At 54.7% G+C, this 115,343-nt stretch carries 109 protein-coding genes, 3 tRNA genes, 1 other RNA gene and 1 other annotated feature (1 of these 114 cut by a window edge); of the genes, 70 read left to right on the top strand and 43 right to left on the bottom strand.

The annotated features are described in order from the left end of the window. From KVT28_RS04050 to KVT28_RS04040, 3 genes are all read right to left on the bottom strand, one after another. A protein-coding gene (locus KVT28_RS04050; RefSeq protein ID WP_210080482.1) for a sensor histidine kinase crosses the window boundary here: on the bottom strand, positions 1 to 1,180 show its 5' portion. Its footprint begins 446 nt before the window's first position; 1,180 of the gene's 1,626 nt are visible here — the first part of the coding sequence; its start codon is at positions 1,178 to 1,180; its stop codon lies beyond the left edge, outside the window. A gap of 109 nt (positions 1,181 to 1,289) precedes the next feature. Further along, positions 1,290 to 1,826: a peptide-methionine (S)-S-oxide reductase MsrA gene (msrA, locus tag KVT28_RS04045; RefSeq protein ID WP_192413587.1), complete on the bottom strand. Its 537-nt coding sequence runs from the start codon at positions 1,824 to 1,826 to the stop codon at positions 1,290 to 1,292. A 63-nt stretch (positions 1,827 to 1,889) separates the two neighbouring features. Next, positions 1,890 to 2,444 carry a flavin reductase family protein gene (locus KVT28_RS04040; RefSeq protein WP_101760766.1) on the bottom strand — a complete coding sequence of 185 codons (555 nt, stop codon included), beginning with the start codon at positions 2,442 to 2,444 and terminating at the stop codon, positions 1,890 to 1,892. A gap of 109 nt (positions 2,445 to 2,553) precedes the next feature. Here KVT28_RS04040 and KVT28_RS04035 point away from each other — a divergent pair, with 109 nt between their 5' ends. Both KVT28_RS04035 and KVT28_RS04030 read left to right on the top strand, forming a co-directional pair. Beyond that, the gene (locus KVT28_RS04035; RefSeq protein ID WP_217547547.1) at positions 2,554 to 3,612 is read left to right on the top strand and encodes a nitronate monooxygenase family protein; all 1,059 of its coding nucleotides are present in this window, start codon (positions 2,554 to 2,556) and stop codon (positions 3,610 to 3,612) included. 45 nt (positions 3,613 to 3,657) lie between these two features. Beyond that, positions 3,658 to 4,083 (top strand): thiol-disulfide oxidoreductase DCC family protein, encoded by a 426-nt coding sequence (locus KVT28_RS04030; protein WP_217547545.1) that lies wholly within the window; start codon positions 3,658 to 3,660, stop codon positions 4,081 to 4,083. Between the two features lie 25 nt (positions 4,084 to 4,108). Here KVT28_RS04030 and KVT28_RS04025 read toward each other — a convergent pair whose 3' ends face one another. After that, entirely contained in the window at positions 4,109 to 5,020 is a 912-nt protein-coding gene (locus KVT28_RS04025; protein WP_217546887.1) for a LysR family transcriptional regulator, read from the bottom strand. 94 nt (positions 5,021 to 5,114) lie between these two features. Here KVT28_RS04025 and KVT28_RS04020 point away from each other — a divergent pair, with 94 nt between their 5' ends. Beyond that, positions 5,115 to 5,603, top strand: coding sequence for a GNAT family N-acetyltransferase (locus KVT28_RS04020; RefSeq protein WP_110865974.1), 489 nt, complete (start codon positions 5,115 to 5,117; stop codon positions 5,601 to 5,603). A gap of 390 nt (positions 5,604 to 5,993) precedes the next feature. Here KVT28_RS04020 and KVT28_RS04015 read toward each other — a convergent pair whose 3' ends face one another. The 4 genes from KVT28_RS04015 to KVT28_RS04000 are packed head-to-tail and all read right to left on the bottom strand — an operon-like array spanning position 5,994 to position 10,509. Beyond that, positions 5,994 to 6,815 (bottom strand): alpha/beta fold hydrolase, encoded by an 822-nt coding sequence (locus KVT28_RS04015; protein WP_217546885.1) that lies wholly within the window; start codon positions 6,813 to 6,815, stop codon positions 5,994 to 5,996. A 36-nt stretch (positions 6,816 to 6,851) separates the two neighbouring features. Then, the gene (locus KVT28_RS04010; protein WP_217546882.1) at positions 6,852 to 8,477 is read right to left on the bottom strand and encodes an MFS transporter; all 1,626 of its coding nucleotides are present in this window, start codon (positions 8,475 to 8,477) and stop codon (positions 6,852 to 6,854) included. Further along, positions 8,464 to 8,628 (bottom strand): hypothetical protein, encoded by a 165-nt coding sequence (locus KVT28_RS04005; RefSeq protein WP_167391167.1) that lies wholly within the window; start codon positions 8,626 to 8,628, stop codon positions 8,464 to 8,466. Before KVT28_RS04005 ends, KVT28_RS04010 begins: the two co-directional genes overlap by 14 nt. Positions 8,629 to 8,631: 3 nt before the next feature. After that, positions 8,632 to 10,509, bottom strand: a complete 1,878-nt coding sequence (locus KVT28_RS04000) for an amidohydrolase (protein ID WP_110865977.1) — start codon at positions 10,507 to 10,509, stop codon at positions 8,632 to 8,634. Positions 10,510 to 10,705: 196 nt separating this feature from the next. Between KVT28_RS04000 and KVT28_RS03995 the strand changes: the two genes are divergently transcribed. Genes KVT28_RS03995 through KVT28_RS03975 form a run of 5 tightly spaced genes read left to right on the top strand, consistent with a single transcriptional unit; the run spans position 10,706 to position 17,935 of the window. After that, the gene (locus tag KVT28_RS03995; protein WP_101760759.1) at positions 10,706 to 11,398 is read left to right on the top strand and encodes a hydrolase; all 693 of its coding nucleotides are present in this window, start codon (positions 10,706 to 10,708) and stop codon (positions 11,396 to 11,398) included. 54 nt (positions 11,399 to 11,452) lie between these two features. Then, positions 11,453 to 11,695 carry a DUF1427 family protein gene (locus KVT28_RS03990; protein WP_217546880.1) on the top strand — a complete coding sequence of 81 codons (243 nt, stop codon included), beginning with the start codon at positions 11,453 to 11,455 and terminating at the stop codon, positions 11,693 to 11,695. Between the two features lie 2 nt (positions 11,696 to 11,697). Continuing rightward, positions 11,698 to 11,949, top strand: a complete 252-nt coding sequence (locus KVT28_RS03985; protein ID WP_217546879.1) for a XapX domain-containing protein — start codon at positions 11,698 to 11,700, stop codon at positions 11,947 to 11,949. 41 nt (positions 11,950 to 11,990) lie between these two features. Continuing rightward, on the top strand, positions 11,991 to 12,377 hold the full coding sequence (locus tag KVT28_RS03980; protein WP_101760756.1) for a response regulator: 387 nt from the start codon (positions 11,991 to 11,993) through the stop codon (positions 12,375 to 12,377). Then, entirely contained in the window at positions 12,374 to 17,935 is a 5,562-nt protein-coding gene (locus KVT28_RS03975; protein WP_217546877.1) for an ATP-binding sensor histidine kinase, read from the top strand. The genes KVT28_RS03980 and KVT28_RS03975 overlap by 4 nt, the downstream gene beginning before the upstream one ends. Before the next feature lie 66 nt (positions 17,936 to 18,001). Here KVT28_RS03975 and KVT28_RS03970 read toward each other — a convergent pair whose 3' ends face one another. Beyond that, a complete protein-coding gene (locus KVT28_RS03970; protein WP_210080474.1) occupies positions 18,002 to 18,616 on the bottom strand; it encodes a response regulator transcription factor in 615 nt (204 codons plus the stop codon). Positions 18,617 to 18,806: 190 nt separating this feature from the next. Further along, positions 18,807 to 19,199 (bottom strand): YgiW/YdeI family stress tolerance OB fold protein, encoded by a 393-nt coding sequence (locus KVT28_RS03965; RefSeq protein WP_137385635.1) that lies wholly within the window; start codon positions 19,197 to 19,199, stop codon positions 18,807 to 18,809. 222 nt (positions 19,200 to 19,421) lie between these two features. Between KVT28_RS03965 and KVT28_RS03960 the strand changes: the two genes are divergently transcribed. From KVT28_RS03960 to KVT28_RS03950, 3 genes are all read left to right on the top strand, one after another. Then, a complete protein-coding gene (locus KVT28_RS03960; protein ID WP_101760752.1) occupies positions 19,422 to 20,555 on the top strand; it encodes a glutathione-independent formaldehyde dehydrogenase in 1,134 nt (377 codons plus the stop codon). A gap of 269 nt (positions 20,556 to 20,824) precedes the next feature. Further along, complete coding sequence (gene katE / locus KVT28_RS03955) at positions 20,825 to 23,089, top strand: catalase HPII (RefSeq protein WP_110865983.1); 2,265 nt, start codon at positions 20,825 to 20,827, stop codon at positions 23,087 to 23,089. Between the two features lie 273 nt (positions 23,090 to 23,362). Beyond that, on the top strand, positions 23,363 to 24,922 hold the full coding sequence (locus KVT28_RS03950; RefSeq protein ID WP_217546872.1) for a sensor domain-containing diguanylate cyclase: 1,560 nt from the start codon (positions 23,363 to 23,365) through the stop codon (positions 24,920 to 24,922). 5 nt (positions 24,923 to 24,927) lie between these two features. Here the strand turns inward: KVT28_RS03950 and KVT28_RS03945 are convergent, their stop codons facing one another. The 4 genes from KVT28_RS03945 to KVT28_RS03930 all read right to left on the bottom strand — a co-directional run bounded on the left by KVT28_RS03945 (position 24,928) and on the right by KVT28_RS03930 (position 27,600). Then, on the bottom strand, positions 24,928 to 25,179 hold the full coding sequence (locus KVT28_RS03945) for a hypothetical protein (protein WP_101760749.1): 252 nt from the start codon (positions 25,177 to 25,179) through the stop codon (positions 24,928 to 24,930). An 83-nt stretch (positions 25,180 to 25,262) separates the two neighbouring features. After that, a complete protein-coding gene (gene umuC / locus KVT28_RS03940; protein ID WP_110865986.1) occupies positions 25,263 to 26,525 on the bottom strand; it encodes a translesion error-prone DNA polymerase V subunit UmuC in 1,263 nt (420 codons plus the stop codon). After that, positions 26,525 to 26,947 (bottom strand): translesion error-prone DNA polymerase V autoproteolytic subunit, encoded by a 423-nt coding sequence (gene umuD, locus KVT28_RS03935; RefSeq protein WP_101760747.1) that lies wholly within the window; start codon positions 26,945 to 26,947, stop codon positions 26,525 to 26,527. Before umuD ends, umuC begins: the two co-directional genes overlap by 1 nt. A 140-nt stretch (positions 26,948 to 27,087) precedes the next feature. Beyond that, positions 27,088 to 27,600 (bottom strand): GNAT family N-acetyltransferase, encoded by a 513-nt coding sequence (locus tag KVT28_RS03930; protein ID WP_101760746.1) that lies wholly within the window; start codon positions 27,598 to 27,600, stop codon positions 27,088 to 27,090. A 196-nt stretch (positions 27,601 to 27,796) separates the two neighbouring features. Here KVT28_RS03930 and KVT28_RS03925 point away from each other — a divergent pair, with 196 nt between their 5' ends. From KVT28_RS03925 to KVT28_RS03910, 4 genes are all read left to right on the top strand, one after another. Further along, positions 27,797 to 28,075, top strand: coding sequence for a hypothetical protein (locus tag KVT28_RS03925; protein ID WP_217546868.1), 279 nt, complete (start codon positions 27,797 to 27,799; stop codon positions 28,073 to 28,075). Positions 28,076 to 28,288: 213 nt separating this feature from the next. Continuing rightward, positions 28,289 to 28,534, top strand: a complete 246-nt coding sequence (gene ycgZ, locus KVT28_RS03920) for a regulatory protein YcgZ (RefSeq protein ID WP_007891089.1) — start codon at positions 28,289 to 28,291, stop codon at positions 28,532 to 28,534. A 120-nt stretch (positions 28,535 to 28,654) separates the two neighbouring features. Then, a complete protein-coding gene (locus tag KVT28_RS03915) occupies positions 28,655 to 28,945 on the top strand; it encodes a hypothetical protein (RefSeq protein WP_101760744.1) in 291 nt (96 codons plus the stop codon). Positions 28,946 to 29,007: 62 nt separating this feature from the next. Further along, positions 29,008 to 29,274, top strand: coding sequence for a biofilm development regulator YmgB/AriR family protein (locus KVT28_RS03910; RefSeq protein ID WP_101760743.1), 267 nt, complete (start codon positions 29,008 to 29,010; stop codon positions 29,272 to 29,274). A 34-nt stretch (positions 29,275 to 29,308) separates the two neighbouring features. On the opposite strand, the gene KVT28_RS03905 is transcribed toward KVT28_RS03910, so the two are convergent. The 6 genes from KVT28_RS03905 to KVT28_RS03880 all read right to left on the bottom strand — a co-directional run bounded on the left by KVT28_RS03905 (position 29,309) and on the right by KVT28_RS03880 (position 33,610). After that, complete coding sequence (locus KVT28_RS03905) at positions 29,309 to 29,569, bottom strand: hypothetical protein (RefSeq protein ID WP_217546865.1); 261 nt, start codon at positions 29,567 to 29,569, stop codon at positions 29,309 to 29,311. A gap of 95 nt (positions 29,570 to 29,664) precedes the next feature. Continuing rightward, complete coding sequence (locus KVT28_RS03900; protein WP_101760742.1) at positions 29,665 to 30,474, bottom strand: hypothetical protein; 810 nt, start codon at positions 30,472 to 30,474, stop codon at positions 29,665 to 29,667. Then, positions 30,475 to 30,672 carry a hypothetical protein gene (locus KVT28_RS03895; protein ID WP_101761030.1) on the bottom strand — a complete coding sequence of 66 codons (198 nt, stop codon included), beginning with the start codon at positions 30,670 to 30,672 and terminating at the stop codon, positions 30,475 to 30,477. A 133-nt stretch (positions 30,673 to 30,805) separates the two neighbouring features. Next, complete coding sequence (locus KVT28_RS03890; RefSeq protein WP_101760741.1) at positions 30,806 to 31,684, bottom strand: manganese catalase family protein; 879 nt, start codon at positions 31,682 to 31,684, stop codon at positions 30,806 to 30,808. A 322-nt stretch (positions 31,685 to 32,006) separates the two neighbouring features. Then, positions 32,007 to 33,158, bottom strand: a complete 1,152-nt coding sequence (fucO, locus tag KVT28_RS03885; RefSeq protein ID WP_217546861.1) for a lactaldehyde reductase — start codon at positions 33,156 to 33,158, stop codon at positions 32,007 to 32,009. A 161-nt stretch (positions 33,159 to 33,319) separates the two neighbouring features. Beyond that, positions 33,320 to 33,610 (bottom strand): hypothetical protein, encoded by a 291-nt coding sequence (locus KVT28_RS03880; RefSeq protein ID WP_101761029.1) that lies wholly within the window; start codon positions 33,608 to 33,610, stop codon positions 33,320 to 33,322. 541 nt (positions 33,611 to 34,151) lie between these two features. On the opposite strand from KVT28_RS03880, the gene otsB reads away from it, so the two are divergent. The 15 genes from otsB to cheZ all read left to right on the top strand — a co-directional run bounded on the left by otsB (position 34,152) and on the right by cheZ (position 51,747). Next, a complete protein-coding gene (gene otsB / locus KVT28_RS03875; protein ID WP_101760738.1) occupies positions 34,152 to 34,940 on the top strand; it encodes a trehalose-phosphatase in 789 nt (262 codons plus the stop codon). Continuing rightward, positions 34,937 to 36,376 carry an alpha,alpha-trehalose-phosphate synthase gene (gene otsA, locus KVT28_RS03870; protein WP_101760737.1) on the top strand — a complete coding sequence of 480 codons (1,440 nt, stop codon included), beginning with the start codon at positions 34,937 to 34,939 and terminating at the stop codon, positions 36,374 to 36,376. The genes otsB and otsA overlap by 4 nt, the downstream gene beginning before the upstream one ends. A 1,057-nt stretch (positions 36,377 to 37,433) precedes the next feature. After that, positions 37,434 to 37,784, top strand: coding sequence for a flagellar transcriptional regulator FlhD (gene flhD / locus KVT28_RS03865; protein ID WP_008102850.1), 351 nt, complete (start codon positions 37,434 to 37,436; stop codon positions 37,782 to 37,784). Further along, positions 37,784 to 38,362, top strand: coding sequence for a flagellar transcriptional regulator FlhC (flhC, locus tag KVT28_RS03860; RefSeq protein ID WP_101760736.1), 579 nt, complete (start codon positions 37,784 to 37,786; stop codon positions 38,360 to 38,362). The genes flhD and flhC overlap by 1 nt, the downstream gene beginning before the upstream one ends. A gap of 131 nt (positions 38,363 to 38,493) precedes the next feature. Further along, positions 38,494 to 39,381 (top strand): flagellar motor stator protein MotA, encoded by an 888-nt coding sequence (motA, locus tag KVT28_RS03855; RefSeq protein ID WP_007891047.1) that lies wholly within the window; start codon positions 38,494 to 38,496, stop codon positions 39,379 to 39,381. Further along, positions 39,378 to 40,409 (top strand): flagellar motor protein MotB, encoded by a 1,032-nt coding sequence (motB, locus tag KVT28_RS03850; protein ID WP_192413558.1) that lies wholly within the window; start codon positions 39,378 to 39,380, stop codon positions 40,407 to 40,409. The genes motA and motB overlap by 4 nt, the downstream gene beginning before the upstream one ends. A 10-nt stretch (positions 40,410 to 40,419) precedes the next feature. Further along, positions 40,420 to 42,390 carry a chemotaxis protein CheA gene (cheA, locus tag KVT28_RS03845; RefSeq protein ID WP_217546858.1) on the top strand — a complete coding sequence of 657 codons (1,971 nt, stop codon included), beginning with the start codon at positions 40,420 to 40,422 and terminating at the stop codon, positions 42,388 to 42,390. Between the two features lie 22 nt (positions 42,391 to 42,412). Next, on the top strand, positions 42,413 to 42,910 hold the full coding sequence (gene cheW / locus KVT28_RS03840) for a chemotaxis protein CheW (RefSeq protein WP_008102858.1): 498 nt from the start codon (positions 42,413 to 42,415) through the stop codon (positions 42,908 to 42,910). 169 nt (positions 42,911 to 43,079) lie between these two features. Then, positions 43,080 to 44,759: a methyl-accepting chemotaxis protein gene (locus KVT28_RS03835; protein WP_217546855.1), complete on the top strand. Its 1,680-nt coding sequence runs from the start codon at positions 43,080 to 43,082 to the stop codon at positions 44,757 to 44,759. Between the two features lie 318 nt (positions 44,760 to 45,077). Beyond that, positions 45,078 to 46,739, top strand: a complete 1,662-nt coding sequence (locus KVT28_RS03830; RefSeq protein WP_217546852.1) for a methyl-accepting chemotaxis protein — start codon at positions 45,078 to 45,080, stop codon at positions 46,737 to 46,739. Between the two features lie 226 nt (positions 46,740 to 46,965). Next, a complete protein-coding gene (locus tag KVT28_RS03825; RefSeq protein WP_137385648.1) occupies positions 46,966 to 48,642 on the top strand; it encodes a methyl-accepting chemotaxis protein in 1,677 nt (558 codons plus the stop codon). 103 nt (positions 48,643 to 48,745) lie between these two features. Next, a complete protein-coding gene (cheR, locus tag KVT28_RS03820) occupies positions 48,746 to 49,621 on the top strand; it encodes a protein-glutamate O-methyltransferase CheR (RefSeq protein ID WP_101764604.1) in 876 nt (291 codons plus the stop codon). Further along, positions 49,618 to 50,667, top strand: a complete 1,050-nt coding sequence (locus tag KVT28_RS03815; RefSeq protein WP_008102868.1) for a chemotaxis response regulator protein-glutamate methylesterase — start codon at positions 49,618 to 49,620, stop codon at positions 50,665 to 50,667. Before cheR ends, KVT28_RS03815 begins: the two co-directional genes overlap by 4 nt. A 39-nt stretch (positions 50,668 to 50,706) precedes the next feature. Then, complete coding sequence (cheY, locus tag KVT28_RS03810; RefSeq protein WP_008102871.1) at positions 50,707 to 51,096, top strand: chemotaxis response regulator CheY; 390 nt, start codon at positions 50,707 to 50,709, stop codon at positions 51,094 to 51,096. Between the two features lie 9 nt (positions 51,097 to 51,105). Beyond that, positions 51,106 to 51,747: a protein phosphatase CheZ gene (gene cheZ, locus KVT28_RS03805; RefSeq protein ID WP_101764603.1), complete on the top strand. Its 642-nt coding sequence runs from the start codon at positions 51,106 to 51,108 to the stop codon at positions 51,745 to 51,747. Between the two features lie 128 nt (positions 51,748 to 51,875). Here cheZ and KVT28_RS03800 read toward each other — a convergent pair whose 3' ends face one another. Beyond that, the gene (locus tag KVT28_RS03800; protein WP_110865995.1) at positions 51,876 to 52,694 is read right to left on the bottom strand and encodes a DeoR/GlpR family DNA-binding transcription regulator; all 819 of its coding nucleotides are present in this window, start codon (positions 52,692 to 52,694) and stop codon (positions 51,876 to 51,878) included. A 376-nt stretch (positions 52,695 to 53,070) separates the two neighbouring features. Between KVT28_RS03800 and KVT28_RS03795 the strand changes: the two genes are divergently transcribed. The 7 genes from KVT28_RS03795 to KVT28_RS03765 all read left to right on the top strand — a co-directional run bounded on the left by KVT28_RS03795 (position 53,071) and on the right by KVT28_RS03765 (position 60,707). After that, entirely contained in the window at positions 53,071 to 53,868 is a 798-nt protein-coding gene (locus KVT28_RS03795) for a GolD/DthD family dehydrogenase (RefSeq protein WP_217546849.1), read from the top strand. 63 nt (positions 53,869 to 53,931) lie between these two features. Further along, positions 53,932 to 54,867 carry a D-ribose ABC transporter substrate-binding protein gene (locus KVT28_RS03790; protein ID WP_192233605.1) on the top strand — a complete coding sequence of 312 codons (936 nt, stop codon included), beginning with the start codon at positions 53,932 to 53,934 and terminating at the stop codon, positions 54,865 to 54,867. A 42-nt stretch (positions 54,868 to 54,909) separates the two neighbouring features. Continuing rightward, complete coding sequence (locus tag KVT28_RS03785) at positions 54,910 to 55,521, top strand: DUF2291 family protein (protein ID WP_217546847.1); 612 nt, start codon at positions 54,910 to 54,912, stop codon at positions 55,519 to 55,521. Positions 55,522 to 55,530: 9 nt separating this feature from the next. Beyond that, on the top strand, positions 55,531 to 57,051 hold the full coding sequence (locus tag KVT28_RS03780; RefSeq protein WP_101764598.1) for a sugar ABC transporter ATP-binding protein: 1,521 nt from the start codon (positions 55,531 to 55,533) through the stop codon (positions 57,049 to 57,051). A 20-nt stretch (positions 57,052 to 57,071) separates the two neighbouring features. Continuing rightward, positions 57,072 to 58,139 carry an ABC transporter permease gene (locus KVT28_RS03775; protein WP_192413550.1) on the top strand — a complete coding sequence of 356 codons (1,068 nt, stop codon included), beginning with the start codon at positions 57,072 to 57,074 and terminating at the stop codon, positions 58,137 to 58,139. An 11-nt stretch (positions 58,140 to 58,150) separates the two neighbouring features. Continuing rightward, positions 58,151 to 58,948 (top strand): glucose 1-dehydrogenase, encoded by a 798-nt coding sequence (locus tag KVT28_RS03770; protein WP_101764596.1) that lies wholly within the window; start codon positions 58,151 to 58,153, stop codon positions 58,946 to 58,948. A 322-nt stretch (positions 58,949 to 59,270) separates the two neighbouring features. After that, positions 59,271 to 60,707, top strand: a complete 1,437-nt coding sequence (locus KVT28_RS03765) for a YchO/YchP family invasin (protein ID WP_192233611.1) — start codon at positions 59,271 to 59,273, stop codon at positions 60,705 to 60,707. Between the two features lie 90 nt (positions 60,708 to 60,797). On the opposite strand, the gene KVT28_RS03760 is transcribed toward KVT28_RS03765, so the two are convergent. Then, positions 60,798 to 61,871 (bottom strand): porin, encoded by a 1,074-nt coding sequence (locus KVT28_RS03760; RefSeq protein ID WP_280923195.1) that lies wholly within the window; start codon positions 61,869 to 61,871, stop codon positions 60,798 to 60,800. Positions 61,872 to 62,749: 878 nt separating this feature from the next. Between KVT28_RS03760 and KVT28_RS03755 the strand changes: the two genes are divergently transcribed. The 6 genes from KVT28_RS03755 (at position 62,750) to spy (ending at position 69,645) form a co-directional block, all read left to right on the top strand. Further along, the gene (locus KVT28_RS03755) at positions 62,750 to 63,970 is read left to right on the top strand and encodes an aspartate aminotransferase family protein (RefSeq protein ID WP_217546844.1); all 1,221 of its coding nucleotides are present in this window, start codon (positions 62,750 to 62,752) and stop codon (positions 63,968 to 63,970) included. Continuing rightward, positions 63,967 to 64,998: an arginine N-succinyltransferase gene (astA, locus tag KVT28_RS03750; protein WP_217546841.1), complete on the top strand. Its 1,032-nt coding sequence runs from the start codon at positions 63,967 to 63,969 to the stop codon at positions 64,996 to 64,998. The genes KVT28_RS03755 and astA overlap by 4 nt, the downstream gene beginning before the upstream one ends. After that, positions 64,995 to 66,461, top strand: coding sequence for a succinylglutamate-semialdehyde dehydrogenase (gene astD / locus KVT28_RS03745; protein WP_217546839.1), 1,467 nt, complete (start codon positions 64,995 to 64,997; stop codon positions 66,459 to 66,461). Before astA ends, astD begins: the two co-directional genes overlap by 4 nt. After that, positions 66,461 to 67,789: an N-succinylarginine dihydrolase gene (astB, locus tag KVT28_RS03740; RefSeq protein ID WP_192233617.1), complete on the top strand. Its 1,329-nt coding sequence runs from the start codon at positions 66,461 to 66,463 to the stop codon at positions 67,787 to 67,789. Before astD ends, astB begins: the two co-directional genes overlap by 1 nt. Before the next feature lie 45 nt (positions 67,790 to 67,834). Next, entirely contained in the window at positions 67,835 to 68,830 is a 996-nt protein-coding gene (gene astE, locus KVT28_RS03735; RefSeq protein ID WP_101764588.1) for a succinylglutamate desuccinylase, read from the top strand. A gap of 317 nt (positions 68,831 to 69,147) precedes the next feature. Then, positions 69,148 to 69,645, top strand: a complete 498-nt coding sequence (gene spy / locus KVT28_RS03730) for an ATP-independent periplasmic protein-refolding chaperone Spy (RefSeq protein ID WP_217546836.1) — start codon at positions 69,148 to 69,150, stop codon at positions 69,643 to 69,645. A gap of 78 nt (positions 69,646 to 69,723) precedes the next feature. On the opposite strand, the gene cho is transcribed toward spy, so the two are convergent. The 3 genes from cho to KVT28_RS03715 all read right to left on the bottom strand — a co-directional run bounded on the left by cho (position 69,724) and on the right by KVT28_RS03715 (position 72,830). Then, entirely contained in the window at positions 69,724 to 70,584 is an 861-nt protein-coding gene (cho, locus tag KVT28_RS03725; RefSeq protein WP_217546833.1) for an excinuclease Cho, read from the bottom strand. Between the two features lie 110 nt (positions 70,585 to 70,694). Then, positions 70,695 to 71,522: an ammonia-dependent NAD(+) synthetase gene (gene nadE, locus KVT28_RS03720; protein WP_101764585.1), complete on the bottom strand. Its 828-nt coding sequence runs from the start codon at positions 71,520 to 71,522 to the stop codon at positions 70,695 to 70,697. A gap of 117 nt (positions 71,523 to 71,639) precedes the next feature. Then, on the bottom strand, positions 71,640 to 72,830 hold the full coding sequence (locus KVT28_RS03715) for a multidrug effflux MFS transporter (protein WP_217546831.1): 1,191 nt from the start codon (positions 72,828 to 72,830) through the stop codon (positions 71,640 to 71,642). 192 nt (positions 72,831 to 73,022) lie between these two features. Here KVT28_RS03715 and osmE point away from each other — a divergent pair, with 192 nt between their 5' ends. Beyond that, positions 73,023 to 73,358 carry an osmotically-inducible lipoprotein OsmE gene (gene osmE / locus KVT28_RS03710; RefSeq protein WP_007892614.1) on the top strand — a complete coding sequence of 112 codons (336 nt, stop codon included), beginning with the start codon at positions 73,023 to 73,025 and terminating at the stop codon, positions 73,356 to 73,358. 55 nt (positions 73,359 to 73,413) lie between these two features. Here the strand turns inward: osmE and KVT28_RS03705 are convergent, their stop codons facing one another. The 6 genes from KVT28_RS03705 to hxpB all read right to left on the bottom strand — a co-directional run bounded on the left by KVT28_RS03705 (position 73,414) and on the right by hxpB (position 78,749). Next, entirely contained in the window at positions 73,414 to 73,797 is a 384-nt protein-coding gene (locus tag KVT28_RS03705) for a DUF6515 family protein (RefSeq protein WP_101764583.1), read from the bottom strand. A 241-nt stretch (positions 73,798 to 74,038) separates the two neighbouring features. Further along, positions 74,039 to 75,430 carry an L-cystine transporter gene (locus KVT28_RS03700; RefSeq protein WP_008102914.1) on the bottom strand — a complete coding sequence of 464 codons (1,392 nt, stop codon included), beginning with the start codon at positions 75,428 to 75,430 and terminating at the stop codon, positions 74,039 to 74,041. A gap of 153 nt (positions 75,431 to 75,583) precedes the next feature. Continuing rightward, a complete protein-coding gene (locus KVT28_RS03695) occupies positions 75,584 to 76,171 on the bottom strand; it encodes a metal-dependent hydrolase (RefSeq protein WP_101764626.1) in 588 nt (195 codons plus the stop codon). Between the two features lie 140 nt (positions 76,172 to 76,311). Then, positions 76,312 to 77,073 (bottom strand): 2-dehydro-3-deoxy-D-gluconate 5-dehydrogenase KduD, encoded by a 762-nt coding sequence (gene kduD / locus KVT28_RS03690; protein WP_101764582.1) that lies wholly within the window; start codon positions 77,071 to 77,073, stop codon positions 76,312 to 76,314. Between the two features lie 13 nt (positions 77,074 to 77,086). Continuing rightward, a complete protein-coding gene (kduI, locus tag KVT28_RS03685) occupies positions 77,087 to 77,923 on the bottom strand; it encodes a 5-dehydro-4-deoxy-D-glucuronate isomerase (protein WP_217546828.1) in 837 nt (278 codons plus the stop codon). A gap of 157 nt (positions 77,924 to 78,080) precedes the next feature. After that, positions 78,081 to 78,749, bottom strand: a complete 669-nt coding sequence (gene hxpB, locus KVT28_RS03680; protein WP_101764580.1) for a hexitol phosphatase HxpB — start codon at positions 78,747 to 78,749, stop codon at positions 78,081 to 78,083. A 142-nt stretch (positions 78,750 to 78,891) separates the two neighbouring features. Here hxpB and KVT28_RS03675 point away from each other — a divergent pair, with 142 nt between their 5' ends. Further along, the gene (locus KVT28_RS03675) at positions 78,892 to 79,428 is read left to right on the top strand and encodes a YniB family protein (RefSeq protein ID WP_101764579.1); all 537 of its coding nucleotides are present in this window, start codon (positions 78,892 to 78,894) and stop codon (positions 79,426 to 79,428) included. Positions 79,429 to 79,432: 4 nt separating this feature from the next. Here the strand turns inward: KVT28_RS03675 and KVT28_RS03670 are convergent, their stop codons facing one another. Next, the gene (locus KVT28_RS03670; protein WP_101764578.1) at positions 79,433 to 80,326 is read right to left on the bottom strand and encodes a fructosamine kinase family protein; all 894 of its coding nucleotides are present in this window, start codon (positions 80,324 to 80,326) and stop codon (positions 79,433 to 79,435) included. An 89-nt stretch (positions 80,327 to 80,415) separates the two neighbouring features. Next, on the bottom strand, positions 80,416 to 80,706 hold the full coding sequence (gene ghoS / locus KVT28_RS03665) for a type V toxin-antitoxin system endoribonuclease antitoxin GhoS (RefSeq protein WP_101764577.1): 291 nt from the start codon (positions 80,704 to 80,706) through the stop codon (positions 80,416 to 80,418). A gap of 331 nt (positions 80,707 to 81,037) precedes the next feature. Between ghoS and KVT28_RS03660 the strand changes: the two genes are divergently transcribed. From KVT28_RS03660 to KVT28_RS03585, 16 genes are all read left to right on the top strand, one after another. Then, positions 81,038 to 81,799, top strand: coding sequence for a YdiY family protein (locus tag KVT28_RS03660; protein ID WP_101764576.1), 762 nt, complete (start codon positions 81,038 to 81,040; stop codon positions 81,797 to 81,799). A 246-nt stretch (positions 81,800 to 82,045) separates the two neighbouring features. Further along, the gene (gene thrS, locus KVT28_RS03655) at positions 82,046 to 83,983 is read left to right on the top strand and encodes a threonine--tRNA ligase (protein ID WP_101764575.1); all 1,938 of its coding nucleotides are present in this window, start codon (positions 82,046 to 82,048) and stop codon (positions 83,981 to 83,983) included. Beyond that, positions 83,979 to 84,530: a translation initiation factor IF-3 gene (infC, locus tag KVT28_RS03650; protein WP_036621995.1), complete on the top strand. Its 552-nt coding sequence runs from the start codon at positions 83,979 to 83,981 to the stop codon at positions 84,528 to 84,530. Before thrS ends, infC begins: the two co-directional genes overlap by 5 nt. Positions 84,531 to 84,629: 99 nt before the next feature. Then, the gene (gene rpmI / locus KVT28_RS03645; protein WP_004157374.1) at positions 84,630 to 84,827 is read left to right on the top strand and encodes a 50S ribosomal protein L35; all 198 of its coding nucleotides are present in this window, start codon (positions 84,630 to 84,632) and stop codon (positions 84,825 to 84,827) included. Positions 84,828 to 84,998: 171 nt separating this feature from the next. Next, positions 84,999 to 85,355, top strand: a complete 357-nt coding sequence (rplT, locus tag KVT28_RS03640) for a 50S ribosomal protein L20 (RefSeq protein ID WP_007892678.1) — start codon at positions 84,999 to 85,001, stop codon at positions 85,353 to 85,355. Between the two features lie 116 nt (positions 85,356 to 85,471). Next, positions 85,472 to 85,597: a sequence feature (Phe leader region), on the top strand. Then, positions 85,477 to 85,521, top strand: coding sequence for a pheST operon leader peptide PheM (gene pheM, locus KVT28_RS03635; RefSeq protein WP_106120997.1), 45 nt, complete (start codon positions 85,477 to 85,479; stop codon positions 85,519 to 85,521). (Overlaps the previous feature by 45 nt.) A 71-nt stretch (positions 85,598 to 85,668) precedes the next feature. Continuing rightward, entirely contained in the window at positions 85,669 to 86,652 is a 984-nt protein-coding gene (gene pheS / locus KVT28_RS03630) for a phenylalanine--tRNA ligase subunit alpha (protein ID WP_101764574.1), read from the top strand. A gap of 14 nt (positions 86,653 to 86,666) precedes the next feature. Continuing rightward, positions 86,667 to 89,054, top strand: a complete 2,388-nt coding sequence (pheT, locus tag KVT28_RS03625) for a phenylalanine--tRNA ligase subunit beta (RefSeq protein ID WP_217546825.1) — start codon at positions 86,667 to 86,669, stop codon at positions 89,052 to 89,054. Between the two features lie 4 nt (positions 89,055 to 89,058). Next, positions 89,059 to 89,361, top strand: a complete 303-nt coding sequence (gene ihfA, locus KVT28_RS03620) for an integration host factor subunit alpha (RefSeq protein WP_007892687.1) — start codon at positions 89,059 to 89,061, stop codon at positions 89,359 to 89,361. A 190-nt stretch (positions 89,362 to 89,551) separates the two neighbouring features. Then, positions 89,552 to 89,914, top strand: coding sequence for a DUF2502 domain-containing protein (locus tag KVT28_RS03615; RefSeq protein WP_217546823.1), 363 nt, complete (start codon positions 89,552 to 89,554; stop codon positions 89,912 to 89,914). Between the two features lie 90 nt (positions 89,915 to 90,004). Beyond that, the gene (btuC, locus tag KVT28_RS03610; RefSeq protein WP_101764571.1) at positions 90,005 to 90,988 is read left to right on the top strand and encodes a vitamin B12 ABC transporter permease BtuC; all 984 of its coding nucleotides are present in this window, start codon (positions 90,005 to 90,007) and stop codon (positions 90,986 to 90,988) included. Positions 90,989 to 91,027: 39 nt separating this feature from the next. After that, entirely contained in the window at positions 91,028 to 91,573 is a 546-nt protein-coding gene (locus KVT28_RS03605) for a glutathione peroxidase (RefSeq protein ID WP_217546820.1), read from the top strand. After that, positions 91,574 to 92,320 carry a vitamin B12 ABC transporter ATP-binding protein BtuD gene (gene btuD / locus KVT28_RS03600; protein WP_217546818.1) on the top strand — a complete coding sequence of 249 codons (747 nt, stop codon included), beginning with the start codon at positions 91,574 to 91,576 and terminating at the stop codon, positions 92,318 to 92,320. A 69-nt stretch (positions 92,321 to 92,389) separates the two neighbouring features. After that, positions 92,390 to 92,848 (top strand): NlpC/P60 family protein, encoded by a 459-nt coding sequence (locus KVT28_RS03595; RefSeq protein WP_101764568.1) that lies wholly within the window; start codon positions 92,390 to 92,392, stop codon positions 92,846 to 92,848. 314 nt (positions 92,849 to 93,162) lie between these two features. Further along, a complete protein-coding gene (locus KVT28_RS03590; protein ID WP_101764567.1) occupies positions 93,163 to 93,906 on the top strand; it encodes an EAL domain-containing protein in 744 nt (247 codons plus the stop codon). A gap of 98 nt (positions 93,907 to 94,004) precedes the next feature. After that, a complete protein-coding gene (locus tag KVT28_RS03585; protein ID WP_217546815.1) occupies positions 94,005 to 95,444 on the top strand; it encodes a YdiU family protein in 1,440 nt (479 codons plus the stop codon). Positions 95,445 to 95,451: 7 nt separating this feature from the next. On the opposite strand, the gene KVT28_RS03580 is transcribed toward KVT28_RS03585, so the two are convergent. Continuing rightward, positions 95,452 to 96,498, bottom strand: coding sequence for a 3-deoxy-7-phosphoheptulonate synthase (locus KVT28_RS03580; RefSeq protein WP_137385667.1), 1,047 nt, complete (start codon positions 96,496 to 96,498; stop codon positions 95,452 to 95,454). Positions 96,499 to 96,693: 195 nt separating this feature from the next. Beyond that, positions 96,694 to 97,521, bottom strand: coding sequence for a pyruvate, water dikinase regulatory protein (locus KVT28_RS03575; RefSeq protein ID WP_101764564.1), 828 nt, complete (start codon positions 97,519 to 97,521; stop codon positions 96,694 to 96,696). Positions 97,522 to 97,970: 449 nt separating this feature from the next. On the opposite strand from KVT28_RS03575, the gene ppsA reads away from it, so the two are divergent. Further along, on the top strand, positions 97,971 to 100,358 hold the full coding sequence (gene ppsA, locus KVT28_RS03570) for a phosphoenolpyruvate synthase (protein ID WP_217546813.1): 2,388 nt from the start codon (positions 97,971 to 97,973) through the stop codon (positions 100,356 to 100,358). A 99-nt stretch (positions 100,359 to 100,457) separates the two neighbouring features. On the opposite strand, the gene rprA is transcribed toward ppsA, so the two are convergent. Both rprA and ydiK read right to left on the bottom strand, forming a co-directional pair. Next, positions 100,458 to 100,565: antisense sRNA RprA (rprA, locus tag KVT28_RS03565), an RNA gene on the bottom strand. Between the two features lie 343 nt (positions 100,566 to 100,908). Next, positions 100,909 to 102,021 (bottom strand): AI-2E family transporter YdiK, encoded by a 1,113-nt coding sequence (ydiK, locus tag KVT28_RS03560; protein WP_101764562.1) that lies wholly within the window; start codon positions 102,019 to 102,021, stop codon positions 100,909 to 100,911. Between the two features lie 205 nt (positions 102,022 to 102,226). On the opposite strand from ydiK, the gene KVT28_RS03555 reads away from it, so the two are divergent. Then, on the top strand, positions 102,227 to 105,280 hold the full coding sequence (locus KVT28_RS03555; protein WP_217546811.1) for an FAD-binding and (Fe-S)-binding domain-containing protein: 3,054 nt from the start codon (positions 102,227 to 102,229) through the stop codon (positions 105,278 to 105,280). 30 nt (positions 105,281 to 105,310) lie between these two features. On the opposite strand, the gene KVT28_RS03550 is transcribed toward KVT28_RS03555, so the two are convergent. Then, on the bottom strand, positions 105,311 to 105,715 hold the full coding sequence (locus tag KVT28_RS03550) for a hypothetical protein (RefSeq protein WP_101764560.1): 405 nt from the start codon (positions 105,713 to 105,715) through the stop codon (positions 105,311 to 105,313). Positions 105,716 to 106,104: 389 nt separating this feature from the next. Between KVT28_RS03550 and sufA the strand changes: the two genes are divergently transcribed. The 7 genes from sufA to KVT28_RS03515 all read left to right on the top strand — a co-directional run bounded on the left by sufA (position 106,105) and on the right by KVT28_RS03515 (position 112,718). Continuing rightward, the gene (sufA, locus tag KVT28_RS03545; RefSeq protein ID WP_007892717.1) at positions 106,105 to 106,479 is read left to right on the top strand and encodes a Fe-S cluster assembly scaffold SufA; all 375 of its coding nucleotides are present in this window, start codon (positions 106,105 to 106,107) and stop codon (positions 106,477 to 106,479) included. A 7-nt stretch (positions 106,480 to 106,486) separates the two neighbouring features. After that, positions 106,487 to 107,980: a Fe-S cluster assembly protein SufB gene (gene sufB, locus KVT28_RS03540; RefSeq protein ID WP_101764559.1), complete on the top strand. Its 1,494-nt coding sequence runs from the start codon at positions 106,487 to 106,489 to the stop codon at positions 107,978 to 107,980. A gap of 34 nt (positions 107,981 to 108,014) precedes the next feature. Next, positions 108,015 to 108,761 carry a Fe-S cluster assembly ATPase SufC gene (gene sufC, locus KVT28_RS03535; protein WP_008102973.1) on the top strand — a complete coding sequence of 249 codons (747 nt, stop codon included), beginning with the start codon at positions 108,015 to 108,017 and terminating at the stop codon, positions 108,759 to 108,761. After that, complete coding sequence (sufD, locus tag KVT28_RS03530; RefSeq protein ID WP_217546808.1) at positions 108,736 to 110,013, top strand: Fe-S cluster assembly protein SufD; 1,278 nt, start codon at positions 108,736 to 108,738, stop codon at positions 110,011 to 110,013. Before sufC ends, sufD begins: the two co-directional genes overlap by 26 nt. Next, positions 110,010 to 111,233, top strand: coding sequence for a cysteine desulfurase SufS (gene sufS, locus KVT28_RS03525; RefSeq protein WP_217546806.1), 1,224 nt, complete (start codon positions 110,010 to 110,012; stop codon positions 111,231 to 111,233). The genes sufD and sufS overlap by 4 nt, the downstream gene beginning before the upstream one ends. Before the next feature lie 20 nt (positions 111,234 to 111,253). Then, positions 111,254 to 111,670: a cysteine desulfuration protein SufE gene (gene sufE, locus KVT28_RS03520; RefSeq protein WP_217546803.1), complete on the top strand. Its 417-nt coding sequence runs from the start codon at positions 111,254 to 111,256 to the stop codon at positions 111,668 to 111,670. Positions 111,671 to 111,731: 61 nt separating this feature from the next. Then, positions 111,732 to 112,718, top strand: coding sequence for a L,D-transpeptidase family protein (locus tag KVT28_RS03515; protein WP_137385673.1), 987 nt, complete (start codon positions 111,732 to 111,734; stop codon positions 112,716 to 112,718). A 75-nt stretch (positions 112,719 to 112,793) separates the two neighbouring features. Here KVT28_RS03515 and KVT28_RS03510 read toward each other — a convergent pair whose 3' ends face one another. From KVT28_RS03510 to KVT28_RS03490, 5 genes are all read right to left on the bottom strand, one after another. Continuing rightward, positions 112,794 to 113,030, bottom strand: coding sequence for a major outer membrane lipoprotein (locus KVT28_RS03510; protein WP_007892735.1), 237 nt, complete (start codon positions 113,028 to 113,030; stop codon positions 112,794 to 112,796). A gap of 304 nt (positions 113,031 to 113,334) precedes the next feature. Further along, positions 113,335 to 114,747, bottom strand: coding sequence for a pyruvate kinase PykF (pykF, locus tag KVT28_RS03505; RefSeq protein ID WP_110866028.1), 1,413 nt, complete (start codon positions 114,745 to 114,747; stop codon positions 113,335 to 113,337). Positions 114,748 to 115,089: 342 nt separating this feature from the next. Beyond that, positions 115,090 to 115,166, bottom strand: a tRNA-Val gene (locus tag KVT28_RS03500). Between the two features lie 20 nt (positions 115,167 to 115,186). Then, positions 115,187 to 115,263: transfer RNA gene (locus tag KVT28_RS03495), tRNA-Val, on the bottom strand. Between the two features lie 3 nt (positions 115,264 to 115,266). Further along, a tRNA-Val gene (locus KVT28_RS03490) sits at positions 115,267 to 115,343 on the bottom strand.

Here is a 115,343-nt window from a genome sequence, read left to right as displayed (position 1 = left end):
CCGGCGACTTAATCTTATCGAGCAGGAAACCGATCTCCGTCTGGTAATTATTGGCGGTTTTGAGAATGTAGCTTTCCACCTGCGTGTAGTTTTTCATGTGCAGCAGGCCGAGGATCACATGCAGCTTGTTCATAAATTCGTGCGAGCGCTCACGCAGCGCATCGACGTAGTTTACCATGCCCGTCAGACGCTGCATCAGTTGACTGATTTCCGTCTTGTCCCTGAAGGTGCAGACCGCGCCGATAATCCGTCCCTGCGTGCGCACCGGCACGGTATTGCTTAGCAACACGCGGCCATTCACATTCAACTCTTCATCACGCCGCGCCCGCCCGCTGTGCAGCACATCCCGCAGATGATCGTTAATCACCGAGGCATCGTAGATGCGGTCGCCGCTGATGGTGCCCATCGAATCGTTTAGCAGCGATCGCGCCGCCTGATTCACCAGCGTCACCTGCGCCTGATCGTCCATCGCCACCACGCCTTCTTTTAGCGAGTTGAGAATCGCCTGACGCTGTTCAAACAGGGTAGAAATTTCGTAGGGTTCGAGGCCAAACAGGATGCGCTTCAACACACGAACCAGTACAAAAGTACCGATGGCGCCGGCCAGCGTGCCAATAAAGATGGTCCACAGGATGCTCCAGCGGCTCTCGTTGATCTGCACCGAAACGGCATCCAGCGAGATGCCAATCGCCACCACGCCAATCTGCTGATGCTGATTGTTGTACACCGGCGTAAACACGCGCAGCGCTTTCGCCAGCGAACCTTTATTCACCGAGACGTTTTCATGGCCGCGCAGCGCGGGCTCCAGATCGTCACCGATAAAGTGTTTGCCAATCAGTTCAGGATTGCGATGCGAATAGCGGATGCCGTCCATGTTGGTGACAGTAATGAACAGCAAATTATTGGTCTCTTCCACCGCTTTGGCGATCGGCTGGATGCGCGTGCCATCCGGCGGGAACGCCAATGCACGCTGGATTTCCGGTGAGTCGGCCAGCGTGCGCGCCACCGCCATGGCTTTGTCCTCCAGCTGCGCGCGGGTCGCTGCGCCAATCTGGAAGAAATAGAACATATGCACGCTGAGCAGCACCAGCACAATCACTGCGCTGAGCATCAGGGTGACCAGCGTATTAAGCTTCATCGGCTGCTTGCGCGCCGCGATTTCTTGCTGTGAAGAAGACATGATCGCTCTCGGAGGAGAAGAGGGCACATATTATGACGGATAAACAGAAGAAGGTCGCGCACCATGTAAGGCCGCCATTCGTGGCGGCCTCGACATTGGCGGTACTGAATTAGCTCGATTTAACGCGATTCGCAAAGCTCTTACGCAGCTTTTGCAGTTTCGGTGGGATTACCGCCATGCAGTAACCGTTGCGCTGACCCGCGCCTTCCCAATAATCCTGATGATAACCTTCTGCCGCATACCACTCTTTCAGCGGCTCGATGGTGGTCACTACCGGATCGCTCAGATTCTCCTGCGCGCGCGCAATCGCGGCAATCGCTTCGGCTTCCTGCTCAGCATTCGCCGGGAAAATCGCAGAGCGATATTGGGTGCCCACATCGTTGCCCTGGCGGTTCAGCGTAGTGGGATCGTGGGTGGCAAAGCTGATATCCAGCAGATCGCCGTACTTCACCTGCTCTGGATCGAAACCAATGCGAATCGCTTCTGCGTGGCCGGTCGCACCGCTGCACACCTGCTCGTAGGTTGGATTCGGGCGTGCGCCGCCGGTATATCCACTCTCGACTGACTCCACGCCAATCACATCTTTAAACACTGCTTCAGTACACCAGAAACAGCCACCTGCGATCACCGCATATTCGGTTGCCATTATATCTACTCCTGTCAGGGCGAAAGAATCAAAGTGGGGGCAAGCCCATATCAATTCAAGCAGTTAAATTAACATTTCAGGCTTAAAGTCGCCGCGCTTGTCGAGCCGCAAATTGCTCATCACGCTGAAGCGTCCTTCGCCGGTGTAGTGCAGCGTTGGCGGAAACTCCGGCGTTTCGGCTACATGCGCTTTAACGATCTCAAAGATAAAGAAGTTGTAGTTATCTACCATGGAATCGTCATACAGCTGGCACTCAAAGCTGGCAAAGCAATCGCCGATTAACGGCGCATTGACCACGCTGGCCGGTTCGGGTGTCAGATTGAAGGCATCAAACTTATCGAGACGATCGCCGTGGCTGTTACCGATCGCCACCACGCTGTCCACCAGATTGGCCGACGGCACGTTAATCACGCACTGGCCGCTCTGGCGAATCAGTTCATGGCTGTAATTGCCGCCGGCAATCATGCAGCCAACCAGCGACGGCGAGAACTCCAGAATGGTGTGCCAGCCGAGCGTCATGATGTCGCGATGATCCTCAAACTGGGAACTCAGCAGCACCACCGGACCCGGCTCCAGATACTTCCGCGCTTTGCTTACCGGAAAGTCGATTTTATGCATCGGGATTCTCCTGTTGTAGGTACAGACACATTAAGTGTAGATGCCAGCCTTTACCGAGCCGAAAAATCGCGGCATGTTATCGGCTACCTCTTACCAACAGGCCAATAATATGAACAACATCCTGTGTCAGACCCTTAACCTTCGCTATCCGATCATTCAGGCGCCGATGGCGGGCGTCTCGACGCCGGAACTGGCGGCGGCGGTGAGCACCAGCGGGGCGCTGGGTTCGATCAGCGTGGGCGCTTTAACGCCACAGCAGGCGGATAGCATGATCCGCACAACGCTCGCCCTGACAGCCGCGCCCATCAACGTCAACGTCTTCTGCCACGCGCCGGTGCAGCGCAATCCTCAGCAAGAACAGGCGTGGATCGCACGTTTCAAGCCGGTGTTTGCTCGCTATGAAGCGACACCGCCCGATGCGCTGTCAGAAATTTATCAAACGTTTGTGGATAACCACGCGATGCTGGAGGTCCTGCTGGACACCGCGCCCGCCGCAGTAAGTTTCCACTTTGGCTTGCCGTCCGCCGCTGTTGTGCAGCGCTTGAAACGTCGCGGCATTATCACACTGGCGAGCGCCACCAGCGTTGCTGAAGCAGGTGCCATCGAAGCCGCTGACATCGATTTTATTGTGGCGCAGGGTATTGAGGCGGGCGGGCATCGCGGGATATTCCATCCAGAAAATGACGATCAGCAGCTCAGCACCTTAACGCTGGTGCAGGCGATTCGCCGGGCGTCGCGGCTGCCGGTGATTGCCGCCGGCGGCGTGATGGATGGCGCGGGCATGGCTGCTATGCTCAAGCTGGGCGCGGCGGGTGTACAGCTGGGGACCGCGTTTATTCTGTGCCCGGAATCCGCCGCCAACGCGGCATACCGTCAGGCGCTGAAAAGCGCGCAGGCCAACAGCACCGAGATGATTGCCGCCATTTCTGGCCGATCGGCAAGATGTCTCACCAACGATTTTTGCCAGCTGGCGCGCGAGTTCGCGCAGGATGCCATTCCCCCTTATCCACTCACCTACGCGCTGGGCAAAGCGCTCGCTGCTGCCGCCGCCGCCAAAGGCGCGCATGGCTTTGGCGCGCAGTGGGCCGGGCAGGGCGCCATGCTGGCGCGGGAAATGCCGGCGGCAGAATTAATTAACACGCTGGTGGCGGAGTGGCAGGCGGCGTAACGCAGCTTTTCTGCTGCGACCATCTCTAGGGTCGAGGAGGCGATGATGACAAACCCAGCCGGGATAAATCCCGGAGAACAGGTCGTTTTATACGACGGCGTATGCAAACTGTGCAACGCGTGGGTGATGTTTCTCCTGCGTCACCGCATTCCACGCCATGTACGTTTTGCGGCGATTCAGAGTGAGCAGGGGAAAGCGCTATTACGCTTTGTCGGTCTGCCAGATGAAGATATTCGCACCATCGTCCTGATTGATGGGCAAAATCATTGGCTCCGTGCGCAGGCAATTTTCCGCATCATGCACTATATGCCGTGGCCGTGGCGCGTTTTGTCAGTCGTGAGGTTTATGCCTGACGTTATCAGCAATTATTGTTACGACCGCATTGCGCTAAATCGCTATCGGCTTTTTGGTCGCTACAACGAGCATTACCCCATTAAATCCGATTATAACGGACGATTTTTAGACCAGTAAAAATCGTCCGTTAATCCTCGAAACGTTACGCTTGCTGCGAAATGGTTTTAGCCATCATCGATTTAATCCATTCCGTAGGTTCCCGTTTACCGCTGCGTTTGTGTGAATAGATTTTCACGGTGAACCTTGGCGCGGGAAACGGCAACCTGAATGAGGTCACATCGGCGGCCTGTTTAATTTTACTGGCAACGAAAGACGGGATCGCCATCAGCAATTCACTTTCCGCGATAATAAAGGGCGCACTCAGCATCGATGGCGTTCTGATGGCGATGCGGCGTTTAAGGCCAATGCGCGCAAGATGGGAATCCAGTAATCCCTGCTTTTCATTCCATGGCGTAACCACCAGATGCCCGGCGGCAAGATAGTCGTCAAGATTCAGACTGCTGCGTCGCGCATTGGCAATCACCATAAATTCATCACTGAATAAATCGGTCTCGTCGAGATCGGGATGATGCATGCTATCCGGCTCGCTAAAACTCAGCGCCATATCGATTTCACCCGCCAGTAATTCAATCAGCGCCGGATTATGCGGCAAATGGCAGAGTTCAAAACTCAGATTGGGTGCCGTATCAGTCAGCGCATGCATCAGCCGCGGAAAGACACAAAAAGCGGTGTAATCCGTTACCGCAATTCTAAAACAGTCATCACTGGTCAGCGGATCGAAAGGCTGCAGCGGACTGAGATGCCGATTTAATCCGGTTAACGTTTCGGCAATATAGGGTGCCAGCTGGCAGGCATAAACGCTGGGACACATTTTGTGGCCTTCGCGGTAGAACAGCGGATCTTTAAAAAACTCACGTAATCGGGACAGCGCGTGGCTTAACGCGGAAGTACTCAAACTGAGTTCAATTGCCGCCAGCCTGACCGAACGATGTCTGAAAACTGCGTCGAAAACGGGGAGGAGATTCAAGTCCAGTCGACGCAGCACATGATGCATGAAATTCACCTATCATTGATTTTATTGCACTTATTTCATCGAACAATACCCATTATGCTGGGCAGCATCAATCTGATTAAATAAGAAATAATGCATGAAGATGACTATTCGGCCAGCCAATCCTGATGACGCGGACGCCATTTACGACATGATTGCTGAGTTGTCGGTTTATGAACATGGATTACAGTCGTCATCAACTACCGTGGAAGAGATCAGATCGACGCTATTCAATCCCGAAAGCCATAGCGAAGCGTTGATGTGCGAGATTGATGGCATAACCGCCGGGTACGCAGTGATTACCCGCAGCTACTCGGCGTGGCTGGGGCGGCGCGGACTCTATATGGAAGACTTGTACTTCTCGCCCAATTTTCGCGGCCTCGGTGCAGGCAAAGCGCTGCTGCAGTATGTCGCGCAGCACGCGGTCAATCATCAGTGCAACCGCATTGAGTGGAGTGCGTTAGATTGGGATCAGTCGGCCAGAGAGTTCTATCTCAGTATTGATGCGCTGCCGTTAAATGAGTGGGTGCGTTATCGGCTCGACGGGGCGGCATTAGAGAAATTTGCTGCCGCCACGCCGCAATAGTTCTCTGCCACAAAAGGCCCGCCAAAATGGCCTAATGCTCATGTCAGCCAGGCCAACGACGAGTGTGCAGGCCGGTGGCACTTTTGGGCCGGCTGTCCTCGCGCCGCTAACGCGGTTCCTTCACTTCGCTCGTCAGCCTAACGGACCGGCGAAGACGGGACTTCCCTGTCCCGGCTTCGCCTTTCGCCCGCGTCCTGCGGGCTCTCCTGGCTTCCTCGCTTCGTTCAGCGCTGCGAATTGCCGGCCCAAAATTGCCCCCGGCCCGCTTCGACGCTTCAGTGCGTGACGCAGCAGATGTGTCAGAGCCCGCACGATTAACGCAGCCCTTAAGCCAAACTCTTTCATAACTGACAAGTATTAGGCCAAACCGGCCGATTAATGTTATTCCCGTTAAAGCGATTGCAGGAACGTCAGCAGATCGGCGTTGAGCTGATCGGTATGCGTCACCGCAAAGCCGTGCGGTGCGTTGTCATACACTTTCAGCTGCGCGCCGGCGATCATTTCGGCGGCGATTTTCCCGGTGGTTTCGAACGGCACGACCTGGTCGTTGCTGCCGTGAATCACCAGTGTCGGCACGTCGATTTTTGTCATATCAGGACGGAAGTCGGTTTCCGAGAACGCGGTAACACAATCAATCGTCCCTTTCAGTGACGCCAGCAGCGCAATATTCAACGTCTGCGTCAGCGCGCCTTCTGAAACCGTTTGACCGGCGTTGGTGCCGTAAAACGGTGTCGCAAAATCACTGATGAACTGCGCGCGATCTTTACGTAAGCCCTGACGAATGCCTTCAAACACCGACAAATCGACGCCTGCTGGATAATCATCGGCCTTGCCGAAGATCGGTGTCACCGCGCCCAACAGCACTAAGCTATCCACGCGCGCTGTGCCGTAATTGTTGATGTAGCGCGCCACATCGCCGCCACCCATTGAGAAGCCCACCAGCGTCACGTTTTGCAGATCCAGATGGCTAATCAGGTCGTTAATGTCCGATGCAAAAGTATCGTAGTTGTAGCCTTCCCACGGTTGATCGGAACGGCCAAAGCCGCGGCGATCAAAAGCGATAACGCGGTAGCCTTTCTCCGCCAGGAAATTCAACTGGCTGTCCCACATATCCCCGTCGAGCGGCCAGCCGTGACTGAATAGCACCGGCTTGCCGGTACCCCAATCTTTGAAATAGATCTGCGTACCATCCTGCGTCTTAAATGTGCTCATGTTTCGGCCTTATTAATGTCGATGAATGAAAGCGCCTTATTCAGGCGCCACGAGATAACGAACTTCCGGAGCTGCAGTGCCTTGATGGAATCCCAGCACGCGGTTCTGAATCTTTTGATCGTTCATGGTGTAGCGCTCGCGCTGACGCAGATGCTCCATCCATGAGCCAACCACAAAGGTCTCGACAAACATGTCGGGTTGCAGCATGTCCTCATACAGAGACCAGTTCAGCGCGCCGCCACGCCGTCTGACGCGACGCATATCCTGCATGCACACCGCAAAGGCATGCGCATCACTGCGGTTGATCTGATAATGATAGCTGACCATCACCGGCCCGCGATCGTGACGAATCTCCAGCTCGGGCAAGGGATCGCTGACCGTGCTGAGGTCGAGGTTCAGATCCGGATCCTGATCCAGCCGCCAGCGCAGCACCGTCAGGCTCGCCAGCAGCATGCCGACAGTGGCGACAGTCAGTGACAATGGAATGCTGAATGTCGATGCCAGCTGTCCCCAAATGGCGCTGCCTAACGTCATCGAGCCAAAAAACACCGTCAGATAGACCGCCAGCGCCCGGGCTTTCACCCATTTGGCGGCACTGCGCTGCGCGCCAAGATTGAGGGTGGAAAGCACGGCAATCCACGCAAAGCCGGTAAAGAACTCGAACGCATTCAGCAACCAGAGGTGACGAATAAACGCCAGCGCCAGCAGAGTGATGGCAAACATCAGGCTCGCCAGCACCATCAGCTGATCGGGATTAAAGCGTTTGCGCATACGCGGCAACAGCAGCGCGCCGCAAATCGCGCCGATGCCGATGCAACCCAGCATAATGCCGTAGCCGCCGGGCCCGAGGCCCAGTTCGCGTCGAGCCACCAGCGGTAACAGCGCCCAACCGGCACTGCCAAACACAAAGAAAGCGATGGTGCGCACCAGCACATTGCGCAGTACCGGCGCAGCACGCACATAGCGCACGCCGGCACGCACCGCCGGGAAGAAGTGCTCCGGCGGCAAACGCTGCACGCTGGGCTGTGCTTGCCACACATACAGCACCAGAAACACGCCGAGTACCGAAAGCGCATTCAGCAGAAACACCATCCACGGACCGGCAAACGACAGAATCAGGCCGCCGAGCGCCGGGCCGATAGCGCGACTGATGTTAATGCCGAGCGAGTTAAGCGCAATCGCCGGGCCGAGCTCCTCCTTACTGACCAAATCCGGCACGATGGCCTGGAAGGGCGGAGAACTCATGGCCGCGCCGGTGCTCAGCAGGAACGCCGCAATCAGCAGCACCATCGGTGTGACCAGGTCTGCCCAGGAAAGGAATGTCAGGCTCGCGGCGGCAATAAACACCCAGATTTGCGAGAACAGCAGGTATTTACGCCGGTCAACGATATCCGCCATCACGCCAGACGGCAGTGCAAACAGAAACATCGGTAAGCTGCTGGCGGCCTGCACCAGCGCCACCGAGAGCGGATCGGCGCTCAGTGTCAGCATGGTCCAGTTAACGCCTACGTCGTTCATCCATGAACCGACATTGGATACCACGGTAGCGATCCACAGCATGCGGAACACGCGCTGGCGCAGCGGCTGCCATGGTGAAACCGTCTGCGAAACGGGCGGCAGATCCGCCTCGGGGATGTCATGAATGTCATTAACCTGCGCCATGAACAACCTCCGAAACGCCGCCAAACACGCGCCAGCGACCGGGGCCGGTCAGCGCCAGCGTGGTGAAAATGATCAGCAGCAGGCAGCCGGTAAGGCGCAGGAAGAACAGCCCCGCATCAATGCGAGGCGGCTGTGAGAGTGAATGTTTCATGGTTTAGAAGGCGAAGCAGCTGCAGCCGAGCGCGCCCCAGAAGGCGTTCTCTTCCGAAACCGGCAGGTTGGCGCCGCGCGCAATCTCGTGAGAATGCGTATGCACGCCGCACGGGCCGCTGCAGTGATGCGCTTGCTGCATCATGCCCACGCGTGTGGTGGCGGTCGGTGGCGCACTGCGATAGTGGCCGGGAACCTTGACCACCGGCGACCATTCCGGCAGTACCGGAATGAGGGGCGGCGCTTCCGAGCTGAAAGCGCCGGCGGCATAAACGATATTTCCGTCCACCACCGTCAGCACCGACTCAATGCCTTTGATCTCCTCTTCAGGCACGCTGAAGTAGTCTTTGCTCAGCACCACCATATCGGCCAGCTGACCGCTTTTAATCTGACCTTTTTTACCTTGCTCGCTGGAGAACCAGGCGCTGCCCTGCGTCCACAACATCAACGCCGTATCACGGTCGAGGCGCGCGTTGACGTCGTACATCTGCATGCCGCCCACAGTGCGTCCCGATACCAGCCAGTAAAGCGCGGTCCACGGGTTATAACTGGCCACGCGCGTCGCATCGGTTCCTAAACCCACCGGCACGCCGGTCTCCAGCATGCGCGCCACCGGCGGCGTATGGCGAGTGGCCTCAATGCCGTAACGCTCGGCAAAGTACTCGCCCTGGAACGCCATGCGATGCTGTACGGCAATGCCGCCGCCCAGCTCTTTGATGCGGTCAAGGTTACGCTGCGTCACGGTTTCGGCGTGATCGAAGAACCAGTGCAGGCCGTTGAACGGAATGTCGCGGTTCACTTTTTCAAACACATCCAGCATGCGGCTGATCGATTCATCGTAAGTGGCGTGCAGGCGGAACGGCCAGCGATGCTCCACCAGATGACGCACCACACGCTCCAGCTCATCTTCCATGCCGGGCGCCAGATCCGGACGCGGTTCGAGGAAATCTTCAAAATCGGCGGCGGAAAACACCAGCATTTCACCAGCACCGTTGTGACGGAAATAGTCGCTGCCCTGGCCCGGCGTCAGCATGTCGGTCCACTTCTCGAAATCTTCCAGCTCGTGGCCCGGACGTTGGGTAAACAGGTTGTAGGCGATTCGCAGCGTCATCTGCTTTTTCTCATGCAGCTCGGCAATGACTTCGTAATCTTCGGGATAGTTCTGGAAACCGCCGCCTGCATCAATCGCGCTGGTCAGGCCCAGACGGTTCAACTCGCGCATAAACTGGCGGGTGGAATTGACCTGCTGCTCCAGCGGCAGTTTTGGCCCTTTCGCCAGCGTGGCGTAAAGGATCATGGCGTTCGGGCGCGCAATCAGCATGCCGGTCGGGTTGCCATTGCTGTCACGCTGGATCTCGCCGCCCGGCGGATTGGGCGTGTCTTTGGTGTAGCCGACGACCTTCAACGCGGCGCGGTTGAGCAGGGCGCGATCGTACAGATGCAGGATAAACACCGGCGTATCGGGCGCGGCTTCGTTGATCTCATCCAGCGTCGGCATGCGACGCTCGGCAAACTGAAACTCGGTCCAGCCGCCTACCACGCGCACCCACTGGGGTGACGGCGTGCGCAGCGCCTGTTCTCTCAGCATCCGCAACGCATCGGCGATCGAGGGCACGCCTTCCCAGCGCAGTTCGAGGTTGTAATTCAGGCCCCCGCGGATCAGGTGCAGGTGGGAATCATTCAGGCCGGGAATGGCGGTATGGCCTTTGAGGTCAATCACTTTGGTGCCTTCGCAGTGATGCTGCATCACGTCGGCCAGGCTGCCCACTTCGAGAAATTTGCCATCGCGCATCGCCACGGCCTCGGCAATTGGGTTGCCGCGATCGACAGTATGAAATCGCCCATTGGTCAAAATGATGTCTGCTTTGCCTAACGTAACCATAAAAGCTCCTGAATAAGAGGTCCTGCCAATTTCGCAGGTGAAATACTGGGTGGGATTATGTTCAGGCGGTGCGGAAAGCGTCTAGTTATACAAAAGGATAGGTATACCTTCGTATAGTTATACCTATAGATAATGGTTCGTGTGCCCAAAGGTTCTTACACTGCGCCCAGACATTCACCTCAATGGGCATACAAAAATGACAACCAGTAAATTAGAAGTACTGACGCCGCACAACTGCCAGATCATCTTCATTGACCAGCAGCCGCAAATGGCGTTTGGCGTGCAGTCCATCGACCGTCAGGTATTGAAAAATAACGTGGTCGCGTTGGCAAAAGCGGCGAAGGTGTTCAACATTCCTACCGTACTGACCACGGTGGAGACCGAGAGCTTCTCAGGTAACACCTTCCCGGAGCTGCTGGATGTGTTCCCCGGCCAGGACATTCTTGAGCGTACCTCGATGAACTCGTGGGATGACCAGAAAGTGCGTGATGCGCTGGCGGCCAACGGTAAGAAGAAAATTGTGGTTTCCGGTCTGTGGACCGAAGTGTGTAACAACACCTTCGCGCTGTGCGCCATGCTGGAAGGCGACTATGAGATCTACATGGTGGCTGACGCCTCCGGCGGCACCACCAAAGAAGCGCACGACTATGCCATGCAGCGCATGATTCAGGCGGGTGTGATCCCGGTGACCTGGCAGCAGGTGATGCTGGAGTGGCAGCGCGACTGGGCGCACAAAGAGACCTACAACGCGGTGATGGATATCGCGAAAGAGCACTCCGGTGCTTACGGCATCGGCGTTGATTACGCTTACACCATGGTGCACAAAGCGCCATCGCGTCAGAAGAGCGAGCATCGCACGCTGGCACCGGTTGCTGCGCCCGTTCGCTAAATCATCACCCAGGCGAGCGCTTACGGGCTCGCCTTTCTTTTTCAAGGAGGACCGGTGAGTCCTTTACTGATTTCTCTGGCGGCGGGCGTGTTTATCGGCCTGATTTACGCCTTGCTCAACGTGCGATCGCCGGCGCCGCCCGCCGTGGCGCTGGTGGGCTTGCTGGGCATGATTGTGGGCAGTTCGCTGGGTGGAAAATTGACGCATCCCGTAGCGCCCGTCGATAAAACCTCACGCGCGATGGCCGCTGACAGGCCGCTACTTCCCGCCACGCTCAACGCAAAACAGGCGGGTTGAACATGCTGAAAACCTATGCGATATCGCTCTCGGTCGGTATTTTAGTCGGCATCATTTATGCCGTTATCGACGTCAATTCCCCAGCGCCGCCCGTGATTGCGCTGCTTGGTCTGTTTGGTATGCTGGTCGGCGAACAGATTATCCCGCTGTGTAAGCGCCTGATAAACCGTCAACCGGTCACGCTGGCCTGGTTTCGTCAAGAGTGTGTGCCTAAAATCAGCGGCACGCCGCCATCGAGTGACAAAACCTCCTGAAGACGCGCCGCAGGCAGTGAATAATAATGAAGGAACACAGCATGCAGCTGTCGCAGCGCATTGTCGTTGTTGATGATGAACGATCGGTTCGCAGTGGTTTGAGCAATCTGCTTCAGTCGGAAGGATACGCAACGCAGGCATTTGAGTCGGCTGAAGCGCTATTAGCGGACGAGACGGCGCTAAATGACGCTGCGCTGTTTATTATTGATGTTGAGCTCAAAGGCATGTCGGGCTTTGAGTTGTTCCGTGCGCTGGTACAGCGTCGCGAGAACCCACCCGGAATTATCATCTCCGGCAATGGCGATGAGAATATGCTCTGGTATGCCATCCATCTAGGCGCGATCACCTTTATGCGAAAGCCCATTGATATCGACCTGCTGTTTGAACATATCCGTCTGGCGTTTTCCTCCCAGGCAGCGCGCCAATGAGCACGCTTTTCCTGTCGTTAAATATCGCGGATGACGCGGCGCTGGTGCTGGCGGATGACATCGTTTTCACCCCGCTGGCGCAGGAAGGGCAGGTTGAGTGGATCGAATGCCGTCACCCGATCTCCGATGAACGCTTCGTGCTGGCCACGGCGGCGGCCGAAGAGGCGGAGTTTCCGGTAACGCAACTGCTGAAAAATGAGTATGCGCTGCGCGCCTTATTAGCAGAAAGCTGGGCGCTAAAACCGCTGCGTCACACCTTATATCAGGGGCGCTACGCCCTGATTTATCCCGCGTTTCGCTACCAAACCCTGGCGGATTATCTGCGCCTGCCAGCGGGTAAAATTCAGAAGTTCATCAGCTGCGCCGTGCTGCTGTGTAATGCGCTCAGCAAGCTGCATCAGCAAGGTTTGGTGCACGGCGACATCAAACCGGCCAATTTCTTCTTTACCGATCAAGGCGACGTGGTGCTGGGCGGCTTTGGCCTGGCGTTTATCGAAGCGGACTCACAGCAGCCGCTGCGCGCCTCTGTGACCGGCGGCACGCTGGCCTACATGTCGCCCGAGCATACCTCGCGCACCGCGCACGCGGTCAGCCGGGTCAGCGATCTCTACAGTCTGGGCATCGTGCTTTACGAATTACTCACCGGCAAGCTTCCCTATGGCAGCGCGGAAGGGGGCGCGGCTGAATGGGTGCACCATCACATTGCCTCCGAAGCGCTGCCGCCGCACCGGCTGCGCAAAGATGTGCCGCTGGTACTCTCATCCCTCATTTTACGCCTGCTAACCAAATCGCCGGAGCAGCGTTATCAAACCGTCGAAGGCGTGCTGGCCGATCTGCGCCGCTGTGAATCCAACCTGATGCCTGACGGCGTAGTTGAATCCTTCGCGCTGGGCTTACAGGATGTGCCAACCACAACGCTGTTATCCGATGTGCTGTACAGCGACCATGCTCAGGCCAGCGAGATGCTGGCGGCGTTTGATGAGGTGTGCAGCAGCGGGAAACACTGCATGGTGGCGATTGGCGGCGCGCCCGGTGCCGGAAAATCGGCGCTGATGGCCTCGGCGCTTAAAATCCTGCGGGAAAAAAACGCGCTGCTGACGGTGACCAAAGCCGACCAGCACTCGCCCATTTTGCCCTACGCGGTCTTTACCTCGGCGTTTCGATCGCTGACGCTGCATCTGCTTGGGTTGCCCGCCGAAGAGCTGGCGCGCTGGAAAACACACATTGCGCGCCAACTGGGGAATTATGTTGGGCTGGCCGTTAATCTGGTGCCCGAACTGGGCATCTTGCTCAACCACAAAGCCAGTGTGCAGGCGGATGCACGCTCGTTAGATGCACGCAATCGCCTGAATCTGGTGGCCTGCAGCCTGGTGAAAGCCTTTACGGTGCCGGGGCGGCCGCTGATCCTGCTGATTGATGACGTGCACTGGGCCGATCAGGCGACCTTGCAGCTGCTACAGAATTTGTTGCGCTCCAGCGACGATATTCCCTTATTACTGGTGATTTCTCATCGCGATCGCGCCTCGTTGCCCTGTCCGACGGTGGTCGCCAGCCTGGAGCGCATTCGTGCGGCGGCCACGCGCATTGTGGATATCACGCCCGAGCCGCTGTCGGTGAAAAATATCGCCAGCTGGCTGGCCGGCATTTTTCATACGCGCAGCGCGGAGACCACCGAGCTGGCGCAGATCATCCATGAAAAAACCGCCGGGAATCCGCTCGCCACGCGTGAGTTTTACCGCCAGGCGGTGCGCGATCACCACATCACTCACGCTGCATCCCATAAATGGACCTACAATCCGCACGCGTTGAGAAACTGCCATTACACCGCGAACGTTGCCGCCAGCGTGCTGCAACAGCTGCAGTTGCTCGCGCTGCCGCTGCGCCAACTGCTGGGCCGATTGGCCTGCATCGGCAGTAGCGGCGATCTGCCGGTGTTGGCCGGCATCCTCGATACGGCGCTTAGCGCCCTTCGCGCCACGCTGCGCCCTGCGGCTGAGGCCCGGCTGATCTCGCTGACCGATCACAGCTACACCTTTATGCATGACAGCATGCATGAGGCCGCGCTGAAGTTGCTTTCGTCGGCGGCAAAAGATGATTTTCACTTTGCCGCTGCGCGCTATTACATGCAGGCCGCGCGCCAGGATAATGCGCATGCGCTGCTGTTCAGTGCCGCGCATCACACCATCACGCTGCAAAACCGCGCACTTTTAGCGCCTGATGCCGCTGCGTTTAGTCTGCTGTTATTAAACGCCACCCGACGCGCGAAAATTATGGGCGATTACGCTTCCGCGCTGCGTTTCTTACACGCTGCCCGAGCGCTCAACGCAGCGTCAGGCGCGGAGGAGAGCGGCCCGTTTTTGTTTGAGCAAGCGGAGTGTGAGTTTTTAAACGGCAACTTATCGGGCGCGCTGGCGTTGAGCTCTGAGATTCTCGCCACGCCCGGTGCGGTCACCGATAAAGCCGAAGCGGCGACGCTAATTGCTGAAATTCATATGCGTCAGTCCGACAGCCATCTGGCGCTGGAAACCGCGCTGGCCTGGCTGGCGGTGTTTGACATTCATCTGCAGCGCTATCCGGATAAAGCCGAGTGCGATGTCGCCAGGCAACGGTTGAAAAAAGAGGTTGGCAAAAATCCCTACACGCGCTTCCGTTCCCTGGCGCGAGTGACCTGCCATAAAACCGAAGCGGTGATGAATTTGATGGCCAGCGCCAGCACCTTCGCCGCTTTTATCAGCCCACGGCTGCAGTTCATTATCCTGTGCAAACTTCTGCATCTGACGATGGAGAAGGGCATTAGCGGTGCCTCCACGCTGGCGCTTGCCTGGTACGGCGTGGTGTGTGGCGATCAGTTCAACGAATACAGCCGAGGATTTGCCAGCGCGCTGCTGGCCCGCGAGCTGGTGTATAAGCACGACTTCGTTAGCTACAAAGCGCGCACGCTGATGCCGCTGGATCAGGTGAGCGTCTGGACCATGCCGCTCAGTTACGCCATCGAGTGCGCTAAAGCGACCTTTGATGTGGCGGTTGATATCGGCGATCGCACGTCGGCGTGTCTGGCGCTGCGTCATCTCACCATGAATTGCCTGGCGCGAGGTGACCATCTTGATGGCGTGCATACTTCGATCATGCGCGGCATGGTCTATGTGCGCAAAGCGCAGTATCACGATGTGGAAGTGATTCTCGGCATGCAGCTGGATTACGTGATGTTCCTGCGTAAGCCAGCCGGTGAGACCTTGTCCGGCGATGATTTCCAAGCGCCCGCGCTAAATGTGGTGCAACCCGAATACGCCATTGAACCGCTGTTTTTGATGCAGTTCTGGACGCGGCTGTATAAAGGCATGGCGCACTTCTTTGCCGGTGAGTATGCCGCCGCCCAGTGCCAGTTCAGCGACGCCGCACCGCTCACAGACGTGATTCCCGGCCATGTGCATATGCTGGATTTCCATCTCTACAGCGCGCTTTCACTCAGTATACCGCTGCAACCGAATGAGCTTGATGCCACGCAGCGGCAGCAACTGCAGCGCCATCTTGAAAGAATCATCACCTGGGCAACGGAGAACCCCGGCACCTTCGCCGACAAAGAGGCGCTGCTGCGCGCCGAACTGCTCAGGCTGGAGGATAACAGCGGCGCGGCGCTGGAGCAGTTTGAAAAAGCCATTGAGCTGTCGCGCAAAGGGCAGTTTCATCCGATCAACGCTCTGGCATGCGAACTGGCCGCGCGCTGTGCCAATGCGAGCGGCATGGCGTTCGCCGCCGAGGGCTACATCAAAGGCGCGCTTGCCGCCTGGGATCGCTGGGGCGCGGGCGCCAAGGTGCGCCAGCTTGAAATGCACTATCCGCATCTGGCGGTGCACCCGTCGCAGAGCGCGTTAAACACCGTGACCTTTGAGCAGAGCGCGGTGATCAGCGACCTGCAAAGCCTGGTCACGGCGATGCGCGCATTGACCGAAGAGATCAATCTTGATCGGCTGATCCATATTTTGATGATGATGCTGGTGGAGCGCGCCGGTGCGCAGCACTGTATTTTGATCCGCCTCATCGACGGCAATGTGCCGGAAATTCAGGCGCGCGCCTCCTCCACGGTGGAAGGCGTCAGAGTCAAAATCGTTAATGAACTGCCGGTGGCGACCGATTTGCCGCTGTCGATTCTCTCGGCGGTGATCCGCACCGGACAGGAAATCCGTACCGGTCGGCCGGAAGTGTTTAGCCCGTTTAGTCAGGATAACTATCTGGTCGCCTCTGGCGCGGCAGTGATGTGTGTGCCGATGTTCCGTCAGGCGCAAATGGTGGGCGTGCTCTATCTGGAAAACCGGCTGATGCCGGATGTTTTCACCGCGGAGCACTCGCGCATTGTCTCGATGTTAGGCGCGCAGGCTGCGGTTTCTCTGGAAACGGCGCGGCTGTATGCCGAGCTGGTGGAGGAGAACATCCAGCGGCGGAAAATTGAAAAACAGCTGCGTGCCAGCCAGACCTCCCTGATGCTGGGTGAAAAAATCAGTAATACCGGTACCTGGCACTGGCATCTTGAGCCGGATATCCAGCTGGTATCGGACGAATATAAACGCATCATGGGGCTGCCCGCCGGGCAGGTGAGCACCTCGATGGCCGAGTTTCAGCGGCGGGTGCATCCAGACGATCTTCAGTGCCTGAAAGCGCTGATTGAATCCAGCGTGGCGCATGGCGTGAGCATGCAGGCTGAATTTCGCATCATCCGTGATGATGGCGAATGCCGTTATATCAAAGGCATTGGTGAGCCGGTGGAGAACTGGCCGGATGTTGCCGAATATTTCGGCACGCTGACGGATATCACCGCGCAGCGTCAGTCCGAAGATGCCGCCAGAATTGCCCAGGCCGAGCTGGCTCGCGTGGCGCGCGCCACCACGGTAGGACAGCTGACCTCATCGATCGCCCATGAAATCAATCAGCCGCTGATGTCGATTGTGGCCAATGCTGGCGCCAGCCTGCGCTGGTTGAAACGCGATCCGGCTCAGCTGGAGAAAGCCAGTGAAAGCATTGAGGAGATCATTAACGAAGGGCGGCGCGCTGGCGAAATTATTCGCGGCCTGCAGTCACTGACGCGCAATAATGTCGCGGAGTATGCATCGGCCAGGCTGCATCTGCTGGCGCGCGATATTTTAACCTTGTCGCGTCTGGAACTTGAGCGCCGCTCGGTGGCACTTGAGCTGGATATTCAAGCGCCATGGGATGAGGTGTTTTGCGAGCGCGTACAGATTCAGCAGGTGCTGCTGAATCTGGTGATTAATGCCATTGAGGCGATGGCCGATAATGCCGGGGCGCGTATTCTGCGGCTCTCATCCTCCAATCCTGACGCGAATCATATTCGTATAGAGGTCGCCGACAACGGCAGCGGATTATCGGCAGAGGTTATCGGCAAGATATTCGACTCTTTCTACACCACCAAAGCGGAAGGAATGGGAATGGGCCTGACCATCAGTAATGAAATCATCAAACGTCATGGTGGTGTGCTGAGTGCGGAAAACCGCCCACAGGGTGGCAGCGTATTTAGTTTCACCCTGCCATTAAATCTGGGGAAATAGTTTATCTGATCCTCCCGCGCTATTTCACGGGAGGAAAATCGGACCGTTATCACTATAACGCGCGCGTTATTCATCTTGCAGTAAATGAAGTTTCTCAGCAGCTCTGACTAATTCTGATACTGAACGCACCGCCATTTTTTCCATTACGCGGCGTTTATGCACTTTTGCCGTAATTTCACTGATGCCCATTTCGGCGGCAATCTGCTTATTTAATAAACCGCGAATGACAAGCAGCATCAATTCCATTTCCCGTGGCGTTAAAGAGTGATAACGCCCGGTGAGTACAACTCTTTCCTGTGCGAGTGCTGCGCTTTTTTCGGCCAGCGCCATGGCAGCGGATACCACTTGTATCAGGTCATCCGGCATCACCGGCTTGGTGAGAAACTCAAAGGCGCCGGCCTTCATCGCGCGGACCGTCAGAGGAATGGTGCCAAAGCCGGTGAGGAAAATGGTGGGAATGGTGTATCCACGCGCGGTGAGATCCTGCGAGACATCAAAGCCGTCGAGGCCCGGCATATTCATATCGACAATTAAACAGCTCGGGGTGCGGTAATGCGGCTGATGTAAAAATTCAGCGGGGGAGGTAAAGGTCGAAATCAGGTAGCCTTCTGAGCTCAGCAGATTTTGCAGCGCGTTGATGACAGCGGGGTCATCGTCAACAATATAAATCGTTCTATCCATAAAAACTCATTCAGACTCTTACGAGTTCTATTCACTACATGCGCGCTAATATACCCGCAAAATAGTGCTGTAGGAATGGCGAAAAACGTATATGTGAATGTGATTATCTGCTGCGCTGTTAGGCCTAAAAAGGGTGAGGATGAAAAGCCATGCACTCACCCGCTATTCTTAAGGTAATAAATGCGTAACCTTAAGGTTCATCAATCCGCGATACCCTCAAGGTGGTTTGTTCGCCACGCCCATACACTTTTCCACTCACGCGGACTTTATCACTGGCTGAATAGGTTTTCTCTTTGAAGGCCGGCTTCTCAGCATTAATGATAATCGTGCCGGTATCATCGCGGAATTTGTAGCTATCACCTTTCAGCTTTTCAATAATATGGCCTTCGAGCGTGACATAGCCGCCCTGACGGAAATCACGAATACGTGAAATCGGGGTTTGTGCGGTGTCTTCCGATCCTTTATAACCGGCATCCTGATTCTTCTGCGGCGGTGCTGTTTCACCTGATTGGTATCCGCCTTCCGCTGCGCTCACGCCAACGCTGAACATCATGATTACTGAAGCTAAAACAACCTGTTTCATACGCTCTCCATAGATTTTCCTGCTGACACGGTGTTAAGTCTGGCACAAATATGCGCGACTGCACGACAAACGCAGCGGTAATTGAAAAAAGCACAACTGACTTATTTATGCCAGGGTATGTAGACGCGGTTTTTATTTCTTTGGCTAAGCGCGACGTTAAATTAGCGCCGTGCTTATCTGCTCATTCGAATTAAGAGTGCTAGCCACTCAGGAAAATAAATTATGAAAGCTATCGTCTATAACGGGCCTTTTGATGTCTCGGTTAAAAATGTTCCTGATGCAAAAATTGTGCGTCCTACCGATGCGCTTATTCGTATTACCACCACCAATATTTGCGGTTCCGATTTACATATGTACGAGGGGCGCACCAGCTTTGAACAGGGACGCATCTTTGGTCATGAAAACCTTGGCGAAGTGGTGGAAGTGGGGAGTGGCGTCGAGCGACTTAAGGTTGGCGATTACGTTTGTATGCCGTTCAACGTCGGCTGTGGTTTCTGTGAAAATTGTGAGAGAGGGTTAACCGGTTTCTGTCTGACCGCCAACCCCGGCACCGCAGGTGCGGCCTACGGCTTTGCTGAAATGGGTGAGTGGGAAGGTGGCCAAGCCGAGCTGTTGCGCGTGCCGTTTGCCGATTTTAACTGTTTGCTGCTGCCACCGGATGCGGTGGAGAAAGAGGAAGATTATGTGATGCTGTCAGACATTTTCCCCACCGGCTGGCATGCGACCGAACTGGCAGGCCTGAGACCGGGCGATAGCGTCGCCATCTACGGCGCGGGTCCGGTAGGCTTGATGGCCGCACACTCGGCGATCATCAAAGGCGCGTCGCAGGTGTTTGTGGTGGATACGCACCCCGATCGCCTGGCGCTGGCGGAGCAGATGGGCGCAACGGGCATCAATGCCGTGGGCGACGCAGCGGTGCAGCAAATCCTTGATCTGACGGATGGACGCGGCACGGATTGCGGTTGTGAATGCGTGGGTTATCAATGTTGTAATCAGCATGGACACGAAGATAACAGCGCCACCATGAACAGCCTGGTCGCCTCCACCAAAGCCACCGGCGGCATTGGCGTGGTGGGCGTGTTTATCCCGCAGGATCCCGGCGCGGCCAGCGAGTTAGCCAAAGTGGGTAAAATGCCGTTCGATTTCGGCAGCTTCTGGTTTAAAGGGCAGTCGATCCGTACCGGCCAGGCCAACGTCAAAGCCTATAACCGCCAGCTAGCGCGATTGATTGCCACCGACAAAGCGCATCCGGCGAGCATTATTTCTCATCGACTGTCGCTGGCCGAAGGACCCGAAGCGTACCGTCATTTCGACGATCGTGATGCGGGCTGGACCAAGGTGATTTTGAAACCTTAACGCATTCATAGCGCCTGTTATGCCGCATGATATTTTTGGTCGCCATTAATGGCGACCCTGTGGAGGGTGCGTAAATAATTGAAATAAAGCGCAACGGTATTTATCAGGATTAATCTTATTAATAAACCATTAAAGCTACCTTTCGGTTAAAATATCCTCGCTTTACATTCTCCTCATTAATCTCTTTAAACATCATTTCTAAACCAGACGAAATATAAATGTTTTTATGCTCTACAGTTAATAGGGTCTTAACTGGAGGAGCATGTCACATGTCGAAAGATAAAAAAGAACAGAATTTAACCCATACCGCGCCGCATAAAGGGCCAGAAACCTCTGAGCCAGGATTAGGTGATTTAGCACCGCAAGGCGGTGGACATAAACCTGCCGCTGAACCGACGCCGCCGGGCAAGCAGCCTACCGCGCCCGGCAGCCTGAAAGCGCCCGCCACGCAAAACAGCAAACTTGAGCAGCTCGATGAGTACCGCAAAAATGGCGAAAACGCCGACCTGACCACTAATCAGGGCACCCGCATCGCCAACGATCAGAACTCGCTGCGTGCCGGTTCGCGCGGGCCCACGTTGCTTGAAGACTTCATCATGCGTGAAAAAATCACGCATTTTGACCATGAACGCATTCCTGAGCGTATCGTTCATGCGCGCGGTTCGGCGGCGCACGGCTATTTCCAGCCCTACCGCTCGCTGGAAAAACTGACCAAAGCAGGTTTCCTCAGCGATGCCGAAAAAATCACACCCGTCTTCGTGCGTTTCTCCACCGTGCAGGGTGGCGCAGGATCGGCTGACACCGTGCGCGATATCCGTGGATTCGCCACCAAGTTCTATACCGATGAGGGCGTTTTTGATTTAGTCGGCAACAACACGCCAGTGTTTTTCATTCAGGATGCGCATAAATTCCCGGACTTCGTGCATGCGGTGAAACCCGAGCCGCACAACGAAATTCCGCAGGGGCAGAGCGCGCACGACACCTTCTGGGATTATGTGTCGCTGCAACCTGAAACGCTGCATAACGTCATCTGGGCGATGTCGGATCGCGGCATTCCGCGCAGCTACCGCACCATGGAAGGCTTTGGCATCCATACTTTCCGCCTGATTAACGCTGAGGGTAAAGCCACCTTCGTGCGTTTCCACTGGAAACCGGTGGCGGGCAAAGCCTCGCTGCTGTGGGATGAAGCGCAGAAGCTGACCGGCCGCGATCCCGATTTCCACCGTCGCGATCTGTGGGAAGCGATTGAAGCCGGCGATTTCCCGGAATATGAGCTCGGCCTGCAGCTGATCCCGGAAGAGGATGAGTTCAAATTCGATTTCGACATTCTCGATGCCACCAAACTGATCCCTGAAGAGTTGGTGCCGGTCGAACTGGTCGGCAAAATGGTGCTCAACCGTAATCCGGACAACTTCTTTGCCGAGACCGAACAGGTGGCGTTCCATCCGGGCCACATTGTGCCAGGGCTGGACTTCACCAACGATCCGCTGTTGCAGGGCCGTTTGTTCTCCTACACCGATACGCAAATCAGCCGTTTGGGTGGGCCGAACTTCCATGAGATCCCGATCAACCGTCCGGTTTGCCCGTACCACAATTTCCAGCGTCAGGGCATGCATCGCACGGAAATCGATACCAATCCGGCCAACTACGAACCGAACTCCATCAACAACAACTGGCCACGTGAAGTGCCGCCAGCGGCAAAAGAGGGCGGATTCGAGAGCTATCAGGAGCGGGTGGAAGGCAGCAAGGTGCGCGAGCGTAGCCCATCGTTTGGCGAATATTACTCGCAGCCACGGCTGTTTTGGCTGAGCCAGACCGCGGAAGAGCAGCAGCATATCATCGGCGCTTATTCGTTTGAGCTCAGCAAGGTAGCGCGTCCTTACATCCGCGAACGCGTGGTCGATCATCTGCTGCAGATTGACGTCACGCTGGCGCAGGCTGTGGCCACCAATCTGGGGCTGAAGCTGAGTGATGAGCAGCTCAACACCGTTCCGCCGAAAGAGGTCAACGGCCTGAAAAAAGATGACAGCCTGAGTCTGTATGCGCAACCGAGCGGCGACATTAAAGGCCGTCAGGTGGCGTTACTGCTGAGCGACGGTGTGAAAGCCGCCGACGTGCTGGCGATTCTGCAGGCGCTGAAAGCGCAGGGCGTGCATGCCAAAATTCTGGCAGCGCACATGGGACAAGTGCTGGCGGATGATGGCTCGGTGCTGCCGGTTGATGCCACCTTTACCGGTCTTCCTTCGCTGACCTTTGATGCGGTGATTGTGCCGGATGGCAATATCGATGCGTTGCTGCTGAGCGGTGATGCGCGCTACTTCCTGCTGGAAGCCTACAAGCATCTCAAAGCCATCGGTCTGAGCGGTGATGCACGCCGGTTTAAGGCGCAGTTTAACGTGCAGGACAATGAGGTCGAGGAAGGGCTGGTGGAAGATGTGAAAGCCGAGGGCACCTTTATGGCGGACTTCCTTTCTGTCATGGCATCCCATCGTGTCTGGTCGCGCAGCAAAAAAGCGCTGACCGTCGCAGCCTAATGCGCGGGGCGGAGTTGATTGCTCCGCCCCGTTTTCCCTGCATCTTAGGCAAAAAAAAAAAGCCCGCTCGTAGCGGGCTGGTCGAGATGGATACCGAAGTGATCGTGTAAACGCGTACTGTGTGTTGCTGCCACTTAATGTGGTGGAACCAGACTACAGTAATATTTCGCAACTGGTCATAGGAGTTATCGATGGCCCGAAAAATAACCGCATTCGTCCACTGATGCGTGGTTTACCTGCTTAACTCTGTTGGTGGGGAAGACAGAGGACAACATGCAGTTTAAAAGAAAAATGGATAAGCCGGTTTCTTCTGACGGCGGTTTACTGAAAAGCATTGTGCTCTCTGGACTGCTGTTGTTGATCACCGTAGCCAGTATGAGTATCTGGACCTTGCGTGAAGACTGGCTGGCGACCGTGCGTCAGACCCAGGAATCCGCGATGAATCTGGCGTTATCACAATCGCGTCAGGCGGAAGACACCTTCCTGCAGACCGAGCTTTCGCTACGCCAGGTACAGCGTGATCTGCAGCTACAGCTGGCAACGCGCATTCAGGGCGCTGACCTGAGTAATACCATGCGCGAATTACAGCGCCGCTTACCGCAGTTACACGGCTTGTTCTACTACGATCAAGATGGCAAGTGGATCGCCACCTCCGCCCAACGCGCACCCAACAATATCAATAATTCCGATCGTGAATACTTCACTTTTCAGCGCCATAACCGGCGCAACAGCGTGCATATCGGCCCGGTGATCAACAGCCGCAGCACCGGTGATTTGGTGATCCCCGTTTCCCTGCGTGTCAGTGATGCCAGCGGTGGCTTTAAGGGCGTGCTTCTGGCCACCATCAAGGTCGATTTTTTCCGTCGCTTCTACAGCTATTACGAGCTCGGTGCGCGCGATGTGCTGGTGTTGATGCTGGCTGACAGCACGGTGCTGTATGCGCGTCCGATGCCTGACAGTTACATCGGCAAAAATCTCTCAGCCAGCCCGCTGTTTCAGGAGATGCTGGCGAAAATGGATCGTGGCAGCGGGCAGTGGAAATCGGTGCTGGATGGCCAGGCGCGGATCTTTGGTTTTGCGCGTTCCGATCGCTATCCGATTATCGTCGCCGCCGGTTACAACAGTGACGATCTGTTCCATGTGTGGGTTAACCGTCGGGCGCAGGATATTCTGCTCAGCATTATCCTGCTGCTGACCATCTTGCTGCTCGGTATTTTCCAGCTGCGTCAGGCGCGCAGCGTGTTGCGCTATCAGCAGGAATTGACTCAGCTGCGCGACGAACTGCACAGCGCCAACCTCGCCCTGAATCAACTCGCGCACGTTGATGGTTTAACCGGTCTGGCGAATCGAAGGGAGTTTGATCGTTTCCTGCATCAAGCGCTGGCCCACGCCGTCGCCAGCGGTAAACCGCTCACGCTGATCATGATGGATATCGATTTCTTCAAGCATTATAACGACACTTACGGCCATATCGCCGGGGATAAGTGCCTGAAAGCGATCGCTGAGGTGCTCGCTTCCGTGGTGGCGCGGCGCTCCGATATCGCCGCGCGCTATGGCGGCGAGGAGTTTGCGCTGATCCTGCCTGATACCCCATTCGATGAGGGCATGACGATTGCGCATCGGGTGGTTGAGGCGGTGCGGATCAGGCAGCTTGCGCATATTTCTTCGCCCAAAGGCCAAGTGACGATCAGTGCCGGCTGCGCCACCACTGCGACGTCTGCCACCCTCAGTGCGGTAAAACTGCTGGAGTACGCCGATCACGCCTTGTACCGGGCAAAGCGTGAAGGGCGTGATGATGTGAAAGGGATTAATATAGATGAATCGCAAGCGTAATTGGCTTATTCCACGGCGGGCAGCTGGTATTTAATATATTGACGCAGCGCCTCGTGCATCTGGCTATTCCTTTCGTCCTCTAAGCCGCGCTCTTCATATTCTTTCGCCAGTTGAATAATCACCTCATCATATTTCCCTTTGAAGGTGATGTTATTTACCGCCACCTGCTTAATCATTAACTCGCGCAAGGCAGCGACTTCAATCTGCAGCTGGTTTACCGTTGCTTCCAGCTCGTTTACGCGTTCTTCATTCGACATAGGTTCTCCGGATTTTATTAAGCTATGGCCGTATCAGGGGCTGAATATCGCATTCGCATGCGTGTAATTCAAGCGCGAAGCGGTTACTTCGCTACCGGCAGATCCGCCAGCCGGGTGGTGTACGCCGGGGACAGCATCTCGCGCTTCATCGACCAGGGTTTCTGAATGCCTTGCCCGGCAAACCATAACGCGCCGCGCTGGTGGGCATTCATCTTGTCGATCAGGGCCATTAATTGGTCACTATTGTGACGCGGTTGATATTCCGCAAACAGATCAAACTGCGCCACGCCATCGCTAAAGAAATCGCCCAGCATGACGCCGCCTTTCATATAACGCTTACCGGGCACCCAGATGCGATCTAAACAGTTGAGCGTGGCCTGAATAATATCGCGGCTGTCAGCGGTGGGCGTAATCAAGGTTTGGCTGGCCGCATTGGCATAATAAGGATGATGCGGATCGTGCGGACTGGTACGAATAAACGTCCCGATATGACGGCAATATTGCCGCTCGCTGCGCAACTTCTCTGCGGCACGCGCCGCGTAATTGGCGATGGCCTCGCGCATATCCTGATATTCGGTAATGCGGTCGCCAAACGAGCGCGAGCAGAGGATATTTTGCCGGTTGGGAATCACCTCTTCAAACGCCAGACAAGACTCGCCACATAATTCACGCACCGTACGCTCCAGCACCACGCCAAAGTGTTTACGGATCAGCGCGGTCGGGGTTTCAGCCAATTGCAGCGCGGTGGTAATGCCCATCAGGTTGAGCTTTTTCGATAAGCGCCGGCCCACGCCCCACACCTCTTCAACCTTGACCAGTTTCATCAACTCGCGCTGACGGTGGGGCAAAGAGAGATCCATCACGTTCTCGGCTTTGGTCCAGCGTTTGGCGGCCCAGTTGGCGAGCTTGGCGAGGGTTTTGGTCGGCGCAATGCCGACACCCACGCGCAAATGGGTGTCCTGATAAATACGGTCGCGAATGTCGCGGCCTAACTGTTCGAATGTCATGCAGGCGTTGATGCCGGTGACGTCAACGAAGGCTTCGTCGATGGAATACTCATCCACGCGCGTGGAGATCAGCGCCAGCGTCTCCATCACGCGGCGCGACATATCGCCATACAACGCATAGTTAGACGAGAACACCACCACTTTGTGGCGCATCAACTCTTCCCGATGTTTGAAGTAGGGCGCGCCCATCTTAATGCCCAGCGCCTTGGCTTCTCTGCTTAGCGAAATAATGCAGCCGTCGTTGTTCGACAGCACCACAATCGGCTTGCCGCGCAGATCCGGGCGAAACACCGTTTCACAGCTGGCGTAAAACGAATTCACATCTACCAGGGCAAACATCAGCGGCCTATGGTTTTAATCACGTGTTTAACGATGCCGAAGACTTCGAACTCATCGGCGTCAGGAATGGCGATCACCGCATGCGCGGTATTCATCGGTTTGAGATGCAGGTAAGGCTGTAACATCAGCTGTTTCACGGTGAACTCGCCGGAAAGCGAAGCCACCACAATGTCACCGTGTTTGGGTTTGAGCGAGCTGTCCACCACCAGCATGTCACCCTCATTGATACCAATGTCGATCATCGAGTCACCGCTGACTCTAATGAAATAGGTTGAACTGGGGTGATCGACTAAAAAGTCGTTGAGGTCGATACGTTGTTCAACGTAGTCCTGCGCCGGGGACGGAAAGCCGCAGGGCACGCGGCTGATGAACAAAGGTAAGGCGAGAATAGCGCGGATTTCCGCGGGCTGATAAAACTGCATGGCTGCGATCTCAAATCGTCACTGTATATGTATACAGTAATGTCGAATAGGCAGTTTGATCAAGCCAGAACCCGTAATGATTTGCAAAACAATTGGCAGCAAAGGAAATTTATTTTGTGCCAAAGGGCTTGCCGCTGCGCTTAAATCATCATCCCCATGATCTGCAGGGTGCTCTGCTGTGAAGCGGTGATAAACGGAATGTCTTTGATGTGCTGCATACCAAAGGCTTCGTAGAACTTACGTGCACGCACGTTATCGCCTAACACTTCCAGCCACAGGTAGCCTTCACGCTTGTCGCGCGCCTCATTGATGATGCTCTCGAACATCCAGCGACCGTAGTTTTTGCCGGTTTCTTCTGGATTGAGGTAGAGCTTGTTGAGCAACGCGCCGCTCATGCCGGAATCCGGCACTGGCGTGTTCCAGGTGACTTTGGCGAAGCCAATCGGCTTGTCGGTCTCGGCGATCAGCCAGCTCTCATTGGGTGCCGCGAGGCTGCTATTCAGCTCTGCCAGACCGTATTCCTTGTCGATAAAGGCATCCAGTTCGTCTGCGGAAACCCACATATGTTTGAAATGCGCACTGTAGGTCATGCGGCCCAGCAGGTGCAGCAGCTCTGCATCCTCTGCCGTGGCTTTGCGTATGGTGAACTCCATGCCAGATTTCCTTGCTTAATGCTTGTTATTAATCACGTCGTCGGTGCGAGCAGAGGCCACCGAAGGGCAGTTACCATAACGTGTTAGTAACAAAAACCCAAGATAACCAGAGCTGTCTGTTAACAAGGCGCCAGGCCGATGATCTATAATGAAGAGTGAGAAGCAAGCGTAAGCCCATATTCTCAGGAGGTAGAAGATGTCAGATTCGCAACCTAAAATTATCGGCGAAGCGGCCTATGCATTACTGATACGCCGTGAGGAAGTCAGCGTTTCCTCACTGCTGGCAGAGCTCGCGCGCATGGCGAGAAAAGAGCAAAACAGTCAACAGCAGCAGCGTATTGCCCAGGCGCAGCAATGGTTGCTCACGCACCGTCAACCGGCGGGCAGCGATAATCGCGTCCATTCAGCATTGCGCGGATTGAGTCGCCAGGAAGGCAGTGTCAGAATGCCTTCGGCCGATGCCGACGACAATTGACCATCCCAACCGGCTCACGCGTCGATGACTTTCGGCGCGGAGCGCACAGATTTGGAAATAAAAGCTTTCTAATTGTCCTAATTCACACTTCTTAGCACTTTTTGCAACAAAACCTGCCTGATATCTTGAGTAAGCTCCTTGTACAGCTTTTTGCTATCTGTACAACTTTACTTAGGTCAAATGATCTAACTTTTTCATTTATTGGGGTCAATTATGCGTCAGAACGGATACACGCCGAGTTCAGTCGAGGCCATTGCCAACTATTTCAGCAAAGCGTCGCTGCCATCGCAGCAGGAAACCTTGGGTCAGATCGTGGTTGAAATCTTACGCGAAGGCCGTAACCTCAACCGCAAATCGCTATGCACCAAGCTGCTGCGCAGACTGGAACTGGCCGCCAATGCTGAAGAAGAGCATCACTATCATCAGCTGATTGGCTTGTTATTTGAACGTGAAAGCTGAGAGCCAGTCAGACGTCAAACTTGTACAAGTATTAAAATTTTACTCTGAATACGCTCCCACATTGGTTTCGCCCCGCACCGGGGCGAAGCGGCGGTCAGAGATTCGTTATGAAAATTCGTTATGAATAGAAGTGAACACCAGAAAATAATCGATGAAATTATTGGCGAAGCGGCGCTGGCGCTGTTGCAACGTACGGGCCCGGTCAATACGCAAGCGCTGTTGAATCAGCTGATGCTGATGAAGCAGCAGAGCAATGACGAAGAGCAGCGTGCAGCGATTACTGCCGCCATCACCGATGTACGCAACAGTATTTCGGCGGGAAAAAAGCTGCGCGAAGAGCAGCCGCAAAGCGACAACGTTCTTCAGCTGTTTGGTAACAACCAACAGTCTGGTAACAATCGTAAACATTGACCGATTGGCTCGCATTTAGGCACTGTAAATTCGAGCGTAGATACAATCACGGGACTGGAATCATGTCGGAAAATCACAACCTCTACGCTGCACTGCCTGACACCGAACTGGCAGAGCATTTTCGCAATGCAGACAGTACGTTAAGAAACGAAGCTGCCGTATTGGATAGGGTTATCCGCCACGTGCTGGCCACGGAAGGGCGCGTCAGTAATAAATCGATTATTCTCTGTTTGATTATGGCGCTGGAAACCGCAGAAGGTGATGCTGAAGCTGATGTGCTGCGCAAAACACTGGAAATTGTGGTGGGTTACACGCCTGACGACGCCTGATATTCCTCTCTGTCCCCCGCGCGGGGACAATGAATTAAACCTTTCTGGCGAGAGCTAATCGGCGCTTCGCTTTGCCAATATTAATTCTGTGCAACCAGGTGCGAAACTGTTTTAACTGGACGTGTGAAGCGACATCAGTTGAAAGCGTGCAAATATACAGCTGGCTTTGGGTATGATTATTAGTGCCGGTCGCGTAAATTTCGCTTTTATTATCACGCTGTTGCAGTTCAATTCCCGTGAAGTGTAAATTCCCCCACAGCTGTAAAGTGTCCTCGAACTTTTTAAAGTCCATCATGATGCCCTTATTATTTTGATTTATTATGGAATGTTGCTGGCTCCGTGCAACATAAAGCAATTGCACGATAAAGCCAGCATCTTTGAATAGTAAATTTAGGGATAGTCGCGTTTGGGCGCGGATTTTCGCATCCACTTGCGTTTATTACCGCTTTGCTTATCCATCGCTAATGCGCTGGCGCTGGCCGGATCAAACAGCGACAAACTCTCTATTTGATGCACCATAATCACTTTACGAAACTCAAGGGCACTTTTAGGTGCGGACGAGAAATCAATGTTGTGATTGTGGTACCACAGACTGTAATTATGCTCGATCGCCAGATTGAGCGTGCGTGAATCACGATAGCCGCTCAGCATCGGGATCAACACAATGTTGGCAGTGTTTGGATATTCAAAGGTCGCCGCGTGAATCATGCCGATATAGATACGGCGCGATTTCAGTGTGACCCACGCCAGCTCGCCTTCTTCCATACATTGCAATAGCAACTGTTCAATGCCGTTGGAGCGGGAAAGGCGTTGATACAACTCCTTGCGTCCACCGGCGTTGAGCCGGGCGCTGACCGCCCAGTTGGAGCGATACATACAGAACAGGATGGCAAAGGCCAGCATCAGCACCACCGGGGCCTGAATGCCTAAAAAGCTCCACGTCATGAAATCGACGTTCCAGTGCACATTCTCCGCCGAGGTCAGCGCAAACGCATTGTTCACGCCCGATGCGGCCAGCAGAATCAGCCAGATAATCGCGGTGGCCAGCACACCTTGCAGCACAAATATGCAGCCATACAGCGCAATGAGAAAATAGACATCCCAGCCAAAGGAACGCTTAATTTTTAAACGGCTCGACATGTCGCGGCTGGTATACCAATAGCCGCAAACCATCATCACCATAAATATCGCCGTGCCCATTTAAATATCCTTTAATGTGCTGACATGATGGGCAAAATCGCGCTGCACTTCAGGACTCAACGCATTAACCGAAGCGTTACCATCTTCATCAATAATAATTCTGTCGCCTTCCTCAATCGATTCCTGAATGTCCTGGCGCGTCATGACTTGCACTAATGACTCCGGGCTACCGAACAGGGAAGTTAAAAAACCAAACATCATCAAGCCATCCTTATTATTTATGCCAGCGTCAACTATGGCACATCCCTCAACAACCCAGCCGCGTAACTGAAATGAAAGGGCGTTTTCCGGATTAATCTGCCAGGTCGCCGTTTAGGGCGACCTGTGATAATTACTGATTGGTAAGCGGCGTTTTACTGCCGGGTTCCGCGCCGGTAATCGGATTGGTATCGGGCTGTGAAGCGGTGCGTGTTGCCAGCGTATCCAGATCGCTCAGCTGTTTTGACGGCAGCGTCACGCTGGCGGAGCCATCACCGCCATCCACTGCGGGCTGCGGGTCGGCGACATAGTCGAAGTTCTCATCCGAATTCCAGCTACCGCGAATATCGTCACCCTGAGACATGTTGTAGTAGGTGTGCGCATACTTCTCGATCGGCGGCAGTTTGCCCGGTGGGAAGTTGTTGTGGATGGAGTAGAGCGCTTTTTCAAACGACAGCTGATGCGCCACTTCGCGCGTCATCAGGAAGCCTAGCGCATCTTTCACGCCCACGTCATCGGTGAGGTTGATCAGGCGTTCGTAGAGGATTTTGGCGCGCGCTTCGGCCGCGATGTTGGAGCGCAGATCCGCTGTCACTTCGCCAATGGTATCAATGTAAGCCGCTGTCCAGGGCACGCCCGCGGAGTTGGTTAATGCCGGGCCGCCGCCGTACAGAATCGATGTCAGATGGCTGTCATTGCCCGCGCCGGTAATGGAGCGATAAAGATCGCCTTGCTCTTCGCTGCCTTCCGCCAGTTCGCCTTTGGCACCTTTATTCAGCATGCCAACCAGCGAACCGATAATTTCCAGATGGCTCAACTCTTCAGTCGCGATATCCATCAGCATCTCGCGACGACCCGCATCTTCATCACTTAAGCCCTGCATGAAATAGCGCATCGCAGCGGCTAATTCGCCCTGCGGACCACCAAACTGCTCGAGTAATAAATTGGCCAGACCGGGATTGGGCGCATTAACGCGCACGGTATATTGCAACTGCTTTACGTGTCGAAACATAGCTCACCTCAAAAAATAAAATAAACGGAGAAAGGGAATTAATTCTGATGTTTAAAAATAAATAACGATAAGAAATGGAGGAGGGAAGGAGTGAATTTAGCCTTGTACTCATCAACTGCATGCCGCCTCATTAATACTAAGCGGGCATCCCATTGCTGCAAGCGCACCGGGTTAAATTAATTTTATTTTAAGCCGCGAGATAAATATTATTTTAAAGGGTGAATGTTGGCATGAATTAAATAAGCGCGTCGTTCTGGTGCGCATAAATGCGCACCTACAAAACACGTCGGTCGCCATTAATGGCGACCTGGTTAACGCCTAATCAGAACAACTCACGATACAGCGCAGCGATCATCGTCACGCTGCACTCCCGCGGATTGCCCGGCGTACACACATCGGCGAAGGCTGCGGCGGCAAGCGCATCCACATCCTGCTCCTGCATGCCGATATCACGCAGTCTGAGCGGAATACCGATATCGTGGTTTAGGGTGATCACCGCATCAATGGCCAGCGCACGGGCATCGGCTAATGAACAGCTATAGGCACCTTCCATGCCCAGCGCATGGGCGATATCGCGGTACTTCTCGCCGGTATACTCGGCATTGAACGCCATGATATGCGGCAGCAGGACGGCATTGGCGATGCCGTGCGGCGTGCCATAAAACGCGCCCAGCGGATGCGCCATACCGTGCACCAGACCCAAGCCAACATTCGAGAAGCCCATTCCGGCGATGTACTGACCGAGCGCCATATCCGCCACGCCCGCAGGCGCGCCTTTAACCGAATCACGCAGCGAGCGGCCAATAATTTCAATCGCTTTGAGATGGAACATGTCGGTAAGTTCCCACGCGCCGCGCGTGATGTAGCCTTCAATGGCGTGCGTCAGCGCATCGACGCCGGTCGCCGCTTTCAGGCTGGCAGGCATGCTGGCCATCATGTCGGGATCGATAATGGCAATCGCCGGGATATCGTGCGGGTCGTAGCAGACGAACTTGCGCTTCTTCTCTTCATCGGTGATGACGTAATTGATGGTCACTTCCGCTGCGGTGCCGGAAGTGGTCGGCACCGCAATGATCGGTACGGAGGGATTGCGCGTGGCGGCGCCGCCTTCCAGCATGCGCACGTCACTGAACTCGGGATTGGCAATCATCATGCCGATGGCTTTACAGGTATCCTGCGGCGAGCCGCCGCCCACCGCGATCAGATAATCGGCACCCGAACGACGAAAAGCCTCGACGCCCGCATGCACCACCTCAACGGTAGGATTGGGGATCACCTCATCATAGATGGCGAAACTAAGGTCGTGCTGCGCCAGCAGATCGGTGATGCGGGTGGCGACAGAAAACTTGATCAAATCCTTGTCGGTCACCAGCAACGCTTTGTTAAAACCGCGTTTGTGAATCTCATCGACAATAGAATTAATCGCGCCCGCACCGAAATAGGCGGTCTCATTGAGGATCATTCTGTTAATCATATTAATTACCTTCACGTAGATGCCAGATTTAAGATTTTTCGATTAAATTCATCAAGATAAGAAGATTTAACCGTATCCAGATTTACGTGGTAATGACGATACAGATATTGCGTTGCCTCAATAAAATCGCGGTTTCCATTGAGTCGAATAAATGGAAGGAATCATGATCCTAAACGCATCGTCTCGGCACGCTTCGCCGTGTCGTAAACATATTGCAGCATCGGTTCCAGGTCGGTGTCGGGCCCGGAGCTGATGATCTTGGCGCGCAGCCACTCAATCTCGCTGGTGATATCCGGCGGGAAAATGGTGTTGTTCTGCGCATTACGCAGCCATTTCAGCAGGAAGTTATTCTTGCCGCGCACGCCGCCAGACTTCTTCGTTTTGGCGTTGATTTTCAGGGCGACCAGAATGCAGTAATAGAAGTGAACGCGTTGGCTGTAGCTTTGCGGGATCATCTTCGCTCACCTGCCGCGACAAGTGAAAAATGTGATGTCGATCGGTTTTCCATTATCCGGATTCCTGCCTGAATGGGTCTAACAGCCGTGATCAATGCCGATCAGGGCGCTATTTCCGCGCTGTAGCCGCACGGTAAACGCACCATATGATAATCCTCACGGCGGATGCAAGTCGGCATAATCCGGGAATTGAGGCGGGAGAAGGGCGTTATCAACGCTAAAAAATAAGCGAAACGGCTGAAAAAGCGCTGAGGCGATTCTTTTGCGGCATAAGCCTTAAAACGGCCACTTATCCTATAGCCAGGCCGCGCGTATCTGGCAATATCGTGATCTGCGTCTACACTTAATTCTGACGATGTTCGCAGTCAGCCTGGCGAGTGAGTTTAAATGATGTTTGTTTGTGGAGAGTTATCTATCGAAATTCCGTGTTATCTGCAAAACCTCCTCGCACACACTTCTGCGGTAGCAACCGCCTCGATCACTCAGCCAGCCTCCGAACATCCTGTAATGACAAATTCCACAAGACAGGAGAAGAGTCGTGACCTCCGCGGTTAATCACAACAGCACCTTGCCGTCATTAAGTGGCGGACTCTACGCCTTCTTTTTTGATGTCGACGGCACGCTGGCAGCGATTCAGTCGCAGCCCGAGTCGGTCTCCATTCCCGCTCCGGTACGCCAGCTGCTGCAACACATTTCCAATCTTAGCCACGGCGCCTTAGCGCTGGTTTCCGGCCGTCCGATTGCGCAACTCGACGCCTTAGTCGCGCCACTTGAAGCTCCCGCTGCGGGCGTGCACGGTGCAGAACGCCGCGATGCGGCGGGCCGCGTGCATCGCCACAGCTTGCCGGGGGATATTGCGCAAACACTGCAAACTGAACTGCAGCAGACGCTGGATCAGTGGCCCGATACGCTATTAGAAGTGAAAGGCATGGCATTTGCGCTTCACTATCGCAATGCGCCGCAGTACGAAAACGCCATTATGCAGCTGGCCGAAGACGCCGTTGCACGCTTTCCTGAGCTGGCGCTTCAGCCAGGTAAATGCGTGGTGGAACTGAAGCCGCAAGGCATCGATAAAGGCGCTGCCGTACGTGAGTTTATGCAGGAAGCACCCTTTGCCGGACGCATTCCGGTATTTGTGGGAGACGACCTGACAGATGAAAAAGGATTCCTCGTGGTAAATGCCATGCAGGGGATCTCTGTCAAAGTCGGTGAAGGGGCCAGCCATGCACGCTATCGCCTCAACAGCGTTGAGGCCGTATGGCACTGGCTTGAACAACTATTATTACAACTAGAACATGACAATGTTGGTAAGGAGTTTAGGTTATGAGTCGTTTAGTCGTCGTATCTAACCGTATCGCGATCCCCGATGGTAGCAAGGCCAGCGCAGGCGGGCTTGCTGTCGGTATTTTAGATGCACTGCGAGATACCGGTGGATTATGGTTTGGCTGGAACGGAGAGATCAGCGAATTCTCGGGTGAAGAAGAGGATGAAGAACTTACGCAGATCGAAAAAGACGGCATCACCTATGCGTCACTGCCGCTTAATCAAAACGATTATGATCAATATTATCTCCAGTTCTCCAATACCGTGATTTGGCCGGCGTTCCACTATCGCCTCGATCTGGTGCAGTATCAGCGCGAAGCCTGGGATGGCTACTGCCGCGTCAATACCTTGCTGGCGCAGCGCCTTAAACCGCTGCTGAAGCCCGACGATATTCTGTGGATTCACGATTATCATCTGCTGCCGTTTGCCGCCGAGCTGCGCAAACAAGGCATTAATAACCGCATCGGATTCTTCCTGCATATCCCGTTCCCGACGCCAGAGATCTTCAATGCTCTGCCGCCGCATCAGGAGCTGCTGGAGATGCTGTGCGACTACGATCTGCTGGGCTTCCAGACAGAATCTGACCGCGTAGCTTTCCTTGATAGCCTGAGCCAGCTGACGCAGCTGCAGAATAAAGGAGAGAAGAAGCATCGTGCCTTCGGTAACACCTTTATGACTGAGGTCTATCCGATTGGTATTGAGCCGGACACCATTAAAGAGATGGCGGAAGGACCGCTGCCACCGAAAATGGCGGCGATGAAACGCGATTTGGGCGATCTGCAGAATATCATTGCCTGTGAGCGACTGGATTACTCTAAAGGATTGCCGGAGCGTTTCCTGGCCTTCGAAGCCCTGCTGGAGAATTTCCCGCAGCACCGCGGCAAAATTCGCTACTCGCAAATTGCGCCCACCTCGCGCGGCGATGTGCAGGCTTATCAGGACATCCGTCACCAGCTGGAAACGGAAGCGGGGCGCATCAACGGTAAATACGGCACGCTGGGCTGGACGCCGCTCTATTACCTCAATCAGCACTTTGATCGTCGTCTGTTAATGAAGATCTTCCGTCTCACCAACGTCGGCTTGATTACGCCGCTGCGTGACGGCATGAATCTGGTGGCGAAAGAGTATGTAGCAGCGCAGGACCCGGATAACCCTGGCGTGTTGGTGTTGTCCCGCTTTGCTGGTGCGGCCAATGAGCTGACTTCCGCGCTGATCGTCAATCCGTACGATCGTGATGACGTGGCGGCGGCGCTCGATCGCGCGTTGACCATGCCGCGTACCGAACGTATCTCGCGTTATAACGACATGATGGCGGTGTTGCGCAAACAGGATATTTCACACTGGCGTGAAAGCTTCCTGAAAGATTTAAATACTTTGCCGGTACGCAGTGATGATCACGGTACGGTAAATAAAGTCGCTACCTTTCCGAAATTAGCGTAACGCTTAATTGCACAATACATTGCGCCGCTACGGTAAATGCTAACATTGGGTGCTTTGCTCACTTATTGCACACTTCCGTAGCGGCGCGATTTATCGCACATTTTTGAATTTACGCTCCGCTGCACAGCGTTTTCACGCGCCACTGTAACTTCACGAAATCGATTTCATTTCTTTAAGCGCTAATGCGCTGACTCATCAGCAAAAAGCGCACGATTTGGTTAAAAAGCATACAATCGAAAGGCAAAAAGAGCTTTTTTTCCTCGCAACCCTAAAGATCTCAGGTGGCAGGCCGATAGTCATCGCGGAGCAAACCGAAAAATGCCTATTCATTCATTTCTCTAATGTAACGCCCTGTTACATCCCCTGCCGTGCGCTAAACACTCCCTACAATCCACTAACAGTTCCCTGGCGCTCTGCGCCCAGACTTCACGCTTCGCTAGCGTCTCGCTTTACGGCACATGGGCAATATTCCCTGTAAGTGATTAATTTAGAAGCGAATAGTTTCATGCTAATTCAGAGTATTATGCTGCATATAATCCTTTATATGGCGTGTTATAGCACCCTAATTCCTATAGGACAGATAACTGATCGCGTTGTAATGACAATCTTCCGCACAGCCTAAAATCCGCCTTACTTCAGCAAAATATTAAGGAAATAATCAGAAATCGAGCAAAAAATGGACAACAGAAAAGCGCTGCTGAAGGTTTAGAGAAAAAATTTGCCTTAAAAGTGTGACGTAGATCACACTTTATCTAAAATTTCGCGCCACTCACGTTGTATGTCGAAATCAGACAATATAGATTTGCCTTGTTTTCAGATTAGTCTTAAAAAACTGTAAGCAGACGTCACGGAAGATGGTTACAACTCAAGCAAAGAATGGCCTGGAGTTTTGATTACTACAGATCAGTGTCCTGACGAAAAGTGCAACAGTCAGGAGCACGTTGGCTCAAGCCTGATTATTTTTTGCCATCTTTAGATTTACCAACCAGCAGCCCGAACCATAGAACAATTTAATTCTGTGGCCGTATATGTGTCGCGTCTATCAGGATGGAAAAAAATGGGTACATCAGAATTACTAAAACATATATATGACATCAATCTGTCATATTTGCTCCTTGCTCAGCGTTTAATTAACCAGGAAAAAGCTTCAGCAATGTTTCGTTTAGGCATCGATGAATCGATGGCTGATGCATTGTCGCAATTAACTTTACCTGAGATGGTAAAATTAGCGGAAACCAACCAACTGGTTTGCCAGTTCCGATTTACCGATCACAACCATATTAATCGCCTGACTCAAGAGTCACGTGTGGATGACTTACAGCAAATCCACACCGGTATTTTATTATCCAGCCGTCTCCTGCGAAATGCGTCTAAAGATGACGTCTCTGCGAAGAAGAGGGCCGTTTAATGAGCGAAAAAAGTATTGTTCAGGAAGCGCGTGATATTCAGCTGGCCATGGAGCTGATTACATTGGGCGCACGACTGCAAATGCTGGAGAGTGAAACTCAGCTGAGCCGTGGTCGCCTGATTAAACTCTATAAAGAGTTGCGTGGTGCGCCACCACCGAAAGGTATGCTGCCATTCTCTACCGATTGGTTCATGACCTGGGAACAAAATATCCACTCTTCTATGTTCTGTAACGCCTGGCAGTTCCTGCTGAAAACCGGCTTGAACAGTGGCGTTGAAGCGGTAATCAAAGCTTATCGCTTGTATCTTGAGCAGTGTCCGCAATCGGACGAGGGCCCGCTGTTGGCGCTAACGCGTGCATGGACCCTGGTGCGATTCGTTGAAAGTGGCATGCTGGAACTGTCTGACTGTAAGTGCTGTGGTGGCAGCTTTATTAACCACGCACATCAGCCCATCGGCAGCTTTGTCTGCAGCCTGTGCCAGCCGCCATCACGTGCCGTAAAAAGACGTAAACTTTCTGCAGATTCTGCCGATACCTTTCCACAACTGCTGGATGAACAGGTTAAACGCGCCGTTTAAGTTTGTTCGCATCGTGGAAAACATCCAGCAGCGGTTAATACCGCTGCTTTTTTTTGCCTGCGATAAACGAATAACACCTGCGGCTCTCTGGCTTAACTTCCATCAACACGTTACGGACGTAAGGATTTTTTGTGCTGATAATTCTGGGTTATATCGTGGTCGTCGGCTCCGTGTTGGGCGGCTACGCGATGGTCGGCGGACATTTAGGCGCGCTTTATCAACCGGCGGAGCTGATCATTATCGGCGGTGCCGGTATTGGTGCCTTTTTAGTCGGCAATAATGGCAAATCGATTAAGAAAACATTAAAAGCGCTGCCATTGTTAATGCGCGGCTCGAAATATAACAAAGCCGTATACATGGATTTAATGGCGCTGCTTTATCGCCTGATGGCGAAATCCCGTCAGCAAGGCATGTTGTCATTAGAACGTGACATTGAAGATCCCAGCCAGAGTGAAATTTTCGCTAACTATCCGCGTATTTTGTCCGATAAACAGTTAGTCGATTTTATTACCGATTATTTGCGTTTGATGGTCAGCGGAAATATGAACGCCTTCGAAATTGAAGCGTTGATGGATGAAGAGATTGAGACCTACGAGCACGAGTGTGAAGTCCCCGCGCAAAGTATCTCGGCGGTAGGTGATGGCTTACCGGCTTTCGGCATTGTCGCGGCGGTAATGGGCGTGGTGCACGCACTGGCGTCAGCCGACCGTCCGGCGGCCGAACTGGGTGCGTTAGTGGCGCACGCGATGGTCGGTACTTTCCTCGGGATTTTGCTGGCCTACGGTTTTATCTCTCCGCTGGCGTCGGTGCTGCGTCAGAAATGTGCCGAAACCACCAAGATGATGCAGTGCGTGAAGGTGACGTTGCTCTCCAGCCTCAACGGTTACGCACCGCAAATCGCGGTGGAATTTGGTCGTAAAACGCTTTACTCCGCTGAACGTCCGTCGTTCTCGGAGCTGGAAGAGCACGTGCGTAACGCCAAGAACCCGGCGAAACAAACTTCGGATGAGAATTCATGAAAGCAGGCAATCGCCCCATTGTGCTGGTTAAAAAGCGCAAACATAAAGGTCACCATGGGAGCCACGGTTCGTGGAAGATTGCCTATGCCGACTTTATGACGGCGATGATGGCGTTCTTTATGGTGATGTGGTTGCTCTCCATCTCCAGCCCCAAAGAGTTGGTCCAGATTGCGGAATACTTTAAAACGCCGCTGAAAGTGGCGTTGACCGGCGGTCAGCGCAGCAGCGACAGCGAAAGTCCGATCCCCGGCGGCGGCGATGATCCGACGCAGCAGAAGGGTGAAGTGAAGAAGATTGTCGATATGGATGCGCAGAAAAAGAAGCTGGAGGAGATCCGCCTGAATCGCCTGCGTGAAAAGCTCGACCAGCTGATTGAAGCCGATCCGCGTCTGAAAGCGCTGCGTCCGCATCTGATCATCAACATGGTCGAAGAGGGACTGCGCATTCAGATTATCGATAGCCAGAACCGCCCGATGTTTAAAACCGGCAGCGCGGACGTGGAGCCTTACATGCGCGATATCCTGCGCACTATCGCGCCGGTGCTGAATGATATTCCGAACAAAATCAGCCTCGCGGGTCACACCGATGATTTCCAGTATGCCAACGGCGATCGTGGCTACAGCAACTGGGAACTGTCGGCGGATCGTGCCAATGCCTCACGGCGCGAGCTGGTGATTGGTGGCCTCGACGGCGCCAAAATGCTGCGTGTGGTCGGTATGGCCGACACCATGAAGCTGAAAAACCGTGGTGCTAATGATGCAGTCAACCGCCGCATTAGCCTGCTGGTGTTGAATCACGACACCGAAGCGGCGATTGAAAAAGAGAATGCCGAGAGCGATGCCGTTCAGGTGAGCGACCCGGCGCAAATGATTCCCAACATTACCGCACCCGCTGTACCGGCTGCGTCGACTGCTCCAACAGGTTCCACTGCAACACCGGCTGCGCCGGCTGCTGCAACGGCCCCTGCGGCAGCGGCGACGCCCACGGCGAGCGCGGTGACACCAGACCAACCCTCACAGCCGAGGTGATCCCGTGAGCATGGACATCAGCGATTTTTACCAGACGTTTTTCGATGAAGCCGATGAGCTGTTAGCGGATATGGAGCAACACCTGTTGGGACTTGATCCCCAGGAGCCCGATTCCGAGCAGTTGAATGCCATCTTCCGCGCCGCCCACTCCATCAAGGGCGGAGCCGGTACGTTTGGCTTTACGGTTTTACAGGAAACCACCCACATCCTGGAAAACATTCTGGATGGTGCGCGCCGCGGCGAGATGCAGCTCAGCACCGATATCATCAACCTGTTTTTGGAAACCAAAGATATTATGCAAGAACAGCTCGATGCCTATAAAACGGCGCAGGAGCCGAATGCAGAAAGCTTTAAATATATCTGCGAAGCGCTGCGTCAGCTGGCACTGGAAGCGAAAGGCATTGCGCCTGAAGCGCCCAAAGTCGCCGAAGTGGTTGAGATCGCAGCACCAGTTGCGGCCGCAGGTTTGCGCCTGCAACTGGTTGACCTGAAAGAGAAAGAGCCGGAGCTGATGCTGGAGGAGCTCGGCAATCTCGGTACCGTCAGCAACGTGGTGAAAGGCGCTAATTCGCTGGACGTTACCATTGATGGCGTCGGCAAAGATGACATCGTTGCGGTGCTCTGTTTTGTGCTGGATGAAGCACAGATTCACTTCCCGACAGGCGCGGCGGCCGTTGCCGACGCCCCGGTTGCTGAAGTGGCTGCTGAACCGGCGCAAACCGCCACCGTCACCGATATCACGCCAGCGGTGAAGCGCGAACCTAAACGTGCCGCCGCACCGGCCAAAGGCAGCGAATCCAGCAGCATCCGTGTTGCCGTCGAGAAAGTGGACCAGCTGATTAACCTGGTTGGCGAACTGGTGATCACCCAATCGATGCTGGCACAGCGCTCCGGTGCGCTGGATCCGGTGGCGCATGGCGACCTGCTGAACAGCATGGGTCAGCTGGAGCGTAACGCCCGCGATTTGCAGGAATCGGTGATGTCGATTCGTATGATGCCGATGGAGTACGTCTTCAGCCGCTTCCCGCGTCTGGTCCGCGATTTGGCCAGCAAGCTGGGCAAAGAAGTGGAGCTGACGCTGCTCGGCAGCTCAACCGAGCTGGATAAGAGCCTGATTGAACGCATCATCGATCCGTTAACGCACCTGGTGCGTAACAGCCTCGATCACGGTATCGAAACTCCGGAAAAACGTCTGGCTGCGAATAAAACCGCCGTTGGCAACCTGACGCTGTCGGCGGAACATCAGGGCGGCAACATCTGCATCGAAGTGATCGATGACGGTGCCGGTCTGAACCGCGAACGTATTCTGGCTAAAGCGCTGTCGTCCGGCCTGCCGGTCAGCGACAGCATGAGCGATGAAGAAGTCGGCATGCTGATCTTCGCGCCGGGCTTCTCCACCGCTGAGCAGGTCACCGATGTGTCGGGCCGTGGCGTGGGCATGGACGTGGTGAAACGGAATATTCAGGAGATGGGCGGTCACGTTGAAATCTCCTCGAAGCAGGGCAAGGGCACCACCATTCGCATCCTGCTGCCGCTGACGCTGGCGATCCTCGACGGCATGTCGGTACGCGTCGCTAATGAAGTGTTCATTCTGCCGCTCAACGCGGTAATGGAATCGCTGCAGCCAACCGCAGAAGAGCTGAAACCGCTGGCCGGTGGCGAGCGCGTGCTGGAAGTGCGTGGCGAATACCTGCCGCTGGTGGAGCTGTGGAATGTGTTTGAGGTGCAGAACGCCAAAACCGACGCCACGCAAGGCATTGTGGTGATTCTGCAAAGCGCAGGCCGTCGCTATGCGCTGCTGGTCGATCAGCTGATTGGTCAGCATCAGGTGGTAGTGAAAAACCTTGAAAGCAACTATCGCAAAGTGCCGGGCATCTCTGCCGCCACCATTTTAGGCGATGGTAGCGTGGCGCTGATTGTGGATGTCTCAGCACTGCAATCGTTGAACCGTGAAAAGCGTGTGGCCGGTGCCGCAGCGTAATAGATAACGAAAGGGTAAAAAAATGACTGACATGGCAACCGTGACCAAAATCGCTGGCGAAACCGTGGGCCAGGAATTCTTAGTTTTCACACTGGGTGACGAAGAGTACGGCATCGACATTCTGAAAGTGCAGGAGATTCGCGGTTACGATCAGGTAACCCGCATCGCCAACACGCCGGAATTCATCAAAGGCGTCACCAACCTGCGCGGCGTGATCGTGCCGATCATCGACCTGCGCGTGAAGTTCTCGCAGCCGGATGTGGTGTACAACGAGAACACCGTGGTGATCGTGCTGAATCTTGAGCATCGCGTGGTGGGCATCGTGGTCGATGGCGTTTCTGACGTGCTGTCGCTGACGCAAGAGCAGATTCGTCCTTCACCGGAGTTCGCGGTCACCATGTCCACCGAGTACCTGACCGGTCTGGGCGCGCTGGGTGAACGTATGCTGATTCTGGTCGACATCGAAAAGCTGCTGAGCAGCGAAGAGATGGCGCTGGTGGATAACCTGCGTACTGCATAGTCCCCGCAACGGGCCGCGCTGCTGCGGCCCGTTATCATTACATACATTAATTAATTCCTTACAAATCAACAATAAATCCGCAAAAAATCGCTGTAATATCCCTCAATCTTCTCCGCCCCTGGTCGATAACCGATCGGTACGATTTTTTCCTTCATTTTCAGGGCAAACTATGTTTACGAGAATCCGCGTTGTCACCAGCTTATTGCTGGTGTTGTTAGTGTTTGGCTTTTTACAGCTGGCATCCGGCTCACTGTTTTTTAAAGCGCTAAGCGATGACAAAAACAGTTTTAACGTTTCACAACTGGCGAGCAAAAACACCGCCGCCATCAACGACGCCTACATGAGCCTCAATCAGAGCCGTGTGGTGTTAACCCGCATTCAGCTGCGCATGGCAACCAGCAAACTGACCGGTACCGAAGCGGACATCGCCGGTTTGTACGGCGACAGCAAAGCCTTCCAGAAAGAGGCCGCCGATAACTACCAGCTGTTTAAAGCGACGCCGGACACGCCGGGACAGGATGCCGCGCTCAACAAACGTCTCGATCAAACCTATACCGCCTATGCCAGCGCGCTAGGCCAGTTGCAGGACGCGTTGGTCGCAAAAGATCTCGATCAGGCAGCCAAAGCGCCGGTTGCGCCAAGCCAAAACGCCTTCCTGAAAGAGTACCGCCAATGGCGTGCCGATCAGGATCGCCTGACTGCGGCGGGCGTCGAAGCCAACAGCTCAGCCTACGATCACATGATCTGGCTGTTAGGCGCGGTGCTGGCGATTGTGGTGGCGGTGATTGTGCTGTGCTGGTTTGGCATGCGCAAAATCCTCATCAAGCCGCTTAATGACAACATCCAGCATATTCAGCACATTGCGCAGGGCGATTTGACGCAGCGCATCGCGGTCGAAGGACGCAACGAAATGAGCCAGCTGGCGGAAAGCCTGCATGAGATGCAGCAGTCGCTGGTGCGCACGGTGAGTGATGTGCGTGACGGTTCGGATGCCATCTTTACCGGAGCGAGCGAAATCTCTGCGGGCAACAACGATCTCTCGGCACGTACCGAAGAGCAGGCGGCTTCCCTGGAGCAGACCGCCGCCAGCATGGAACAGCTGACCGCCACCGTGAAGCAGAACGCCGAAAACGCGCGTCAGGCGTCGCAGCTGGCGTTGAGTGCTTCCGAAACCGCGCAGAAGGGCGGTGATGTGGTGCAAGGCGTGGTGCGCACCATGAGCGACATCGCCGGCAGTTCGAAGAAGATCGCCGACATCACCAGCGTTATCGATGGCATTGCCTTCCAGACCAATATTCTGGCGTTGAACGCGGCGGTAGAAGCGGCGCGCGCCGGTGAGCAAGGCCGTGGCTTTGCGGTGGTCGCGGGTGAAGTCCGTAATCTGGCCCAGCGCAGCGCGCAGGCGGCGAAAGAGATTAAAGGGTTGATTGAAGACTCCGTCAGCCGCGTGAACAGCGGATCTGAACTGGTGGGCACCGCCGGTGAGACCATGAGCGATATCGTTAATGCGGTAACGCGCGTCACCGACATCATGGGCGAAATTGCCTCGGCATCGGATGAGCAGAGCCGTGGTATCGATCAGGTCGGCCAGGCGGTGACGGAGATGGATCGCGTGACGCAGCAGAACGCCTCGCTGGTGGAAGAGTCTGCGGCGGCGGCGGCCTCGCTGGAAGAGCAGGCCAGTCGCCTGAGCCAGTCGGTGGCGGTGTTCCGCGTACCCCGCGCGGCACACGCGCAGCCGCAGGCCAGAAGCGGCGTGCGTCATCCGCAGATCGCACCACCCACGCTCGGCACACCGCGTAAAGCGCTGACCGGCGCGGCTGGGGACAGCAACTGGGAAACGTTTTAAGTTTCGGAGTGGTCGGTCCCTCGCCCTAACCCTCTCCCACACGTGGGAGAGGGAACTGTCCGAGCCAGCATGTGGCAGCGTCTCCCTCTCCCACTTGTGGGAGAGGGTTAGGGTGAGGGACAACCCGCACAATACCCAATGCGCCTTCATCGCTCACCCGATAAAGGCGCATTTTTTTACTGTTAATTTCTTTAGTTATAAAACACTGCAATCATGCGTAAACGCAGAGTTTTAATTCGTAAAGTAGCTTAAGCACCCTGAAAAATTCAGATTGCCGGTCGATAACTGGGGGAGCCGAAACGCATCCCTGGAGATCCCATGTTAAAACGAATCAATGTAGTGACCAGTTTAATCGCCGTATTACTGGTGTTTGGCGCTTTACAATTACTGTCGGGTGGCCTGTTCTGGTCCGCCTTACAAAAAGATAAAGAGGCGTTTGCGGTAGCGCAAATCTCTTCCAACAACGTTGGCGCGATGTCAGACGCCTGGATTGAACTGAACCAAACCCGCACCGTGCTCAACCGCGCCATGTTGCGTATGCAGGGCACCATGGCCGCGCAGTCGAATGGCGGTCAGCTGAGTGCCTTAATCGCCCAGACGGAAAAACAGCTCAATGTGGCTGCCGGCCACTATCAACGCTACTACGACTTGCCAGCCACGCCGGGCTTGCCAGACGCGTTGCGCGATAAGCTGGAAGCGAACTACGCCGCTTTCAACGACGGGTTGAAAGCGATGCTGGATCGCCTGAAAGCCAACGATCTGCAAGGCATGTTTGCGCAGAACATCGAAGCTAAACAGGTCGCGATGAAAGCCACTTACGAAGAGTGGCGGACGGAGCAAAGCATATTGGCGGCAGAAGGCGTGGCGCAGAATCAGCGCGCCTTCCACACCATGATGTGGCTGCTGGCGTCGGTGGCGCTGGTGGTGATTGCGGTGATCGTTGGCTGCTGGTTCGGCCTGCGTAGCGTGCTGATTCAGCCGCTGCATCAGCTGCTGGCGCATATTCGCCATATTGCCGCGGGCGATCTCACACAAAATATCGTGGTGGAAGGGCGCAATGAAATGAGCCAGCTGGCGGGAAGCCTGCATGAGATGCAGCAGTCGCTGGTCAGCACCGTGGGCAATGTACGTGACGGTTCCGATGCGATTTTCACCGGCGCCAGCGAAATCGCCGCCGGGAATAACGATCTGTCGGCGCGTACCGAAGAGCAGGCCGCCTCGCTGGAGCAGACGGCGGCCAGCATGGAGCAGCTCACCGCGACGGTGAAACAGAACGCCGAGAATGCGCGTCAGGCGTCGCAGTTGGCACTCAGCGCGTCCGATACCGCACGCAAAGGTGGCGAGGTGGTCGATGGCGTGGTGCGTACCATGCAGGATATCGCCGGCAGCTCGAAGAAGATCGCCGACATTATCAGCGTGATCGATGGCATCGCCTTCCAGACCAATATCCTGGCGCTGAACGCGGCGGTAGAAGCAGCACGCGCCGGTGAACAGGGCCGTGGTTTTGCTGTAGTGGCTGGTGAAGTGCGCAACCTGGCGCAGCGCAGTGCGCAGGCGGCGAAAGAGATTAAAGGCTTGATCGAAGACTCGGTGAACCGCGTCAACAACGGCTCGCAGCTGGTCGGCACCGCCGGAGAAACCATGAACGATATCGTCGGCGCCGTTACGCGCGTCACCGATATTATGGGCGAAATCGCCTCGGCATCGGATGAGCAGAGCCGTGGTATCGATCAGGTGGGACAAGCGGTGACCGAGATGGACCGCGTCACCCAGCAGAACGCCTCGCTGGTGGAAGAGTCCGCCGCCGCCGCCGCATCACTGGAAGAGCAGGCGAGCCGCCTGAGCCAGTCGGTATCGGTGTTCCGCATTCCGCGCGCCGCACAGGCGCAACCGAAGGCGAGCACGGTGCGCCAGATCGCCAGCGCACCGCGCAAAGCGGCTGCCGCGCCGGTGAGTGAGGGTAACTGGGAGACGTTTTAAGTTTTGAGTCGTTTGTCCCTCACCCCGGCCCTCTCCCGTAAACGGGAGAGGGAGACGCCGCCATATGTTAGCTCGATCAATTCCCTCTCCCGCCTGCGGGAGAGGGTTAGGGTGAGGGACAGCGAGCACCCATCAACCCCCCGCTGGTCCAACCCCTGCGAACACACATAAAGATCCCCTCAGAAAAGCCGATAACAGAGGCGATCCGCCAACCAATGAGGTGTTTATGTTTAGTCGTATTCGTGTTGTATCCGGTCTGCTGTGCGTGCTGGCGCTGTTTGCCTTACTGCAGCTGTTCTCCGGTGGAGTGTTCTACTCCACGGTCAAAGCCGATAAAGAAAATTTTGCCTATAACCAGCGTCTTAGCACGCTGCAGCGGGCAATGGGCACCTCATGGGTATCGCTGGTTCAGGCGCGTAACACGCTGAACCGTGCGGGGATCCGTTACCTGCTGGACAGTCAGCAGGCTGGCTCAGGCGCAACCGTGAAAGATCTGGTGGCGCTGGCGAGTGAGGAGTTGAAGCACGCTGATGAGGGTTTTGCCGAATTTAACGCCAACCTGTCTGAAAAGGGCAAAAAGGCCGAGAACGTGCTGACGTTACAGGCCAACTACAACGCCTATCGCGGAGCATTGGGTGAGTTGATCGATTTCCTCAGTAGTGGAAATTTCAAAGGATTTGTCGATCAGCCGACGCAGGGATTCCAGGACAAGTTTGCTAAGGATTACAACGAATGGTTGAGCTACAACATTGTGCTCGCCAATCAGGGCATTGCAGCCAATGAGGCGGCGTACAACCAATCCATCATGCTGGTGGTCGGCACGCTGCTGGTGACCTTGCTGGTGATTGCGCTGGTGTGGAGCGGCATGCGTACGGTGCTGATCCGTCCGCTAAAGCACAGCATCGAGCACATTCGTCACATCGCGCGTGGCGATTTGACGCAGCAGGTGGAGATCACGGTGCGCAACGAGATGGGCGAGCTGCTCACCTCGGTGCAAGAGATGCAGCAAGAGCTGGCGCGGACGGTGCGTACCGTGCGTGACGGTTCCGATGCGATCTACACCGGTGCGAGTGAAATCGCCATGGGCAACAACGATCTCTCCTCGCGTACCGAGCAGCAAGCGGCTTCGCTGGAAGAGACCGCTGCCAGCATGGAGCAGTTAACCGCCACGGTGAAGCAGAACGCCGAAAATGCCCGTCAGGCGTCACAGCTGGCGCTCACCGCCTCGGAGACCGCGCAGCAGGGCGGCAAAGTGGTGGATGGCGTGGTGACTACCATGAAAGAGATCACCGGCAGCTCGAAGAAAATCGCTGACATCATCAGCGTGATCGACGGCATTGCCTTCCAGACCAATATCCTCGCACTGAACGCTGCGGTAGAAGCAGCACGCGCCGGTGAGCAGGGACGTGGATTTGCCGTGGTAGCGGGCGAGGTGCGCAGTCTGGCACAGCGCAGCGCGCAGGCGGCGAAAGAGATTAAAGGATTGATCGAGGATTCGGTCAGCCGCGTCAACACCGGTTCCGTGCTGGTGGAGAGTGCCGGGGAAACCATGACCAACATCGTGAATGCGGTCACGCGCGTCACCGACATCATGGGCGAAATTGCCTCGGCGTCGGACGAGCAGAGCCGTGGTATCGATCAGGTCGGTCTGGCGGTGAACGAGATGGATCGCGTGACGCAGCAGAACGCCGCGCTGGTCGAAGAGTCGGCGACGGCGGCGGCCGCGCTGGAAGATCAGGCCAGCCGACTGAAACAGTCGGTTGCGGTGTTCAATATCGGTAAAGAATTTGTCGTTCAGGCCGTTAACGTATCTACAGCGGCAAAAAATTTGCGTTCCGGCACGCCAAAAGCACTGGCACCGGCAGGCGCACGTAGCACTGACGATAACTGGGAAACCTTTTAATCCTTGTGGCCGCCGCAAGGCGGCCCATGAGAATGGCGCGACTGGCAGCACAGTAGCAACCGCAGTATCACAATTTAAACAGTTTGTTGCCGGGTGACCTGAAATGAAGAAATCGACGTTATTGGATCAAAGTGAAGCGACCACGCTGCTCTCGCAAATGGTGCAGCGGTTACCGCTCTCAGATACGCATTTTCGTCGCATTAGCCAGCTGATCTATCAGCGTGCGGGCATTGTGCTGGCCGATCACAAACGCGAGATGGTTTACAACCGTTTAGTGCGTCGTCTGCGCATGCTGAATATTGATGACTTTGGCCGCTATCTGGCGCTGCTGGAGCAAGACCAAAACAGTGCGGAGTGGCAGGCGTTTATTAACGCGCTCACGACCAACCTGACCTCTTTCTTCCGCGAGGCGCATCACTTCCCGATCCTCGCGGATCATGCGCGTAAGCGCACGGGTAACTACAGCGTGTGGAGCACCGCCGCCTCAACCGGCGAAGAGCCGTACTCCATCGCCATGACGCTGGCGGAAACGCTGGGCACCGGCCCGGGTAAATTCCAGGTCCACGCCAGCGATATCGATACCCAGGTGCTAGAGAAAGCCGTGGCCGGCGTGTATCGCCAGGAAGAGCTACGCACGCTATCGCAGTCGCAGCTGCAGCGCTTTTTCCTGCGCGGCACCGGTCCGCATGAAGGCATGGTGCGCGTGCGTTCCGACCTCGCCAACATGGTGAACTATACGCAACTGAATTTACTGGCACACGACTGGGCGTTGCCGGGTCCGTTCGACGCAATTTTCTGTCGCAACGTGATGATTTATTTCGATAAAGAGACGCAGGAACAGATTCTGCGCCGTTTCGTGCCTCTGCTGAAACCCGGCGGTCTGCTGTTTGCCGGGCATTCAGAGAACTTTAGTCAGATCAGCAAAGAGTTCTGGCTGCGTGGACAGACAGTCTATGGACTGAGCAAGGAAAGACGATGAGCAAAATCACCGTGATGTGCGTGGATGACTCTGCGCTGATGCGACAGTTGATGACCGAAATCATCAACAGCCATCCCGATATGGAGATGGTCGCGAGTGCGCCCGATCCGCTGGTGGCGCGGGATTTAATCAAACAGTACAACCCGCAGGTATTGACGCTGGATGTGGAGATGCCGCGCATGGATGGCCTCGATTTCCTCGAGAAGCTGATGCGCCTGCGTCCGATGCCGGTGGTGATGGTCTCCTCGCTGACCGGTAAAGGTTCAGAAGTGACGCTGCGCGCGCTGGAGTTGGGTGCGGTGGATTTTGTCACCAAGCCACAGCTCGGCATCCGCGAAGGCATGCTGGCGTATAGCCAGATGATTGCTGACAAGATCCGCGCCGCCGCGCGCGCCAAGCTGCATGTGCGTGCCTCCACGCCGATGCCGGTCACGTTGAAAGCGGGCCCGTTGCTGAGCAGTGAAAAGCTGATCGCCATTGGCTCTTCCACCGGCGGCACCGAGGCGATTCGCCATGTGCTGCAGCCGCTGCCGGCGACCAGCCCGGCGCTGCTGATTACCCAGCATATGCCGCCAGGCTTTACGCGCTCGTTTGCCGAGCGTCTGAATAAATTGTGCCAAATCACCGTGAAAGAAGCGGAAGACGGCGAGCGTATTCTGCCCGGCCACGCCTATATCGCGCCGGGCGCCATGCACATGGAGCTGGGCCGAAGCGGGGCCAACTATGTGGTGAAACTGAATGACGGTCCGCCAGTGAACCGACACAAGCCATCGGTGGATGTGCTGTTCCGTTCGGTGGCGGTGCACGCAGGACGAAATGCGGTGGGTGTGATTCTGACCGGGATGGGTAACGACGGCGCGGCCGGGATGCTGGAAATGCATCGCGCGGGCGCCTGGACCATCGCGCAGGATGAAGCCAGCTGCGTGGTATTTGGTATGCCGCGCGAAGCGATTGCGATGGGCGGCACCAGTGAAGTGGTCGATTTAGGCCACATCAGTCAGCACATGCTGGCGAAAATTAGCGCCGGACAGGCATTGCGAATTTGACGAGCCCGTCCTGCTGGACGAGACAACACGGGAGTAGATATGGCTGATAAAAATATGCGCTTTTTGGTGGTGGATGACTTCAATACGATGCGTCGTATTGTCCGTAACCTGCTGAAAGAGCTTGGATTCAATAACGTTGAAGAAGCAGAAGATGGCGTCGATGCGCTGACCAAACTGCGTGCCGGTGGCTTTGATTTCGTGGTTTCCGACTGGAACATGCCGAACATGGACGGTCTGGAGCTGCTGCAAACCATCCGTGCTGACGCCACGCTGAACAAACTGCCGGTGCTGATGGTGACCGCGGAAGCGAAGAAAGAGAATATCATCGCGGCCGCGCAGGCGGGCGCCAGCGGCTACGTGGTGAAGCCGTTCACGGCGGCCACGCTGGAAGAGAAGTTAGGCAAAATATTCGAAAAACTGGGTATGTAAGGAGATGTGATGAGCGACCTTCCGAAATCAACCGAAGAAGCCTCGGCACACGACATTATTACCCGTATCGGCTCACTGACGCGCATGTTGCGTGACAGTTTGCGTGAGCTGGGGTTAGACCAGGCAATTGCTGAAGCGGCGGAAGCGATTCCTGATGCGCGCGATCGTCTGGATTATGTTGTGCAAATGACGGCGCAAGCGGCAGAACGTGCGTTGAACTGCGTTGAAGCAGCGCAGCCACACCAGGACCAAATGGAAGCCGGCGCCAACCAGCTGAAAGGCCGTTGGGATGCGTGGTTTGAAAATCCGATTGAACTGACAGATGCGCGCGAGTTGGTTTCGGATACGCGCCAGTTCCTGACTGACGTTCCGGGACACACGTCGTACACCAATAAGCAGTTGCTCGAAATCATGATGGCGCAGGATTTCCAGGACCTGACCGGTCAGGTGATCAAGCGCATGATGGATGTGATCCAGGAGATCGAGCGTCAGCTATTGATGGTGCTGCTGGAGAATATGCCAGAAGCCAACGCCGCGGCGCGTAAAGAGGGCAACAGCCTGCTGAACGGTCCGCAGATCCACGCCAATGCACCCGGCGTGGTGGCGAACCAGGATCAGGTTGATGACCTGCTGGATAGCTTAGGGTTTTAAACACGTTTGCCCTCACCCTAACCCTCTCCCACAGGTGGGAGAGGGAACCGTTCGGGCCTGCATATGGCAGCGTCTCCCTCGCCCGCTTGCGGGAGAGGGCCGGGGTGAGGGACAGCGCGTACCGCACCTTACACCGCGCGCTTCTGCGTCAACGCCGACTGCGCCACCAGTACCTGCACGCCTAACGCCTCAAATGCCGCGACTTGCGCCGGCGAAATGCCGCTATCGGTAATCAGATAGTGAATATGGCTCCAGTCGCACGGCAGCGCGAACATCGACACCTTATCGATCTTGCTGGAATCCGCCACCACATACACGCTGTTGGCTGAATTGATCATCGCCATTTTCACCTTGATATCGGTCTCGCTGGGAAAGCTCAAACCGAGACGCGGTGAGATACAGGCTGTGGCAAGAAACAGCTTCTCCGCCAGCACGTTTTCGAAAAACGAGGCAGCTTTCTCACCTGAAGTCGAAAGCGTCGGGAACTTAAAAGTGCCACCGGTCAGCAAAATATTGATACCCGGCTCGCCACCCAGCTTCAGCGCGATATTCACCGCCGTGGTGATCACCGATAAACGACGAATATGGCTGATCGCCTCGGCAATGGCCGTGGTGGTGGTACCGGAATCGAAAATCACCGTGTCGCCATTTTCCACATGCTGCGCGGCAAGGCGGCCAATCGCCTGTTTTTCTTCCAGATGTGTTTGACGCTCCAGCAACATCGCGCCGGTATTCTGCTTGCCGGTCATCAGCGTGGCGCCGCCGTGATAACGCTGTACGTGCCCCTCTTGCTGCAACATGCGCAAGTCGGTGCGAATGGTGGCTTCGGTCAGGCCGAAGGTATCGGTTAGCGCTTTAACCGTGACGGTACCGTCTTCGCGGATCATCTCCAGAATCTTCTCACGGCGCTGCTGCATATCTGCCAGCTGCTCAGTTTTGCTTTTCAATCGAAATGCTCCCTCTTTCCAATCACGGTCGGGTTTCGCCAATAAGGAAACCCGAGCTGATTTTACTCTGTGATTTGGCCATTTGCGAGGTAGCTTCCAGAAACATTCGTTTTCGAATGAAAATCATCATTTGCTATGCGATTGATTTCGCAGAAAGCCGTCAGCAGCTCGCTCCATGTCCTGAAGACGGTGAATTGTACAAATTCAACAAAATCATAAAGATAATTTTTATTGCTGCAATTTGTATGAAATTTGATCTCCTCCACAAACCATTATTAATCGATAGCTTATATTTTTGTTCGAAAATGATATTTGTAAAAACGATAACCCGGCCAGCAATAACCAGCGCCGCCGTACACCATTATGGAGAGAGACGATGAGTGGGGAATATGACGTTAACCTGCGCTACGGCGTGAACATTGAGCAGGATTTAACCGGCAAAGTGGCGGTAGTCACCGGTGGGCTGGGCGGGATTGCAATGGCCAGTAACGCCATGCTGCTGGAGAAGGGCGCACGGCTGGCGCTGCTCTATCCGCCATTCGAAAGCAACAAAGTGGCGGGCGTGCAGGATCAATTTGCTGCCGATCGCGTGCTGCTGGTGTGCTGCGACGTGACCGAACCGGCCTCGGTTGAAGCGGCATTTGATCGCGTCGAACAGCATTACGGTCAGATTGATATCCTGGTGAACTGCGCGGGCTACGTGATGTTGCAACCGGTGTTAGAAACCGATTTTGCCGAGTGGCAGAAGCAGATCGACGTCAATCTCACCGGTCCTTTCCTCTGTTCGCAGGCGGCCGGTAAACGCATGGTGCGCGCCGGTAACGGTGGAAAAATCATCAACATTGCATCGCAGGCCGCCTCCATTGCTATCGACAACCACGTTGCTTACAGCTCCGCCAAAGCCGGTCTGCTCGGCATGACCAAAGTGATGGCCAAAGAGTTCGCTCCCTATCGCATCAACGTCAATACCTTATCGCCCACCGTGGTATTGACGCCGATGGGTGAAAAAGCCTGGCGCGGTGAGAAGGGCGAGCAGATGAAAAAGCTGATCCCGCTGGGACGCTTTGCCTATACCGACGAAATCGCCGCCGCGGTGCTGTTCTTCGCCAGCAACGGCAGCGACATGATCACCGGCGCAGATTTAATGATCGACGGTGGCTTTACCATCTGGTAAGCCGCGCCAACACCAGAACGGCTGACCCTGCGTGACCCACTATAACAATGAGAGAACCTCACCATGAAAAAACGTACCCTGCTGTTAACTGCTATTGCCAGTTGCCTGATCTCCCAAGCCAGTTTCGCTGCCGATAAAGGCACCATCATGATTCTGGTGAACTCGCTGGATAACCCGTATTACGCCTCCGAAGCCAAAGGTGCCAACCTCAAAGCGCAGGAGCTGGGCTATAAAACCAGCGTGCTGTCGCATGGCGAAGATGTGAAAAAGCAAAGTGAACTGATTGATGCCGCCATCGGCAAAAAGGTGCAGGGCATCGTGCTGGATAACGCCGACTCCACCGCCAGCGTCGCCGCGATTAAAAAAGCCAAAGATGCCGGCATTCCGGTGGTGCTGATCAACCGCGAAATCCCGGTGGATGACGTGGCGCTGGCGCAGATCACCCACAACAACTTCCAGGCCGGCTCCGACGTGGCAAACGTGTTTGTGGAGAAAATGGGGGAAAAGGGCAGCTATGCGGAACTCACCTGTAACCTTGCTGACAACAACTGCGTCACACGCTCCAAATCCTTCCATCAGGTGCTCGACCAATATCCCGATATGAAAAGCGTGGCGCGTCAGGATGCCAAAGGCACGCTGATTGACGGCAAACGCATCATGGACAGCATTCTGCAGGCGCATCCGGATGTGAAAGGCGTGATCTGCGGTAACGGCCCCGTGGCGCTGGGCGCCATTGCGGCATTGAAAGCCGCGGGCCGTAACGACGTCATCGTGGTCGGCATTGACGGCAGCAATGATGAACGTGACGCGGTGGAAAAAGGGGATCTGAAAGCCACGGTGATGCTGCAGGCACAAGCCATCGCCGCACAGGGCGTGACCGACCTCGACAACTTTATTCAGAAAGGCACCAAGCCTGAGAAGCAGCGCGTGATGTTCCGCGGCATTCTCATTACGCCAGACAACGCCAAAGGCGTGCAGGACTTTAACTTCAAGTCGTAATCAATGCGGTGCGCCCGTAGATCGGGCGCCCAGGAGAATGTGATGCACAGACGACTCTGGTTACTGCTTCCTGTCGTGATCCTTAGCGGTTGCCGCATTGTGTCGCAGCAGGAGCTGGCCGACCTGAAAAATCCTCCCAATCCCAAAATGGGCAATATTGCCCAAACGTGGCAACAGAAGCTGGTACCGCAAGTTCAACATGATGCGAAGCCGGTGGCTGAGTTATTGAATGCGCTGAAATCCGCCAAAGATTTTGATAGCGCTTGTAAAACTTACGGCTATCGCAGTCAGGATGAGAACCCGTGCGTGTTCAGTGTCAACGTGAGCGGTGAAATCACGGCGGTTAACACCACGTCGCGTAACGGTCGGATGACAGTGAAAGATGTGTCCGGTGACACTATCACGGTGCAGGTTGGTCCGATTTTTCCCGGCACGGTGTTGCGTGATGCCTACAAAGGTGCCAGCTATCAGGACTTTAACGATCAGGTGCTGTTCGGCGATTACAGTCGCGCGATCAATCAACAAGCGGCGAACATGATGAGTGCTTTCAAGCCCAAAGTGGGTGACAAAGTGCAGCTGGCTGGCGTGTTTAGCAGCTTTGATACGCCGGAGCAGGTGCCGAATGTGACACCAGCGGCGATTACACGTCAGTAAGGAGCGGATATGCAACAGCCTCAACATGACGTGATTATTGAAACCCGCAACGTGTCGCGCATCTATCCCGGCGTCACCGCGCTGGATCAGGTCAATTACCGCGTCTATCGCAATAAAGTTAACGTACTGATTGGCGAAAACGGTGCCGGCAAATCCACCATGATGAAAATGCTGGCGGGCGTGGAGATCCCGTCATCCGGCGAGATTCTGCTGGACGGCGCAGCGGTGTCGCTGAGCTCCACGCATCAGGCGGAAAAACAGGGCATCAGCATTATTTTTCAGGAGCTGAACCTGTTTCCCAATATGAACGTGATGGACAACATCTTCATGGCCAATGAGTTTTTCCAGCGCGGCGTGATCAACGAGAAGTATCAGTATTCGCTCGCCAAAGCATTGCTGGAACGGCTGGAGCTGGATGTCGATCCCTACGCGCCGCTGGCTGAACTCGGTATCGGCCATCAGCAGCTGGTGGAGATCGCCCGCGCGCTGTCCAAGGACACGCGCGTGCTGATCATGGATGAACCGACCAGCGCGCTCAGCCAGTCAGAAGTGAAAGTGCTGTTCAACGTCATCGACCAGCTTAAACGGCGCGGCGTCACCATTATCTATATCTCACATCGGCTGGAAGAGCTGATGGAGATTGGCGATCACATCACCATCTTCCGCGACGGACGCTTCATCAGCGAACGCGAAGTCCGCGACGCCTCGATTCCGTGGATCATCGAGCAGATGGTGGGCGACAAGAAGAAACACTTCGATTATCAACCGGCGACGCAGGGTGAAACGGTACTCAGCGTCAACGGGCTGACCGCGCTGCATCAAAACGGCGGTTACAAGCTCAATGATGTCTCTTTCTCGCTGCGAAAAGGCGAAGTGATTGGCATCTACGGTTTGCTGGGCGCCGGGCGCACCGAGTTGTTCAAAGGGTTGATTGGCATGATGCACTGTCAGTCGGGCAGCGTCAGTCTGAACGGCGAAGCGCTGGAGAAGCGCAGTTTCCAGCAGCGACTGAAAAAAGGCATCGCGCTGGTGCCGGAAGATCGTCAAACCGAAGGCGTGGTACAGCTGATGTCTATCACCGCCAACATGACGCTCAGCGATCTCAGCCTGCGGGGTTTCCGCCGTTGCTGGCGCAAGCTCAATCCGCACAACGAGCAGCGGCGCGTGGATGAAATGATTGGCCATCTCGCCATCAAGGTCAGCGATCCCGAGCTGCCGATCACCTCCTTAAGCGGCGGCAATCAGCAAAAAGTGGTGCTGGGTAAAGCCCTGATGACCGGGCCGCAGGTGGTGCTGCTGGATGAGCCCACGCGCGGCATTGATGTGGGGGCAAAAACCGATGTTTATCACCTGATTGGCAACCTGGCGCAGCAGGGATTGGCGGTGATGTTCTCCTCGTCCGAACTGGATGAAGTGATGGCGCTGGCTGACCGCATTCTGGTGATGGCGGATGGCCGCATCACCGCCGATTTACCGCGCGCGGCGGCCACGCGCGAAGCCCTGATTAGCGCCTCAACGCCACACGATTGAGCCCGCTGGAGAGTAAAACGATGAATCAAAAATACCTGATCTACATGTATCTGCTTAAGGCGCGTACCTTTATTGCCTTGCTGATCGTGGTGAGTTTCTTCAGCTTTATGGTGCCTAACTTTCTCACCACCTCCAACCTGCTGATCATGACGCAGCATGTGGCAATTACCGGCTTGCTGGCGATTGGCATGACGCTGGTGATTTTGACTGGCGGCATCGATCTTTCGGTCGGGGCGGTGGCGGGCATATGCGGCATGGTGGCGGGTGCGCTGCTCACCAACGGCTTACCGCTGTGGGGCGGCAACGTGCTGTTCTTCAACGTGCCCGAGGTGATTCTGGTGGTGGCGCTGTTCGGCGTGGCGCTGGGATTGATTAATGGCGCGGTGGTGACGCGACTCGGCGTAGCGCCGTTTATCTGTACGCTCGGCATGATGTACGTGGCACGCGGCGCCGCGCTGCTGTTCAACGATGGCAGCACCTACGCCAACCTTGTCGGCACGCCAGCACTGGGTAATACCGGCTTCGCCTTGCTCGGTTCGGGTTCAATATTGGGCGTGTATATCCCGATATGGATGATGCTCGGCTTCCTGCTGCTGGGGTTGTATCTGACGCGTAAAACACCGCTGGGTCGTTACATCTATGCCACCGGTGGCAACGAATCGGCGGCGCGCCTGGCAGGTGTGCCGATTATCAAGGTCAAAGTGTTTGTCTACGCCTTTTCCGGCTTGTGTGCCGCGCTGGTCGGTTTGATTGTGGCGTCGCAGTTGCAAACCGCGCACCCGATGACCGGCAACATGTTCGAGATGGACGCCATCGGTGCCACGGTGCTGGGCGGCACGGCGCTGGCGGGCGGACGCGGTCGCGTTTCAGGCTCGATTATCGGTGCTTTTGTCATCGTGTTTCTCGCCGATGGCATGGTGATGATGGGCGTCAGCGATTTCTGGCAAATGGTGATTAAAGGCTTAGTGATTGTCACTGCGGTGGTGATCGACCAGTTCCAGCAAAAATTACAAAGTAAGGTGGTGCTGCTGCGCAGACATGAAAAAAAGCAGCAATCGGCCGCCCTGCCTGAAGCGACACATGGATAACAGGAGGCAATATGACACGCGATTTTAGTGGAAAGACGGTGGTGATTACCGGCGCCTGCCGCGGCATTGGCGCGGGCATTGCAGCGCGTTTTGCTCGCGACGGGGCGCGTTTGGTGATGGTGTCGAATTCGGAACGCGTCTTCAGTACCGCGCAGGCCATCGAACAGCAGTTTGGCAGTGAGGTTCTGGCGCTGCAGGTCGATGTTACCGATGAAACGGAGGTACAGCAGCTTTATCAGCAGGCGGCTGAGCGCTTTGGCAGCATTGATGTGTCGATTCAGAATGCGGGGGTGATTACCATCGATCGTTTCGATGCGATGCCCAAAAGTGACTTCGAGAAGATCCTTGCGGTGAACACCACGGGCGTGTGGCTGTGCTGCCGGGAAGCGGCGAAATATATGGTGAAACAGGGCAGCGGCAGCCTGATCAACACCTCGTCCGGTCAGGGACGGCAGGGTTTCATTTATACGCCGCACTATGCCGCCAGCAAGATGGGCGTGATCGGTATTACTCAAAGCCTGGCGCTGGAGTTGGCGCCGTGGCATATCACGGTGAATGCCTTCTGTCCGGGCATCATCGAGAGTGAAATGTGGGACTACAACGATCGCGTGTGGGGCGAGATCCTCAGCAGCGATAAAAAGCAGTATGGCAAAGGCGAACTGATGGCCGAATGGGTGGAAAACATCCCGCTTAAACGCGCAGGGCAGCCGGAAGATGTCGCTGGCTTGGTGGCTTTCCTCGCCTCTGACGATGCGCGCTATATCACCGGGCAGACCATCAACGTGGATGGCGGTTTGATTTTCTCCTGATCGTTCGCTGTTGGGTCGCCATCGATGGCGTCATGCTAAAAACTAAGCCTCATGATCGCACCTTCCGTAGCGGCGTGATTCATCGCGCAATGCATTGCGCCGCTACAATGTGCGCGCTCAATGATTTGAGAGGTCATCTCTTGATGGGCAACCAGGGCACAACATATTGCGTCGCCTGCTTACCTACATTCTGATTTTTTCGTTTTCTGCCTTAATCGAAACCAGACATGTCCGGCACTTGCATCAGAATATGCTAGGGTAGACTTATGCAGTTTTGTGAGCCACCTCTAATTCTGAACCGGGTCGAACCCTATTTTTAGCTATGTTATTTACTTTGTTATCACCTAAAAGCGTGCGTTATCTCTCTGGTTTTTCACTACTTGCCGCATCCGCGCCTGCGCTGGCGTTGATCTCTGACACTAAACTCGCCGATGCGCCGTTTAGCGATCCCACACGTTTCCAGAAAATGGCCGATCAGTTGCCTGCATTGGGTTACCAGGATGAAACGGAAGCGTTCAACAAAAAACTGGCGACCATTGCCAAAAGCATTGGTGAAGCCAGCCAGAACAGTACGGACGACAATGCCCTTGGCCAGCAGGCGGGGCTGTGGGCCTTTAACCATTTCCGCGATGAAGTGGGCAATCGACTGGTTGATGAAGGCCAGTCGCTGTTGTCACCGTATGGCAATGCTCAAATCGATTTCAATGTGGATATGGAGGGCAATTTTGCCGGCAGCGGTGCTTCGCTGCTGACACCCTGGGCGGATAACTATCGCTACCTGACCTTCAGTCAGGTCGGCTTTCATCAAACTGATGATGGGCTGGTCGGCAATGCTGGCCTCGGGCAACGTTGGGTGGCAGGAAAATGGCTGCTGGGCTATAACGGTTTCGTCGATCGCATGTTCAGCAGTGGCCTACAGCGCGCTTCGCTGGGTACCGAAGCGTGGGGCGATTATCTGCGCTTCTCCGCCAACTACTATACGCCGCTCTCAGGCTGGCAGGATCGCAATCCCTTCCAGCAGCAGCGCATGGCGCGCGGCTATGATTTCACCACCCAAGGCTATTTGCCGCACTATCGTCAACTCGGTGCGTCGGTGAGCTGGCAGCAATATCTGGGTGATAACGTCGATCTGTTTAGCTCCGGCAATCGCTACCACAACCCATCGGCGTTGACCTTTGGCGTCACCTACACGCCGGTGCCGCTGGTGACCTTATCCGCCAGCCACAAAACCAGCGACAGCGGTGAGAGCCAGGATCAGCTCGGCTTGCGTCTCAACTATCGCTTTGGCGTGGCGCTCAGCCAGCAGCTGAGTCCGGATAACGTAGCGGCTGCGCACTCACTGCGCGGCAGTCGCTACGATAACGTGACGCGCAGCTATACGCCGGTGCTGGAATATCGCCAGCGTAAAACGCTGTCGGTGTTTCTCGCTACGCCGCCGTGGCAGCTAAATGGCGGAGAAAGTTTGCCGCTGAAATTGCAAATCCGCAGCACCAATCCGATCGCTAAAGTGATGTGGCAGGGCGATACCCAGGCGCTGAGCCTGACGCCGGGTGCCAATCCCAACGATCCACAGGGCTGGAGCGTGATCCTGCCCGCGTGGGATAGCTCGCCGGGTGCGCATAACAGCTATCGCTTGTCGGTGGTGTTAGAAGACAGCAAACAGAACCGGGTCACCTCGAACGAAATCGTCCTGCAATTGCAGCCACCGTTCTCATTGGATCAGGGCGATGATGATCGCTTTGATTTGATGGCGCCGTAATCGCCTCGCACCAATAAAAAAGGGCAGCTTTCGCTGCCCTTTGCGCATATTCAGCCGACACTAGCCGAACAGCCATGAGGGTATTGCCACTTAGAACTGGTAAATCAGACCCACAGCGGTGACATCATCAGAAGCGATGCCCAACGCATTATCATCTTTCAACAGGTTGATCTTGTATTCAGCGTACACAGACATGTTTTTGTTGAAGTAGTAGGTTCCACCTACAGCGACGTATTTGGTGAGATCGACATCACCAATATTTTCAATCTCTTTGCCTTTAGATGAAACATAGCCGATTGAAGGACGCAGTCCGTTAATGAACTGATACTGCGCAACGGCTTCAAAGTTAACGGCTTTGTTAGCGAAGCCACCAGTGATTGGGGTTGCGTTGAGCGTTTCGCCGTACATGGTTGCCAGGTAAATCTGGTTAGCATCGTATTTCAGGCCCGCAGTCCAGTGCTGTGCTTTCTCGCCTTCGCCACGTAAGGCCTGGTTCTGCGTATTGGTACGATCCAGGCTCGCGTAAGCGCCAACCAGGCTCAGACCGAAATCGAAATCATAAGAAGTGGAGAGCGCGAAGCCATCACCATTCGAACGGCGTACGGCAACGTTTGCATCGTTACGATCGTTTTTACCTTCGTACTGTGCAGCAACGTTCCAGCCTTTCACCAGACCGAAGAAATCTTTGTTGCGCCAGGTCAACACGCCACCTGAGCGGCTGGACAGGAACCCATCAGAGTAACCTTGATCGCCACCAAAGAAGGGCAGCATATCGGTGTAACCCAGCACGTCATAAATTAAACCGTAGTTACGACCGTAATCGATCGAGCCGAACTGACCAAACTTCAGGCCAGCAAAGCCCAGGCGGGTTCTGTTACCGCTGTTGGCATCGCTGCCTTCTGAGTTGCTCAGGCTGTACTGGTACTGCCATTGACCGTAGCCGGTCAATTGATCGTTGATCTTGGTTTCGCCTTTAAAACCAATACGGGTATAAGACGAGGTATCACCATTTGACCCTTCGTTATCGGAGAACAGATGCGAGACGTTAATTTTGCCAGTCAGGTCCAGCTTGTTGCCATCTTTGTTATAGATTTCGGCGGCCTGAGCCGAAGAAAGTCCCAGCAGTAAAGGCATCACTGCTGCCAGTAAGGAGCGCTTCATCATTTAATTTTTACCCTGTGATATTTTTTAATTTTGTCCCCATCTGCGGGGTGAAAAGAAAATGACACAAAAGGTTCAAGATCGACAGTGCAATATATGTAACTAAATATTTCTCGTTAACTTTTTGTGTGATTTTTAATCTTAAATTCCATTATGTGGAATTTTGTATTGGTTAAACTTATCCATAAGACAACATGTGTAATGATGGTTTTAATATTTATTTGTATGATTTTATTGAATAACTTTAAATTTAAAGATGCGTAAATAAAATCAGTAGCTTGTTCGTGAAATAGCACAAGCCTATGCATTATTGTTCAATAGCAAATATCTGAATCCAGCTAATCATTAGCAGAGTAATTATCGGCTTCATGGCTTTGTGTCCTTTTATTTCTGTTCTGATAATAACCCTGGTCACAAAATGTTATTTAGCTTTTCGCTTAACAATGAACTGGCGAAATAATATTCAATCCCGCGAGGCAAATGTTAAAACCCGATTAATTCCCCGGCCGCTAAATTTGCACCGCGCTATCACTTTCCTGCACCAATCAGGCACATTGCGCCCCAAAAAAGTGCGTTTATCGCATTAATTTGGCGAAATATTTCCTGCCCGATCACAAAAGCAATATTTCATTTTGCCGATGCATAAATCCGCTAAATAAATTACTGCTATTCAGCCTGCATCAGACTGATATTCACTTTTTATGCAATTAAAGTGAATATCAGCACCCGTTAAGTTATTGATATTACGTAGTGATAAGACGGTTATGCATTTTTGCGGCTGGCTGGCACGCTATCTGCAATATACAGTAGAGCTGCCACTTAACATTTTTAACAATTTCAAAACAAAAGGCTTCACCGGGTGTGGAGCAGGAGAAAGGGCTATGTCACTGCAGGTTTCACGTCAGAATTTCGATCAATGGATGATGCCAGTTTATGCACCCGCGGCTTTTGTTCCGGTCCGCGCGGAAGGTTCAACGCTGTGGGATCAGCAAGGCAAAGAGTATATCGATTTTGCCGGTGGCATTGCGGTTAACGCATTGGGACATGCGCATCCGGCGTTGCAGCAGGCGCTGATCGAACAGGCCGGCAAACTGTGGCATACCGGAAATGGCTATACCAATGAACCGATCCTGCGTCTCGCCAAACAGTTGATTGATGCTACTTTTGCCGATCGCGTGTTTTTCTGTAACTCCGGCGCTGAAGCGAATGAAGCGGCGCTGAAACTGGCACGTAAAACCGCACACGACCGTTTCGGTGCTGAGAAAAATGGCATCGTTGCTTTTAATAATGCTTTTCACGGTCGCACGCTATTTACCGTGACAGCAGGCGGACAACCGGCCTATTCCCGTGATTTTGCGCCGCTGCCACCGGCGGTCGAACACGCTAATTTCAACGATCTGGCCTCGGCGGCCGCGCTGATCAATGACCAAACCTGCGCGGTGATCGTCGAGCCGATTCAGGGTGAAGGCGGCGTTCTGCCAGCCGATCCCGCTTTCCTGCGCGGACTGCGTGGACTCTGCGATAAACATCATGCGCTGCTGATTTTTGATGAAGTGCAGAGCGGCGTGGGTCGCACCGGTTCGCTGTATGCCTATATGCATTACGGCGTGACCCCGGATGTATTAACCACCGCCAAAGCGCTGGGTGGCGGCTTCCCAATTGGCGCGATGCTGACACGTGAAGATCTGGCGCAGGTGATGGGCGTGGGCACGCACGGCACCACCTACGGCGGCAATCCGCTGGCGGGCGCAGTCGCGGGCAAAGTGATGGAGCTGATTAATCAGCCGGAATTTATGGCCGGCGTGGCCGAGCGTCATCAATGGTTTGTTACGGCGTTGCAGGAACTGAACAAGCGTCTGCCGGTATTTAAAGAAGTGCGCGGGTTGGGTCTGTTGATTGGCGCCGTGCTAAACGACGATTTCGCCGGTAAAGCCAAACAGTTCAACCTCACCGCGGCCGAAGAGGGCGTGATGGTGTTGATTGCGGGCGCCAACGTGGTACGTTTCGCGCCAGCGCTGAACATCAGCGAGCGCGAAGTTAAAGAAGGTTTGGCGCGTTTCGAACGTGCCTGTGAACGCGTGCTCAAAGGAGCCACATCATGATGGTGATTCGCCCCGTCGAACGTGACGATCTCTCGCAGTTGTTGTCGCTGGCGGGCAAAACCGGGGGTGGCTTAACCTCGCTGCCCGCGGATAGCGAAACGCTTAAAGCCCGTATTGAGCGTTCGCTGCTCACCTGGCAAGGCGCGTTACCGCCTGCCGAACAAGGCTATGTGTTTGTGCTGGCCGACAGCGAGGATAATCGCGCCGTCGGCATTTGCGCCATCGAAGCGGCGGTGGGTTTGCAGGATCCTTGGTACAACTTCCGCGTTGGCACACAGGTGCACGCTTCGAAAGAGCTGAACGTGTATGCCAGCCTGCCGACGCTGTCGCTGAGCAACGATCACACCGGCAGCAGCGAACTCTGCACGCTGTTCCTCGATCCCGATTACCGCGATGGAAAAAATGGCCATCTGCTGTCGAAATCGCGCTTTCTGTTTATGGCTAACTTCCGCGACCGCTTTATGCAACATGTGGTGGCGGAGATGCGTGGCGTCAGTGATGACAATGGCCACTCGCCTTTCTGGGATAGCGTGGGCAGTCGCTTCTTCTCGATGGAGTTCAGCAAAGCCGATTTCCTCAGCGGCACCGGGCAGAAAGCCTTTATCGCCGAGCTGATGCCCAAACATCCGCTCTACATTCATTACCTGTCTGAAGCGGCGCAAAAAGTGATTGGCGAAGTCCATCCGAAAACCGCGCCCGCGCGTGCGGTGTTGGAGGCGGAAGGTTTCCGCTATCTCAACTATGTCGACATCTTCGACGGCGGCCCGACGCTGGAGTGCGAAATCGATCGCATTCGTGCCATTCGCAAGAGTCGCCAGTTAACCGCTGAGAGCGGTGCAGCCGATGAAAGCTGGCCGCTGTGTCTGGTGGCCAACGCGGATTTTCAGCATTTCCGCGTGGCGCTGCTGCCGGTGGATATGGCATCCGGCACGGTAAAACTGACTGAAAGCCAGCGCGCGGCGCTGCATTGCAACATTGGCGATCAACTGCGTGTGGTCACGCTGTGTCGCGAGGAGAAAAAAGCATGACGCATTTTATTCAAGGTCAATGGGTGACCGGCGGCGCTGACGCCCTGAGCAAACAAAATCCGGTGACCGGCGAAACGCTGTGGCAGGGCAAAGCGGCATCGGCAGCGCAAGTGGCTGCGGCCTGCGAAGCGGCGCGCGCGGCGTTCCCGCAGTGGGCGAGAAAACCGTTTGCGGAGCGTCAGGCGCTGGTGGAAGGGTTTGCCCGTCTGCTTGAAAGCCACAAAAACGCGCTGGCGGAAACCATCGCCCAGGAAACGGGCAAGCCGCGCTGGGAAACGCTGACCGAAGTGCAGGCGATGATCAACAAAATCGCCATTTCGATTAAGGCCTATCACAGCCGCACCGGCGAACAGGCCGATGGAGAGAGCTCGCTGCGCCATCGTCCGCACGGCGTGTTGGCGGTGTTTGGTCCGTATAATTTTCCCGGCCATCTGCCGAACGGCCATATCGTGCCAGCTCTGCTGGCGGGTAACTGCGTGGTGTTTAAGCCGAGCGAGCTGACGCCGCTGACGGCGGAGAAAACCGTGCAGCTGTGGCAGCAAGCCGGTTTACCAGCGGGCGTGATGGCGCTGCTGCAAGGCGGTCGTGAAACCGGCCAGGCGCTGGCCAATGCGGAACAAATTGATGGTCTGCTGTTTACCGGCAGCGCCGCCACCGGCTATCACCTGCATCGTCAGTTCGCCGGACAGCCAGAAAAAATGCTGGCGCTAGAGATGGGCGGCAACAATGCGTTGATTGTTGAAGATCCTGCGGATCTTGATGGTGCGGTACATATCGCTATTCAGTCGGCCTTTATTACCGCCGGACAGCGCTGCACCTGCGCGCGTCGTCTGCTGGTGAAGCGCGGCGCGGCGGGCGATGCCTTCCTGCAGCGTTTGGTTGAGGTCAGTGCGCGCTTGCAGCCTGGCGCGTGGAATGCCGAGCCGCAGCCGTTTATGGGCAGCGTGATTTCACCCACCGCCGCCGGACATATTTTTGCCGCCTGGCAGCAGCAGGTGGAAAAGGGCGGGAAAGTGATGCTCGGCATGCACTGGCCGGACCGCGACAGCGCCATCATCACGCCGGGCATCATTGATGTGACCGAAGTGAAAGATTTAGCGGATGAAGAAGTCTTTGGTCCGTTGCTGCAGGTGATTCGTTACGACAGCTTCGAGCAGGCGATTGCTATCGCCAATAATACCCGCTATGGCTTGTCGTGCGGTCTGATTTCGCCGCAGCGCGCGCAGTTTGATCAGCTATTGCTGGAGGCGCGCGCCGGTATCGTTAACTGGAACAAACCGCTGACCGGCGCGGCCAGCACCGCCCCCTTTGGTGGCATTGGCGCATCCGGGAATCATCGTGCCAGCGCGTGGTACGCCGCCGATTACTGTGCATGGCCAATGGCGTCGCTGGAGAGCCCAAGCCTGGCGCTGCCGGGCAGCTTAGCGCCGGGCCTCGATTTCTCCGCGCAGGGAGCGAAATAATGCAAGCATTTGAAGCGAACTTTGATGGGCTGGTCGGCCTGACACATCATTACGCGGGATTGTCGTTTGGTAACGAAGCCTCGACGCGCAATCAGCTGCAGCCCTCGAATCCGCGTCTGGCGGCGAAGCAGGGTTTGCTGAAGATGAAAGCGCTGGCGGATATGGGCTACGTACAGGGCGTGATCCCGCCGCACGAACGTCCTAATCTGCCGCTGCTGCGCCAGCTCGGCTTTGGCGGCAGCGATGAGCAGGTGCTGGCGCAGGCGGCGAAGCACGCGCCGCAGCTGCTGTCGGCGGCCAGCTCAGCCTCAGCGATGTGGGTGGCGAATGCCGCCACGGTGTCACCGTCGGCGGATAGCGCCGATGGTCGCGTGCATTTCACCGTCGCCAATCTGAATAACAAATTCCATCGCGCCATTGAGGCGCCGGAAACTGCCGATCTGCTGCGCGCGATTTTCCGTCATCCGCAGCACTTCTGCGTGCACGATGCGCTGCCGCAGGTGGCGCAGTTTGGTGATGAGGGCGCGGCCAATCACAATCGTTTCGGCAGTGATTACGGTGATGCGGGCGTGCAGCTGTTTATTTATGGCCGTGATGGTCAGCAGCAGGGCGCAACGCCAGCACGTTATCCGGCGCGTCAAACGCGGGAAGCCAGCGAAGCGGTGGCGCGGTTGCATCAGCTCGATGCGCAACGCACGCTGTTTGCCCAGCAAAATCCAGCGGTGATTGATCAGGGCGTGTTTCATAACGATGTGATTGCGGTGAGCAATCAGCAGGTGCTGTTCTGCCATCAGGATGCCTTTGTGAACCAGCCGCAGTTGTTGAGTGACATCGCCGCCCGCGTTAGCGGTTTCCAGCCGATTGAAGTGCCGCGCGATAAAGTATCGGTAACCGATGCGGTCAATACCTATCTGTTTAACAGCCAGCTGTTGCAGCGCGCCGACGGCGGTATGCTGCTGGTGCTGCCAGAAGAGTCACGCCAGCATACAGGCGTGTGGCGTTATCTCACTGAGCTGGTGGAGAGCGGCGGGCCAATCCGTGAACTGAAAGTTTTCGATCTGCGTGAAAGCATGTTTAACGGTGGCGGTCCGGCCTGTTTGCGTCTGCGCGTGGTGTTAACCGAAACCGAGCGTCAGGCGCTGAATCCGGCGGTATTGATGAACGATCGCCTGTTTGCCACGCTCAACGATTGGGTGGATCGCCACTACCGCGATCGCTTAACTCAGGCCGATTTAGCCGACCCGCAACTGCTGCGTGAAGGGCGCACCGCGCTGGATGAGCTGACGAAGCTGCTAGACTTAGGCAGTGTCTACGCGTTTCAGCGTTAACGCCGGGGTGAGAGGTTCGCCCCACGTCGTTAAAAAGGAGTGAACATGCAGGATTTTTTACAGCAGACCTTGTCTGGTGAGCCGCCACAGCAAAGAGAGGGCAGCAACGATCATCTCAGTTGGCAATGGCATAACGAGGGACTGATGTCCCTCACGCCGCATACGCCCACACAGCAGGCGCTGGTGCTCTCTGCGGGCATTCACGGCAATGAAACCGCGCCGGTTGAGATTCTCAATCTGTTGCTGACGCCACTGTTAAAAGGCGAGAAGCCGCTGGCAGTGCGCTTGCTGGTGATTTTGGGTAATCCCGCCGCGTTGCGCAGCGGCAAGCGCTACCAGCAACATGATATCAACCGCCTGTTTGGTGGACGCTGGCAGCAGGTGGCCGATGTACCCGAAGCGCAGCGCGTGCTGCAGCTGGAGCAGGAGCTGGAGAGTTTCTGGCGCGCCTGTCTCGATCATGAAGTGCGCTGGCACCTCGATCTGCATACCGCGATTCGCGGCTCGTATCATGCGCGTTTTGGCGTGATGCCGCTGAATCCCAATCCGTGGCCCGAGGCGTTTATGCACTGGCTGGCGGCGGCAGAAATGGAGGCGCTGGTGTTCCATCGTTCACCGGGCGGCACCTTCACCCATTACAGCTGCGAGCACCATAATGCGGCGAGCTGCACGCTGGAGTTGGGCAAGGCTTTGCCGTTTGGTGAGAACGATTTAAGTCAGTTTGCCGGCGTGCAGCGGGCGCTGGCGGCGTTGCTGTATGGCGATGCCTTACCGGAGGTGCGTGAACAGCCGCGACATTATCGCGTGGCGCAGCAACTGACCCGGCACGGCGATAAGTTTGTGTTGCACATGGGGCCGGAGACGCTGAACTTTACCGCTTTCCCGCAGGGCACGCTGCTGGCGGAGGAGGGTGACCGGCGTTACTACGTGCAGCAGGCGCGCGAGTATGTGCTGTTTCCCAATCCGAATGTCGCGCCAGGATTGCGCGCGGGGCTGATGCTGGTGGAGGAGAATGAACAGACGCAGGCGCTGGCGTTGTGATTTTCCCTCACCCTAACCCTCTCCCGCAGGCGGGATAGGGCCAGGGTGAGGGCATCAACGCGCCGACATTTCCCTTCCTGAAAACCGACAATACCGTTACACTCCTCCTTAATTCCTGCGTTTTTCACTTGATTGTCATAAACTTTTTCAATTCCTCACGCATTTCTTCTCTTTCTCTCCATGATTGCCTGATCTCTGTCTTTTATGCTTTCAGGGCTTTACTCAGCCTCTGAGTAGTTGACGTTCAGCGTCGTATGCTTGTTTCCGAAGACGCGACACAGGCTGTCGTCATTAAACTGATAAGTAAGGACAATATTATGCGTAAATTAACTTCTGTGTTCCTGGCTACCGCAATGGCTTTTGGTGCTGCAAATATCGTCCATGCAGCGGCAGACAACCTGACTCCGCCGCCAGCAGGCAGCGAAACACCGATGCACAAGCCGCCGATGCGCCATCACGGTATGGAGATGATGTTTAAAGGTCTGAACCTGACCGATGCGCAGAAAGCGCAGATAAAAACGATTCTTCGTGATGGCCACAAAGAGATGAAACGCCCGTCGCTGGAAGAGCGTCGTGCCGACCATGCCATCATCGCTTCCGATACCTTTGACCGTGCGAAAGCCGAAGCGCAGGCTGAGAAGATGACGGCGAATGCCAAAGATCGTGCGCTGCAGATGATGGAAACCCAGAACAAGATCTACAACGTGCTGACACCAGAGCAGAAGAAACAATACAACGCGAACTTTGAGAAGCGCTTAACTGAGAAAGGCCCGCACGATGGTAAAACGCCACCACCGCCGGCTGATGCTGAATAAGTTCTTTCGCTAACGGAATAGAGACCGCCGGGGTTGTCCATCGCATCTGATGCTTTGGGCAACCTCGGCGGTTTTGTTTTAAAGCTCGATCAGCGGAAACACACCAGAAAGCAGCGGACGGCAGAGAATTTTATAGCCGTCATGATCGAAGCCGTGCGAGGCGCGCTGCAGCTGGCGCGCTTCAGCTTCGCTGTTGACCGATCCCAGCCAGAACCAGTGATCGATCACATGGATTTGCGTAATGTTTGTCCCCGTTTCCACCATGCCAACCGGGCCTTGCCACGGCCAGCATTGAATGCGCATCTGCTCTAATGCCGCATGCAACCGCTGCTGATGCTCAGCAACCGACTCGTTACCACAGCAGGCACCAGCGCAGCGTTTTAGTGCAGCGCGAAAACAGCCGCGTCCCGGACGCAACGACTCCAGCCCAAGCAAGCCGTGGCACAAGCGCTGCTCATCGGCGATGGCTTTTAGCTTCTCCAGCGCGGCAAAGCGACTGCGAAACAGGCCATAAAGATTGGGCGAGCGGGAGAAGTCGAGATCCTTTGCATACACCACCTGCGGCGCACCGTCGCCCAGCTGCAGCGAACAGAGCTGGCGGTTCTTACGCAGGCGCTTATTAAACAGCGGCTGTTGCGTTTTGATCATCTGCGCTTCCAGCAGCTGAGCGCCGACGTCGCCAGCGGTCGGGATCCAGGTGACGCGCCGCGCCTGATGCAGCATTTTGGCTTCATCCGGCGCCCGGAAATGCGCCATCACCCGACTGCGCAGGTTGACGCTTTTGCCGATATACAGCGGCAGATTTTCGCTTTCACCGTGAAAGGTATAGACGCCCGGCTGGTTGGGTAAACCTTCCAGCCACTGACGTAGATGTTCGGGATATTGATAGATGGCTGCCGCATCGAAATCGAGGCGGTGGCTGGCTGCACGTCTGACCAAAGCACACTCCGATTACTGGTTGTTCATCCAGTGTATCAAACTGTGCTTTTTCTCGCCAGTCAGCGGCGATGAGAAAGTTTCCCGCCCGGACGGCGGGAAACGCCATGCACTTACTTCTTCCAGAAGTCGTCGAACACGGTGATCGGCGGACGACGTTTGTGCTCGGTTTTCAGATACCAGCCTTCGATGGTTTTTGCTGCGGCGGCATCGATGGTTTTGCCTTCCAGGTAGGCATCGATTTGCTGATAAGTCACGCCGAGCGCCACTTCATCCTGCAAGCCAGGACGATCATCTTCCAAATCGGCAGTAGGATGCTTGAGATAGAGGTGTTCCGGGCAGCCCAGCGTTTTCAGCAGCTGTTTGCCCTGGCCTTTATGCAGGCGGAAGATCGGGTTGATGTCGCTGCCGCCGTCACCGTACTTGGTGAAGAATCCGGTGATCGCCTCTGCCGCATGGTCAGTACCGACCACCACGCCTTTGGTCATGCCGGCGATGCTGTACTGCGCTTTCATACGCTCACGCGCTTTTTCATTGCCGCGCACGAAATCCGATACCGTAATACCCGCATCTTTCAACGCACGTTCGCTGGCCAGGATCGCTTCTTTGATGTTCACCACCAGCGTGCGATCGGGTTGGATAAATGCCAGCGCATCCTGACAATCCTGCTCATCGGCCTGCACGCCATACGGCAAACGCACGGCAATAAAGGTGTAATCGTTATCGCCGCTCTCTTCACGCAGTTCGCGAATCGCGGTTTGCGACAAAATGCCGGTCAGTGTCGAATCCTGGCCGCCGCTGATGCCGAGTACCAGCGTTTTCAAAAAGGGATGGGCTTTCAGGTAAGACTTCAGAAAATCAACGCTGACGCGGATCTCCTGCTGCGGGTCGATAACCGGTTTTACACCAAGGGCTTCAATGATTTCCTGTTGCAGTGACATGAACCTCTCCTCAAGTCAGTAGCCTGACGGCACAATGCGAATCATCTGCTAAAGCTAACGCCTCTCCCCACAAACAACAAGCCGCACGGCTGGTTGTTCAGGTTATTTGCTGGCAAATCAGACGTTTTTTGCCTTCTGCACCAGCAGATTGAACGACACAATCGCCAGCATAAAGCAGCCAAAGATGGTGCCGGTCATGCTCGCGACCGAGGTGCCGCCCAGGCCGGTAATGGGTACGCTGATGGCACCAAAGGTGAACATGCCGACGCCAATCACCGCCGAGGCGCTGCCCGCGCGCTGGCCCTGGCTCTGCATCGCCAGCGAAGAAGCGGTGGTGGCGATCACGCCATTACTGGCGATGGTGAAGAACAGCGCGACCAGCAGAACTGGCAGCGCTGTGTCGGTAAGTCCCGCCAGCAGCAAGCAGCTCGACGCAACAAACGCCAGCGTCAGGCCACCTTTCAGTACGCGATATTCTCCCCACAGCGGACAGAGGCGTGCACTGGTTTGTGATGCAATAATCAGGCCGAAGCCGTTGGCAGCGAAGCAGAAGCTAAAGGCTTGCGGCGTCAGGCCGTACAGCTGTTGCAGTACAAACGGCGAGGCGCCGATATAGGCAAACATGCCGGACATCATAAAACCTTGCGTCAGGCAGAAGCCCATAAACTGCCGATGCGTGACGACCTGGCCGAGCGCCGCCCAGGCGGAAAAAATCGAGCCCTGACTGCGGCGCGCTGGCGGTAAAGTTTCGTGCAATTTCCAGCGGGCAAGGAAGATCAGCACGACGGCGATGCAGCCGAGCACCACAAAAATGCCGCGCCAGTTAAGCACCGTCATCAAGGCGCCGCCCAGCACCGGCGCACCAATCGGCGCTAAACCATTGACCAGCATCAGCAGTGCAAAGAAACGCGTCAGCTCATGGCCGCTATACATATCTCGGGCAATTGCACGCGACAGCACCGCGCCGCCGGCGCCTGCCAAACCTTCAAACAGACGCGCTACCAGCAGCGAGTGGATGTCTTTTGCCAGCGCACAGCCAATCGAGGCAATAAACAGCAGCACCAGCGATAACAGCAGCGGACGGAGGCGACCAAACTTGTCGCTCATTGGCCCAAACAGCAATTGACCCGCACCTAAACCCAGCAAGCCGGCGGTGAGGCTCAGCTGCGCCGTGGCGGTTTCGGTGTGCAGATCGCGCGCCAGCTCCGGCAGCGCCGGCAGATATAGATCGATACAAAGTGGCCCGAGTGCAGCGAGCAGGCCCAGCGTGATGGCATAAACCAGCCGATGAGAAGGTGCAGGTGTCATTAATCCTCTGTCTTTATTCATTGCTATAGGTATTTTTTCGCGGGTGATTATACGAACCGTAGCGCATCAACACAGCATTTTTACCAAATCCTAACGCTTCGGAATTTAGCTAAATTTATCCCATAAAGTTGATAAATCTGGATTTATGTTCCAGGCTAATTTCACACGGACAAAAAAACGAGGAACAACAACATGAATAAAGTGATGGGATGTATCGCTGCCGCTATGACGCTGGCAGCCCTGTCTGGTTGTACGACTTATGACAAAGCCGAAAGCTACGTAACCAAGCCGGTAGTGAAGGATGTTAAGAAAGGCATGACGCGCGATCAGGTTCGCCAGATTGCCGGCCCAGCGTCTACTGAAATCACCATGGTTCACGCCCGCGGTACTTGCCAGACTTACGTGATTGGCGAGCGCGACGGCAAACCGCAGACCTACTTCGTGAGCTATAACGATACCGGTCGCGTCATGAACTACGGTTTCCAGAGCTGTAAAGACTACGATACCGATCCGCAAGCGGCTCAGTAATCGCAGCAGAATAAGAAACGGCCCGTCATTGACGGGCCGTTTTTCGTTGTGGCGCTTATAAACCGTAAGGACGCGGCACTTCGATATACTCTCCGCCGATCTCGCGCTGGTAGTAATGACCTTCCTGCACGTAATAACGCTTGCCGTTGAAATCCAGCACGCGCATACCGCCGCCCGGCGGGGCTTCAGGCGGCTGCACCACTACATAGGTGTCGCCCTGACGCTGATAGTAGTTACCGTTCAGCATGTAATAGGTCAGACCGCCCAGCAAAACGGCGGTTGCTGCTTCGGGTAGGAAACGCAGCGGGCCGGGACCGCCCCAACGTGGACCTCCACCCCAATGCGGGCCTGGGCCGGGGCCCCAACCGCCGGGATGGGCAAAACTGATGGCTGGTGTTAATAAGGTTAACGCCAGCACCGAGGCGATAACTGTTTTCATCGGTGATTCTCCTGCTGTGATTAACAGCAGAATTGGCCTTCCTGAGCGAAAACTCAAGCGAAAAGCGGCTGATTTTTCCTCTGTTTACCATGCTTAACGCTTTCCTGACGCTAGCGCCATGATTGGGTTGAATTGGGGAGGAAAGCGGGGAAGGTCGTCATAAAACGGCGACCTTACGGGGCATATCGCAGGCATGAAAAAAGGCAGATCTTGCGATCTGCCATTGTTGCAACTCATTAATTTAGCGGTGTGCCAGTTCGGCGTGTTCGTCGCTCTCCAGCACTTTCTTGTCGGTCAATCCGAGCCAGCGGCTGGTGAGTGAACCGGCGGTCATTGAACCATTAACGTTGAGCGCGGTACGCCCCATATCGATCAGCGGTTCGATGGAGATCAGCAGCGCGACCAGCGTGACCGGCAGGCCCATCGCCGGCAGCACGATCAGCGCGGCGAAGGTGGCGCCGCCGCCGACGCCAGCCACACCGGCAGAACTCAGCGTCACAATACCTACCAGCGTTGCAATCCACATCGGATCAAAAGGGTTGATGCCCACGGTTGGCGCAACCATCACCGCCAGCATGGTGGGATAGAGACCGGCACAGCCGTTCTGGCCGATGGTGGCACCAAATGACGCCGAGAAGCTGGCGATCGATTCTGGCACGCCCAGGCGACGCGTTTGAGTCTCCACGTTCAGTGGAATACTGGCGGCGCTGGAACGGCTGGTGAAGGCGAAGGTGATCACCGGCCATACTTTACGGAAGAAGCGCATTGGATTGATGCCGTTAACCGACAGCAGCAGCGCGTGTACGGCAAACATGATCGCCAGACCGAGATAAGAGGCCACCACAAAGCCACCCAGCTTGATGATGTCCTGCAGGTTGGAACCGGCTACTACTTTGGTCATCAGCGCCAGCACACCGTACGGCGTCAGCTTCATGATCAAACGCACCAGCTTCATGACCCAGGATTGCAGGGTATCGATGGCCACCAGCACGCGCTCGCCTTTTACCTTGTCATCTTTCAGCAGTTGCAGCGCCGCCACACCGAGGAAGGCGGCGAAAATCACTACGCTGATGATCGAGGTGGGATTGGCGCCCGCCAGATCGGCAAACGGGTTTTTCGGAATGAAGGAGAGCAGCAGCTGTGGCGTGCTGAGATCAGCCACTTTGCCCACGTAGTTGCTCTGAATCGCGCTCAGACGCGCGGTTTCCTGCGCACCTTGCACCAGACCTTCAGCGCTAAGGCCAAACAGGCCGGTCACCAGCACGCCGACCAGCGCGGAGATTGCGGTGGTAAACAGCAGCACGCCAATGGTCAGCACGCTAATTTTACCCAGCGATGAGGCATTGTGCAGACGTGCGACCGCGCTCAGGATCGAGGCGAACACCAGCGGCATCACGATCATCTGCAACAATTGCACGTAGCCGTTACCGACGATATTGAACCAGCCAATCGACGCTTTCACGGTTGGGCTGTTTTCGCCATAGATGGTTTGCAGCGCCAGACCAAAGGCCACACCGAAAACCAAACCGGTCAGCACGCGTTTGGACAGGCTCCAGCTTTGGTTGCCAATCCGATTCAGCAGAATCAGGAGTGCGATAAACGCCACGATATTAATAATGAGGGGAAAATCCATGCTCAACTCCAGAGTGTGACGCGCCATCCTGGGATGGCACGAAAAACAGTAAGTTCCCGTTAGGGAATATTTGGAATGTTATCAGTTCAGCGTGGGGCGGGCTTATACCCAAAAAGAATGCTTTATAACTTTAACGCTTGATTCGACTGCTTATTAACCGTTTTGACCATTAACCAACCGACCGACGCCATTTTGTAGCGTATTGAACAGTTGCTCCGGCCAGCCGTTGGCACCAAAAGAGGGCATGCCGGGCGGGAACCATAACGCATAACCGACCAGCGCCAGACAAAGTGCGCGCTCCAGCTGGTTACCTTTTTGACTATTCAGGATGGGCAAACGGAAGCGCCAGCGGCAGGGCCACAGTAGCGGCACGCCGGCGGGCGTGAGCATATCGGCGACAATATGGCTGAGATAGCCGAGCGTCATGCCTTGCAGCACGTCGGCGGGAAGAAACCAGTCGGCGGGTACATTGATCTGGAATAGCCACAAACTCACCGCCACCGCCAGCAAACTGTGGGTAAAACCGCGATGACCAAAGATGCGGGCGATGGGATGCGATAGCCACCTTAAGCGCTGGCCTAACACGGATTTAGGGTGATCGATATCGGGCAGCAGGCAGGTTAACAGCGCAGCAGGCACTAAATGCCACCAGTCGGCGCTGGCCAATACTGGCGTCAGCTCCGCGCGCTTGGCAAAAATGGCGCTGGCAATGGCAAAAATGATATGGCCTTCGGCCGTCATGATGAAACCTGGCTGCATAAAACTGTCGATGCATCCAGTATAGGGATTTATCCAGTGAATGAGAATGGTGACGCTGTAACGAAGCGTTAATATTTTTCACTTTCCCGCGTCACAATGACGCGGGAAAAGAACGGGTTAGCCTAGCGCGCTAACCATCCGCCGTCGACGGCCAACGTATAACCTTGCACATAGTCGGAGGCGCTGGAGGCGAGGAACACAATCGGGCCCATCATGTCGTCCGGGATGCCCCAGCGACCTGATGGAATGCGGCCTAAAATCTCCTCGTTGCGTGACTCATCGCTGCGCAGCTGTTCCGTGTTATTGGTGGCCATGTAGCCCGGCGCAATGGCGTTAACATTGATGCCGTGCTTCGCCCATTCGTTGGCCATCAAACGGGTTAACCCCATCACTGCGCTTTTTGATGCGGTATAAGAAGGCACGCGAATGCCGCCCTGGAACGACAGCATCGAGGCGATATTGATGATCTTGCCGCCATTGCCTTGCGCGATAAACTGCCGGGCGACCTGCTGTGACAGGAAGAACAGACTTTTGCTGTTGATGTTCATCACATCATCCCAATCCTGCTCGCTGAAGTTGAGTGCATCTTCGCGGCGAATGATGCCTGCGTTATTCACCAGGATATCGATGCGACCGGCAAGCGCCACCGCCTGTTCAACAATTTGCGGCACGATGGACGGCTTGGTCAGATCGGCCTGAATTGACCAAAAACGGCGGCCTAATGCCTCAACTTTGGCCTGCGTATCATCCGGTCCGGCGCGGTTAACGCCAATAATGTCACATCCCGCCTGCGCCAGACCCAGCGCCATACCTTGGCCTAAACCGGTATTGCAGCCGGTGACCAGCGCGATTTTGCCTGCAAGATTAAATGCGTTGAGTATCATGATTCGCTCCTTGTTAGCGCAGTGCGCTGATGTTGACGTGGTCCATGTCATCAAATACCTGGTTTTCGCCCACCATGCCCCAGATAAAGGTATAGCGCTGCGTTCCCACGCCCGCATGAATCGACCAGCTTGGTGAAATCACCGCTTGCTCGTTATGGACCAATAGATGACGCGTCTCCTGCGGCTGGCCCATCATGTGGAACACGGCGCTGTCGTCGGCCATATCGAAATAGAAATAGACTTCCATGCGACGTTCGTGGGTATGACACGGCATGGTGTTCCACAAGTTGCCGTCATCAAGGCGGGTTAATCCCATGGTTAACTGGCAGGTTGGCAACACGTCGGGCACGATGAATTTGTTAATGGTGCGGCGGTTCGAGGTGGCCGCGTCGCCGAGCGTGGCTTTCACTGCCTCGTCGAGGGTGATTTTTTTGTCTGGATAATGGGTGTGTGCCGGCGCGCTATTGTAGTAAAACTTCGCCGGGCGGCTGGCATCGCTGCTGCGGAAAACCACGCTCTGCGCGCCTTGTCCGACATACAACGCTTCCTGCTGACCAATCTCCCAGGTTTTGCCATCCACTTCAATCACCCCGGGTCCACCGATGTTGATTACGCCGAGTTCGCGGCGTTCGAGAAAGTAACTTACGCCCAGCTGCTTACCCACTTCATGGCCGATAGTCACCGGTTTCTGCACCGGCATCACGCCGCCGATAATGATGCGATCGATTTGGCTGTAAGTGAGGGTGTAATTGTCGGCGTCGAAAATCTTGTCGATCAGAAACTCACGGCGTAAGCCGTCCGTGTCCAGGGTTTTGGCATGCTCGCTATGAATGCTTTGACGAATGTCCATCTCAGGCCTCTCAAGAGTCAAAGGAAGTGGTCCCGATGCGGGTCTTTGGGCATCTTAGGCAGGATGAGATGTGAATTCAATAAAAATGAAACGATGTTTTATTTATTTGCGTGCGCGATCAAGTTGCATAAAAAAGCCCGCGTTAAGCGGGCTGCGATTAACCGTGCAGATGTTCGGGTTTGAGCTGGGTTAAATCATCAAGAATCACATTGGCCAGCGCCCAACGCGCATCTTCACGATGCTCGGCCGCCGGCACCACAATTGAACGCATGCGTGCGGCTTTGGTAGCGATCATGCCGTTGAAAGAATCTTCCAGCGTGACGCAGTTAAGCGGATCGATACCCAGTTTGGCTGCGGCGTCGAGATAGACCTGCGGATGCGGCTTGCTGTACGGCAGCGCTTCCGCGGACGCCAGCACATCAAAGTATTTGCGCAGGTCAAACATCTCCAGCACGCGCTCCAGCATGTGCAGCGGCGAGGCGGAGGCGAGGCCGATTTTCAAACCTTGCTGCTGGCACAGTTGCAGCGCCTGCTCCACGCCAGGCAGCAGCGGACGCGTCTCTTCCACCAGCGCCAGCGCGCGGGCGATGATGCGTTGCGTCACTTCCTGTTGATCCGGGCCGCTCCACGGCAGCGCTTCAAACCACATGCGCACGGTTTGATCGATGCGCAGACCCAGCGTATCGGGCAACTCGTGGCGGCGGGTGATATCCACGCCAAGGCTGGCGAAAATATCCAGTTCCGCGCGATCCCACAGCGGTTCTGAGTCGATCAACAATCCATCCATATCAAAGATGGCGGCCAATACAGGACGACGATATGACATATAACTGCTCCCTTAGAAATTTGGCTTACCATAGCACGAGAGCCGGATAAAGCCGACTTGCGGCAGGCCACGCATTTTTCAGGAAAAATTGCAGTAGTGCAGGTAGACTTAGGCAAAACTATTTTTGGTTCAGGGAGACACCATGACTTACCAACAGGCTGGCCGCATCGCCATCCTCAAGCGAGTGGCTGGCTGGGTGATTTTTATACCCGCATTGTTATCCACGATGATTTCGCTGCTGGGCTTTATGTTTAAGCACAGTGAAAAGCAGCCGGGCATTGATGCCGTGATGCTCGATTTTGTGCATGTCATGGTCGACATGGTGAAGTTCAATACGCCGTTTCTTAATGTGTTTTGGCAGAACTCTCCGGTGCCGGAATTTAACGGTGGCGCGAATATTGGGTTTTGGCTGATCTACATCCTGATCTTTGTCGGCATAGCGCTGCAGGCTTCAGGTGCGCGCATGTGGCGTCAGTCGCGCCATATTAAAGAGGGAATTGAAGATCAGCTGATCATGGAACAGGCCAAAGGCAGTGAAGGGCGCACGCGAGCGCAACTGGAAGAGAAAATCCACATCCCGCGTCACACCATTTTCTTGCAGATTTTCCCGCTCTATATCCTGCCGATCATTATCGCTATCGCGGGCTACTTTGTGCTGAAACTGCTCGGCATGCTGTAACACGTTAGGCCGGTCTGGCCTGACGTCCGCCCAACACATCTTCATCTAACAACTGGCCGATGGCGAACTGCGCTTCGCCCGTCCAGTTGCCGCCGAAAACATTAGCGCGATTCAGCAGGTAATAGAGCTGATACACCGGCTGACGCTGCGAGAATCCGTCTTCCAGTGGCCAAACAGCCTGGTAGCCATCATAGATCTGGCGCGGCAAATCGGCGTAGTAACTCAGCATCGCTAAATCGCATTCGCGATCACCCCAATAGCAGGCGGGATCAAACAACCACGGACCCTCTGCGCTGCCGGCGCAGTTGGCGGGCCACAAATCGCCGTGTAATAAAGAAGGTTGCGGATGGTGGTTGGCTAACGTGCGCTGCACACAATCAACAATCAGTTCGGTATCGCCATAGTGCACGCCTTTTTCCGCGGCCAGTTGCAGCTGCCAGCCGATGCGCTGCTCAGCGAAGAACACTGACCAGCGGCGTAACCAGCTATTCGGCTGAGGTGAGGTGGTGATGTTGTTGTCGAAATCGAGACCAAATTGCGGTTGCTCGCTCCATTGGTGTAGATGCGCCAACTGCTGGCCGAGCTGGAAAGCGCTCTGTGCGGTAAAGGGATGAGGCGGAATATATTCCAGCAGCAGGAAGCTGGTATCACGATCATTGCCAACGCCATACACTTTCGGGACGCGAACGGTTTGCGTGCGCGCCAGCAGGTCGAGTTGATCGGCTTCCCAGCTGAACAAGGTGAGCATATCGCGGGTGTTACATTTGACGAACACATCCAACTCGCCATAGCGGATGCGCCAGGCGGGATGGACATCGCCACCGGGAAGTTCCTGACGGTCGGTGATTTCGGCATCACCGGCGTACTCGCTTAACAGACGACTAATGGCTGACCACATCGGGTAATCCTCTTTGTTCGCTGCGTGAGTTCGATTGTAACGCGCAAAACCTGAGCAAACCTGGCGTCGATGCCGTTTTTTGCACTGCGTCAGGATTGTTGTTTCAGAAACGCCTCTAACGTGATGACGGTGACCTCAGGTTTATGATCGAGCGCGATTTGGGCATATCCCGCGGCTTGCTCTGCTATTTCATGCTCCTCTAACGCGCTGACAATACCGAAGCTATTGGTGCCCAACTCATGTGGATGACCTTCATCATCGCTTAAGGTGGTGCTGTATCCGCCATTGATCATGGCGCTGTTCACTGACTGCACGTCGCCGAGTCCACTTTCCTGATATTTCAACGTGACAATGTAACGTTTGACATCATGGTCACTCATTATTCACCTCATTGTTATCGAACAGATTTCAGCGTAGACCAGCGCGCTGTATAGAGCGAATTTTAGCCAATTCATTAGTTAAAATAGCAGGTAAAGCTTTGTCAAAAGAGTTCAGAAAAATCTTGTAGCCTTCAGGCTGCTATTTGAGTAATTGCCCCCTATAATGCGCAGCGAAAATGGGAAAAGTCCCATTAAAAGAGCGGTCCAGCGGCTTTCCTGGTTTTTTATGCGGATACATACTTTTTTACAAAACTTACGGTAAATTGCATTGATTGGCCGGAGAAACGCTTCAGACTCTTCGTTTTTTAAACTGTCGTACGGATTACTTTTAATGAAAGCCTTTAACAAGCTGTCCGCTGTTTTATTGCTCTCTGCTGGAGCATTTTGTCACCAGGCCTTTGCAGATAACGCCGTTTTCACCTCCATGGATGACCCTGCAACGGCGAAAAAGCCGTTTGAAGGCAGCGCTTCAGCGGGTTACCTGGCTCAAACTGGAAACACCACCAGTTCTTCGCTGAGTGCGTCTACCAATATGACGTGGTATCAAACCAATACCGCATTGAGTCTGTGGGGCAACGCCGCAAACAACTCCTCAAATGATGAGCGTTCATCTGAGACTTACAATATCGGTGGCCGTAGCCGCTATAACCTCAATAGCGCTGATTACCTGTTTGGCCAGGCAAGCTGGCTAAGCGACCGTTTCAACGGTTATGACTCACGCGATGTGCTGACCGCCGGTTACGGTCGTCAGATCCTCAGCGGCCCGGTTCACTCACTGCGTGCTGAATTCGGTCCGGGTGTGCGTTACGACGATTTCCATGATGGCGGCCATGAAACCAAAGCATTGGGTTATGGTGCAGTGAGCTATCAATGGCAGCTGACAGATACCACCAAATTTATCCAGGGTGTTTCTGTGCTGAGCAGCTTCGGTGAAGACACCACGCTGAACTCAGAAACCGCGCTGCAGGTGGCCATCAATGCCCATTTCGCGCTGAAGCTGGGCTACAACGTGACCTGGAACAATAATCCGCCAGAATCTGCGCCGGATCGTACCGATACCAAAACCACGATCCAGCTCTCATACTCAATGTAAGCGAGACGGATGTGAATCACCGCTGCCAGGCCTGTGCCTCGCAGCGGTTTTTTTTATTTCTCTTTAGCTTAGCGAATCTCTGCACGGGTTTTGATCGGCGGCGAAAGCTGCTATTATCATCGCCGCTTTACATTCCTGGCGTCATTCCGACAACGTGGGTCTGACATCACGCCGGGTTACACACTATGAAACTCATTTTTGCATGTAGGCTTTCGTGTGGCTTACCACTGCAATTAAGGATATGAAATGCCAGTAATTACTCTTCCTGATGGCAGCCAGCGCAGCTTTGACCGTCCGGTCAGCGTGATGGATATTGCGTTGGATATTGGACCGGGTTTGGCGAAAGCCTGCATTGCGGGTCGCGTGAATGGCGAATTGGTTGATGCGGTTGATCCGATCACCGAGGACGCTCAGGTCGCGATTATTACCGCTAAAGACGACGCCGGTTTAGAAATCATTCGTCACTCTTGCGCGCACCTGTTAGGGCATGCGATTAAGCAGCTGTGGCCAAACACCAAAATGGCGATCGGCCCGGTGATTGATAACGGTTTCTATTATGACGTTGACCTGGAACATACCTTAACCCAGGAAGATCTTGAGCTGCTGGAAAAGCGTATGCACCAGCTGGCTGAAACCAACTACGATGTGGTGAAGAAAAAGGTGAGCTGGCAGGAAGCACGTGACGTGTTTGCTGAGCGTGGCGAAAGCTACAAAACCACCATTCTTGACGAGAACATCAGCCACGACGATCGTCCTGGCCTGTATCAACATGAAGAATACATCGACATGTGCCGCGGTCCGCACGTGCCGAATATGCGTTTCTGCCATCACTTCAAACTGCAGAAAATCTCCGGGGCTTACTGGCGCGGCAACAGCGACAACAAAATGCTGCAGCGTATTTACGGTACGGCCTGGGCGGATAAAAAGCAGTTGGCTGCCTATCTGCAGCGTCTGGAAGAAGCGGCGAAGCGCGATCACCGTAAAATCGGTAAGCAGCTCGATCTCTACCACATGCAGGAAGAAGCACCGGGCATGGTGTTCTGGCACAATGACGGCTGGACCATCTTCCGCGAGCTGGAAGTGTTTGTGCGTACCAAGCTGAAAGAGTACGACTATCAGGAAGTGAAAGGTCCGTTCATGATGGACCGCGTGCTGTGGGAGAAAACCGGGCACTGGGAGAACTATAAAGAAGCCATGTTCACCACCTCTTCAGAGAACCGTGAATATTGCATCAAGCCGATGAACTGCCCAGGCCACGTTCAGATCTTTAATCAGGGTCTGAAATCCTACCGCGACCTGCCGCTGCGTATGGCGGAGTTTGGTAGCTGCCATCGTAACGAGCCATCAGGTGCCTTGCATGGTCTGATGCGCGTGCGCGGCTTTACCCAGGATGATGCTCACGTCTTCTGTACCGAAGATCAGGTACGTGATGAGGTGAACAGCTGTATCCGCATGGTATACGACATGTACAGCACCTTCGGTTTTGAAAAAATCGTGGTGAAGCTGTCGACCCGTCCGGAAAAACGTATCGGTACCGACGAAATGTGGGATCGTGCGGAAGTGGATTTGGCAGAAGCGCTGAAAGAGAATGATATTCCATTCGAATATCAGCCGGGAGAAGGTGCCTTCTACGGCCCTAAAATTGAGTTTACCCTGTACGATTGTCTCGACCGCGCCTGGCAGTGTGGTACCGTTCAGCTAGACTTCTCCCTGCCGAAGCGTCTGGACGCGACTTTTGTCGGCGAAAACAACGACCGCCAGACACCGGTAATGATCCATCGCGCAATTCTCGGTTCAATGGAACGCTTTATCGGCATCCTGACCGAAGAATTCGCTGGATTCTTCCCGAGTTGGCTGGCGCCGGTGCAGGCTGTGGTGATGAATATCACCGACAGTCAGTCAGAATACGTCAGTGAATTGACGAAGAAATTGCAGAATGCTGGCATTCGTGTCAAAGCAGACTTGAGAAACGAGAAGATAGGCTTTAAAATCCGCGAGCACACATTACGTCGCGTCCCTTATATGCTGGTTTGCGGTGACAAAGAGGTGGAAGCAGGCAAAGTTGCCGTGCGCACCCGCCGTGGTAAAGACCTTGGGAGCATGGACGTAGATGTGTTTGTTGAGAAGCTGCAACAAGAGATTCGCAGCCGACATCTTCACCAATTAGAGGAAACAGGTTATTAAAGGCGGAAAACGAGTACAACCAACACGTCCGAACCGTATCAACGGCGAAATCCGTGCCACCGAAGTGCGCTTAACTGGCGTAGACGGCGAGCAACTTGGCATTGTCACCCTGCGTGAAGCCATTGAGAAAGCTGAAGAAGCCGGCGTAGATTTAGTTGAAATCAGCCCGAACGCCGAACCGCCGGTTTGCCGTATCATGGATTACGGCAAGTTCCTTTATGAAAAAAGCAAGTCTTCTAAGGAACAGAAGAAGAAGCAGAAAGTTATCCAGGTTAAGGAAATCAAATTCCGTCCTGGTACCGATGATGGCGACTATCAGGTCAAACTACGCAACCTGATTCGCTTTCTGGAAGAGGGTGATAAAGCCAAAATCACGCTGCGTTTCCGCGGTCGTGAGATGGCGCACCAGCAGATCGGTATGGAAGTGCTTAACCGCGTCCGTAAAGATCTGTGTGAAGACATGGATCTGGCGATTGTCGAATCCTTCCCTTCGAAGATCGAAGGTCGTCAGATGATCATGGTGCTCGCTCCTAAGAAGAAACAGTAGGCCTTCAAGTAATAATGCCGCGCAGCGCTTGCGTTGTGCGGATTTTTATTCGCCTGTCTGATTCATTTTATTAACAATGCGAAGTGGATATTTGTAAAAATGCCAAAGATTAAAACTGTACGTGGCGCCGCTAAGCGCTTCAAGAAGACCGCTTCTGGCGGCTTCAAGCGTAAGCACGCGAACCTGCGTCATATTCTGACTAAAAAGTCTACTAAGCGTAAACGTCACCTGCGTCCGAAAGGCATGGTGTCTAAAGGCGATCTGGGTCTGGTTATTGCCTGCCTGCCGTACGCATAAGTAAATTTTTTTTAGTTTAATTCCCCGAAAGATTTCGGGTTGCAGCAAGGCGGCAACTGAATGAATCCCTTAACTTACATCAGTAAGTGACTGGGATGAATGAAGACAGCCAACGCCGCTGCGGCACGAAAGATGAAGGGAAATCACAGAATATGATATAGGAGAGCTCACATGGCTCGCGTTAAACGTGGTGTAATTGCTCGCGCACGTCACAAGAAAATCTTAAAACAAGCTAAAGGCTACTATGGTGCACGTTCACGTGTATACCGCGTTGCCTTCCAGGCTGTTATCAAAGCTGGTCAGTATGCTTACCGTGACCGTCGTCAACGTAAGCGTCAGTTCCGTCAACTGTGGATCGCGCGTATCAACGCTGCGGCTCGTCAGAACGGTATCTCTTACAGCCGTTTCATCAATGGCCTGAAAAAAGCCTCTATTGAAATCGACCGTAAGATTCTGGCTGACATCGCTGTATTCGACAAAGTGACATTTACTGCACTTGTTGAAAAAGCAAAATCAGCTCTGGCGTAAGTCAGTTGAAAAAGGGAGCTTGCTCCCTTTTTTATTACCCGCAACTCACGCAAAAGATTGACATTTTGGCCGCTGCGCATTTCAATAGTGCGGTTTCTAAATATGACAAGGTAACGCAAGCATGAATGCTGCTATTTTCCGTTTCTTTTTTTACTTTAGCGCCTGAACATCAGGGGCTTTTGCGCATAAGAAAAGAAACGAAAAATCGCGCTGAAAGCCTCCCTCGTGGAGGCTTTTTTGTTTCTGGCGACACTTAATCGGATCATCTGATCCCAACGAGAACTGACCAGCCCGGCTGGAAGAAGAGGAAATCATGTCCCAACTCGCAGACCTGGTGGCTCGTGCCACGGCCGCCATCGACGAGGCGGCGGATATCGCTGCTCTGGACGCCGTGCGCGTCGAATTTCTGGGTAAGAAAGGGCATCTGACGCTGCAAATGACCACCCTGCGTGAACTGCCGGCAGAAGAGCGCCCGGCTGCGGGTGCGGTCATCAACGAGGCCAAACAGCAAGTGCAGGACCGCCTTACCGCGCGCAAAGAGACGCTGGAAAGTGCGGAGCTGAATGCGCGTCTGGCTGCGGAAACCATCGACGTGTCGCTGCCTGGCCGCCGCGTTGAGAATGGCGGCTTGCATCCGGTGACCCGCACTATTGATCGTATCGAAACCTTCTTCGGCGAACTGGGTTTCGCGGTGGTAACAGGTCCGGAAATCGAAGACGACTACCACAATTTTGATGCGCTGAACATTCCCGGCCATCACCCGGCGCGTGCCGATCACGACACGTTCTGGTTTGATGCCACGCGTCTGCTGCGCACCCAAACTTCAGGCGTGCAGATCCGTACCATGAAAAACCAGCAGCCGCCAATCCGCATCATCGCGCCAGGCCGTGTTTATCGTAACGATTACGATCAGACGCACACGCCAATGTTCCACCAGATGGAAGGTTTGATTGTCGATAAAGACATCAGCTTTACCAACCTGAAAGGCACACTGCACGATTTCCTCAACAACTTCTTCGAAGAGAATCTGCAAATTCGCTTCCGTCCTTCTTACTTCCCGTTCACCGAACCGTCCGCAGAAGTGGACGTGATGGGTAAAAACGGCAAGTGGTTGGAAGTGCTGGGTTGCGGCATGGTGCACCCGAACGTATTGCGCAATGTTGGCATCGATCCGGAAATTTATTCGGGCTTTGCGTTTGGCATGGGCATGGAGCGTCTCACCATGCTGCGCTACGGTGTGACCGATCTGCGCGCCTTCTTCGAAAATGATTTACGTTTCCTCAAACAATTTAAATAAGGGCAGGTTATCCAATGAAATTCAGTGAACTCTGGTTACGCGAATGGGTAAATCCAGCCCTGGACAGCGCTGCGCTGTCTGAGCAAATCACCATGGCCGGCCTTGAAGTGGACGGCGTGGATCCGGTTGCCGGTGCGTTCCACGGTGTCGTGGTGGGTGAAGTGGTTGAGTGCGGCCAGCATCCGAACGCCGACAAACTGCGCGTCACCAAAATCAACGTCGGTGGCGATCGCCTGTTGGATATCGTCTGCGGCGCGCCAAACTGCCGTCAGGGCCTGAAAGTGGCGGTGGCGACCGTTGGCGCTGTGCTGCCGGGCGATTTCAAAATCAAAGCAGCAAAACTGCGTGGCGAGCCGTCTGAAGGCATGCTGTGCTCCTTCTCTGAGCTGGGTATTTCCGACGATCACAATGGCATCATTGAGCTGCCAGCCGATGCGCCAATTGGCACCGACATCCGCAGCTATCTGCAGCTGGATGACAACACCATTGAAATCAGCGTCACGCCAAACCGCGCCGATTGCCTGGGCATCATCGGGATTGCGCGTGATGTAGCAGTTTTGAACGGTTTGCCGCTGACGGCACCCGCAATTGAGCCGGTAAAAGCCACCATCAACGATACCTTCCCGATTCGTGTTGATGCCACCGCCGCGTGCCCGCGCTACCTTGGCCGCGTGGTGAAAGGTGTCAACGTTAAAGCCGCTACGCCATTGTGGATGCGTGAGAAGCTACGTCGTTGCGGTATTCGCTCAATCGATCCGGTGGTCGATATCACCAACTTTGTACTGCTGGAGCTTGGCCAGCCGATGCATGCCTTCGATCTCGACCGCATCGACGGCGGCATCGTGGTGCGTATGGCAGAAGAGGGCGAAGTGCTGACGCTGCTGGATGGTACCGAAGCTAAACTCAGCAGCGACACGCTGGTGATTGCCGATCACCACAAAGCGCTGGCGATGGGCGGCATTTTTGGTGGCGAGCATTCCGGTGTCAATGAAGAGACGCAAAATGTGCTGTTCGAATGCGCCTACTTTGATCCGCTGGCGATCACCGGCCGCGCTCGCCGTCAGGGCCTGCATACCGACGCGTCACATCGTTACGAGCGTGGCGTCGATCCAGCGTTGCAGCACAAAGCGATTGAACGCGCGACGCAACTGTTGCTCGACATCTGTGGCGGCGAAGCGGGCCCGGTCATCGACCAAACTGACGCGAGCGCGCTGCCGCCACGCGCCACCATCACGCTGCGCCGTGAAAAGCTCGATCGCCTGATTGGCCATGTGATTGCTGACGAACAGGTTACTGACATCCTGACGCGTTTGGGTTGCGAAGTGAAAGTGAGTGCAGGTGAGTGGCAAGCCGTTGCGCCAAGCTGGCGTTTCGATATGGCTATCGAAGAAGATCTGGTCGAAGAAGTGGCGCGCGTTTACGGCTACAACAACATCCCTGATGTGCCGGTGAAAGCCAGCCTGATCATGACGCAGCATCGTGAAGCCGACCTGTCGCTGAAGCGTGCGAAAAATCTGTTGGTAGATAAAGGTTATCAGGAAGCGATTACCTACAGCTTCGTTGATCCCAAACTGCAGCAGTTGCTGCATCCGGGCGAAGAGGCGCTGATCCTGCCCAGCCCAATCTCCAGCGATATGTCGGCAATGCGCCTGTCGCTGTGGACCGGTTTGCTGGGCGCGGTGGTGTATAACCAAAACCGTCAGCAGGGCCGCGTACGCCTGTTTGAAAGCGGTTTACGCTTTGTTCCTGATACACAGGCCGATCTGGGTATCCGCCAGGATCTTATGCTGGCCGGCGTTTTAAGCGGCAATCGCTATGAAGAGCATTGGGATCTGGCGCGTCAGACGGTTGACTTCTATGATTTGAAAGGCGATTTAGAATCGCTGCTGGATTTGACCGGTAAACTTGATGAGATTTCCTTCCGTGCGGAAGCCAATCCGGCGCTGCATCCAGGACAAAGCGCCGCAATTTATTTACGCGGCGAACGAATCGGATTTATCGGGGTGGTTCATCCAGAGCTGGAACGTAAGCTGGATCTGAATGGTCGCACCTTAGTGTTTGAACTGCTTTGGAATAAGGTCGCAGACCGCGTCCTGCCTGATGCGCGCGAGATTTCTCGCTTCCCGGCAAACCGTCGTGATATCGCCGTTGTGGTGGCTGAAAATGTGCCTGCAGCAGATATCATTGCGGAGTGTAAGAAAGTTGGCGTAAATCAGGTAGTTGGCGTAAACTTGTTTGACGTGTACCGTGGTAAGGGCGTAAACGAAGGTGAAAAGAGCCTAGCGATTAGCCTGATTTTGCAGGATACCAGCCGGACACTCGAAGAAGAGGAGATTGCCGCGACCGTTGCCAAATGTGTTGCGGCATTAAAAGAGCGATTCCAGGCAACCTTGAGGGATTGAACCTATGGCGCTTACAAAAGCTGAAATGTCAGAGTACCTGTTTGAAAAACTCGGGTTGAGCAAACGCGATGCCAAAGAGTTGGTAGAACTTTTTTTTGAAGAGGTTCGCCGCGCGTTGGAAAACGGAGAACAGGTAAAACTGTCCGGATTTGGTAATTTTGATCTGCGTGACAAAAACCAGCGTCCGGGCCGTAACCCGAAGACGGGGGAAGATATTCCTATCACCGCGCGCCGAGTGGTGACATTCCGTCCGGGACAGAAGTTGAAAAGTCGCGTCGAGAACGCGACACCCAAGGATGCTGACTAATTTCAGTACGACAAAAAGGCCGCTTAGCGGCCTTTTTTTTGCCTTAAATCTGGCCGCTCTGCACGATTTATTCATGATGTAAGGATTTAGTAAGCATCCGGAAAATAAGGCGAAAATCGGTCCTCACCGATAGTGACGACATCAACACTTTTGTTATAACAGCGCCATCACAGAGCAAAGGGTTTGAATAATGAAAAAGACAGCAATTTTATTAAGTGTCTTGTTAGGCATGCCGCTGCTGGCTGGCGCCAATGTTTCCGTCAACATCAACACGCCGGGCGTTTCGGTGCACATCGGCGATCAGGATAAACGTGGCTACTATTGGGATGGCTACGACTGGCGCGCGCCAACGTGGTGGAAACAGCACCACAACCAGCGCATTGGCACCAAAGGTCCGCACGGTTACTGGAACGGTAACGGTTGGCAGGCGCAGCATCCGGGCAATGGACCGCACCGCGACGACAAACGTCAGCCGCAACCGCAGCATCACGACCAGCGTGACAATCAGCAGAAGCGTGATAATCATGGTCAGCCGCTTCCTCCGCATCAGTAAGGCTTCTCCAGCGGCGCCTCCACAGCGCCGCTTTCTTTTTGCTGTAATCCCACTACAATCAAATCTCTGTTTTCTCAGCCAATCTTATCTATGACTCTGCTGGATCAGCTTGCTTCCCAGGCAAATCGCCGCAGCCAGCGCTGGCTCATCGCACTCATTGCGCTTCTATTGCTGCTCATCGGGCTTAGCCTGTGTGCCGGCGACAGCTGGATCTCTCCCACACAATGGTTTTCGGCGGAAGGCGATCTGTTCGTCTGGCAGCTGCGCATGCCGCGCACGCTGGCGGTGCTGCTGGTGGGTGCGGCGCTGGCGGTGTGCGGCGTGGTAATGCAGGCGCTGTTCAACAATCCGCTGGCGGAACCCGGCTTACTTGGCGTGTCTAATGGGGCGGGGATTGGTCTGGTATTAGGCGTGATGCTCGGTAACGGTTCGCTATGGAGCTTAGCGCTGGCGGCCATGGCCGGTGCGCTGCTGATCACGCTGATGCTGCTGCACTTCGCTCACAAACAACTCTCAGTGAGCCGCTTACTGCTGACCGGCGTAGCGCTTGGCATTATCTGTAGCGCCATCATGACGTGGGCAGTGTACTTTAGCACCAGCCTCGATCTGCGTCAGCTGATGTACTGGATGATGGGCGGCTTTAGCGGCATTGACTGGCGCTATGGCTGGATGATGTTGGCGCTGCTGCCGGTAACGCTGCTGCTGATCGCCACCGCACGCACGTTGAATTTGCTGGCGCTGGGCGAAACCTCGGCACGTCAGCTCGGATTACCGCTGCTGCTGTGGCGCAACCTGCTGGTGCTGGCGATGGGCTGGCTGGTGGGCGTGAGCGTAGCGATGGCGGGTGCGATCGGTTTTATTGGTCTGGTTATCCCGCATCTATTGCGTCTCAGCGGTTTTAGCGATCATCGTTATTTGTTGCCTGCGGCGGCGTTAGCCGGTGCCGCAGTGCTGCTTGGCGCGGATATTATTGCGCGGCTGGTGTTAACCTCTGCCGAACTGCCGATTGGCGTGGTAACGGCCACGCTCGGCGCGCCGCTGTTTATCATGTTATTAGTGAAGTCTTCGCGCTAGCTTTGGCTGGCAACGTGTTATCAACAACAGGAATCGACGATGAGCATTTATCAGACAGAACTGGTTACGCTGGACGGTGAAAAAACCACGCTGGCGGCCTATGAGGGCAAGGTGCTACTGGTAGTCAATGTGGCATCTAAATGTGGCCTGACGGCGCAGTATGAGCAGTTAGAATCGCTGCAGAAAGCCTGGCAGGATAAGCCGTTCAGCGTGCTTGGCTTCCCATGCAATCAGTTCCTCGAGCAAGAGCCGGGCAGTAACGAAGAGATCAAAACCTTTTGCAGCACCACTTACGGCGTCACTTTCCCGATGTTCGATAAAACCGATGTCAACGGCGAGCATCGTCACCCTCTCTATGCGCAGCTGACGGCGGCGCAGCCGGTGGCGCAACGCCCGGAAGGCAGCGGTTTCCTCGAGCGCATGGAGAGCAAAGGGCGCGCGCCGAAAGCGCCAGGCGATATCCTGTGGAACTTCGAAAAATTCCTTATTAATAAGCAGGGCAAAGTCACTGCGCGCTTCTCACCGGATATGACGCCAGACGATCCCATCATCCTGAAAAGTGTAGAGCAGGCGCTGGCCGAATAAATGCTATTGCAGTGTCAGGGAGTCAGCGTCACAGGGCGGCTGGCTCCCGTTGAACTTAGCGTTAACGCCGGTGAATTAGTGCATCTGGTGGGGCCGAACGGCGCCGGCAAAAGTACCTTGCTCAACGCGCTGTCCGGTTTGTTGCCGAGTCAGGGCAGCATTCTGCTGGATGGCGCGCCGCTATCTACGTTAAACGGTGCGGCATTGGCCCAGCTGCGCGGCTGGCTGCCGCAACAGCAGATGGCACCGGGACAAATGCCGGTGTGGCATTACTTACGCATGCATATCAGCGCACAAACGGCGGAAACAGACTGTGTGTTAAAAGAGGTGCTCGCGCAGTTAGCGCTGCAGGACAAACTGACGCGCAGTCTTACGCAGCTTTCTGGTGGCGAATGGCAACGCGTGCGGTTGGCTGCTGTGGTGTTGCAGGTTCATCCGGCGGTCAATCCACGCGGCAAACTCCTGCTACTGGATGAGCCGATGAGTGCACTCGACGTGGCGCAACAGCGTTCGGTCGATAAGCTGCTGGCTGAACTGTGTTGCAGCGGCCTGGCGATTGTTGCCAGCGGGCACGACCTCAACCACAGCCTGCGCCATGCCGAGCGCGTGTGGTTAATGCATCAAGGCGCGGTTGTCCGTCAGGGCAGGGCCTGCGAGGTGCTGACCGCTGCGCATTTAACCCCGCTTTACCAAACCCCGTTTGAACAAATTGATACCGCACAAGGTCCGCTGCTGTTTATTCCCTGACAGAGGATTGCGTGCCGTAGCGCTTTGCCGCTACAGTGTCTGCCGGACAAGGGAGAGAGGAAAAGGCGGATGCGGCTGACAATTTTGATTTTGGCACTGTTGCTGGCGGGCTGTAGCCATCATGCACCGCCGCCGAATGGCCGTTTGTCTGACTCTATCACCGTGATTGCCCAACTCAACGATCAGCTGAGCCGCTGGCGGGGAACGCCGTATCGCTATGGCGGATTAAGCCGCGGTGGCGTAGATTGTTCCGGCTTCGTCTATCTCACCTTCCGCGATAAATTCGATATGCAGCTGCCACGCTCGACCATTGATCAAACCGACATTGGTACGCGCATCGACAAGGGCGATCTGCTGCCTGGCGATCTGGTGTTCTTCAAAACCGGCAGCGGAGAAAACGGTTTGCACGTCGGTATTTACGATACCGACAACACCTTTATTCACGCCTCAACCAGCCAGGGTGTGATCCGCTCGTCGCTGGATAATGTTTACTGGCGTAAAGTATTTTGGCAGGCGCGTCGCATCTAAATAGCGTTGTTATCGCTTAATAAAGACGCGAAAAAAGAAAGGGTATCTCACCCTGAATTAAATCTGAATTCTGCCGATATTTAACTATCATTTAAAATGGCACTTTACCCGTTATCGATTTAATACTAATAATAAAGCTAAATTTATTTAATTGGTATGGACATTAACCCCGGCTTATTTGGCTTAAGTATTATTTGCGGCTTAAATCAGCGTAATAAGACCTAAAACGGCACCTCTTCAAACGTTTGGTCCTATTGCCTGGTGGAATTCGTTGATATACGATGCGCCAATTGCCATTGCTTCTGGCTTGAAAAATGAAAGTCCATTTGTCTGCCGACTATCAGTCGGAAACCTGGTTTTACCCAGTTTACTCTCTGGCGGGCCAGCTGACTGCGGTCGAGCTGGTGACGCAATTTGTCCACGACAGCGCACCTATTACGCTGCCGCAGGATTTGCTGTTGCCGCAATTGGACGATGCGCAGCAATTACGTTTGCTGCAGAGCCAGCTTTCATTGCTGGAAAAGTACCGCGACTTTTTTGAGATTAATCAAATTACCGCATTGGTACGTATTGATGATTCTATGGCCAATACACTTTTAGCCAGCGAATTTCTGTTAAGGAAATTCCGACAAATCCCTTTTATTGTTTTAGATATCAGCGAAACGTTTCCGCAATTATCTTTGGGTAAATCCCATCCATTGCTCGCAGCATTACAAAGTGAATTTCGTTTATCGCTTTCACAATTTGGCGCAGGAAAAGCACCGGCAACCGCGGTGTACGATAATCTGTTTAGCGTGTTAAAACTGGATAAAGCCTTTATTCATAACCTGGCCAAGCGCGCCTCGTTTACGCCTTTTATTCAGACAGTTATCAATAATTTTTCCGATTTTGCTGACCAGATCATCATTTGTGGTATTGACGATAACCACATGATGGAAAAGATGACTACGTTGAGTGGTGCGCAGCTACAGGGCAGCCTGTTCCCGGTGGTGAAAGCTGAACGTCTTGACGATCTCATCTATTCCGACCTGAATTTACACACGCCTTCGCAGCAGTAACCCTTTCGCCTGTCTTCCGCGCCGCGTCGGCGTTACACTCTCTGTTATCTTATAACTTTTTGCGGGTGCCTGATTTAAGCGCACCTTCCGGAGTGTCGATGCAATTTACCAATAGCTGGCAGCAAGAATTACCCGGATTCTACACCGCGCTGGACCCAACGCCATTAGTGGGCGGACGGCTGTTTTATCACAATGCCCCGCTGGCACAAGAGATGGGTTTAGACGATGCGCTGTTCGCCGGCAGCGGGCATGGCGTGTGGTCAGGACGCGAAATGCTGCCCGGCATGTCGCCGCTGGCGCAGGTTTATAGTGGCCATCAGTTTGGCGTCTGGGCCGGACAGCTGGGCGATGGGCGCGGCATTCTGTTGGGTGAACAGCAGCTGGTAAACGGTCGTAAGCTCGACTGGCACTTAAAAGGGGCCGGATTAACGCCCTATTCGCGCATGGGCGACGGTCGCGCGGTGATCCGCTCCAGCGTACGCGAATTCCTCGCGTCTGAAGCGCTGCACCATCTTGGCATTCCCACCACGCGCGCGCTGGCGTTAGCCATTGGCGATGAGCCGGTGCTACGCGAAACCCAGGAACGCGGTGCGATGCTGATGCGCATTGCCGACAGCCATCTGCGTTTCGGTCATTTTGAGCATTTCTATTACGGCGGTGAACAAGACAAAGTGCGCCAGCTGGCGGATTACGCCATTCGCCATCACTGGTCGCAGCTCAAGGATGAAGCGGATCGTTACCTGCTGTGGTTCACCGATATCGTTAAACGCACGGCGAGCCTGATCGCCCATTGGCAGAGCGTTGGCTTTGCGCACGGCGTGATGAACACCGATAACATGTCGATTCTGGGCTTAACGCTGGATTACGGTCCTTACGGTTTCCTCGACGACTATCAGCCGGATTACATCTGCAATCACAGTGACTATCAGGGCCGCTACGCTTTCGAAAATCAGCCGATGATTGGCTTGTGGAACCTTAATCGCCTGGCGCATGCCTTGTCGGGCTTGATGACCACCGAGCAGCTTAAGCAGGCGCTGGGTCATTATGAAGGTGAGCTGATGCGCGTTTGGGGGGAGAAAATGCGTGCCAAACTCGGCTTGCTGACGGCGGATGCCAATGACAACACGCTTCTGACCGGCTTGCTGTCGATGATGACGGCGGAACACAGTGATTACACGCTGACCTTCCGCATGCTGAGCGACACGCAGCAAGATGAAAGCCGTTCGCCGTTGCGTGATGAGTTTATCGATCGTGAGGCCTTTGATCGCTGGTACAGCGATTATCGCCAGCGTTTGTTGCAAGACCACGCCAGCGATGCGCAGCGTCAGGCGGTGATGAAGGCGGCGAATCCGGCGCTGGTGTTACGCAACTATCTGGCACAGCAGGTGATTGAAGAGGTCGAGAACGGCGAGACCACGGCGTTAGCGAAGCTGCATAGCGCGTTACAGCAACCGTTTAGCGATGCGGCCGTCAGCGCAGAGTTGCGCCAACGGCCACCTGAGTGGGGCAAAACGCTGGAAGTGAGTTGTTCCAGCTAGGTCAGAATTAAAAACGGCTGTCGACCGCGGCAGCCAGTTTTGCCAGCACCTCGGCGCTGTCTTCCCAGCCGAGGCACGGATCGGTGATTGACTGACCATAGGTCAGCGCCGCACCGCTCACCACTTTCTGATTCCCTTCCTGCAGGAAACTCTCGATCATCACGCCCGCAACCGCGCGCGATCCGGCACGGATTTGCGCCGCCACATCATCGGCAACGTCACGCTGACGACCGTGCTGCTTCAGGCAGTTGCCGTGGCTGAAGTCGATCACCAATTGCTCCGGCAGATTGAAGTCGCGCAGATTGGCCGCTGCCGCCGCCACATCTTCGGCGTGATAGTTCGGCTGTCGACCGCCGCGCAGGATCACGTGACCATGCGGATTACCGCTGGTTTGATAGATGGTCATCTGACCGTTTTTATCCGGTGACAGGAACATGTGGCTGGCACGCGCGGCGCGAATCGCATCGACCGCAATTTGCACGTTGCCGTCGGTGCCGTTTTTGAAACCGACCGGACAGGAGAGCGCTGACGCCATTTCACGATGAATCTGGCTTTCGGTGGTACGCGCGCCAATCGCGCCCCAGCTGATCAGGTCGGCAATAAACTGGCCGATCACCATATCGAGGAATTCAGTGGCGGTTGGCAAGCCCAGCGCGTTGATATCCAGCAGCAGTTTGCGCGCAATGGCGATGCCGCGGTTTACATCGTAGCTGCCATCCAGATCGGGATCGGAGATCAGGCCTTTCCAGCCAATCACGGTGCGCGGTTTTTCGAAATAGGCACGCATCACGATTTCCAGACGATCTTTATGGCGCTCACGCAGCACGTTCAGACGTTCAGCATACTCAATCGCCGCTTTAGGATCGTGCAGCGAGCAAGGGCCAATAATCACCAGCAGACGCGGATCTTCACCGGTCAGAATGCGTGCGATGCGCTGGCGGGAAGCGGTGACGTTGGCGGCAATCTCTGCCGAAATAGGGTGTTCATGCGCGAGCGCAGCCGGAGTCAGTAGGCTACCGATGCGCGCGGTACGCAGTTCATCAGTCTTGTTCATTGAGATTCTCAAAAATTTGTTCTTCGCAGCGGTGAAATACCGGGAAGTGATGGTGATCACAATAAACTAATAGCCTGCGAATTCAACCTGCTAAAAACAAAGGTCTTAAAACCAGACGGAAGCCAGACTTTACGATTGCAATACAGGCCCGGTATGTGGCGGGAGGTCGCCACTTATGGCGACCGGCAGAGAAACCTAATACATGCTGCGGCTCAGACCCATGATATCGAGGATTTTGGTGGCGATCTCTTCCACCGAATAGTTGGTGCTGTTGAGATAACGAATCTGGTTGGTGCGGAACAGCGCTTCCACTTCGCCTACTTCGAGACGGCACTGGCGCAACGAAGCGTAGCGGGTATTTTCCGCGCGCTCCTGGCGAATCGCCGCCAGGCGTTCCGGGTCGATAGTTAAACCAAACAACTTATGCTGATGTGCACGCAGCGCCGGCGGCAGTTTCAGGTTATCCATATCATCGGCGATAAACGGATAGTTAGCGGCACGTACGCCAAACTGCATTGCCAGATACAAGCTGGTGGGCGTCTTCCCGCAGCGAGATACGCCGAGCAGAATCACCTGCGCATCTTCGAGGCCGCGCAGGGAAATGCCATCATCATGCGCAAGGGTGTAATCGATGGCGGCGATGCGCGCGTCATATTTACCGAGGTTGCTGGCGGTCAAACCGTGCGTGCGGTGCGCCACCGGCATTGACGCCACGCCGAGTTCGCTCTGCAACGGTGCTACCAGCGCCTGCACGATGTCCTGACAAAAGCCTTCGCTTTCGAGAATAATTTCACGGACGTCGGGTGTGACGATGGAGAAGAACACCAGCGGGCGCACGCCGCTCTGCTGGTAGAGCGCGTTGATCTGCGCTTTAACCGCCTGAGCGCGTTGCACATTCTCGACAAATGGCAGCGTCACGCTGTGGGTCATCACCGGGAACTGGGATAACACCGCATGGCCCAGCACTTCGGCGGTAATGGCGGTGCCATCAGAGATGTAAAATACGCTGCGTTCAGTGTTCATAGTGCAAATATCCTCTTGCCTGGCAATGCCCAAATTGTCGATGGTAATATTTCATTTTAAATAATAATAAAATGAAATATCCATATTGTCCGCTATTGCGCTCACAAAGATGAATCAGCGAATAATCAATATTAGATGAAATGCTGTTTTGAAAAGCATTATTTTCGCGCATTTTCCTTTTCGCGCATGAAATAAAGTGTGAAGGCGTTGCGCAACAAAAATCAATCGCTAACCCTCTGAAAAGGGGAAAAATATCGCTACAGCAATCTATTAGCGTGAAATAGGGTGGTTGCGCAACACAATTAATTCTAAGTACTAATCCGATTTTGTCTTTCTTTTCCTGCTTTAACGATTCAACACTTAGTCTTTATTAATCGGTTGTGCCAGGCTGGTTTGGCGAATAGCAAAATGTTCCATGTGTATTCACATCATTTAAAAGGATAATCTCAATGTCCAATCAAGACCAACAGTCGCTAGTGCTCTGGTACAACCAGCTTGGCATGCATGATGTTGATCGGGTGGGAGGCAAGAATGCTTCCCTTGGAGAAATGATTACGAATTTGTCGTCGCTGGGTGTTTCCGTACCAAACGGTTATGCGACCACATCTTACGCGTTTAATCTGTTCCTCGATCAAAGCGGACTGAACCAGCGGATCTATGATTTGCTGGATAAAACGGATGTTGATGATGTTGCTGAGCTCGCGCAAGCGGGTAAACAGATTCGTCAATGGGTGATCGATACGCCATTCCAGCCTGAACTGGAAGCGGCAATTCGTAGCGCCTACGAACAAATCTCTGCTGATGATGCCGACGCCTCCTTTGCGGTGCGCTCGTCAGCCACCGCCGAGGATATGCCCGACGCCTCGTTTGCCGGCCAGCAGGAGACTTTCCTTAACGTGCAGGGTTATGACGCGGTCATCATCGCGGTGAAGCACGTTTATGCCTCCTTATTTAACGATCGTGCCATCTCCTACCGTGTGCATCAGGGCTACGACCATCGCGGCGTGGCGCTCTCGGCCGGTATTCAGCGCATGGTGCGATCGGACCTCGCCTCGTCGGGCGTGATGTTCACCATTGATACCGAATCGGGCTTTGATCAGGTGGTGTTTATCACGTCCGCCTTTGGTTTGGGCGAAATGGTGGTGCAGGGCGCGGTGAACCCCGACGAGTTCTACGTGCACAAACCAACGCTGGCCGCCAATCGTCCGGCGATTGTGCGCCGCACCATGGGCTCAAAAAAGCTGCGCATGGTGTATGCGGATTCGCAGGAGCATGGCGAGCAGGTGCGCATTGAAGATGTCGAGCAGGAACAGCGCGATCGCTTCAGCTTAACCGATGACGAAGTGCAGGCGCTGGCGCGTCAGGCGGTGCTGATTGAGCAGCACTACAAACGCCCAATGGACATTGAATGGGCGAAAGATGGCCACACCGGCAAACTGTTCATCGTGCAGGCGCGTCCGGAAACAGTGCGCTCCAACGGTCAGGTGATGGAACGTTATACGCTGCAGGGCAAAGGCAACGTGGTGGTCGAAGGCCGCGCCATTGGTCATCGCATCGGTGCTGGTGAAGTCAAAGTCATCCACGACATCAGCGAGATGCATCGCATTGAAAAAGGCGACGTGCTGGTAACCGACATGACCGATCCCGATTGGGAACCGATCATGAAGAAAGCCTCAGCCATCGTCACCAATCGCGGCGGTCGTACTTGCCATGCAGCGATCATCGCGCGTGAGCTGGGCATTCCGGCGGTGGTGGGCTGTGGCGATGCCACCGATCACCTGAAAGATGGCCACAAAGTCACGGTTTCCTGCGCCGAAGGTGATACCGGTTATGTCTATGACGAACTGCTGGACTTCGAAGTTACCAGCTCGCAGGTCGATACCATGCCGGAACTGCCGCTGAAGATCATGATGAACATCGGTAATCCGGATCGTGCGTTCGATTTCGCCTGCTTGCCGAACGAAGGTGTTGGCCTGGCGCGTCTTGAGTTTATTATCAACCGTATGATTGGCGTGCATCCCAAAGCGTTGCTGGAGTTTGATCAGCAAACGCCGGAATTGCAGCAGCAGATTCGTCAGATGATGAAAGGCTTTGATGACCCGATTGAGTTCTACATCGGCCGTCTAACCGAAGGGATTGCGACGCTGGGTGCCGCATTTGCGCCGAAACGGGTGATTGTTCGTCTTTCCGATTTCAAAACCAACGAATACGCCAACCTGGTGGGTGGCGAGCGTTATGAGCCGGAAGAAGAGAACCCGATGCTCGGTTTCCGTGGCGCCGGTCGCTACGTTGCTGACAACTTCCGCGACTGCTTCAAGCTGGAGTGCGAAGCGGTGAAGCGCGTGCGTAACGAAATGGGGCTGACCAACGTTGAAATCATGATTCCGTTCGTGCGTACCGTCGATCAAGCCGAAGCGGTGGTCGCCGAGCTGGCGAAAAACGGTCTGAAGCGCGGCGAGAATGGCCTGAAAGTGATCATGATGTGTGAGATCCCGTCCAACGCCTTGCTGGCTGAGCAGTTCCTCGAGCACTTCGATGGCTTCTCCATCGGCTCTAACGACATGACACAGCTGGCTCTGGGCCTCGATCGTGACTCTGGCGTGGTGTCCGCGCTGTTTGATGAACGTAATGATGCCGTGAAAGCGCTGTTATCGATGTCGATCAAAGCGGCGAAAAAACAGGGCAAATACGTCGGTATTTGTGGCCAGGGACCGTCGGATCATCAGGACTTTGCGGCATGGTTAATGGAGCAGGGCATTGATAGCCTGTCGCTTAATCCGGATACCGTGGTTGAAACCTGGTTGAGTTTGGCAGAGCTGAACGCTTCCAAACATTAACCAGGCGGTAATTTGATGCATCAGATGAGAATTTGACGTGTCATTAATGTAATTATCAAGGTCAGCGCTGCTGGCCTTGTTTTTTTGTCTGAAAAAAAGCCAAAAAAAAGCCCATCACAGGGGATGGGCAAAGACTACACACAGCAATTCTTCACTTTACTCAGGGGAATAAGGTTGTTTAGAAATCAGTAGCTTGATTCAAAACATAGGAAACATGTTATTGATCAGGCTCGCTGGCGTCTTTAAGAATCCTCTTATTAGTTTAAAGCTGATAACCTTTCGTGGCCTTTTTCTTCCCTGCTAAGCGGCAATTCAGCTGTAAAAATAATCATTCCGTAAGAGAATTCCGCCTAAAGCGCCTAAAACTGCGTTTTTTCTTAAAAATCGCTTAAGGAAAAAAATTATTATCAGTAAGAAATGCGCGGGGGCGATGTTGGGGCATTAGGCGGGTTAAAGTAAGGCCAGTGTAAAACTGAGAGATCGTGCATCTTCGCTGAGTGGGAGTTAATGTGAATGAGGTCGCCATGAATGGCGACCCGGCGGGGATCGCTTAATGTAGTTCTTCTTCGTGATCGGCCAACGCTTCGATGGCGGTCTGCACATCGTCATCCGGTTCGGGCGCTTCATGCATCCACACTGAAACCAGACGATAAGAAACCGCCAGGACCACCGGACCGATAAACAGCCCAATCATACCGAAAGCAATCAATCCGCCAATAACGCCGGAAAGAATCAGGATCATCGGTAGATCGGCACCCATGCGAATCAACACCGGACGCAACACGCTGTCCAGCGTGCCGACCACGCAACTCCACACCAGCAGCACCGTGCCCCACGTGGTATCGCCGCTCCAGTACAGCCAGATAATCGCTGGCACTAACACTACCAGCGGCCCGAGCTGCACCAGGCAGGTCAGAATCATCAACACGGTTAACAGCGTGGCGTAAGGAATGCCGGAAATGGCTAAACCAATACCGCCGAGCACGCCCTGAACCAGCGCGGTGACCACCACGCCTAGCGCCACAGCACGAATCGCCTGACCGGCCAGCAGCACTGCGGCATCGCCACGGCGTCCACTCATGCGATAGGCAAAATGACGAATGCCGTGGCCCACCTGCTCGCCGCGCCAGTAGAGCAGCACGCTGAACAACAGCATCACGATGAGGTGCATCATAAAGCGGCCGAAGTGGCCGGCCTGCGCCACAAAGAAGCCGGTGGTGCGACCAATATAAGGCTGCACCTGATTCAGCATCGCCGCGCCGCCGCCATCCACTAATTTGTGGTAGCTCGAGTAGAGTTTCCTGCCGACGTAGGGAATCTGTCGCAACCAATCGAAGTCAGGCATCACCAGATGGCGCTGCGTTGCCCAGGCGATCACCGGCGCACTGTTATCAATCAGGCTGCTGACCAGCAGGGCGATAGGAATAATAAACAACAGTAATAGCAAAATGGTCATGGCAATCACCGCCAGCGAGCGGCGTCCCCACAACATGTGCTGTAGACGAATCATCAACGGCCAGGTGGCGATCACCACCATGCTGGCCCAGGCGAAGCCAAGAATAAAGGGCTGCACCACCCACAGACTGGCGATGATCATGATTAGAATGAACATCAGTGAAAACAGCATTTGCGGTAAATCCATACCGCGTTGCAGGTCTTTCATCACAACGGTTAACCTCGATTGAATCCTTCAGAGTGGGGCTGAACAGCCCTGATTAATGATGATCTATTTCCTGAAAATTAAACAGGAAAAGCAGCGACGGCGGCGCGCTTTCCTGAAAAAACAGCAGCCAGCAGAAAAGTATGATAAAACCAAGGGCTGAAAAAAATCACGACGCAAACGTTTACAACATCTCGGTCACTCAATAATGATCCCACAGATTTCTCAGGCACCGGGCCTCGTTCAACTGGTGCTGACATTCCTGCAGTGCTTGAAAGAGCAAGGCTTTACCGGCGATACCGCCACCAGCTATGCCGATCGCCTCTCGCTTGCCACCGACAACAGTATTTATCAGCTGCTGCCTGATGCGGCGCTGTTTCCGCGCTCGACGGCAGATGTGGCGTTGATTGCGCGCCTTGCCGGTGAAACCCGTTTTACCAGCCTGGTGTTTACGCCACGCGGTGGCGGCACCGGCACCAACGGACAGTCGCTGAATCAGGGCATCGTGGTGGATATGTCGCGCTACATGAACCGCATCCTGGAAATCAACACCGAGCAAGGTTGGGTGCGGGTTGAAGCGGGCGTGGTGAAAGATCAACTCAATGCGTGGCTCAAGCCGTATGGCTTCTTCTTCTCGCCGGAGCTCTCCACCAGCAACCGCGCCACGCTCGGCGGCATGATCAACACCGATGCTTCAGGCCAGGGTTCGCTGGTGTATGGCAAAACCTCCGATCACGTTGAAGGCCTGCGTGCAGTGCTGCTGGGTGGCGATATCCTTGATACGCGCGCCATGCCGACTGAACTGGCGGAACAGCTGGCCAGCACGCCGACCGCGGAAGGGCGCATTTACCAGCAGGTGTTGAGTCGCTGCCGCGAACAGCGCGATCTGATTCTGGAGAAATTCCCCAAGCTCAATCGCTTCCTGACTGGATACGATCTGCGTCATGTGTTCAGCGACGATTTGCAGACGTTTGATTTGACGCGTTTGCTGTGCGGCGCGGAAGGCACATTGGCCTTTATTACCGAAGCACGCCTCGACATCACGCCCATCCCTAAAGTGCGCCGTCTGGTCAACATCAAATACGATTCGTTCGACTCGGCCCTGCGTAACGCCCCTTTAATGGTGGAAGCCAAAGCGCTGTCGGTGGAAACCGTTGACTCGAAAGTCCTGAATCTGGCGCGAGAAGATATCGTCTGGCATTCGGTAAATGAATTGATTACCGATGTGCCAGATAAACAGATGCTGGGGCTCAACATCGTGGAGTTTGCCGGTGACGATGGCGAACTGATTGAGCAGCAGATCAGCACGCTATGTCAGCGCTTAGAAGAGCTGATGCAGCAGCAGATGGGCGGCGTCATCGGCTATCAACTGTGTGACGATTTAGGCGGTATCGAGCGCATCTATAATATGCGCAAAAAAGCGGTTGGCCTGCTGGGGAATGCCAAAGGGCGCGCCAAGCCGATTCCGTTTGTGGAAGATACCGCGGTGCCACCAGAACAGCTGGCGGATTACATCGTCGATTTTCGCGCGCTGCTTGACAGCCACGGCCTGAGCTACGGCATGTTTGGGCACGTGGATGCGGGCGTGCTGCATGTGCGTCCGGCGCTGGATATGTGCGATCCGCAGCAGGAGCTGCTGATGAAGCAGATCTCTGATGAAGTGGTGGCGCTGACCGCGCGCTACGGCGGTTTATTGTGGGGCGAGCACGGCAAAGGTTTCCGCGCGCAGTACAGCCCGGAGTTCTTTGGCGAAACGTTATTCAATGAGCTGCGCCGCATCAAAGCCGCGTTCGATCCTGACAACCGCATGAATCCCGGCAAAATCTGTACGCCGCTCGGCAGTGATGAACCGATGATGCAGGTTGATGCGGTGAAACGCGGCACCTACGATCGGCAGATTCCGGTTACGGTGCGCAACGAGTGGCGCGGTGCGATGGAGTGTAATGGCAACGGTTTGTGCTTCAACTTCGATGCACGTAGCCCAATGTGCCCGTCGATGAAAATTACCCGCAACCGCATTCACTCGCCGAAAGGGCGCGCCACACTCACGCGTGAATGGCTGCGTTTGCTCTCCGAGCAGGGCGTGGATCCTACCCAACTTGAGCAGGCGCTGCCGAAACAGGGCGCCAGCTTGCGTACGCTGATTCAGCGCACGCGTAATACCTGGCACGCAAATCAGGGCGAATATGACTTCTCGCACGAAGTGAAAGAGGCGATGTCGGGCTGCCTGGCGTGTAAAGCCTGCTCGACGCAGTGCCCAATCAAGATCGATGTGCCGAACTTCCGTTCACGCTTCCTGCAGCTGTATCACACCCGCTATCTGCGCCCGATGAGCGATCATCTGGTAGCCACCGTGGAGAGTTACGCGCCGCTGATGGCCAAAGCGCCTAAGGTGTTCAACTTTTTCCTCAAGCAGCCGTGGATGCGCGAGCTGAGCAAAAAGCATATCGGCATGGTGGATTTGCCGCTGCTGTCATCGCCGAGCCTCAAGCAGCAGTTAGGCGGCCATCCGGCGATGAACCTGACGCTGGAGCAGTTAGAAGCGCTGGATGCGGCGCAACGCGAAAACTGCGTGCTGGTGGTACAAGATCCCTTTACCAGCTATTACGAGGCACAGCTGGTCACCGATTTCGTCAAGCTGATTGAGAAACTCGGTTATCGTCCGGTGCTGCTGCCGTTCTCACCGAATGGCAAGGCGCAGCATGTGAAAGGCTTCCTGCAGCGCTTTGCGCGCACCGCCAGCAAAACCGCTGATTTTCTCAATCGCGTGGCAAAACTGGGCATGCCGATGGTCGGTGTCGATCCGGCGACCGTGCTCTGTTACCGCGATGAGTACCATCAGGTGCTGGGCGAGCAGCGCGGCGAGTTTAACGTGCAGCTGGTGCATGAGTGGCTGCAAACCGCCTTGTCGGCACGTGCGGAGCAAACCGCCAGCGGCGAAGCCTGGTATCTGTTTGCGCACTGCACCGAAGTGACCGCGCTACCGTCCACGCCGAATCAGTGGCAGAGCATTTTTGCGCGCTTTGGTGCGAAGCTGGAAAACGTCAATGTGGGCTGCTGCGGAATGGCGGGAACCTATGGCCATGAAAGCGTAAACCTGGAGAATTCGCTGGGGATTTATGAGCTGTCCTGGCATCCGCAATTGCAAAAGCTGCCGCGTCAGCGCTGTCTGGCAACCGGTTTTTCGTGTCGTAGCCAGGTAAAACGCGCAGAAGGCAATGGCATGCGTCATCCACTGCAAGCATTACTGGAAATGATGTAAACAAATTGTAGGAGACGTCACAAAGCTGGATTAGAATATCCAGCCTGCGTGGCGAACAAAATCACTCTGCAGGCGGGTGGCTTGATCCCACTCGCCGCTGAGCGCCAGTTGATGACACAAGCGTGTTAATGACAGGCGCGCCAGTTGATAGGCCTGAATCCGGAACAAACGGTCACGATCGGCATTGCCCATCTCCTGCACTAAGCGGTGATGGAGCTTGCCCATGGCATGCAGAAAGCTGTGATCGTCGCCGTTGATTTCGCAGATTTCTGCCATATCAAGACAGGTGTCGTTAAAGCGACGCAGTTGGTCGAGTGTGCAATCAGTGCGGTTGAGCTTTGCCTGAGCCATGTAGAAGTCAACGGTGATATCACGCACCGAAAACTTATATTCGTCGATTTTATGTTGTAACCAGGCTGAGACGGTAAGCGTCATATCGCCACCTTTTTAGGTTAATGATAATCATTATCATATTAAACCGCGTCAGGAATGCAATTCCCGCTGTGAAATTTTATTGATTTCCTCTGCCTGTTACTAAAATCGGTAATAACAATTTCTTTACATAGTGGAAAGGCGTAACCTATCAATCAGGATGGAAACGTAAAATTGATTTTGGAAATTTTACGACAATTTAACGGGTTACGTTGGTCAGGCGCGCACGGGAATGCTGCCGTCAATCTGCTTTGAAGCGACTATGCTTAATAAAGCAGCAGTAAAAAACAGCACGAGATGATTATCCCTGCAAAACAAGAGGTTGAAGTGATATCTGATATCACTACCATAGGGGGATAGCCTGAAAAGGCCCAGACATACGAGGTAGCACAATGTCATCAGTAAATGCCGACTCTTTTTCACCCGAAGATTTCGTCTGGAAAGGGCTCACGCTGACCGAATCGGCAGCGAAACAGATTCTTAACCTGGTAGAACAAGACCCTGAAGTCAAGGGCTTGAAACTGGGTGTGAAAACGTCCGGCTGTGCCGGTTTTGGGTACGTTATGGACTTGGTGAAAGATCCTGCCGATGACGACCTGCAGTTTGAGCAATTCGGCGCAAAACTGTTTGTGCCACTTCAGGCGATGCCGTTTGTTGACGGTACCGAGCTGGATTATGTCCGCGAAGGTCTTAACCAGATTTTTAAATTCAACAACCCTAAAGCTCAACACGCCTGCGGGTGCGGTGAAAGCTTTGGCGTCGAGTAAGTGAAATATGTCACGACACAGCGAAGCATCTGACGATGTACAAATGTGGGAAGGTAAGCTCAACTATAAAGAGGGCTTCTTTACCCAGTTACAAACTGAAGAATTTGCCCACGGCATCAATGAAGATGTGGTGCGCGCCATTTCGGCTAAACGTAACGAACCTGAATGGATGCTTGAATTCCGTCTCAAGGCGTTCCGCGCCTGGGAGCAAATGGAAGAGCCGCACTGGCTGAAAGCGCACTACGAGAAACTGGATTATCAGGATTACAGCTATTATTCCGCGCCGTCCTGCGGCAACTGCGATGACAGCTGTGCTTCTGAACCCGGTGCCACGCAAACCTCCGGCAGCGTCGCGTCCAGCGACTACCTGACGAAGGAAGTGGAAGACGCGTTCAACCAGTTAGGCGTTCCGGTGCGTGAAGGTCGTGAAGTGGCGGTGGATGCGATTTTCGACTCCGTCTCCGTTTCAACCACCTATCGCGGCAAGCTGGCGGAGCAGGGCATCATCTTCTGCTCGTTCGGCGAAGCGATTCACGATCACCCTGAGCTGGTGCAGAAGTATCTCGGCACCGTCGTGCCGCCAAACGATAACTTCTTCGCTGCGCTGAACTCCGCTGTGGCCTCTGACGGTACCTTCGTTTACATCCCGAAAGGCGTACGTTGCCCGATGGAGCTGTCGACCTATTTCCGTATCAACGCGGCAAAAACCGGTCAGTTCGAGCGCACCATTTTGATCGCCGACGAAGACAGCTACGTCAGCTACATCGAAGGTTGCTCTGCGCCTGTGCGTGACACCTATCAGCTGCACGCCGCAGTGGTAGAAGTGATCATCCATAAAAACGCTGAAGTGAAATACTCCACCGTACAGAACTGGTTCCCAGGCGGCGAAGGCGAGGGCGGTATCCTCAACTTCGTGACCAAACGTGCCCTGTGCGAAGGCGATCACAGCAAGATGTCCTGGACGCAGTCTGAGACCGGTTCGGCGATCACCTGGAAATATCCAAGCTGCATTCTGCGCGGTGATTACTCGATCGGTGAGTTCTACTCGGTCGCACTGACCGCAGGCCGCCAGCAGGCGGATACCGGTACCAAGATGATTCACATCGGTAAAAACACCAAGTCGACCATCATCTCCAAAGGTATCTCTGCCGGTAAGAGTCAGAATACCTATCGTGGCCTGGTGAAAATCATGCCAACCGCGACCAACGCGCGTAACTTCACCCAGTGTGACTCGATGCTGATTGGTGCCGAGTGCGGTGCGCACACCTTCCCGTATGTGGAAACGCGCAACAACACCGCCCATCTGGAGCACGAAGCCACCACCTCGCGCATCGGTGAAGATCAGATGTTCTACTGCCTGCAGCGTGGCATCAGCGAAGAAGATGCGATCTCAATGATCGTCAACGGCTTCTGCAAAGACGTTTTCTCCGAGCTGCCACTGGAATTCGCCGTGGAAGCGCAAAAATTGTTAGCTATCAGCCTTGAGCACAGTGTGGGCTGATGCCCGTTGCCGGAAGCAATGTGAAGGAAAGAGTATGTTAAGCATTAAAGATTTGCAGGTTAGCGTTGAAGACAAAGAGATTTTGCGCGGTCTGAACCTCGAAGTGAAACCGGGCGAAGTCCACGCCATCATGGGACCGAACGGTTCAGGTAAAAGTACCCTGTCTGCAACGCTGGCTGGCCGTGAAGATTACGAAGTCACTGGCGGTTCTGTCACCTTCAAGGGCAAAGACCTGCTGGAACTTGAGCCAGAAGAGCGTGCCGGTGAAGGCATCTTCATGGCGTTCCAGTATCCGGTAGAAATTCCGGGCGTCAGCAACCAGTTTTTCCTGCAGACCTCGGTCAACGCGGTACGTAAATACCGTGAGCAGGAGCCGCTGGACCGTTTCGACTTCCAGGATTTCATCGAAGATAAAATCCAGCTGCTGAAGATGCCAGAAGATTTGCTGACCCGTTCAGTGAACGTGGGCTTCTCCGGTGGTGAGAAGAAGCGTAACGACATCCTGCAGATGGCGGCACTGGAACCTGAGCTGTGCATCCTTGATGAAACCGACTCCGGTCTGGATATCGATGCGCTGAAAATCGTGGCAGAAGGCGTAAACAGCCTGCGCGACGGTAAGCGTTCATTCATCATCGTGACGCACTACCAGCGTATTCTGGATTACATCAAGCCGGACCACGTACACGTGCTGTATCAGGGCAAGATCGTTAAATCTGGCGACTTCTCGCTGGTGAAACAGTTGGAGGAGCAAGGCTATGGCTGGCTTACCGACCAAGAGTGATAACGCCCTGCAGCAGTGGCATCATCTGTTTGAATCGCGCGGTGACGTACGTTCTTTGCAGGCGCAGCAGCACTGGCAGCAACTGATGCGTGTCGGCCTGCCGACGCGTAAGCATGAAAACTGGAAATACACGCCGCTTGATGGCCTGTTAGCGCAGCAGTTTGTGCTGCCGCAGCCGCAGGAAGTGAGCGCGGAACAAGTTGAAGCGCTGGCGCTGCCGGTTGATGCGGTGCGTCTGGTGTTTGTTGACGGCCGTTTTCAGGCTGAATTGAGCAGCCGTGATACCGGCCTGTTTGAAATTCAGCATGCGCAGGCTTCTGAGCGTCGTCCGCTGCCGGCACCGATTCAGCCAGAAGTGTTCCTGCATCTGACTGAAAGTCTGGCAGAAGAAGCCACGACAATTCGTCTGGCGCGTGGCAAATCAGCGGCTAAACCGCTTTATCTGTTGCACATCACCAGCGGTCAGAATGCGGGCACCAACACCGTGCACCATCGCCACCATCTGCAGCTGGAAGCCAGCGCAGAAGCGGAAGTGATTGAGCACTATGTCACGCTGAATGACGTGGCGCACTTTACCGGCGCGCGTTTCACTTTCGACGTGGCCGACAATGCCAAACTGCAGCACATCAAACTGTCATTCGAGAGCGAGAAGGCTTACCACTTCGCGCACAATGATGTGGTGATGGGCCGCGATGCGAATGTGGCCACCACTAGCTTCCTGCTGGGTGCGGGCTTATCGCGTCATAACACCAGCGCGCAGCTGAATGGCGAAAATACCAATCTGGCGATCAACAGCTTGTCGTTGCCGGTGAATCAGGAAGTGTGCGATACCCGCAGCTATCTGGAACACAACAAAGGCTACTGCACCAGCCGTCAGATGCATAAAGTCATCGCGCGCGATAAAGGTCGTGCGGTGTTCAACGGCATGATAAAAGTGGCGCAGCACGCGCTGAAAACCGACGGACAGATGACCAATAATAACCTGTTGCTGGGCCGTCTGGCTGAAGTGGACACCAAGCCGCAGCTGGAAATCTATGCGGATGACGTGAAGTGCAGCCACGGTGCGACCATTGGTCGTATTGATGAAGAGCAGATGTTCTACCTGCGCTCGCGCGGCATCGATGAGACTGCCGCACAGCGTATGATCATCCATGCCTTTGCCGCTGAACTCACCGAAACGCTGGAGAATCCGGTATTGCGTCAGGTGGTGCTGCAGCGCATTGCCGCGCGTATCCCGGGAGTTGAGTCATGAGTTTCGATCTCGAACGCATCAGAGCGGAATTTCCGATTCTGAAACGTGAGGTCAACGGACATCCGCTGGCCTACCTTGATAGCGCGGCCAGCGCACAGCGCCCGCTCGCGGTCATCAATGCGGAAAGTTATTTCTACCAGCACGGCTATGCGGCCGTGCACCGTGGTATCCATTCGTTGAGCGCGCAGGCGACCACCGACATGGAGAACGTACGTCATCAGGCAGCGCGTTTTCTTAACGCCGCTTCGCCAGAAGAGATTATTTTCGTCAAAGGCACCACGGAAGCCATCAATCTGGTGGCGAACAGTTGGGGCGGCAGTCAGTTGCAGCCGGGCGACAACATCATCGTCACCCAGATGGAGCATCACGCTAACATCGTGCCTTGGCAGATGGTGGCGCAGCGCACTGGCGCAGAAATTCGCGTTTTGCCGCTGAATGCGCAGGGCGAGCTGGCGCTGGAACAGCTGAGTGGTTTGATCGATAGCCGCACCCGTTTGCTGGCGGTCACCCACGTTTCTAACGTGCTCGGCACCGTCAATCCCGTAAAAGCTATCGTGGCACAAGCGAAAGCCGCTGGTGTGATTACGTTGGTGGATGGCGCGCAGGCGGTGATGCATCACACGGTGGATGTGCAGGATATCGACTGCGACTTTTACGCTTTCTCCGGCCATAAAATTTATGGTCCGACCGGCATTGGTGTGCTGTATGCGCGTAAAGCGTTGCAGGAGATCATGCCACCGTGGGAAGGCGGCGGTTCGATGATTTCGGAGGTTGTGCTGCCAACCGGCACCACCTTTAACACTACGCCATGGCGTTTCGAAGCGGGCACGCCGAATACCGGCGGCATCATTGGTTTGGGTGCGGCGTTAACGTGGATCAGCGAACTGGGCCTGGACGTGATTCATCAGCGCGAATCGATGCTGATGCGTTATGCGCTGGACAAACTGGCTTCGGTGCCGGATCTGGTGATTTACGGTCCGGAAAGTCGCAGCGGCGTGGTGGCCTTCAACCTCGGCAACCATCACGCCTTTGATGTCGGCAGTTTCCTTGATCAATACGGTATTGCGATCCGCACCGGCCATCACTGTGCGATGCCGCTGATGCGTCATTATGCGGTGCCGGCAATGTGTCGTGCCTCCTTCGCGCTGTACAACACCGAAGAAGAAGCCGATCGTCTGGCCGCAGGTTTGACCCGTATTCATCGTCTGCTGGGCGGTTGAGCAGACTTCAGGAGTGATTCATGGCGAATTTGCCAGATAAAGAGAGATTAGTGCGTAACTTCAATCGTTGCGCAAACTGGGAAGAGAAGTACCTCTACATCATTGAACTCGGTGGGAAATTACCAGAATCCTCCGAAAGCTTACAGCACCCGGAACACGTGATTTCAGGTTGTCAGAGCCAGGTGTGGATACGCATGACCCCGCAGGCCGATGGCACCATCGCCCTCGAAGGCGACAGCGATGCCGCCATCGTTAAAGGTTTGATTGCAGTGGTATTTAGCCTGTATCAAGGGCTTAAGGCGTCAGAGATTCTCGATCTCGATGTGCGCCACTGGTTCGGCGAATTGGCGCTGACCTCACATCTCACTCCCTCGCGTACGCAGGGGCTGGAAGCGATGATTCGCGCGATCCGGCATAACGCTCAGACCCTCAGCTAAGTTACACTCTCCAGACCCCGGCTTGACCGGGGTCTGTTCTATCCGACAAAGAGAAAATTGCATGAAACCAGCCTTACGTTTAGCCGGTGCATTGCTGTTGTCCTGTTGCGGACTCTCTGCACCTGCATTTGCTACGGAATATCCTCTACCAGCCGATAACAGTCGTTTGATTGGCGAAAACACCCTGACCACCGTGCCGGATGACAAGCGGCCGCTGGAGAGCATTGCCGCACGTTATAAGATAGGCATGCTCGGCATGCTTGAAGCTAATCCAGGCGTTGATCCCTGGCTGCCCAAGGCTGGCACACAATTAACCGTCCCACTGCAGATGCTGCTACCCGATGCACCACGGGAAGGTATCGTGATTAACCTCGCGGAACTGCGACTTTACTATTATCCGAAAGGTGAAGATCGTGTGGTCGTCTATCCGATCGGGATTGGTCAATTAGGTGCTATGACGCCAACCATGGTCACCAGCATCAGCCAGAAAATCCCGAATCCTACCTGGACGCCAACCACCAATATCCGCAAGCGCTACGCCAAAGAGGGCATTACTTTGCCGGGCGTGGTGCCAGCCGGGCCAGATAACCCGATGGGGCTGTTTGCGATGCGTCTGGCGCGTGGGACCGGTCAGTATCTGATTCACGGCACCAATGCTGACTTTGGTATTGGCATGCGCGTAAGTTCTGGCTGCATTCGCCTGCGACCGGATGATATTGAAGCGCTGTTCAACAGCGTGCCGAAAGGGACGCGGGTGCAGGTGATCAATCAGCCCATCAAATATGCGATTGAACCCGACGGTAAGCGCTACGTTGAAGTGCATCAGCCGTTATCACGTAATGATAAGGACGATCCGCAAACCATGCCGATTGCGCAGTCAGCGCAGCTGAAAGCCTTCTCGAAGAGCGAGAAGAGTGATACGGCGTTGATCAAGGAAGCGATAGCCCGACGTTCCGGGATGCCGGTATTAGTGAGCAGCGGTGAGCCGGTTACAGATGAAAGCGCAGTACCAACGGAGCAGCGTGGTGAAGCTGTAGCGCAGCCCTGAATTCGGACCAGAGAATCGCAGAATCAGGACAAAAAAAATGGTGCCACATGGGCACCATTTTTCAAACCAGAACTCTTACTTACGGTAAGAGTGAGCCTGGTTGTCCAGACGCTGGTTAGCACGAGCTGCGTCATCTTTAGCAGCCTGAACGTCAGAACGGATTGCGTTCACGTCGTTGCTCAGCTGATCAACTTTAGCGTTCAGAGTCTGAACGTCTGAAGACAGTTGGTCGATTTTAGCGTTGCTTGAGCAACCAGCCAGCATAGTTGAAGCCAGGATTACAGCGCCCAGTACCAGTTTAGTGCGATTCATTCTTTATACCCTCTAGATTGAGTTAATCTCCATGTAGCGTTACAAGTATTACACAAAGCTTTTTGAGTTGAGAATAAATTTTTGATGAGAACATGCTTAAATTTGATCGTTCGCTCAAAGAAACAGCATTTAACAGAAGATGATGAAAATAATTAGCTAAAACAGAGAGATTTAATCGGACTAACCTTAATCATACGAGATTTTGAATAGTTAATTTCGATTGGAAATTTCTGGCTTTTGTATTACCTCGGCAATAAAAAAAGCGCCTTTAAAAGGCGCTTTAAAATAAAAATTCAGTTGCTAATCAGATTACATGTACAGACGCGGTGTTTGTCGTTCCGCTTGGTACTAATGCACCTGAAACCATTACCACCACATCGCCTTTCTGCGCATATCCGCTTTCCAGCGCCATTTCTTTACCAATGCGGTAGAAATCATCAGTTGAGGCAATTTCTCTCACCAGATGAGTTTCGATACCTTTGCTCAGAATCAGCTGACGAGCGGTGGTTTCGTTGGTGGTGAGCGCCAGAATGGTGGCATCCGGAAAATACTTACGGATAGCTTTAGCCGATTTACCACCTTCGGTGGCTACAACAATCAGTGGTGCTTCCAGCTTCTCTGCAGTCTCAACGGCACCGCGGCATACCGCTTCGGTGATGCGCAGCTTGCGTGAGTCCTGCAGCGAGTCAATGCGCGATTTCATCACGCGATCGGTACGCTCACAGATGGTCGCCATGATGGTGACCGACTCCAGTGGATAACGACCTTTAGCACTCTCACCAGACAGCATGACCGCATCGGTACCATCGAGGATGGCGTTCGCCACGTCGCCGGCTTCCGCACGGGTAGGGCGTGGGTTCTTGATCATGGAATCCAGCATCTGCGTCGCGGTGATGACCACTTTGCGTGCTTTATTACATTTCTTAATCATCATCTTCTGCGCGAAGATCACTTCCTCAACCGGGATCTCAACGCCGAGGTCGCCACGAGCAACCATGATGCCGTCTGAGGCTTCGAGGATCTCATCGAAGTTGTTCAGGCCTTCCTGGTTCTCGATTTTCGAGATGATCTGAATATGCTCGCCGCCATGCGCTTTCAGGTGCTCACGGATTTCCAGCACGTCAGAACGCTTACGGATAAACGAAGCGGCGACGAAATCAACGTTCTGCTCGCAACCAAAGATCAGGTCGCGCTTATCTTTTTCCGCCAATGCAGGCAGCTGAATGGAGACACCTGGCAGGTTAACGCCCTTGTTCTCACCCAGATCGCCATTGTTCAGGACATTACAGATTACTGAATTCTCAGTCACTTCTGTGACCTGCATACCGATCAAACCATCGTCGACCAGAACGGTGTTACCAATTTTCAGGTCTTCAGTGAAGCCGGCGTAGGTCACGGCAACACGTTCGCTGTTACCAATGACTGACTGATCGGTGGTGAAGGTGAAGGTCTGGCCGGCTTTCAACGACACATCGTTGCCGCCCTCCAGTTTCATGGTACGAATTTCCGGACCTTTGGTGTCCAGCAGAATAGCGGCCTGACGACCGGTTTTTTCCATAACGGCACGCATGTTGGTAATGCGTTGGCCATGTTCAGCGTAATCCCCGTGCGAGAAGTTAAGGCGCATCACGTTCATGCCCGCTTCCAGCAGTTGGGTCAGCATCTCTTCAGATTCGGTTTTTGGACCGATAGTACAAACGATTTTGGTCTTTTTCATGTCAGGTTTTCTATAAGTTGTGATGGATGATAAAGGTCGGGATTCGATGCGCACGGCACCGAAGTGAGAATATTTATGGTGTTGGATCGGATTTCACAGAAATAAGAATAGGAGACGAAAGCAAAGCGTGCAGAGAAGTTATGCAGTACGCGAGGGAACTGAGTGATCAGTGTTGCGCAAATCATTGGAGTTGTTTGCATAGGCACGTTAGCGCTGAAACCTTTCAGGTGGAACAACGCGGCATAGTATAGTCGCTAAGTATGCGAAAACCAATATAAAAGCGGCGCGATATAGACGATGCAGATCAAGAAAAAGGTGTTGCGCAAGGAGATAAAACCAGAGTGGTGCGCTCTAATGGACTCGAACCATCGACCCCCACCATGTCAAGGTGGTGCTCTAACCAACTGAGCTAAGAGCGCATTGAGGAAATTCACAAAATTGGTGCGTCCGAGTGGACTCGAACCACCGACCCCCACCATGTCAAGGTGGTGCTCTAACCAACTGAGCTACGGACGCACTTGGTGCGCTCTAATGGACTCGAACCATCGACCCCCACCATGTCAAGGTGGTGCTCTAACCAACTGAGCTAAGAGCGC

Origin of the sequence: Pantoea sp. GbtcB22 (assembly GCF_019091025.1) — a bacterium.
Lineage (GTDB): Bacteria > Pseudomonadota > Gammaproteobacteria > Enterobacterales > Enterobacteriaceae > Pantoea > Pantoea leporis.
This window is presented reverse-complemented; position numbering and strand designations above follow the sequence as displayed.

Coding starts and splice junctions, on each gene's coding strand:
- msrA (WP_192413587.1), bottom strand. CDS start 1,826: ATGGCAACCGAATATGCGGTGATCGCAGGTGGCTGTTTCTGGTGTACT.
- KVT28_RS04040 (WP_101760766.1), bottom strand. CDS start 2,444: ATGCATAAAATCGACTTTCCGGTAAGCAAAGCGCGGAAGTATCTGGAG.
- KVT28_RS04035 (WP_217547547.1), top strand. CDS start 2,554: ATGAACAACATCCTGTGTCAGACCCTTAACCTTCGCTATCCGATCATT.
- KVT28_RS04030 (WP_217547545.1), top strand. CDS start 3,658: ATGACAAACCCAGCCGGGATAAATCCCGGAGAACAGGTCGTTTTATAC.
- KVT28_RS04025 (WP_217546887.1), bottom strand. CDS start 5,020: ATGCATCATGTGCTGCGTCGACTGGACTTGAATCTCCTCCCCGTTTTC.
- KVT28_RS04020 (WP_110865974.1), top strand. CDS start 5,115: ATGAAGATGACTATTCGGCCAGCCAATCCTGATGACGCGGACGCCATT.
- KVT28_RS04015 (WP_217546885.1), bottom strand. CDS start 6,815: ATGAGCACATTTAAGACGCAGGATGGTACGCAGATCTATTTCAAAGAT.
- KVT28_RS04010 (WP_217546882.1), bottom strand. CDS start 8,477: ATGGCGCAGGTTAATGACATTCATGACATCCCCGAGGCGGATCTGCCG.
- KVT28_RS04005 (WP_167391167.1), bottom strand. CDS start 8,628: ATGAAACATTCACTCTCACAGCCGCCTCGCATTGATGCGGGGCTGTTC.
- KVT28_RS04000 (WP_110865977.1), bottom strand. CDS start 10,509: ATGGTTACGTTAGGCAAAGCAGACATCATTTTGACCAATGGGCGATTT.
- KVT28_RS03995 (WP_101760759.1), top strand. CDS start 10,706: ATGACAACCAGTAAATTAGAAGTACTGACGCCGCACAACTGCCAGATC.
- KVT28_RS03985 (WP_217546879.1), top strand. CDS start 11,698: ATGCTGAAAACCTATGCGATATCGCTCTCGGTCGGTATTTTAGTCGGC.
- KVT28_RS03980 (WP_101760756.1), top strand. CDS start 11,991: ATGCAGCTGTCGCAGCGCATTGTCGTTGTTGATGATGAACGATCGGTT.
- KVT28_RS03975 (WP_217546877.1), top strand. CDS start 12,374: ATGAGCACGCTTTTCCTGTCGTTAAATATCGCGGATGACGCGGCGCTG.
- KVT28_RS03970 (WP_210080474.1), bottom strand. CDS start 18,616: ATGGATAGAACGATTTATATTGTTGACGATGACCCCGCTGTCATCAAC.
- KVT28_RS03965 (WP_137385635.1), bottom strand. CDS start 19,199: ATGAAACAGGTTGTTTTAGCTTCAGTAATCATGATGTTCAGCGTTGGC.
- KVT28_RS03960 (WP_101760752.1), top strand. CDS start 19,422: ATGAAAGCTATCGTCTATAACGGGCCTTTTGATGTCTCGGTTAAAAAT.
- katE (WP_110865983.1), top strand. CDS start 20,825: ATGTCGAAAGATAAAAAAGAACAGAATTTAACCCATACCGCGCCGCAT.
- KVT28_RS03950 (WP_217546872.1), top strand. CDS start 23,363: ATGCAGTTTAAAAGAAAAATGGATAAGCCGGTTTCTTCTGACGGCGGT.
- KVT28_RS03945 (WP_101760749.1), bottom strand. CDS start 25,179: ATGTCGAATGAAGAACGCGTAAACGAGCTGGAAGCAACGGTAAACCAG.
- umuC (WP_110865986.1), bottom strand. CDS start 26,525: ATGTTTGCCCTGGTAGATGTGAATTCGTTTTACGCCAGCTGTGAAACG.
- umuD (WP_101760747.1), bottom strand. CDS start 26,947: ATGCAGTTTTATCAGCCCGCGGAAATCCGCGCTATTCTCGCCTTACCT.
- KVT28_RS03930 (WP_101760746.1), bottom strand. CDS start 27,600: ATGGAGTTCACCATACGCAAAGCCACGGCAGAGGATGCAGAGCTGCTG.
- KVT28_RS03925 (WP_217546868.1), top strand. CDS start 27,797: ATGTCAGATTCGCAACCTAAAATTATCGGCGAAGCGGCCTATGCATTA.
- ycgZ (WP_007891089.1), top strand. CDS start 28,289: ATGCGTCAGAACGGATACACGCCGAGTTCAGTCGAGGCCATTGCCAAC.
- KVT28_RS03915 (WP_101760744.1), top strand. CDS start 28,655: ATGAATAGAAGTGAACACCAGAAAATAATCGATGAAATTATTGGCGAA.
- KVT28_RS03910 (WP_101760743.1), top strand. CDS start 29,008: ATGTCGGAAAATCACAACCTCTACGCTGCACTGCCTGACACCGAACTG.
- KVT28_RS03905 (WP_217546865.1), bottom strand. CDS start 29,569: ATGATGGACTTTAAAAAGTTCGAGGACACTTTACAGCTGTGGGGGAAT.
- KVT28_RS03900 (WP_101760742.1), bottom strand. CDS start 30,474: ATGGGCACGGCGATATTTATGGTGATGATGGTTTGCGGCTATTGGTAT.
- KVT28_RS03895 (WP_101761030.1), bottom strand. CDS start 30,672: ATGTTTGGTTTTTTAACTTCCCTGTTCGGTAGCCCGGAGTCATTAGTG.
- KVT28_RS03890 (WP_101760741.1), bottom strand. CDS start 31,684: ATGTTTCGACACGTAAAGCAGTTGCAATATACCGTGCGCGTTAATGCG.
- fucO (WP_217546861.1), bottom strand. CDS start 33,158: ATGATTAACAGAATGATCCTCAATGAGACCGCCTATTTCGGTGCGGGC.
- otsA (WP_101760737.1), top strand. CDS start 34,937: ATGAGTCGTTTAGTCGTCGTATCTAACCGTATCGCGATCCCCGATGGT.
- flhD (WP_008102850.1), top strand. CDS start 37,434: ATGGGTACATCAGAATTACTAAAACATATATATGACATCAATCTGTCA.
- flhC (WP_101760736.1), top strand. CDS start 37,784: ATGAGCGAAAAAAGTATTGTTCAGGAAGCGCGTGATATTCAGCTGGCC.
- motB (WP_192413558.1), top strand. CDS start 39,378: ATGAAAGCAGGCAATCGCCCCATTGTGCTGGTTAAAAAGCGCAAACAT.
- cheA (WP_217546858.1), top strand. CDS start 40,420: ATGGACATCAGCGATTTTTACCAGACGTTTTTCGATGAAGCCGATGAG.
- cheW (WP_008102858.1), top strand. CDS start 42,413: ATGACTGACATGGCAACCGTGACCAAAATCGCTGGCGAAACCGTGGGC.
- KVT28_RS03835 (WP_217546855.1), top strand. CDS start 43,080: ATGTTTACGAGAATCCGCGTTGTCACCAGCTTATTGCTGGTGTTGTTA.
- KVT28_RS03830 (WP_217546852.1), top strand. CDS start 45,078: ATGTTAAAACGAATCAATGTAGTGACCAGTTTAATCGCCGTATTACTG.
- KVT28_RS03825 (WP_137385648.1), top strand. CDS start 46,966: ATGTTTAGTCGTATTCGTGTTGTATCCGGTCTGCTGTGCGTGCTGGCG.
- cheR (WP_101764604.1), top strand. CDS start 48,746: ATGAAGAAATCGACGTTATTGGATCAAAGTGAAGCGACCACGCTGCTC.
- KVT28_RS03815 (WP_008102868.1), top strand. CDS start 49,618: ATGAGCAAAATCACCGTGATGTGCGTGGATGACTCTGCGCTGATGCGA.
- cheY (WP_008102871.1), top strand. CDS start 50,707: ATGGCTGATAAAAATATGCGCTTTTTGGTGGTGGATGACTTCAATACG.
- cheZ (WP_101764603.1), top strand. CDS start 51,106: ATGAGCGACCTTCCGAAATCAACCGAAGAAGCCTCGGCACACGACATT.
- KVT28_RS03795 (WP_217546849.1), top strand. CDS start 53,071: ATGAGTGGGGAATATGACGTTAACCTGCGCTACGGCGTGAACATTGAG.
- KVT28_RS03790 (WP_192233605.1), top strand. CDS start 53,932: ATGAAAAAACGTACCCTGCTGTTAACTGCTATTGCCAGTTGCCTGATC.
- KVT28_RS03785 (WP_217546847.1), top strand. CDS start 54,910: ATGCACAGACGACTCTGGTTACTGCTTCCTGTCGTGATCCTTAGCGGT.
- KVT28_RS03780 (WP_101764598.1), top strand. CDS start 55,531: ATGCAACAGCCTCAACATGACGTGATTATTGAAACCCGCAACGTGTCG.
- KVT28_RS03775 (WP_192413550.1), top strand. CDS start 57,072: ATGAATCAAAAATACCTGATCTACATGTATCTGCTTAAGGCGCGTACC.
- KVT28_RS03770 (WP_101764596.1), top strand. CDS start 58,151: ATGACACGCGATTTTAGTGGAAAGACGGTGGTGATTACCGGCGCCTGC.
- KVT28_RS03765 (WP_192233611.1), top strand. CDS start 59,271: ATGTTATTTACTTTGTTATCACCTAAAAGCGTGCGTTATCTCTCTGGT.
- KVT28_RS03760 (WP_280923195.1), bottom strand. CDS start 61,871: ATGATGAAGCGCTCCTTACTGGCAGCAGTGATGCCTTTACTGCTGGGA.
- KVT28_RS03755 (WP_217546844.1), top strand. CDS start 62,750: ATGTCACTGCAGGTTTCACGTCAGAATTTCGATCAATGGATGATGCCA.
- astA (WP_217546841.1), top strand. CDS start 63,967: ATGATGGTGATTCGCCCCGTCGAACGTGACGATCTCTCGCAGTTGTTG.
- astD (WP_217546839.1), top strand. CDS start 64,995: ATGACGCATTTTATTCAAGGTCAATGGGTGACCGGCGGCGCTGACGCC.
- astB (WP_192233617.1), top strand. CDS start 66,461: ATGCAAGCATTTGAAGCGAACTTTGATGGGCTGGTCGGCCTGACACAT.
- astE (WP_101764588.1), top strand. CDS start 67,835: ATGCAGGATTTTTTACAGCAGACCTTGTCTGGTGAGCCGCCACAGCAA.
- spy (WP_217546836.1), top strand. CDS start 69,148: ATGCGTAAATTAACTTCTGTGTTCCTGGCTACCGCAATGGCTTTTGGT.
- nadE (WP_101764585.1), bottom strand. CDS start 71,522: ATGTCACTGCAACAGGAAATCATTGAAGCCCTTGGTGTAAAACCGGTT.
- KVT28_RS03715 (WP_217546831.1), bottom strand. CDS start 72,830: ATGACACCTGCACCTTCTCATCGGCTGGTTTATGCCATCACGCTGGGC.
- osmE (WP_007892614.1), top strand. CDS start 73,023: ATGAATAAAGTGATGGGATGTATCGCTGCCGCTATGACGCTGGCAGCC.
- KVT28_RS03705 (WP_101764583.1), bottom strand. CDS start 73,797: ATGAAAACAGTTATCGCCTCGGTGCTGGCGTTAACCTTATTAACACCA.
- KVT28_RS03700 (WP_008102914.1), bottom strand. CDS start 75,430: ATGGATTTTCCCCTCATTATTAATATCGTGGCGTTTATCGCACTCCTG.
- KVT28_RS03695 (WP_101764626.1), bottom strand. CDS start 76,171: ATGACGGCCGAAGGCCATATCATTTTTGCCATTGCCAGCGCCATTTTT.
- kduD (WP_101764582.1), bottom strand. CDS start 77,073: ATGATACTCAACGCATTTAATCTTGCAGGCAAAATCGCGCTGGTCACC.
- kduI (WP_217546828.1), bottom strand. CDS start 77,923: ATGGACATTCGTCAAAGCATTCATAGCGAGCATGCCAAAACCCTGGAC.
- hxpB (WP_101764580.1), bottom strand. CDS start 78,749: ATGTCATATCGTCGTCCTGTATTGGCCGCCATCTTTGATATGGATGGA.
- KVT28_RS03675 (WP_101764579.1), top strand. CDS start 78,892: ATGACTTACCAACAGGCTGGCCGCATCGCCATCCTCAAGCGAGTGGCT.
- KVT28_RS03670 (WP_101764578.1), bottom strand. CDS start 80,326: ATGTGGTCAGCCATTAGTCGTCTGTTAAGCGAGTACGCCGGTGATGCC.
- ghoS (WP_101764577.1), bottom strand. CDS start 80,706: ATGAGTGACCATGATGTCAAACGTTACATTGTCACGTTGAAATATCAG.
- KVT28_RS03660 (WP_101764576.1), top strand. CDS start 81,038: ATGAAAGCCTTTAACAAGCTGTCCGCTGTTTTATTGCTCTCTGCTGGA.
- thrS (WP_101764575.1), top strand. CDS start 82,046: ATGCCAGTAATTACTCTTCCTGATGGCAGCCAGCGCAGCTTTGACCGT.
- rpmI (WP_004157374.1), top strand. CDS start 84,630: ATGCCAAAGATTAAAACTGTACGTGGCGCCGCTAAGCGCTTCAAGAAG.
- rplT (WP_007892678.1), top strand. CDS start 84,999: ATGGCTCGCGTTAAACGTGGTGTAATTGCTCGCGCACGTCACAAGAAA.
- pheS (WP_101764574.1), top strand. CDS start 85,669: ATGTCCCAACTCGCAGACCTGGTGGCTCGTGCCACGGCCGCCATCGAC.
- pheT (WP_217546825.1), top strand. CDS start 86,667: ATGAAATTCAGTGAACTCTGGTTACGCGAATGGGTAAATCCAGCCCTG.
- ihfA (WP_007892687.1), top strand. CDS start 89,059: ATGGCGCTTACAAAAGCTGAAATGTCAGAGTACCTGTTTGAAAAACTC.
- KVT28_RS03615 (WP_217546823.1), top strand. CDS start 89,552: ATGAAAAAGACAGCAATTTTATTAAGTGTCTTGTTAGGCATGCCGCTG.
- btuC (WP_101764571.1), top strand. CDS start 90,005: ATGACTCTGCTGGATCAGCTTGCTTCCCAGGCAAATCGCCGCAGCCAG.
- KVT28_RS03605 (WP_217546820.1), top strand. CDS start 91,028: ATGAGCATTTATCAGACAGAACTGGTTACGCTGGACGGTGAAAAAACC.
- btuD (WP_217546818.1), top strand. CDS start 91,574: ATGCTATTGCAGTGTCAGGGAGTCAGCGTCACAGGGCGGCTGGCTCCC.
- KVT28_RS03595 (WP_101764568.1), top strand. CDS start 92,390: ATGCGGCTGACAATTTTGATTTTGGCACTGTTGCTGGCGGGCTGTAGC.
- KVT28_RS03590 (WP_101764567.1), top strand. CDS start 93,163: ATGAAAGTCCATTTGTCTGCCGACTATCAGTCGGAAACCTGGTTTTAC.
- KVT28_RS03585 (WP_217546815.1), top strand. CDS start 94,005: ATGCAATTTACCAATAGCTGGCAGCAAGAATTACCCGGATTCTACACC.
- KVT28_RS03580 (WP_137385667.1), bottom strand. CDS start 96,498: ATGAACAAGACTGATGAACTGCGTACCGCGCGCATCGGTAGCCTACTG.
- KVT28_RS03575 (WP_101764564.1), bottom strand. CDS start 97,521: ATGAACACTGAACGCAGCGTATTTTACATCTCTGATGGCACCGCCATT.
- ppsA (WP_217546813.1), top strand. CDS start 97,971: ATGTCCAATCAAGACCAACAGTCGCTAGTGCTCTGGTACAACCAGCTT.
- ydiK (WP_101764562.1), bottom strand. CDS start 102,021: ATGAAAGACCTGCAACGCGGTATGGATTTACCGCAAATGCTGTTTTCA.
- KVT28_RS03555 (WP_217546811.1), top strand. CDS start 102,227: ATGATCCCACAGATTTCTCAGGCACCGGGCCTCGTTCAACTGGTGCTG.
- KVT28_RS03550 (WP_101764560.1), bottom strand. CDS start 105,715: ATGACGCTTACCGTCTCAGCCTGGTTACAACATAAAATCGACGAATAT.
- sufA (WP_007892717.1), top strand. CDS start 106,105: ATGTCATCAGTAAATGCCGACTCTTTTTCACCCGAAGATTTCGTCTGG.
- sufB (WP_101764559.1), top strand. CDS start 106,487: ATGTCACGACACAGCGAAGCATCTGACGATGTACAAATGTGGGAAGGT.
- sufC (WP_008102973.1), top strand. CDS start 108,015: ATGTTAAGCATTAAAGATTTGCAGGTTAGCGTTGAAGACAAAGAGATT.
- sufD (WP_217546808.1), top strand. CDS start 108,736: ATGGCTGGCTTACCGACCAAGAGTGATAACGCCCTGCAGCAGTGGCAT.
- sufS (WP_217546806.1), top strand. CDS start 110,010: ATGAGTTTCGATCTCGAACGCATCAGAGCGGAATTTCCGATTCTGAAA.
- sufE (WP_217546803.1), top strand. CDS start 111,254: ATGGCGAATTTGCCAGATAAAGAGAGATTAGTGCGTAACTTCAATCGT.
- KVT28_RS03515 (WP_137385673.1), top strand. CDS start 111,732: ATGAAACCAGCCTTACGTTTAGCCGGTGCATTGCTGTTGTCCTGTTGC.
- KVT28_RS03510 (WP_007892735.1), bottom strand. CDS start 113,030: ATGAATCGCACTAAACTGGTACTGGGCGCTGTAATCCTGGCTTCAACT.
- pykF (WP_110866028.1), bottom strand. CDS start 114,747: ATGAAAAAGACCAAAATCGTTTGTACTATCGGTCCAAAAACCGAATCT.